Source organism: Bacillus sp. FJAT-44742 (assembly GCF_002797315.1).
Taxonomy (GTDB): Bacteria; Bacillota; Bacilli; order Bacillales; family Marinococcaceae; genus Thalassorhabdus; species Thalassorhabdus alkalitolerans.
This window is the reverse complement of the sequence record NZ_KZ454936.1, coordinates 716,058-828,720: the sequence shown is the minus strand read 5'-3', so window position 1 is coordinate 828,720 and position 112,663 is coordinate 716,058. Positions and strand designations below refer to the sequence as shown.

Here is a 112,663-nt window from a genome sequence, read left to right as displayed (position 1 = left end):
TAAATCCAGCTATCGGACTATCATTTGATAAAGGCTCAAGGAGCTCTATCTTAGACTCTCCTATTTCCAGGAAAGCTACCTTTACTTTCTGTGAAGATACTTCCTCTATTTTTAATAAGGGAAGACGGAGGGTCTCCGTATAAAACGGCAGGTGATCTTCAATAGACATTACTGCAATTCCAATATGGTCGATTTTTGTTGGTTTTTCTTTCATTTTACACACCCCTTTGGCTATACCCATAACAATATGGCTTATACACTTTCTCTTCTTGTTTCCATAAAAAAATCCCTCTTTTTTTGGCATGCAGGCTTGAGACTTTCTTTAATTCCTCGTAAAATAAGACATAGATTGAATAATGATGGAGGAATTGAAATGCCAAGAAAGTTTCAGAAAGTCATTATATATATTATGATCATAACTCTCGTCGTAGGAAGTTTGTTAACAGGCGCGGCTACCTTTTTATAAAAAGAATCATAACTTGGACCGAAGCTTCCGCTTCGGTCCTTTTTTATTTTCCCCAATCAGTTCATTCTTTGTTTACTCACTTTGATTTTTTTATAAAATAACTCCTATTTCTTTTGCTATTTCCTCCAGGGTCTTTGCACTTTGCCCAATCCAGACTTTCGTGCCTACGGGAACCTTGGTAAACAAAAGGTCAACGTCCTCATTCATGAGGCGGACACAGCCATTGGAAACATATTCACCAATTAGATGAGGCTGGTTTGTGCCGTGAATTCCATAGATTCTGCCATCAGTCGCGTGTGCGTCAAAGCCTATCCATTTGGTTCCTAATGGGTTATCCGGTGACCCTCCGGGAATATCAAGCTTGCGAAAATAAGGATTCTCAGCTTTTACTACAACCGTAAATTCCCCCTCCGGTGTCAGACCAGGCTCTTTTCCCGAAGCAACCCGGTATTCCACTTGTTTTTCACCTGCGTGAAAATAAGCCAGTTCATTCGCAGAGGTATTTATAATAATATAAGGATCTCCAACGTCAGGCTCTGAAGCAAGGGGCCAAAGAAGAGATGCTGCCACAATCACTTTAAAAAAGAAGGAAAAGAAAACCATTATCATCTCCGCCTTTACTTATTCCTCTTTCTTATTTTCTCCCCGCCTTTTTACCTTATACCGTTTTTTAACAGATACCGTTTGAGTTCTTCTAAGATCAGCTTTAAACATCTTCTTCATAAGCAAATACTGCTCTAGTTCATGGAGGATATAGAATAATGAAGAACGAATTTCAAACTCCTGCCTCGTTTCTGGAAGATCCATTGCCTGGAGTTCTTCCCGCAGGTCATCTAATTGCGTAAGAAAATAATTTGCTGTATTCCCTGCATACACAGCCCCGCTTAATTCATTCATAAAATCTGCTATTTTCTCTCCTTGAATCACTGTGTCATCCAGAGTAGAAATAAACGGAAGGATCCTCTCCAGGATTTCAAGCTGCTTTTCTCTCATCTTGAAGTAATGATAAAAGTAGTCATCTTCCCGCAAAAAATGATTATCAATATTGATTAATGCCTTCCCTTTTCCGTGTGAAATAGTGTTGGATGCCTCTGTGAATTCTTTTCCAGTCCATCCTGTATCACCCTCTTTAAGATAGCGTGCAAACTCTTTCCAAATCGTCTGAAAGGCTTCCTCTATGTAAACTTGATCCCACACCAGTTCATTTTCCGCACTAGGCATGTACCAATTCATGAGTAATGCCACACCTACCCCTATGACTATCAACAGCACTTCATTTATCAAGATACCGGCTGAAACCTCGCCCAATGTATAGAGGTGAAACATGATTACCGAGCTGGTCGCCACTCCTTTTTTTGCCTTTACAGCTACCACGGTAGGAATGAATAGTAAAAGGAGAATTGTTATTGATAGAAAGTGGTACCCAGCCAGTTCAAAAATAACAGTAGCATAAAGCAGACCAATGAGACTTGCTAAAACACGCTCCCACGAGGAACGCAATGAGTCTCTTCTGGTAACCGTTATACACAAGATCGCTATAATACCTGCCGAGGCATAAAAATCTAATTGTAAAGTCTGGGCTATTAATATTGCTAAGCCGGCTCCAATAGCGGTTTTGAGCGTGCGGTATCCAATTTTAAACATTCGTTAAACCTCTCCCTGCCTGATAGGTTCTTTGTGTACGTGTATTCTGCTCATTTATAGCCACACTGCATTTTTTAACTCAAAACACAAATGAAAGAATGTTTAAGGGATACCATCCCACTAACATCCTTGCTTATTACAAGTAGGTTACCCTAATATATTCCTCACTCTTTCCTGACAAGAAAGAAATATTCCTTTGGAATTGTTTACAAATTGAACATCGAATTTTTGTATGCTTTTATTCTAGCAAAAAACCATAGTAAGAAACCTGTTTACTTGTAAACAGGGAATAAAAAAAGACAGTGATGCTCATCACTGTCTTTGCGGTTATGTAATTTAGTCATCTTTTAATTGGCGCGCCTACCAGGATTCGAACCTGGAATACGAGAACCGGAATCTCGCGTGATATCCCTTTCACCATAGGCGCAGCTATTTTTTAAGACAATGACAATTGTATCTAATTCTCTTTATTGTGTCAATCATTGTTTTTAAGGTGAAAAGGACTGGCACCTATACCAGCCCTTTTCCGGTCATTCTTTTTCTGCTGTCGCAGTGTCTTCTTCTAACATTTCTTTAAACCTTGCCCCAATTTCCTCATCATTATAACCAGCATCATGAAGACGCTTTGTGAAATGCTGGGCATATAGCTTAGTACGTTTGGCCATACGCTTGTATTTCTTTTGTTCCTTTGTCGTATCAGCATGTTTTGCTCTATTTTGAGCGTTGGACATAATACTTTCAACAACAAATAGAGCTTTCCAGACATCTTCCTCAGATAAATCTGCAGATTCTTTATCTAAATATTCGAGTACCTGCTGATAATATTCATTAAATTCTTTAAAGTCAATTTCTTCTTCCATGTTAAGGTATTCTTGAACTTGTGCGTAAAATTTATCCATCAAATTTCATCCTTTGTTAACAGTCCTTATACGTTTTTTGGCGATTACAAGTTCTCATCGAAAGCTTTTTCCAGCTTTTGAACAACATGAATAGGTTCATGTCCTTCGATTTCATGGCGCTCAACCATGGTTTTGATTTCTCCGTCCTTAATTAAAGCAAAGGAAGGGGAAGAAGGAGCATAACCAGTAAAGAAAGAACGGGCTTTTTCAGTCGCTTCCTTATCCTGGCCAGCGAAAACTGTTACATAACGGTCAGGCTGCTTTTCGTAATTTCTCATGTAGGCTGCTGCAGGACGAGCAATGCCTCCGGCACAGCCGCAAACAGAGTTTACCATAACAAGTGTGCTGCCTTGCTTAGATAAAGTCTCCTCTACTTCTTCAGCAGATGTTAATTGTTCATAACCTGCCTCATCCATATCCTTTCTCGCTGCCTGAACTACATCATTTATCATAAAATTAAAATCCATTTCTAACCATCCTTTCTTTTCCTAAACCCATGTACTACTTCTATTGTAAACAATACCAGAGTGCATTCACAAGTAAACCAGCTTCTTTTTATTTTAAAAAAAGTCAACAACTTTATCTTCAAGGAACCTGGTGAACAACTTTTTCTATCCACTTATCACTCTTGAAAACAAGTGAGTAGCTCTGGCTTTGTTAGTACAAGGACTCGCTGTCCGGATCAAAAGACTCCAGGCGCGTTTTAATACTTGAAAGAAAACGTCCGCATACCAATCCATCCAGCACCCGATGATCTAAAGACAGACACAAGTTTACCATGTGGCGAATCGCAATCATGTCACCTTCCATCACCACAGGCTTTTTCACAATGGATTCTACGGAAAGGATAGCTGCCTGAGGGTGGTTAATAATAGGCATCGACTGAACTGAGCCAAAGGATCCTGTGTTGTTTATCGTAAAGGTTCCTCCTTGCATTTCTTCACCTTTCAACGTGCCATTTCTCACTTTACCCGCCAAGTCCTGAACAGACCTGGCAAGTCCTTTTATACTTTTTTCATCAGCATTCTTTACCACAGGAACAAACAGAGCATCCTCCGTGGCTACTGCAATAGACAAATTGATGTCTTTCTTGCGGATGATCCTATCTCCTGCCCACGTAGAATTAAGCTCAGGATATTCTTTTAACGCCTCCACAACAGCTTTCATAAAAAATGGGAAGAAGGTAAGGCTGATGCCTTCTTTTTCTTTAAATTTCTTTTTGTTTGCTTCCCTGAACTTTGCAATGTTTGTAACATCCACTTCAACCATCGTCCAGGCATGAGGGATTTCATGTTTGCTTCTTACCATGTTATCGGCTATCGCTTTTCTTACACCGCTCACAGGAATTTCTTGATCACCAGACTCACTTTTCTGCTTTTCATCGATCTGTGGCTTCTGTTCAATGGAGGAAGCTCTCTTCTTTGGTTCTTCATAAGTATCATGCTTTTCTTCCCTTGCAGGTTTTTCACCTTTGTTTACAAGAGAAAGAACATCTTTCCGGGTAATTCGGCCTCCTCTCCCGCTTCCTTGCACAGTGGATAGATCAATGTCATTTTCCTGAGCAAGGCGGAGAACAGCTGGCGAATAGCGCGTTTTCATTGACTGGGCCGAAGAGTCTGTACTTTGCTTTTTTTCTTCTTTTGGAGATTGAACATTTTCTTCACTTCGTTGATCAGTGCTGCCTTTTCCTTCAACCTCCATATAGCATATTAGATCGCCTACCTGGATTGTCTCATCTTCCCCTGCTACTAATTCCGTTATTGTCCCTGTAAAAGAAGAGGGGACTTCCGCATTTACTTTATCTGTCATTACCTCGGCAATAGGGTCATATTTATTTACCTTGTCGCCAGGTTTTACAAGCCATTTACTGATCGTCCCTTCTGTTACACTTTCTCCGAGCTGGGGCATCGTGATTTTTTCAGCCATGAACAAACACCTCCTTTAAAATTCTGCTAAATCTTTTATCGCAGCCTCTACTTTTTCAGGGTTAACCATAAAGTGCTTTTCCATTGTAGGGGCGTAAGGCATGGCTGGAACATCTGGACCTGCCAATCTTTGAACAGGAGCATCAAGGTCAAATAAACAATTCTCACTGATGATTGCAGACACTTCACTCATGATGCTTCCTTCTTTGTTGGCCTCAGTTATTAAGAGAACCTTACCTGTTTTGCTGGCTGCTTCAATTATTGCTTCTTTATCAAGAGGGTACACAGTTCTCAAATCAAGAATATGAGCAGAAACCCCTTCTCCGGCAAGCTTTTCAGCGGCTTGCAAAGCAAAGTGAACACAAAGACCATAGGTAATGACAGTCACATCTTCCCCATCTCTTTTTACATCTGCTTTTCCAATTGGCAGGGTGTAGTCTTCTTCGGGAACCTCACCTTTAATGAGACGGTATGCTCGTTTATGTTCAAAAAACAAGACTGGGTCGTCATCACGGATCGCCGCTTTTAATAGCCCTTTTACATCATAAGGAGTTGATGGCATTACAATTTTCAAGCCAGGTACATTTGCAAACAGAGCTTCTACAGACTGAGAATGATACAATGCACCGTGAACTCCTCCGCCGTAAGGTGCACGAATCGTTATTGGGCAGCTCCAATCATTATTTGAGCGGTAGCGGATTTTTGCAGCTTCAGAAACAATTTGATTGACTGCCGGCATAATAAAGTCAGCAAACTGCATTTCGGCAACAGGCCTCATGCCATACATCGCTGCTCCAATCCCCACACCGGCAATAGCTGATTCTGCAAGAGGCGTGTCAAGAACCCTCTCTTCACCGAATTCCTCATAGAGCCCTTCGGTAGCTCGGAATACTCCTCCTCTTGCCCCCACATCTTCTCCTAAAATAAACACTTTTTCATCCCGCTGCATTTCTTCTCTCAGCGCACGTGTTACTGCTTGTATATAGGACATCATTGTCATTGTTCTTCACCCCTTTCTATTGTTCTTTATAGACATGTTTAAAAAGATCATCTGGATCAGCATAAGCCGCTTCTTCAGCAGCATCAGTAGCTTCATCTACTATGCGTTTGATTTTTTCAAGGAGCACATTTTCTTCTTCCTCTGTTATTACGTTATTTTCTTTTAAATAAGTGCTGAAGGTAAAGATAGAGTCCCGCTTTTTTGCTTCCTCTACCTCCTCTCTTGATCTGTAAGAACGGTCATCATCATCACTGGAATGAGGGGTGAGTCTGTAGGACACTGTTTCTATCAAGGTAGGCCCCTCACCCTTCCTTGCACGATCCGCTGCATTTTTCACTGCTTCATAAACAGCAAGGGGATCATTTCCATCCACCGTAAAGCCCGGCATTCCGTATCCTATCGCCCGATCGGAAACCTTTTCACACGCTAGCTGTTTTTCTATAGGAACGGAAATCGCATATTTGTTATTTTCACACATTAAAATGACAGGCAGTTTATGAACGCCGGCAAAGTTTGCGCCTTCATGGAAATCGCCTTGGTTGGAAGAGCCTTCTCCAAAGGTCGTGAAGGTAACGAAATCTTTCTTTTCCATTTTGGCTGCCAAAGCAATCCCAACGGCATGAGGCACCTGGGTTGTTACAGGGGATGAACCAGTTACAATCCGATTTTTCTTCTGTCCAAAATGCCCTGGCATTTGTCTTCCGCCTGAATTTGGATCCTCTGCTTTAGCAAATCCTGACATCATTAAGTCCTTTGCCGTCATCCCAAAGGCGAGGACCACTCCCATATCACGGTAATACGGAAGCACATAATCCTTTTCTCGATCTAACGCCATGGCTGCTCCGACTTGAGCGGCTTCCTGTCCTTGACAAGAGATAACAAAAGGTATTTTGCCAGCACGATTTAAGAGCCACATACGTTCATCGATCTTACGGGCCATAAGCATTTGTTCATACATTTCAATTACCTGCTCTTTTGAGAGCCCTAATTCTTCATGTCGTAGTACGGCCATACATATCCCCCCTAGTTATTATGAATGTATCGCTTTTCCATCCACTGCCAGAGCAGCTTCACCAATGATCTCAGATAATGTTGGATGCGGGTGAATCGCCTCAGCCACTTCAAAGCTTGCGGCATCCAGGAGCTTGGCAACGGCTGCCTCTGAGATAAGGTCTGTCACATGCGAGCCGACCATGTGAACACCGAGTAGATCATCAGTTTCTTTGTCAGCAATAAATTTAACGAACCCTGAAGCGTCCCCATTCACTAAGGCTTTTCCTATTGCCTTAAATGGGAATGTACCTATTTTGGTATCAAAGCCTTCTTCTCTGGCCTGCTCTTCTGTCAAGCCAATACTGGCCACTTCGGGACGACTGTAGGTGCAGCGGGCAACGAGTGAAGAATCTAATGGGTGAGGGTGGTTTTCTGTCATATGCTCTACGGCTATGATTCCTTCGTGTGAAGCAACATGAGCAAGCTGCATTCCTCCGATAACATCACCAATCGCATAAATATGGGACTCTTTCGTCTGCTGCCATTTATTTGTTTGGACAAAACCGTTTTCCACCACAATATCCGTATTTTGAAGTCCAATGTCTTCCGTATTTGCTTTGCGCCCTACAGAAAGGAGAACAGATTTGGCCTGGTAAGCCTGCTCTTTCTCACCTTCAAGAGCGTATACTGTTACGTCTGTTTCCCTTTTTGTTTTCTCAGGGAGTACTTTAGCATTTGCAACGATCTTGACGCCCCTCTTTTTCAGCTGATTGGCTACCTCTTTGGATATCTCTTCATCCTCACCAGGAAGAATTCGCCTGCTGTATTCCAACACTGTAACATCCACTCCAAAGTCAGAGAGCATTGAAGCCCATTCAATCCCAATGACGCCTCCTCCAATGATAATAATGGAAGAAGGCAGGCTTTCTATCTCCAACGCTTCATCAGAGGTGAAAATTTGTTCTCCATCTGGCTCCATCCCAGGAAGAGTATTGGGCCTGGACCCTGTAGCAATAATAACGTTTTTTGGTATAAGCATTTCATTTTCTTCTCCGCTGTCCATTTCTACAGAGATCGTACCCGGACTTGGGGAAAAAATAGAAGGACCCAGTATACGCCCATGTCCTTTATAGACGTGAATATCCCCTTTGTTCAACAAGTACTGAACACCTTTGTACAACTGGTTTACTATATTATCTTTACGTGACTGCACCTTATTGAAATCAAGAGATACCCCTTCTGTATTCACCCCGAAATCTTCGCTCGTTTTTGCTGTATGATACACTTCTGCACTGCGCAAAAAAGCTTTGCTTGGTATACAGCCTTTATGTAAACACGTGCCTCCAAGCTTCTCCTTTTCCACTACGGCCACTTTCAATCCTAGTTGCGCTGCACGGATAGCTGCCACGTACCCGCCTGTTCCCCCGCCAAGGACCACTAAATCATATTCTTCTGCCATCTCTATCCCTCCTTATAACCGTAAATCTTCGGTTCTTCTTCCTTCTTTAAGACACGAAGAGCCCCTTCGGCAAGGGAACGAAGCTCATCTTCGCCCGGATACACGATCACATCTGAGATCCAGCTTACCATCTTAATAATTTCTCCAGTCAGCCATTCACTATGAGCCAGGCCTCCGGTCAAAATAATAGCATCTACTTTTCCACTTAAACAAACACTTCGCGCTCCAATTTCTTTTCCGATCTGGTAAGCCATAGCCCTCATTACTTCCTCAGCTTCATGATTGCCTTGTACTATTTGAGCTTCAACTTCCTCAGCATTATTGGTGCCAAAATAGCTTACCAGCCCTCCTTGTCCAGCGGCCTTTTTCATCATCTCTGATATGGTGTAACTCCCGGAAAAACACATGCTAATGACATCAGCAACAGGAAGCGTACCCGACCTTTCAGGAGAAAAGGGACCGTCTCCATTTAAGCCATTATTTACATCTGCAACTTTCCCGCCTTTGTGGGCACCGACAGTAATTCCGCCTCCTAAGTGTACAACAATCAAATTGGCTTCTTCATAAGGTTTTCCGATTTCATCTGCAGCCTTCCTTGCGGCAGACTTTTGATTCAATGCATGAAAAATACTTTTTCTTTTTATTTCTTTTAAACCGGTCAGTCTGGCTTCAGGCATTAATTCATCCACTACCACAGGGTCAACGATATAAGAAGGAATATTTAATTGCGTTGAGATCTCAAAGGCTATCAATGCACCTAAGTTTGAAGCATGCTCTCCATATTTCCCTTCTCTCAAATCCTTAATCATCGCTTCCGATATTTCATAAGTACCGCTTTCAATCGGGCGGAGAAGCCCGCCTCTGCCGACAACAGCGTCAATCTTTGACAAACTGATCCCTTCCACATCCAGTGATTCCAGTATTGCCTGTTTTCTAAATTGATATTGGTCAACTATGTTTGAATACGCCTTAATGTCTTCTTGACGATGACGGACGACCTTTGAAAATAGGGATGCTTTATTTTCAAATACGCCAACCTTTGTAGAGGTTGATCCTGGGTTTAACACAAGAATCCGGTGGCTTGATATTTGCTTCAAGGGCTCTGCCTCCTATTCCTGCCGCGGAAGATAAACTATCTTCTGCGGCTTAAAATATGGTGTTCATTGCGCAAAAATTGCTTTCTTGAATTCTTCATTTTTCTGATCCGTTCCTCCGCCATGCGGTCAGCAGCTGAATAAGTCGGTATATTATCTCTTTTAGAAATGCTGATTACTTTCTCTATGTTTTGGTAAACCCCTTCCACCTTCTTTAAAGCACGCTCACTGTTATAGCCGTTCAGCTCATCAGCCACGTTAATTACTCCGCCAGCGTTGATCACATAATCGGGTGCGTAGACAATTTCTCTTTCATGGAGCATATCACCGTGCTTGTTTTCTTTTAATTGATTGTTTGCAGCGCCGGCTATCACTTTTGCTTTAATAGAAGGAATGGTTTCGTCATTTAACCCAGCTCCAAGAGCACACGGGCTGAAAATATCACATTCTGTTTTATAAATGTCCCTTGGATCCACTGCTTTTGCATTAAAATCGCTTACGGCTCTGTAGACTGCATCTTTATTGATATCGGTTACAATCAAAGTAGCTCCCTCTTCATACAGGTGCTTGCAAAGATTATAAGAAACGTTCCCTACTCCTTGCACCGCCACTTTTTTCCCAGCAAGCTCATCTGATCCAAAAGCTTCTTTTGCTGCCGCTTTCATCCCTACATAGACTCCGTATGCTGTGACAGGCGAAGGGTTGCCACTCGATCCAAAAGCAGGTGAGATTCCCGTGACAAAGTCTGTTTCTTCATAAATAATATCCATATCTTCCACCGTTGTACCTACATCTTCAGCTGTAATATAGCGTCCGTTCAAGCCCTGAATATACCTTCCAAACGCGCGGAACATTTCTTCGTTTTTGTCCTTGCGTGGGTCACCGATAATTACTGTTTTGCCTCCCCCAAGATTCAAGCCGGCTGCAGCATTTTTGTAGGTCATGCCTTTAGCCAGGCGGAGAGCATCTTCAAAGGCCGCTTCCTCAGACTCATACTTCCACATTCTTGTTCCCCCTAACGCAGGGCCAAGAGTTGTATCATGAATAGCAATGATAGCTTTTAGGCCTGATTCAGCATCCTGACAGACCACTACTTGTTCGTAATCGTATCTTTCCATATATTTAAATAATTTCATTACCTTACCTCCTTAAGCTAAGGTGCTCTGATATTCGCTGACATGACAAGCGATAGCAATAGAGTAGAGCTTACTCGCTGCAGTGTCAGCTCTTGATGTTAAAATGATTGGAGCCTTGGCCCCGGCTATGATTCCTCCTACTTTCGCTCCTGCAAAGTAGACGAGTGATTTATATAAAATGTTTCCCGTCTCCACAGTTGGAACTAGGAGAATGTCAGCTCTGCCAGCCACTTCTCCTCCTACCCCTTTATAGTTAGCAGCATCAACAGATATTGCATTATCCAGAGCTAGTGGTCCATCTATTACACAATGATTAATCTGCCCCCTTTTATTCATTTGGCTGAGAGCAGCCGCATCAATGGTAGCAGACATATCAGGGTTAACTACTTCCACCGCTGAAATAGGGGCAACTTTCGGATTTATTACCCCCATCGCTCTTGCTACTTCAACAGAATTATTTGTGATTTCCACCTTCTGATGTAAATCAGGGGCTATATTCATGGCTGAATCAGAGACAAAAAACAAGCGCTTAAAACCTGGCACCTCAAAGGCTGCTACATGTGATAAAACCTTTCCTTTCCGCAAACCGTACTCCCTGTTTAATACCGCTTTAAGCAATACACTGGTGGGAATCATACCCTTCATTAATAAATCAGCTTTGCCCTCACGGACAGACATGACAGACAACCTTGCAGATTCTTTCACATCCCTTGCCGGAATGACTTTTATAGAGCTCATTTCACTTAATCCTTTAGATGTAAGGAATGAACGAATGACTTCCTCATTTCCGTATAACCTGAATTCACCTAGCTTATTGTTTATTGCTTCCTTGACCATATCAATTACTCGTTCGTCATCTGCCGCCGCAATTGCTATTGTTTTCTTCTTATAAGCAGATGCATTTTCCATTATTTCTTGTAAGTTCATTACAATGACTCCTTCATGACGGACTACTTATACTTTAATGCAAATATCATGCCAATTTCAAACCACACTGTGAAAGGTTTTTCTCTTATTTCATAACGAAACACCGTGAAATATTTTTCACGGTGTGCAATTTATTGCATGCCATTTTCTTCAATGCCATGTTTTTTTAACTTGTAATACAAATTCCGAATGGAAACCCCTAGTTGTTTAGCTGTTTTTGTTTTGTTTCCTTCGTGCTCCTTCAATGCGTTCCACAATACCCTTTTTTCAAAGTTCTCTACCTGCTCTTGCAACGTCAGAGTCTGTGATGGCAGGTCAGTTGCAAAAGAAGGTAACTGGCTGTTAAGACCGGTTTTGGCAACTTCCAAATGTGGAAGATTATTACTGTCAATAAGTGTTTGGGAAAGGGGCATTGTAATTACCGCTCTTCCCAAAACATTTTCAAGCTCTCTTACATTTCCTGGCCAGGAATAAGCTTTAAGCATTGCTATGGCCTCTTCTGTAATGCCTTCTACTGTTCTTCCAAAATCCTGGTTTATTTTTTCAATCATTCTGTTGCTAAGAACTGCTATATCTTCTCTTCTTTCCCTTAACGGAGGAATAAAGATAGGGAGTTTATTAATACGGTAATATAGGTCTTCTCGAAACACTTTTTTGTGAATCGCTTTTTCAAGATTGACATTTGTGGCAGCAATCACTCTTACATCAACCTGAACAGCTCTTGTTCCACCTACTCTTACGATCTCTCCCTCCTGGAGAACACGAAGAAGCTTCGCCTGGGTAGATAATGTCATTTCTCCAATTTCATCTAGAAATATGCTTCCTTTGTCAGCTTCTTCAAAAAGCCCCTTTTTCCCTCCTCGTTTTGCTCCGGAAAAAGCGCCCTCTTCATAGCCAAATAATTCACTTTCTAAGAGAGATTCAGATAATGCAGCGCAATTAACGCGAATGAATTTATTGAACTTTCTGTTGCTTTCATTGTGAATGGCGTGAGCAAACAACTCCTTTCCTGTGCCTGATTCACCTCGCAGAAGAACAGACATCGGAGCAGCCGCACTTACTTTCGCTTGTTGAATGGCCAGAAGAAACTCTTTAGAATGTCCGGCAATATCGTCAAACGTATATTTTGCTTCAAGGGTGCGTATGATCTGCCTTGCTCTTTTTAACTCCTCGGTTAACGTTTTAATTTCAGACATATCGTGGATAACCCCTACGCTTCCTTTAAGCTTTCCATCCACAATAACAGGCGCCACATTTACGATCACGTCTCTTTTATTAGGGCCAACCTTCAGTCTCACCCCTCGAACGGCTTTTCGTGTTCTGAGGACTTTTAAATGCATGCTCTCTCCTTCAGAAATGTCTGCTGTAGCTGGCTGTCCAATCACTTTTTCCTGCCGTAATCCCGTAATTTTTGTGTAGGCTGGATTAATCATCATGCCTCTGCCGTTTTCATCCACCACAGAAATTGCTTCCTCAGAAGATTGAATAATCGCTTCCAGCATTTTTTGAATGCTTTTTAAGTTTGTGACTTCCTCAGCCATCCGCTCAATCTCAGTAACATCTCTAAAAACAGCAAACGCACCTACACGAATGTTTTCGAGCCATAACGGAATTCTGGTACTGAGTATTGAACGTCCGTTAGCAAAAGTCAGCGGCTGGTTTTCTTCCGCTTCTCCTTTATGAAGAACCCTTGGCAGCTCACTTCCTGGAATCACATCTTTTATGTATCGGCCTAACACCATGTGTTCTTTTAGATCCGTCATCTCTTCTGCAGAGCGGTTAAATAAGATAATTTTTTCTTCATCATCAATTGCAATCATTCCATCATGTGTGGCATTTAATATCATACTTTGAAACTGGTCATGGGCTTTCACTTCTTCAATCAGCTGCTCTTTATCCACGAGCAGCTCATAAAGAATACCAGCTGCCTGTCCAGGAACAACTGCTGTTTCTGCCTTGGCAAATGTCTGTATTTCATGATAAACCTCTTTTTTCCCTGTAACCTCTATAATGATATCAGGTTCAGTGGAGAGCAGCGTTTTCCAATCAGCTGCTGTCTGTATGCCATGCTCCAAGGCAAGCTTCATACCGGGAGCTTCTTTATTTATATCAGCCAGTCCGGCAACCTTCATTCTCCCGTTTTCCACGAGCATTCTTAACAATGAAACTCCGCCCTTGCCTCCACCAACAATGACAGCTTTTTTCATTTTTTCCCCTCCCGTTACTCTCTCCTTACACTATCTATGAAAAACTCGTGACATTCAACCAGAACCTTTGGAAATCTTACAAAAAATAAAGTACAATGTAACTTGGAAGAAAACCATATCTGTTAGTAAATATATCGTTCCATAGTATCACTTCTATTTATATCAGCTTGTTCAAAAGAGAGGTGCAGAACATGCGCACAGTTGCTTTGATGATGCTTGTCATCCCCGGTGTGATTGCCGGCCTTGGGATAAAATTAATGAGAGACTTATTTTTTAATATTCTACACCCCCCATTTCCTTTTTTATGGGTGCAGTTTCTTGTTGGACTTATTATCTTTGTAATGGGAATTGCCTTTATCGCCGGATTTGTCCTTCATAGAGACAGAAAGAATAACAAAGTAGGGCCCCGTTTTCAAAAGAAACAGAAAAAAGAAGTCCCCGCTGAGTAGCAGGGGCTTATTTTTTTGCTATTCCCCAATTGTCTATTCTGGAGAGGAAAGGAGAAGCCGCTATTGCCGACGTCAGGGAATGTCTTTCTGCATAAAGGGTAAAAAAAAGCAGCAATCCAGAAACAACCGCTTGTAGAGCTATAGGAGCATAGACAGCGGTTAAATAAAACAAAAGACCTCCTGATACAGCTGCTCCATTATCCCCAAGCATCCCTTCTTCAGCAGCCTCAATATAAAACCAGACCACCATAATCAAGAGAAGGGAAGTGGTAACCGTTACCTCCTCTCTTATTACATACAACAAAAGAATCCCATAAACAAAAAATACTTTCCAAACACGAAGAGGCCTGGTATCAAGTAGATTAAACATATGAGGGCCTAGAACCAATAAGCTAAACGTAAAAAAGAGTGCCAGTGGATGTTCAAAAGGATATGCCATGGTAGCAGCAAAGAAAGCAGCAACAACAGTAACGGCAAGCTTTAAAAGCCCGGTAGTCATTTCTCCTGATTTAAAAAAATGCTTTATATGGCCCTTGATTCCTTTGGGAAACGGCTTGCCATAACGATCATCCAGCCAGCCTGCAATCCAAACAGCCACCAGGTAAATCATCCCGCTGATAAAGGGCAGGGTTACTTCACCCGGGATCCAGATAAATACAAGGAAGCTAAGCACCAGCCACATCCCTGCTGTATATGGAATCTGCTTTCCTTTAAAATTGGATACCGTCCATCCTTTATAAAATGAAAAATAAAAGATACCTTTCCATAGTCCGTATAAAAAAAAGAGAATTAGTGCTGCTTTCCATAATTCCATAAGCACCGCTCCACTTCCAGCCACTGCTTTCCCCGGTGCCATGACCCCTTGACGGCTTTTCCATATTCCTTATGAGTGAATGGAAGCTCTATCTCAAGAATCTGCAGGCCATTGTTTAAAGCCTGGAGAGTCATGACCGTTTCTATGCCAAAACCAGTGGACCTCAGAGATTGAAACAAAGGAAGGTGTGCTCTTTTAAAGGCTCTTTGACCAGATAGAGGATATTGTATATGTCTCCCTGTTTTTTTATAAATTTGAGCTTGAACTCTTTTTTTGAAAATCCCCCGGCCGCTTTGCTTTCCGGCAGGAACATTTGCAATCACCATATCTGAATCATTTTCCAGAAGTGATGTATAAAGCCTTTGACTAAAAACAGCGCTCCCTCTAAGATCTCCATCCAGGCACATGATTATATCTCCTTTGCTATATTCCCATCCTGCCTGGAGAGCTGCTGACTTTCCGGTATTCTTCTTAAAATGAATCACTTGGTCGCAGTATTTTTCCATTACCTTTCCCGTTTCATCTTTACTTCCATCGTTTACCCCAATGATTTCTTCGATCCAGTCTTCTTCATACAGGGCCTGGAGGGTCTTTTCAATGCTCTCCCCTTCATTAAATGCCGGGATAATTACGCTTGTTTTCATTTTCACCCACCTTTTTCTTCTTGGAGCATGTCCCCATCTGCTTTCCACTTTATTCTCCTCTTAGCCTGGTGAACAAGCGGCCTTATATGATTAACAATTTTTTCAATATTGAAAGCCGGTAAAGGACTTTCTTTTAAGTAATGTATACCTTTCAAGTCTGTAACTTGACAGCCAGCCCACATTCTTAGTAAAAGTGAGGACCCCATTCCTTTTCTTCCTTTGCAAAGGTATTCTTCCATCCCTCGATGTCCGCCTACGATATATAACCTGGCTGCTTCTTCTTTGCAAGCCCATGCGATCGCGGCATCTTCACTCATACCGATAAAAGGAAGACTTTCATAAGCAACTTTCATTTCATCGAGTCTTTTCTTTCCAGGTGACTCCCCGTTTACCCTGCAATGCACCAATATTCGAGATACATTTCTACAAGCTTGTTCACTCACAGAATCCATGTCTCCTATTAATAAGTCAGGACGAAGACTATGTTTGAGCATTCCATCAGCTGCTCCATCAACAGCTATTTTATATAGCTTTTTTTTCTTCACCCATCTTTTAATAGCCTGGAGGTCTTTTTCGTAATCAGTTCCCCTTATCACTAAAAGAACTTCTCTCCCCCTTATTTCACCTTGACTCTTCCAATCGAACAAAGAATCAAGCATAGGAGAGAGATCTTTATCAGCATGGTACAAAGAGTTTTTTGCGAAGCGCCGGAATTCATTTTCATGCCGGCACAAAGCTTTCCGTTTCAATTGTGCCAATCGCTCCTGGTCATAATAACGAGCTTCCCCTTCAAAGTTCCATTGGCCGTCACCAAAGATCAAGCATTGATTATTTTCTATCTTAATTGGAAAAAAGTCTTCGACATCCTTTCTTTTCCATTCAATATCAAACACGGGAATGTTTCTATTTAACAAAACTCTTACTCCATCATGTTGAAATTTACCACTCATGGAAGGCTCAACATTCACTACTGCTTGTATTTTCCGTTCAGCTAAACTTTCAGCAGCAAGAGGGTCAATATCCTGGTGAGATAAAAAAGCAATATCGCCGGGTTTTAATTGGGGGATTAAATGTTTAGTTTTGGCATGATACCTGGCCTTGCCTTCAATTTTTGGATGTATCATAAACATCCCTCCCTTTTCCTGGTAGTATGCCCACCAAGAAAAAATAATACCCTCCTCGAATAACAGATGAAAGTAAGAGAGATAGTATAGGTAACTAGGAAGGAGGAATCAGCATGTTTCGCTTTATTGAATCCAGACATGGATATGACGTCTATCAAGCAAATTATAATGGCCGCCATTACGTCATTCAATTTAATCCTCGTTTAAACCGCATTGAACAAATGAGACCTGCTGTGGATGGAGGAAGCGGAATAGTCAGCCACTTATTCCAATCCTACCTCTCCAGCCTTCCTGAAGAGTAGAGAGAAGGTTTAATACAAAAGGCTTTGTTACATTTTGTTACTCATTTTCATTACACCTAAAGGTACAATTGAGACATCCATTCACCCTTCACTACATTTCGCGTTCACAATGTCTTCGATGTAACGATTTCTTAGGAAAACCATGCTTTAGGATCTTCAATTTATGGGATTCCCATAAGTAACAAAAAACAAGCCCTCCTTTCGAGGGCTTGTTTTTTAAGATGCCAATTTTATGTTTTACATAAGGGCAAAGTGATAGTAAAGGTCGTACCTATCCCTTCGGCACTGTCTACTTTAATGGTTCCATGATGCTCTTCTACAATTTTATGACAAATGAAAAGTCCTAAGCCAGTTCCCTTTTCTTTTGTAGTAAAGAATGGCGTTCCTATTTTTTCTACAATGGCAGGACTCATCCCTTTTCCTTCATCTACAACTTGTATGATCGTCTGTGATAAATGTTTGGCCGCTTTAATGGTGATCCTGCCTTTATCCATTGTTTCCATAGAATTTTTTATGAGGTTAATAAAAACTTGTTTAATTTTTGACTCCTCACATATAATATGCATCTCTTCCTCTTCGAACTCAGATAGAATTTCTACACCAATTAATGAAGCTTGCGGTTGAAGCAGTTTAATAATACTGTCAATGATGGTCGTGATATTATGTTTTTTCAGAGCATCAGAGTGAGGCTTGGCCAGAATCAGAAGTTCTCCTGATATTTGTTCAATTTTAGTCAGTTCATCTTCGATTATTTTATAGTAGGCCTCTTCTGCCTCATGGTGTCTTAGCAATTGAAAAAAACCTTTAATTGCTGTTAAAGGGTTTCTAATCTCATGTGCGATTCCAGCAGCCAGCTGGCCTGCAATCGTCAGCTTTTCCGAACGTACCATTAACCTTTCATTTATTTTTTGCTGTGTTAAATCAACTAAAACATGAAGTTTCGCCTGATCTCCTTGAAACCAAATCGGAATGCTTTTAATTTCAAAAGGAGTGATATCTTCATTTTCCAGCATTAACTCCATTTCTATTTTTCTTATTAAACGATTTTCATTTACCTTTTTTGTATGATCCTCTAGTTTTGACCGGGCTTCCGGCGGCGCAAAGTCGAGAAAACACCTTCCCTGAAAAGAATGGCCGTTATTCATTTTGAAATTAATGAAAGCCTGTTTGTTTGCATAAACAATTGTATTATCTATTGTAATAACCATTGTCGTAGGGATTTCGTTTAAAAGAGTTCGGTAGATCTTTTCTCTTTCTTCTACGGTTTTCTTTTGTTCATGAATCAACTTCTTTTGTACCGCCAGCTCTTTATTTCGGCTTTTTAATATTTTATTTTCCATCTCAATCTTTATTAATCTCTGTTGCTCTGTATAGGTTAAACTTTCCACATGCTTTTTTTCATAAAAAGGCGAAAAAGAAACTCGATCATCCATCATTAAATACTCGTGTGTTCTCATCATTTCACTTTGAATGTAAGCGGATGTTGTAAGGCCGTTATAGGCACAAACTACAATCAGACGTTCTCCAAAAATTCTTTTGTCACACTGACATTCATACACTCTCAGCTGGTGCAAAACGGCTTTATCCTCCGGCCATATCACATGACCCCATAAGCGAATCACTTTGTCTTTTTCCACTAACTTGTCCACTACGTCTTCGAGCTTTGCTGAATTACTTTCTGCATTAAATAAATTGTTAGGCATATAATGATATGTGTTATTAATGAAGAAAATATTATTTATTTCCTGAGATGAGTAGCCATTTTGCAAAAGCTTATTGACAAGTTTATTGAATAGTTTGTCTTCATCAATGAATACAACATGGTCGTTTTTGTCCAGACCTTCTTTAATAAAAGCAAAAGCATTTTCAATGTATTTACTTTCTTCATTGAAACTATATAGTATATGGGCTCCCTTTTTAACTTCTTCACTATTTGTAAGATCGTTGAGGGAAAACGCCCTTTCTCCTATTTTCACTTACAACTCCCCCCTTGCCTTGAAAGTAAAAAACCCAATAAGCCAATTAACGCTTATTGGGAGAGGTACCATCTGTGGCTGTCCATCTAAATTAAAAAGTCATACCTTCAGTGATAACGTTGGTCAGCTTACTTTATGTTCAAGACGGAGCTTGTCCGCAACCATTGCGATAAATTCACTATTTGTCGGCTTAGCTTTTGAAATGTTAACGGTATAGCCAAACATTTTAGAAATAGAGTCTATGTTTCCACGGCTCCAGGCAACTTCAATCGCATGGCGGATGGCGCGCTCTACACGGCTTGATGTTGTATTAAATTTCTTGGCGATATCCGGATATAGGACCTTGGTGATCGATCCTAATAACTCAATGTCATTATAAACCATAGATATCGCTTCGCGCAGGTACATGTAGCCTTTTATGTGGGCAGGAACACCAATCTCATGAATAATATTGGTTATGCTCTGGTTCAGGTTAATAGGCTCAGGCTCTTTCTTAGCACGGGAAGGCATTGGGGACTGGAGAACCGCTGACTGGCTTCCACTGACTTCTCTTATATTTCCAATTAACGTTTCCATATCAAAAGGTTTCAGTACATAGTATGAAGCACCCAGGTTAACAGCTTTCTTTGTTACATCTTCCTGACCAAAAGCGGTGAGCATGATAATTTTCGGGCGCTTTGTGACCGCCCCATTATTGATTTTTTCCAAAACAGCAAGGCCGTCCAAGTGAGGCATGATGATGTCCAAAACGAGAACGTCCGGCTCCTTTTCTTCCACAACAGATAAACATTCTTGTCCATTAAAAGCGTAACCAGTGACTTCCATGTCCTCTTGAGAGCTAATGTATTCATTAAGCAAATTAACTAATTCACGATTATCGTCAGCCACACACACTTTAATATTTTCCACACCTGTTCCCCCTCGTTAAGTTATTCCCAAGGTATCATTTCGACGCATTCAGTGAGAGTCCTGTTCTACAACCAAATATTCCTCTCAAAGACCCAATTACTTCTCATGTATCATTAGAACTTGACAAAAGACTACAATCTGTGATTTGTCGAAAAATATTGGATATTGACTAAAAAAAGAAACACGCTAAGTTTAAACCGTGTCACAATCCTTTCTTAGTTTGAGCTTATCACAATTTTCAAAAATGGAAAAGACTACAAACAACAATTATTATGTAAATAACGAAAGGCATAGTCGTTAACTTGCCTTTCGTTTTTCAATGTGTGTCTCAACACCTGCTTCTTCAAGCATCCATTCAATATGACATGCATATCCTGACGTTGCATCATTTACAAAAACATGCGTGACAGCGCCAATGATTTTTCCATTTTGTATGATTGGGCTTCCGCTCATCCCTTGAACAATTCCGCCCGTTTTCTCAAGCAGTTTTGGGTCTGTAACTTTAATGACCATTCCTTTTGTGGCAGGATGTGATTGCGGAAAAGATTTCACGACTTCAATACCAAACTTTTCCACCTTTTCCCCTTCCACCACCGTAAGAATTTCTGCTGGACCTTCTTTGATTTCTTCTGCAAAAGCTACAGGCAAAGATTCATCCATGACATTATTTTTTAATTGGTGGTCATTATTTAACACTCCAAAAATACCGAATGAACTGTTTTTGTTAATATTCCCTAATATTTTGCGATCTTCTGTCATTCGTGCTAATTTTTCGCCTGGATCGCCATTGGCTCCTTTTTCGATGGAAGTGACTGATGATCGAACAATTTCTCCATCATGAACAACAATTGGCTTTTTTGTGTCCGTATCAGAAATAACATGACCTAAGGCACCATATTTCCCTGATTCGGGTTCGTAAAAGGTCATGGTTCCTACTCCTGCTGCTGAATCTCGTACGTATAACCCCATACGATATCCTTCGCCTTCCTCATCTTTTACTACCTTCATTTTCTTTTCAATTGTTTCCTGGCCTCTTTTAATCGTCAGGAAAATTTCTTGTTTATCATCCGCTGCTTTCTGAACAGCGTCAGCTACTTCTCCCATATGCTGGACTGTTTTATCGTTAATTTTTTTAATAACATCTCCGACTTCAATGCCTGCCTCTTTCCCAGGAGAAATTTTGCCTTTTTCCGTAGGAATTTGGTGGTGGCCAACAACCATCACTCCCTCGGAATTTAATTTCACCCCAATGGATTGACCTCCTGGAACCACTTCAATATCAGGGATCACTCTGACATCCACTTTCTTTACTGGAAAGGAAGCTGCTGTGATTGTAAGTGGGATACTTTCACCTGCAGTTGTCAATTCATCTTCTGCGACTTCTAGTGATAAACCTTCTAAATCCAGTTGTTTTAAAGCTGCCTGGACCGGACCGCCTGCTTCAGAAAATTCTTTCTCATATATAAATAAACTGTCAGGGAGCTGGATATACTTTTGAACAGATTCATTTACTCCTACGCCTATTAGCAAAATCAAAAGCAGTATCCCAATAATTCTTCGGGTTATTTGAAAATTCATGTAATGTTTTCACACTCCTCGCCCCACCTCGCACCTCTCTTTCTTACTTATAATGTTGCCTTGGAGAAGAACAAATATAAGTACCAACAACTAAAAAAGCTGACCTAATTTGGTCAGCTTTTCATACTTTGGGTTTCATTTTCCCGGCCATCGTCACTAATTCTTTAGCATGATCCTTTGTGAGCTCTGTTACTTCAACACCTGAGATCATTCTGGCAATCTCATCCACTTTCTCCTCTTCTGCCAATGGAGCAACTGAAGTAGTGACTCTCCCTTCTGCTTCTCCTTTTTTAATGTACAAATGAGTATCAGCCATGGCGGCTACCTGTGGTAGATGAGTAATACACAGAACTTGAGAATCAATGGAAACATGGTGAATTTTTTCTGCAATTGCCTGAGCTACTCTTCCGCTTACCCCTGTATCCACTTCATCAAAGATAAGGGAAGTCATATGTTGAAATCCAGACAAAATTGTTTTCATAGCGAGCATGATACGAGAGATCTCCCCTCCTGAGGCTACTTTAGCCAAAGGTTTTAGAGGTTCACCTGCATTTGGTGATAACATAAATTCAACACGGTCCGTCCCTTGCTCCGTAAATATGACTTCCTTGGCGTTAACCGTATACCTTTCTCCTTTTTGCGGAGTTCCAATTTCCACAAACAGTTCTGCCTTTTCCATATATAAAGCTTTAAGTTCTTGTTTCACATCATAAGCAAGCTTTTCTGCCGCCTGCTTACGAAGGTCGGTTAATGTTTCAGCTTCAGCAAGCAAGTCAAGTGATAGATCTTCAAGCTGCTTCTCATATTGCTGAATTCTTTCATCTTTATTTTCAAGAGAATCTTTTTCTTCCTCAATACGTGAAGCATATTCCAAAATTTCCGTAACGCTGCTTCCATATTTCCGTTTTAATTGCTGAATTTCATCCAGTCTTCCTTCTATAACATTTAACCGATCCGGGTCAAATTCCAGCGAATCAACATGATCACGTAGTGAATAGGATGCTTCTTCGAGCATAAAGTAACAGTTGTTTATCATCTCTGATAAGCTTTGCAAGTCAGGGTCAATCGAGGCAGCTTCTTCTCCATGATTCATGGCAAGTCCCGCCCAGTCCAGTCCCCTGCCCTCCCCATGCAGACTTTCATATGCTTCTTTTAAAGATCGGAAAAGCTTTTCACTATTAGCCAATTTATACTTTTCCTTTTCAAGCTCTTCGTCTTCTCCTGGCTGTAGCTGGGCTTCTTCTATTTCTTTTAGCTGATATTCAATAAAATCCAGACGATGAGCAACCTCCTGATCGTTTTCTCTGAGCTGCTTGACCTTTTTTTCAACACTTCGAAAAGTAGTATAAATGGTTTGATATTCCCGAAGGGCCTCCTGGAGTTTTTTTCCTGCAAATCGATCCAGCATACCCGCATGTTTTTCAGCTTGCATTAGTTCCTGGTTATCATGCTGTCCTTGTATATCAACGAGACTTTGGCCAACCTCACGGAGAATTGCCAGAGTGACAAGCTTGCCGTTTATCCGACAGATGCTCTTGCCCTGCTTCGTAATTTCTCTTCGAAGAACAATCATCCCTTCTTCGATATCAATGCCGGCCGATTCGACCTTTTCTTTTGCAATTTGTCCAGCGTCTATATGAAACAACCCTTCAATTTCTGCCCGTTTTGCTCCATGTCTTACATATTCAACAGAGCCGCGTCCGCCAATTAATAAACCAATGGCGTCAATGATAATGGATTTCCCGGCACCAGTCTCTCCAGTAAGCACAGTTAATCCGCTTTCAAAGGACACTGATAATTGTTCTATGATAGCAAAGTTTGTAATTGAAAGTTCTGCAAGCATGAAAACACCTTCCTGCCATGAAAATGTAATTACAGCATATCAAGAAATCGGTCAGAAATGTGTGAAGTTTGTTCTTTCTCACGGCAAATAAGGAGAATCGTATCGTCCCCGCAGATTGTTCCCATAACTTCAGGCCAATCTAAATTATCAATCAGTATTCCAATCGCATCTGCGTTACCCGGGAGAGTTTTCATGACAATCATGTTTTCAGCATGGTCAATGCTCACAAAAGAGTCAACCAGAGCTCTTCTCAGTTTCTGGAGCGGGTTAAAGCGCTGATCAGCAGGCAGGCTGTATTTGTACCTTCCATCTGCTGTTGGCACTTTTACAAGATGAAGTTCTTTGATATCTCTTGAAACGGTTGCCTGAGTAACATTAAAGCCCGCATTCTTCAAGCGGTCAACTAATTCATCCTGCGTTTCAATTTCATTATTCGTAATAATTTCTCGTATCTTTATATGACGTTGTCCTTTAGTCATTTTGCTCCTCCTAAAAACACAGTAAACATTCTCTGGCACCTAAAAAAGATAGACAGAGCTGGCATGTTTTGTTTTCTGTTGTATAAAACAAATTTCTACAAATATCATAACTGATTTTCAATATTCATACAAACGTATTTATAAATTAATAATGAGAAACCCTTGTGAATTTAAGTATTTATGACTTGTCTTCATTTTCACCTACACTTTTTTTGAATAAAAACCCATTAGTTTATTCAGCTTCCTAACGAAAAAAGGGTGTCCCAAAAGTCTGTTTTTGGTGACACCCTTACGCCATCTCTTGCTATGTAAAAGAACCGGTCTCCTCTTCGCAATGAACTATGCAGTCTTTGGAGACCTTTCACGTTCTATATATGGTGATGTGCATTATAAACGATTTGTTCAATTTTCTCCTCATTTATCTCCCGGCTTGCGGCAGCCCCTTGATCCCAAAGAAGATGAAGTAAAAACTCAATGTTCCCTTCTCCTCCTTTAACTGGTGAGTAATCAAGGCCAGAAGGATGATAACCGATCCCTTCAGCAAACTCAACAATGTCTTGAATCACCTTCTTGTGAATGGATGGCTCCCTCACAATCCCCTTTTTCCCAACTTCATCCCGGCCCGCTTCAAATTGGGGTTTAATTAACACACATACATTGCTTTCCGGCTGGAGTATCTGCTTTAAAACCGGCAGAATAAGACGAAGGGAAATAAATGACACGTCTGCCGTTGCAAAATCAGGAGCTCCTTGTGAAAAATCTTCCTTTGTAACGTAACGGAAATTAGTTCTTTCCATAACGACAACACGCTCGTCGTTTCTCAGCTTCCAGGCCAGCTGATTATAGCCTACATCCAAAGCATACACAAGCTTGGCTCCGTTTTGAAGAGCACAATCTGTAAAGCCTCCTGTAGATGAACCAATATCCAGCATCACTTTATCTTTTACATCAAGATTAAATGAACTCAAAGCCTTCTCCAGCTTTAAGCCTCCTCTGCTTACATAAGGGAGAAGCTCCCCTTTAACTCGAAGGGGAGCTTGTACATCCACTTTCATGCCTGGTTTGTCCACCCGTTCGTCATTTACGTAAACAAGCCCGGCCATAATGGAACGCTTGGCTCTTTCCCGGGATTCGAAAAAGCCCTGCTCCACTAATAAAACATCTAATCTCTCTTTTTTCATACTTTTACGCCCTTTGTCTCTTTCTTGGAACCATTGTTAGTACCTTATCCCTGACTCTCGCCGGTGTCAGCCCGATTTCTTCGTACAATTCAGGCACGCTTCCATGCTCAATATAACGATCAGGAATTCCCATCCTCTCAATGATCATTCCATGGCTGTCATGGTCATGATAATATTCGAGCACTGCGCTTCCGAAGCTCCCTTGAAGAGCAGCTTCCTCCAAAGTCAGTATAGGTTTTCCTTCATCCTTTAATTCCTCGAGAAGCGATTCATCAAGAGGCTTGGCAGAGGTTGCATTTACCACTCGGACAGATACCCCTTGGCTTTCAAGTGATTCGGCTGCTTCCATGGCTACTGGAATCATCGTACCAAAAGTGAGGATGGTTAATTCACCACCGTCACGCAGAACTTCCCACTTTCCAATCGTAAGTTCTTTTAACTCTTTATCCATCTTAATCCCATAACCGTTTCCTCTAGGATAACGGACTGCTACTGGCCCATCATCATGCTGTACTGCTGTAAAAATCATATGCTGAAGCTCATTTTCGTCTTTAGGCATTAATATTTTCATATTCGGCAGGTGGCGCAAATAAGCAATATCAAATACACCCTGGTGGGTTTCTCCATCAGCTCCTACCAGGCCTGCTCTGTCAATTGCAAAGATAACATTTAAATTCTGACGGCATACGTCATGAACCAGCTGATCATAGCCCCGTTGCAAGAATGTGGAATACACCGCAAACACAGGCTTCATCCCTTGGGTTGCAAGTCCGCCAGCCATAGTTGTTGCGTGTTGCTCTGCAATTCCCACATCAAACATTCGGTCAGGGAATTCAGCTGCAAATTGATCAAGTTTCGTTCCTCCAGGCATAGCTGCAGTAATACCCACCACCCTTTGATCGTCCCGGGCAATTCTGCGCAAGGTATTACTAAAGACACCGCTGTAGCTGGGAGGTCCTGGTTTTTTTACAACTTCACCAGATTCGATCTTATATGGCCCAAGCCCATGCCATGTCCCTTTTGCATCATTCTCTGCAGGGGCATACCCTTTTCCTTTTTTGGTAATAACATGAACAAGCATCGGGCCTTTTGTTTTCTTAGCATAGTTGATGTTTTCAATCAAGTCGTCATAGTCATGGCCATCTACCGGGCCCAGGTACGTAAAGCCCATTTCCTCAAAAAACATGCCGGAAACAAGCAGATACTTGAGACTGTCTTTCACACGTTCAGCGGTTGTTGCCAGTCTTCCACCAAAAGCAGGAATTTTTTTGATTAGATACTCAAGTTCTTCCTTGGCCTTCTGATATTTCCCGGCAGTCCTCATTCTGCCCAGCATGCTGTGAAGGGCTCCGACATTGGGGGCGATCGACATTTCATTATCATTTAAAATAATCGTCAGATCCGTTTGCTCATGGCCAATATGGTTAAGAGCCTCAAGGGCCATACCGCCTGTTAAAGCTCCATCCCCGATTACCGCCACAACACTTTCATCCGTCTTTTTTAAGTCGCGAGCAAGTGCCATCCCCATCGCAGCAGAAAGAGATGTTGAGCTGTGGCCGGTTTCCCATACATCGTGGTCGCTTTCACTTCGTTTGGGAAATCCGCACAACCCCTGGTACTTGCGGAGCTGGTCAAATTGGCCGGCACGTCCTGTTACTATTTTATGCACGTAGGCCTGGTGTCCCACATCCCAGATAATTTTATCCTTAGGGCTTTCATACAAGCTATGAAGAATTAATGTCAGCTCCACAACACCTAGATTGGGACCCAGATGTCCTCCTGTAACTGATAATCGCTGGATTAAAAAATGGCGGATATCCTCTGCCAGCTTTTCCATTTCTTCACGGGAACAGCTTTGAAGAAACCCGGGGTCCTTTATCGTTTCCAAATCCATCTAAAGTGCCCTCACTTTCTCACTGGTGATTTTTACTTTTCGTTTTTTTCTTGCTTTTTCGTTTTCCGTTGTCAGGAAACACCTTTATTTTTAATTTTACTTCTAAAACATACAAAATTCTACCGACATGGTAAATGATCGGTGTGGAAAAGTGAATAGCTAACGTTTTCCCGATGGATTTACCCCCGACTGTTAATGCTGCTATCACACTGGTAAATACAACCGATACGACAAATTGTACTAGGCTTCCTTCTCCATGTCCAAAAGATAACGCTAATTGAAGGACAACAAACGCGGAAGCGGTTCCACTTATTATCCCGGAAATATCACCAATTACATCATTACAAAAGCTGGCAAACCTGTCAGCGTTTCTTGTAATCAACATCGCATGCCTTGCCCCAGGGAGCTTCTTGGCAGACATGGAATGAAAGGGTGTTTCGTCAGCAGCGGTAGCAGCGACCCCGATTGTGTCGAAGAACACCCCCATAAACACAATAATAAAAACAATAAGCATCCCTATGGCCCAGCCAACCCCAGCCAGGATCCATGTTGATATAATTGAAAAAATAGCCGCTAACACCAAGGTGATAACGGCAATTGTTAAGCTGAAATTTATTGATTTCTTCCAAGAATTCCTCATCTATTATCATCGACACCTTGTTTTTCATTCCGTCCACTCATATGTAAGTCGAGTGGTCATTTAAAGAGTAAACATTGTGGCATAGGTCCAGTAGGATTTCCCAGCCGGCTGCCAGAGCGTCGCCGCCCTGGCGGTTTCCCTTTAAAGCTGGCTTAGCGCCGTCACCGGACGCTAGACTGGATTACCACTTAGCGCACACCGTAATCCCCTTTAAATGTCCAAACGAGGAACAGTCTAGGAGTTTTCCTCAGCGGTCCCTTGCCATTCTCTTAGCCTCTTTTGCAGAGCAGGTTTCAGATGGATAAGAATTGCCGTTGGCCGACGGCTCATTCTCCAGAAATCATCTTCCCCGCTGCTCCACTCAAGGCAGGCTACGCTGCAGACAAGATCCCTTAGGCTTGTCGTGCAGGTCTTACCCTGTCTCTCTCTTGCCGTACGTCGCCGGCAAGGAAAGATCAGGGCCTCCGCGGCGGGAGGGTCAACGCCCACATGCCATTGTGGATCGCCCCCACCGCCTTAACTCCCAGCTTTGACCCAGGGCTGGGCGCCTCGAGCCAAAACCAGGAACTTCATCGATGTGCCCTTCAGCGGATTTTTAGGCCCGCCCTCGAGAATGGAGAACCGACTAGAATACTGCACCACTCGGTATTGTAAGCTTATTATATCATAGAGAATTCAAGATCAGCAATATTAACACTTTGGGTTAACTACTAATTTCAACCTCTAATGGTCACGTTCGACAATGTAATCAGTAAGCTCATTTAACAGTGCCATATTGCCGCTTACTTTCGACAAGGTTTCCTTTGCTTCTTGAGCATGATAGGCAAGTTTCTTCTTTGCTCCCTCTAATGTTAAGAGGCTGGGATAAGTACTCTTGTCTTTATCATCATCGCTGCCGACCGGCTTCCCAATTAAGGAAGCATCTCCCTCGACGTCAAGGATATCATCTTTAATTTGAAAGACCAGTCCCAAAGCTTTTGCAAAGCTTCGAAGCTTTGCGATGTCCTGCTCAGGGGCATTTGCCATAATTGCTCCAGCTACGATGGAATAAGTAAGCAAGTCCCCTGTTTTATGATGATGGATGTACTCCAACTCCTCCAGGGACAAGCTCTTTCCTTCTCCGTTTAAATCAGCAGCCTGGCCTCCCACCATACCTTCAGGACCCGATGCTTTTACGAATTCTGATAGTAAACGAACTTTCACCTCTGGAGAGAGGCTGTTTGTTTCAGAAGCCATTATTTCAATGCTTCTTGTAAATAGTGCATCTCCTGCAAGGATCGCTATGGCCTCTCCAAATACTTTGTGATTGGTCGGCTTTCCTCTGCGAACATCATCATCATCCATAGCAGGAAGGTCATCATGGATAAGAGAATATGTATGCACCATTTCAGCAGCGCATGCAATATCATAAGCATCGTCAAACAACGAGTCATAAGCTTTTAACACAGCAAGCATAAGAAGAGGCCTTATCCTTTTGCCGCCGGCGTTCAAGGAATAAATCATAGAGTCTTTTAAGTTAGGAGGTGTCTCTAATGAATCAATAAGCTCTGGCAGGCGCTTATCAATGATGTCTTTGTATTTCTGAATAAAAGCTTGCAATGATTCTTCGGTCACTCTTCTTCCTCCTTAACTTTTAAAAGTTCTATTTTCCCATCCTCGCTCATCATTTGATCCATTTGTTTTTCAACTCTTACAAGCTTGTCATGGCAAACCTTGGACAAATTCATGCCTTCTTGATACATCTCAATAGCCTTTTCCAATGGCACGTCGCCCTCTTCAAGTTTTTCTACAATGCCCTCCAGCTCTTCCATTGCCTTTTCAAACGTTATCTGTCTGTCCTGCTCTTCAGCCATCAGCTTCTCCTCCTTTACTTTGCACACTTTCTGTTTTCACCAATGAAGGACCAGTACTTTCAACCTGGCAGTTGATGCTGCCGTTTTTCACCTGTATCGATACCCGGTCTCCAGCTTCAACATCTTCCACTCGCTGCACGAGCTTTTGATTCTCATCATACGTCACATTATATCCTCTGTTCATTACTTGAAGTGGATTTAATAAGTTAAGCTTAGAGATATTGTTTTGGAGTTCTTCCTGCTTTTTGGTCAAGATTCTAAAGATCTCTTTCTTAAGGGCTGCATCCCCTTGCTCCAGGCGTGTACGGCTTCTTTCAGCCAGTTGAGAAGGGTGGGACCTAAGAAGGCGTGCATACAGTCTGTCAGCTTGTTCAGCAGATTTATGCAGCGATCTTGTAGATCCTTTAGAAAGTCGTTCTATCAGCCTGTCTAGTTCTTGTTCCTTTTGTCGGAGCAGCTGCTCCGGATATTTAAACGCATAGGATTTCTTTAATCGCTCAAGTCTTTCTCTTTCAGAAGCGACTCTTCCTCCGGCTGCTTTAATAAGACGGTCACTAGCCCTCCTTAAGCGTCCTTCCACTTCCACGATGTCTGGAACAATCAGTTCTGCCGCCGCAGTAGGGGTAGCTGCTCTGACATCTGCTACAAAGTCGGCAATGGTAAAGTCAGTTTCATGACCAACTGCAGAAACAACCGGCACGCTGAGTTCAAACAGAGCTCTAGCGACAATCTCTTCATTAAACGCCCACAGGTCTTCAATTGATCCTCCGCCGCGTCCTACGATTAAGACATCAAACATTGACGTTTCATCCGCTTGTTTTATCGCGTTTGCTATACTAGGTGCTGCGTCCCTGCCTTGAACAAGCACAGGAAAAAGGGTGACACGAGCGAGGGGGAAGCGCCTTTTTAAAGTAGTTAGGATATCTCTGATCGCCGCTCCGGTAGGTGAAGTGATAACGCCGATTTCTCTGGGCATTTTAGGCAGCTGTTTTTTTATCTCTGGTCTAAAGAGACCTTCTGTTTCAAGCTGTTTCTTTAATTGTTCAAATCTTAAGTATAACTGCCCAATACCGTCTGGCTCCATTTCCCTCACGTACAGCTGGTATTGGCCGAAGGGTTCATAAACAGAAACCTGCCCTTTAATCAGTACCTTCATCCCGTTTTCTGGCTCAAAAGATAACTGTCTGTTATTACCCGCAAACATAACGGCAGATATTCTTGATTTATCATCCTTTAAGGTGAAATACATGTGACCCCGGGAATGCTTCTTAAAATTTGATATTTCCCCCCGCAGCCAAACATGCTGCAGGCCGTCATCCATTTCCAGTGCAGCTTTTATCTGCCTGGTTAACTGTGATACGGAAATCCACCGGCTTTCGAGCCCGTTCATTAGGAAGATGCTCCTTCTAGCGTCCGTTTAGCTGATTCTACTGTATTATATAGAAGCATTGTAATCGTCATTGGTCCAACACCGCCAGGAACCGGAGTAATGTAAGAAGCCTTTTCAGCTGCTTCCTCAAATAAGACGTCTCCGTATAATTTTCCGTCTTCTTTTCTGTTTACACCGACATCAATCACTACTGCATCTTCTTTTATGTAATCTTTCCCAATAAATCCGGCTCTTCCAACTGCTACAATCAATATGTCCCCCTGCGTAGTGATCTCTTGCATATTTGCCGTTTTGGAATGGCAATATGTAACTGTCGCATTTTCATTAAGTAAAAGCTGCCCTACCGGCTTCCCGACAATATTGCTTCTTCCTACAATGACAGCATGTTTCCCGGATAAAGATATTCCCTGGGATTGAATCATTTTGATAATTCCATGGGGCGTACATGGAAGAAAGGCTTTCTGGCCGGTCATCATTCGTCCAATGTTTACCGGGTGGAAGCCATCTACATCTTTTTCTGGTGAGATGGTTTCAATCACTTTTGTCTCTGATATGTGATCAGGGAGAGGAAGCTGAACAAGGATCCCATGAATAGTCGGATCGTTATTCAAATCCTCGATTCTTTGAAGAAGTTCCCTTTCCGACACTTCGCTTGTGAGCCTTGTAACACTGGAAAGAATACCCGTCTCATTACATGCTTTTTCCTTCCCACGTACATAGGAGTGAGATGCTGGATCATCACCTACTAAAAGGACAGCTAAACCTGGAGTAATGCCTTGTTCCTTTACTTCATTTACTTCTCCTTTGAGTTCTTCTCTAATTTGCGCAGCGACTTCCTTCCCGCTGATAACTTTGGCTGTCATATGAAACCCTCCCCTTTTACAATCTTTTACAGTCTTCCAGTACTTTTGATAATACTCCGTTGACAAACTTTCCGGCCTCCTGGCCCCCAAATGATTTAGCCAGTTCGATGGCTTCATTCACACTTACATGAAGAGGAATTTCTTCCACGAACAGCATTTCATACACAGACTCACGCATAATAGCACGGTCTACATTACCGACCCTGTCTAACGTCCAGTTTTGCAAATGGTTTTTTAGATGGGAGTCGATCTCGTCTTTGTGGTCAAGTGTCCCTTTGACCGTTTCTGTTAAAAAGGCATCTGCCTCTTCGCCTTCATCCAGGGTGTTTTCTATCGCTTCTTTCCATCCAGCGTCTGTCAGATCCACCTGGTATAGAGCCTGTACTGCCCTTAGTCTCGCTAGTCTCCGATTCATGGTCTTTTTCTCCTTTGTTTCAATCTATCACTGATCATAGCATATATAAATTGCTTAAAACAGTATGATCCTCGTGCTCTTGATAACATTAAACGATACAAACAGTCTTTCCTCTTTATTGGTAACTTACAACTATTATTGGGGGTTTCTATTACTTTTAGTAATAAAAAATAAAAGATGCTTGAGGACTACCCCAAGCATGGTCTTTTATTCTATTTCTTCTCTTTCTGCTTCTTCCATGTTTTCAAACTGAATACCTACCACATGGACATTAATTGCTTCAAGATCAATCGATGTCATTGTTTGAAGCGTCTGCTGAATATTTGTCTGTACCTGTTTAGCGGTTTCAATGACTGAGGATCCATAAAGAATAACAATGGAAATCTCAATGGTAACCCCATCTTCACTAAGTTCCACCTTCACGCCTTTTCCGTGGTTTTTTCTTCCTAGAAATTCCCCTACGCCTGAAGCAAAATTCCCTCGAAGAGTTGCTACCCCTTCCACCTCAGAAGTGGCAATTCCCGCTATCACTTCAATCACTTCAGGAGATATCTCAATACGTCCCAATTCATTTTTTTGTTCTTCAATATCTAATACTTGGTTTTCGTTCATTTACTCCACCTCCGAGTTAACTATTCATATCTATGACTATTCCTCGTTAATTTCTCATTTTTCATTCTCTTCTTTAGGGACATAATCATTTTTGTATTGACGAAAAACAGGAAACTCAGAAAGATTATCCGGTATCTTGCCATTTTCCAGAAGGATAATCTTTACGATATTTTTGTTGCGAGCCATATGATATCGTTCACCGTATTCATTGTGCTGTGTAAACTTCTTGAGGTTTTGGTAATCCTCCTCCTGAATGGATACCGTATAGCCGCTTTCTTCATCTCCGAATCTCTGCTCATAGCCAACCTCAAATTCAACAATTTGAATTTGGTCGTTTTTTAAATTTCTTGTTTGTTCCAGGACCGCCTTGGCCCCTTCTGTCAGATCATTCCATTCCATGTATGACAACTCCTTATTCCGTGCATTCCAGCATACGAAAAATGCTTTAGATACTTGTTGATTATACCATGAGTGCCTTTATTTTTCATTACGATCTCATATTCCTGTGATAAATACGGTAACTTTCCCATGATTTTCTTCATCTAGCTTATCATTTACCAAACGAAAGAAGAATATAGATAAAGCTTAAAAAAACCTGCGAACCTAAAAATAAAAAAGCAAATGAAAAATCATTTGCTTTAAGGTGCTACATGATAACCAACAGCTATGTCTTTCTTTCCTAAGTGTTCAGCTGCCAGCTTATTTATTTCTACAACTTCTTGTTCAGTTAATTTTTCAGCCTGGACAATAATCTTTACCTGGTCCTCTTCTGTAATGACTAATGCGTCTTCGTACCCTTGAGACTGAATTAATGTTTCAAGCATACTTTCTTGCTGTGCTGTTTTTTGAAGATTTTCCTTCTTTTCATGTGCATCATTTTTTTCAGCAGCTGACATGTCTTCTGAAGCTATAGTATTCGTATAGTCCTCTCTTAAGCGGCTTCTTGTTTCTTCTCTTTCTAGCCTAAGCGCGCTGAACATACCTTCGGCTGCTGCAGGGGCAGCAATAGTAGAAGCTTCTTCCGCTTCTGTTTCCTGCATTTCAGCTGGAGCTGGGGCTTCCTCTTCCTTTTGCCCTTCCTCTTGACCTTCCTCTTGCCCTTCCTCTTGCCCTTCCTCTTGCCCTTCCTCTTGCCCTTCCTCAGCTTCTTCTCCGCCTTCTTCTTTCCCTGGTGTTTCCTCTTCTGCCGCCGGCACTTCTTCACCCGGCTCCTGTTCGTCAATTAAAATGTCAACTTGTCCGTCCTCAAGCCATTCCACCCATTCCTCATCGGTCAGTTCTGTACCTGGAACCTCTTCTTCTTGAGAGGCCTGTTCCACTGCCGGAGGTGCAGTCATATAATAAACTCCAAGTACCACTATTAAACTTACCATCGTTACCAGCCAAACGGTTTGTTTTTTCAGCACCATCTACTCATCTTCCTCCTTCATTTTCTTGGGAAGGACAGAAACACGGTGTGGAGGCACATCAAGTACTCTTGTCACAGCCTCTACCACCCATTCCTTAACCTTCATATTTTCCACTCCTTGCGCCACTACCAGGACTCCTCGCACTTCAGGCTTTTCTGTTTTCACGATTAATGGCTCTTCTTGATCTCCCTGACGGATAATAACCACCTGCTCCTCACTGCTTCCATCCTCAACCTTTCGCTTTCCGCCCTCGCGATCAGTTTCATCGGTAATCTGCTGGCGAATGGTTCTATTCTTTTCAATAACCTTGTTCTCTGTCGCGTCAAGGTTGACCATTATTGTTACATCAGAAACCCCCGTGATGGCTTCAAGAGACTCGCGAAGCTGGTTTTCGTAAAGTTCCTCATACTTAGAAATGCTTCCCGGTTCTTTTTTATCTTCACCTTTAAATGCCTCCTCTGCAGGCTGACTTTCACTATAAGCAGGCTGAGAGGCATCCTCTTTTTCGTTTCCTGCCGTGCCTAAAAACATAAGGGAAACACCAACTATCAGAACTCCTGCCACATACACTATGGAGATTTTTTTCTTGTCTTTTGTTTCATTCTTACGCAGCCATTTTTTAAAGCTTTCTTTTAAGCTTTCATTCTTATTTTCTGTTATGGGAACCGCCCCCCTTCCATTTCAATGGAGAGGTTTTGTTCCTCAACCTCCCAGTTAGAGGCTAAGAACCTTTCAATTTCACGAAGGCTCGATGGAGGGGATGATTGTTCATTCTCGGGCTCTGTTTGTATATGAATTGGGGCGATGGCTTCTACGGCTCCCTCCTGCTTTTTTTCATTTAATGTGACATGTACAAAAAAAGCCTGACTAGGATCAATAGTGTCTGCATTAACGTCTTCCAAAAATTCCACCTCCACTCTGGTCAATTCCATATTCCACTTCTTCTCTACTTCCTCTGCTACTTGCAGTTCCATTTGTTCAGCCATCTGTTCTGAAATATATGCATCTTGTCCGGCTTGTATTTCTGTTTTCTTTTGAATCATTTTTTCTTCCATCCATTCAGCTGAGACAATCTCTTCTTCGTAATATTCAGGAAGAAAAGAATGAATGTCTCGTTGAAATAAATCGAATAAAGGCTGGAGAATAATTACCATTAATGTAAGGGACAGACAAAGCCGGATATACCGTTGAAATTTTGAGGAAGGCATCAGCATCTCTATTAGAACAGCTACCAGGATAAAAACAATCAATGTTGTAACCCAGTCGGTCAAATACTCCATAATTGCTCCCTCCTTACCTGACCATAAGTGATAAGTTGCCAGACGCAACTACCATCGTTATAGCTAAGAAAAACATCAATCCTACAATTGCCAGCGCTGCAAACATATATAAAACCGTACGTCCAAGAGTGGATAATGCCTCCAGCAGTTCACCAGCACCTAAAGGCTGCAAGACAGCAGCTGCTGCATGAAAAATAAGAGCAATAGAGAGAACTTTAATGGCCGGAAAAGCACATATCATAAACAACACCGCCACTCCTGCCATACCTACTGTATTTTTTAATAGTAAAGAGGCCCCCATCACTGTATCCGCTGCATCTGTAAATACTCGTCCCACAACTGGGACAAAGTTACCCGCAATGAACTTTGCCGTTTTTACAGCTACTCCATCTGTCACTGCGGCAGTCGCTCCCTGAACAGAGATCACTCCTAAAAATATTGTAAGAAATACCCCGAGGGCCCATAGCGCAATGGAGCGAAGAAGAGTAGCCAGCTTCGTTACCTGGATGTACTCACTTAGAGAACTTACGATGCTTAACAGTGCTGAAAAGAAAAGAAGGGGGAGAACAAAATACTGAATCATCAGTCCGCTCGTATTTACAAGAAACATGATCAGCGGATGAAATAAGGCAACGGTAGTAACGGCTCCCATAGATGCAAGGAGGGCCATAAGCAAAGGAAAAAGCGCAATCATAAAATGAACCATGTTTGAGACGGATTCCTGCACATAGATCATCGCGACATAGAAGCTGTTAAGTGCTATCACTATAAGAACGATAAATGTAATACTATAGGCGACGCGGCTGACCGCATCATGTTCAAAAGCGTTTTGCAGGGCTCTTAACATCGTGCTGAAAATAGAAAGAAGAATTAAAGTTCCGAGGAGCTTTCCGTTTGCAATAAGTTCGTGAAATAAAAAATTTAGAAAAGCATAGCCCCATTCTTTGGGCGAAAATGTTTTTTCTCCTTTTACAAACTCAAGCAAGGATCCTTTTTGACTTTCCGGCAAAAACGCTCCATAGTCCTGCGAAATCTCCTCCCAAAACTGATGTATATCCTCGAGTCCTAATTTATCCAGTTGATACTCAGCTATCTCACTCTGTTCTAATCCAGGTTCTTCTTCCGCCAATACTGGCTGTGCTGCCCAGAGGAAGGCAAGGATAAACAAACATATAGCTGCCGCGGCTTGTCCTTTTTTAATAGCCCATCACCTCTTTTCACCCTGGTATGAGGGACAACACTGTTTCCACTAGCACGTTAAAGATAGGAATCGCCATTACTACAATCAGCACTTTTCCTGCAAGCTCTATTTTTGATGCCATCGCTCCCTGTCCAGCATCCTTTGCAATCTGTGATCCAAATTCAGCAATATAAGCAATCCCGATAATTTTTAAAATCGTATGGAGGTAAATCATATTAATACTTGCCTGACCGGCTAAATTTTCAATTAACTGGATGGCTGTACGAATATGTTCAAGCAAAAAAAGAAAAATGACGGCACCTACGAACAATGTCAGTAAAAAAGCAAAGACCGGTTTCTGCTCTTTCACCACAAGAGCAAGAAATGTGGCGATGAGTCCGAAACCGACGATTTGGACGATTTCGATAATTCATCGCCTCCTTTCATCCTTGAAACAGAAACACGCTTCTTATTTTTTGAAAGAGGTCGTCCACTATCGTTGCGACCATATATAAAACCACGACAAATCCTATCAATGTTACCCAATGGGCCCAGTCTTCTTTCCCCATTTGTTTTAAAACAGTATGAATCATTGCGACAATAATACCTATACCAGCAATTTGAAAAATCGTGTTAACATCATAGCCCATTACTCACCCCCCTTTACGTTTAGATCATGAGCACGATGACAAGCATACCTGTTAAAAACCCAAGAGATTTTGCCATGCTTTCAAACCGTTTTTGACTTTCCTTTGCATCCTGCTCCTCTCTTGCAAGGTGAGAAAGGGCCAGTCTTATCTGCTTTTGCTGTTGAATCCGGTCATGCTGTCCAAGCGTCGCGCCAAATTGTTTCATTACTTCAAGTTCATTTTGCTGAAGAGCGGTAAGAGGCCACGTATCTGCTAAACAAGCATCCCAGGCCTTTTCTGCGCTCTCTTCTCCCTTTTGTAAATAATAGGCAAATTGAGCAAACATATAAGATATGGGCTTTGGAATTTGCCTGCTTAATTTCAAGCTCGCTTCCATCAGTGGAGTCAGCCCATACATCATTTCAGCCTCGAATGACTGAAGAGCTGAAACGAGCATTCGAAGCTGGCGGGGCCTGTCACTTAAACGGCGGGCAAAAGCGAAACCTGCCCAGGTACAAGCAGAAAGAATCAATATTGCCCCAAGCCACTTCATCGTTCTTTCACCCGAAACTGGTCAGTTAAGTAACTAACTTTTCCTTTCCGACCGCCCGTGCCTTCAGAACTGATTTCCAAAATGCATTCGAATATTCCCTCACTGACAAGCTGTGTAATCATCGGTCTCTTCAGTACCTCTTCTTTGCTTCTCCCATGGGCGGTTGCGAACACAGTAACCCCGGCATGAATCGCTTCAAAAATCGCTTCTGCGTCTTCCTTTCGACCAATTTCATCCACTACAAGAACTTCAGGACTCATAGAACGAATCATCATCATCATCCCCTCTGCTTTCGGGCAGCTGTCAAGAACGTCTGTCCTTACTCCTACTTCATGACGTGGAATGCCTGACCGGCAGGCAGCAATTTCTGACCTTTCATCAATAATCCCCACTTTGGAAGAAGGTATATTTTCCTCTGGATCCCCAGAGCTTGCTATTCTAGCTAGATCACGCAAAAAAGTGGTTTTACCCGCTTGTGGCGGCCCGATAATTAAGGTGGTAAGCCAACGCCTGTCATATAGGTGCTTTACGTATGGACGAGCCACTCCCTGTTTTGCCGAAGCTATTCGAACGTTGAAAAAGCTTACTCCGGTTATCGTCCTTACTTTTCCGTTTTCTACGAGGACCTTTCCTCCCACCCCGACACGGTGTCCACCTTCTAATGTGATAAACCCTTGACGCAGTTCTTCTTCAAATGCATAGATTGAATAATGGCTTAGTTGATTTAATACGTAACGAGCATCCTCTCTCGTAAATTCAACTGCTTCTCCAGTTTGTTTTGTAAGAAACAGCGGTCCTGCACGAAATAGCATTTCAACGGGCATCCCCACCCGTAGCCGGATTTCTTCAAGGTCGTTTTTTGTGTCAAGGAAAGATTGGACGATTGATTGAAGGTGCTGGGGAAGTATCGAAAATACAGGCAAGGCAGTGTCCCCCTTTTTTCAAGCTTTATCCCTTATTAAATCCATAGATCATAAGACAAATGCCTCCAAGAACCATACAAGCTGACGAAAGGATAAACGATCAGAGATAGAAACAAGTCCAATGCTCATGGTTAGGAGTGAAACGACTGACCTTGCAACTGAGGGAATCACGTTTAAGATAAGTATTTGCTCCATTTTTTTGCACTTTTCCATGAGCAGGATCATAGCATTACTTCATGCATCCTCCCATTGATACTTGTTTGTACAACCTTATTCACCAGCCGGAAGTTTAGAACTAAGGGGGATAAAAGCTTCCTCGTTCTTGACGCAAAAAAACCTCCGGCTCGCAGCCAGAGGTCATTCTTTCTTACTATACTTATCTCTTATAGAGGGTGGAGTTTTAACAGGGTAAATCATTTAAAGAGGTTATTTCAGGTCACACCTCCTTTAAAAAAGGGTGCACCAAGCTTTTTGTCCCCCTCTTATAACCTTACTATTACGCCCGGGATACGTACTCTCCCTTACGAGTATCAATAATTAACCTTTCCCCTTCATTAACGAAAAACGGGACTTGCACGGTTAATCCTGTTTCAAGGGTAGCCGGCTTCGAACCTCCGGAAGCAGTGTCCCCTTTAATTCCAGGTTCAGTTTCGGTAACTTCCAATTCTACTGTATTCGGCACCTCAACACCGAGAGTTTCACTTCCGTAAGTCATGATTTGAACTTCCATATTTTCTTTAAGAAAGTTAAGTTCATATTCAATTTGCTTTCCATCTAATTCAAGCTGATCAAAGGTTTCATTATCCATGAAGGTATGTACGTTCCCGCTTGCGTATAAATATTGCATCCGTCTTTTTTCAATGTGGGCTTTTTCTACTTTCTCACCAGCTCTGAACGTCTTCTCCTGTATCGCTCCTGTGCGAAGGTTACGCAGCTTAGAACGAACGAAAGCAGCACCTTTTCCAGGCTTAACATGCTGAAAATCAACAACCTGCCATATTCCATTATCCACTTCAATTGTTAACCCTGTTTTAAAATCATTTACTGAAATCATTTATGAATTCCTCCATGTTTAAATTTTCGCGTATTGCATAATATAATACAAAACCTTTGTTACTCTCCTAATATAATCAGTTCTTTTGGGGAATGGGTAAGAGAACGGTTTCCATTCTCCGTGATTACTATATCATCTTCAATGCGGGTGCCCCCAAGACCAGCCACATATATACCAGGCTCCACTGTGACAACCATGCCTGGTGTTAATTCCCTATTGCCTTTAGGAGATAGTCTGGGCTCCTCGTGAACCTCCATCCCTAGTCCATGGCCAAGCCCATGACCAAATTTGTCTCCAAACCCTTTTTTCTTTATATGCTCACGTGCAACAGAATCGGCTTCGACACCGGTCATGCCCGCTCTGATCTCTTCCATTGCCTTCAGCTGGGCTTCATAGACTGTCTGATATATTTTCTTTAACTGCTCATCAGGCTCACCGACAGCAACTGTTCTAGTGATATCTGAACAATAGCCTTTGTAGTAAGCACCAAAGTCTAATGTAACAAGCTCTCCACTTTGAATTTTCTTTTCGCTTGCTACACCGTGGGGCAGAGCACTTCTTTCACCTGAAGCAACAATGATGTCAAAAGAAGAGGAATCGGCACCTTTTTTCCGCATAAAGAATTCTAACTCGTTGCTTACCTCTATCTCTGTAACTCCAGGCCTTATGTAAGTAGTAATATGATCAAAAGCAGCGTCGGCAATGTTAGCTGCTTCTGCTAAAATGTTCAGCTCTTCTTCGTTTTTATTTAAGCGAAGTTCTTCTATGATACCTGAAACCGGGACTAACATGCTGTTTACTTTGCTTTTATACAGCTCATACTCTTGATATGTAGTTTGATGTTTTTCGAAACCCAGCTTTTTAATACCTAATTCGTTTGCCTTTTCTCCGATCATCTCAGGCATGGAAGCCTTATGCTCGACTATATCATACCCATTCACTTGAGCCTGGGCCTGTTCAGTGTACCTGAAGTCAGTAATAAAGACAGCGCCCTTTTCAGAAATCAACACTGCTCCGGCTGTTCCTGTAAATCCTGTTAGATAACGTCTGTTTACAGCACTCGTTACTAACAAGCCATCGATTTCTTGTGCCTGCAGGCCTTTTCTTACCTTTTCCAATCTTTTCATTAATTATTGTCCTCCTCTGCTATAGCCGCCATGCCAGCCGACCGTGAAGAATATGATGTAGCTGCAGTTATAATAAGGAAACAAATCTTATGAATTAATAAATAGAACTAGGAAGCCGTTAATTAAGCTAAGGGTATCCGCTACGTATGATTTGTTGGCAGAACTCCCGCCCTGCCAGCTCTCAGTGAACACCCTTTATTCTATCACAGGGTTTCTTATTTGAATAGATGTCAGGAGCTCTCCTTCATCGTTGTATATTCATAAGAGATTGAATAACCGATAAAGACTCCATACAGAATGTACAGGCATATATTGGTGGCTATCGTATTAAAATCTAATAAGGGAAGCGGCTTTAGACCAGGAAACAGAGGGTTTAAAATATAAAAAACTAAAAGCCATAACACAAAACCATATATCATGCCTGGTATGAGAGAATCCCATTTTTGAAAGATCACCTTATAAAGGTAAGCACTTAGTATAGAGAGTAATCCGATCACGAGAATACCAATCCATTGACCAAGATACCCATTTTTCCAATCCCCTAATGCCCATGGCATTAAAACAAGCGCAGGGCCTACACGGGAGAAATTTAAAAAGAAGGCTATATAGCCTATGATGCTCCATATGATCCCACCGCAAATCCCGATAAGAGCTACTTTACTCATGTAAGATAGAGACTCATCTGTGTCTTTGTTTCTTGTTTGCTGCGCATTTGCCATTTCTATCACCTCTCCCTGTAGTATTGCTTACAGTTCATCCTTTCATTCTAAAAAGAGCAGGAATGTAAAAGGAATTAATGGTGTATTTTCATGAGAATAGGGAAAGATAATTTGTAAGGTTCATTATATTTTGCTCCCTTTATATCAAAGCGATAGAAACATAGGTAATGCCGCTTATTAATATAGAGGAATCAGAATTAATGATGTAGAATATAAACTATAAGAACTTCCCTTCAAACTTTTTTCCAGTTGTATATGTACTTAATGTTGATTTATTTCCTTAACCCACTATTTTTTCATAAGTTTTTCTTTTAATTTTCAGACAAAACGGGAATTGAAATATAAGAATCAGTATAAGCATAGAAATATTGGATGTTCTTTATAACTTGTGAATATTTTCCTTACACAGTCTCCATTATATAAATACAAGAGGTTTCTTACTTCCAAAAATTACCGCTAGCAGTATTAATATTTCCGGAGGTGATGAAAGGTGTCCAGACTTACTGCCCATCCTGTCTTAATTGTTATTTTTGGTCTCGCTGCCCTGGGTCTTGGTTATCAACTTATCACTAATCCTTTAGGCTTACTTACCTACCTCCTCGTTGGTGCAGCCGTAGCAATGGGTATCTACTTCCTATTTACCAGAGTCATCCTTAAACGGATGAGCATGAATCAATATCAAGCTCAAGCCCGACCCAGCGCGTACGGAGGTAAATCGGCAGCTGGTGCAAAAGGCAAAGGGGCTCCTAATAACCGCCCTACACCCATTAAACAACAATCACAAAAAAAACGACCTGCCCGTGCGGTAAACAAACGGCGAAATGACCATAACTTAAAGGTGATTGAGGGAAAAAAGAACAGAAAAAAGAATCGGGCACTCTTTTAACAAAGTGCCCGATTCTTTTTTCTTATGTTTATGGTTTTGCAAAATAGTTTATATATCCAATGCGATCTTAGAAAAAGTAAGAATTGTACTTGTGTCGGGGAGGAGGAGTCGGCATGCTACATGTGGAAGCAACTGTATCAGACTGGTTTCAGCAATTGCAAAACCCAGTCTTTGACTGGTTAACATCTGTAATATCTTTACTGGCCAGTGAATGGTTTTACGTATTAATCATACCGCTGATATTCTGGATGTTTGATAAACACCTGGGCTTTCGACTGCTTTATGTGTATTCTTTTTCCATGTACTTGCATGTGTTTCTTAACCAGGTTATTATAATCGACCGTCCTGCCGCCGGAATTCAAGGGAACGGGTTTTCTACGTTTCCAAGCGGGCCGGTTCAGGCTGCTACGACATTTTGGGGGTATCTTATTCCAGAAGTCGCCAAGCGCTCGTTTTCTCTGCTGGCAGTCCTTATGATAGGGATCATCTCTTTTGTCACCTTATACACGGGAGCGCACCTGCTTTTTGACGTACTCGGCGCTGTCTTGATTGGTTCCTTTATTGTCTATGCCGCTTATCGTTCTCTTGATTGGGTTGGGGGAATGCCTGATCCTTTCCGTTTTTCTTTTTCTCTTGTATTGCCGTGTGCTCTCTTGCTCTTATTTCCTGAATCTGCTCATTATGCTGGGCTATTGCTTGGAACAGGCATTGGTTTTTCATTTGAACAGGTTAAAGTGAGAATGCTGATTTCTCCTCACTGGTCCAGGAAGTTTTTAGCAGCCATAGTTGGATTGACTGGTTTGTTTCTAATCGTGTACATTGGCACTTTCCTCTCACCAACTGTGCTTATCCACTTTCTTCATTTTACTTTTTTAGGGCTTTGGATCACTTTAATAGCACCGTATCTTTTTGTACGTCTCCGTCTCTTTGAACAGGATGGAAAGATTTACATGGATTCCTAAAATGAAGTAACGCACCCAGCCCCCTCAATGTTGAGGGGGCTATATCCAATCCTTGAGAAACAATTTTGTTTTCATTTTTCCTGCCTCCATTAATTTCTTTTTCATAATATCATCAATATGAAAGTCAGTAGCCTTTATTTGATGTACCGGTATGAAAACAATATTTTTTGCATGAGTTTTCGTGATATACCGCATGTCGTGAGCATTTCTCATTGTTTCAAAAAGAGACTGGTACATATCAAAGGCATTGCGGATTTTTTTCTCCCGTATTTCTTCCAGACTTGGTGTCAGCTGAAACCCTATTACCGGGCGAACGGGTTTGTCTCCTGCTTTTTTTATAAATATCCAGATAGGAAAATTACTAAGTAACCCTCCGTCCACTACTATACTGGGGTCTCTTCCCTTCCCGTAAAGCTTAACCGGTTTAAAAAAGTATGGGAGACTGCAGCTCATTCTCACTGCACGAGCTACTGAAAATGTTTCAGGAATAACTCCATAGAGAGGGAGATCATCCGGCAGAACCAGCAGGCGTCCTTTTGTCAGATCAGAGGCAATGATTTTTAAGCTGCCCTCCGGCAGGTCTCCAAACGTTTTTATGCCTTTTGCTTCTAAGCATCTATCAATCCACTTTTCCAATTCGTCTCCTTTATAGAGGCCGAGTTTCCAGTAAACGGATATCCATTTCCATAAGGGTACCTTATTTTGTAACCAGGTTTCATCCAAAAATGTCTTCAAGTCCACGCTATTTAGAAGATGTAAAATTTCCTCGCTTGTATAACCTGCTTTAATGAAGCTGGCTGTAATAGCGCCTGCACTTGTGCCGGCAAGCCGCTGAAAACAATATCCCCGTTCTTCAACAACCTGGATCGCGCCAATAAAAGCAAAGGCTTTTGCTCCTCCGCCTGCAAAGACACCGTCGATATTCATTCTTCCCCCCTCCTCTCCACAATCCTATGCAAAGGTAAGGGGAAAAAGTACGAAATTCATCGTTTTTCTTACCTGTTTGTCCTTTCTTGTCTCTTTAAACTGACCTTCTTTCCTCTAGAGCCTCCCTGATAGCATAAAAAAATGAGCAGCCTGATTATATAGCTGCCCACTTTAAATCACTCGTTTTCTTCATTTATTTCGTTCTTGCGCTGGACTTCCCTTAATGCTTCTATCCTTGTCTGCTGCTCTTGAAAATACTGCACCAAGTCACCGATGCGGTCAATGGCATCCCAGCTTAAATGATGTTCGATGCCTTCCACATCAGTATAAATATTTTCCCCTTCTACCCCTATGATCCTAAGAAAATCTTCCAATAACTCGTGACGGTACACTAGACGCTTGCCTACTTTTTTCCCTTTTGGGGTTAATACGAGCCCTCTATACTTTTCATAAATTAAATATTCTTTTTTATCAAGCTTTTGTACCATTTTCGTTACCGAGGAAGGGTGTACTTCCAGGTTATCGGCTATATCAGAAACCCGGGCATATCCTTTTTCCTCGATCAGCTGGTATATTCTTTCTAAGTAATCTTCCATGCTTGGTGTAGGCATAAAATATCCTCCAATGCTCGACCTGGCGTTATGCGAAAAAAAATTGCACTATGATTATTGTACACCATCTACTTTTCTTTCACAATACAAGCAGAGCCTTGAAAATAAAAGCAGTTCTATTGTTTCCTAAGGGAAACATTTTTTCAAAAAAAGGAGCCGGGGATGACCCCAGCTTCCTTACAATCCGCATTTCAGTTGTGCTCCACAGTTGGTGCACGTATTGCATCCCCCTACATCCTCAACGGTGCCTTCCCGGCATACAGGACAAGTATCTCCTATTTCATTTCCGATGTTCACTGTAGTTGAACGCACGTCCTTGATGGTATCCACAAGAACGACTTTGCCTTCATTTTCTTTTTTCTCATTTTTATTCTCTTTGTCAAATGTATTCTCTTCTGCTTTCAAGGAAAGAACTTGAGCATCACGGCTGCCATCTACATATACTGTGCCGCCTTTTGCTCCACCTTTGTAAAGTCTTTCATACACTTTTTGAACCTGTTCGACAGTGTATCCCCTTGGCGCGTTAACCGTTTTAGAAAGAGAGCTGTCCACCCACCTTTGGATCACACACTGAACATCCGCATGAGCTTCAGGTTCAAGCTCCATTGCTGATACGAAGAAATCCGGCAGGTCAGTTGAATCAGCATCAGGATTACGATCCAAGTACTCTTGCACTATCTCCGCATTTACTTCTATAAACTTGCCAAGGCGCCCGCTGCGGTAATATTTAAAAGAGAAATAAGGCTCTAATCCTGTGCTTACTCCTACCATCGTACCTGTGCTTCCTGTAGGAGCTACAGTTAGAAGGTGTGAGTTTCGTATTCCATGCTCCAGAATGCCCTGCCTGATATCTTCAGGCATATTCTTCATGTACCCTGTATTAATAAAGGCTGCGCGCAATTGTTTTGTCTGCTCTTCTGTTTCGCCAACAAGGTAAGGAAAGCTGCCTTTTTCCTTTGCCAATTCGATGCTTGTACGATAGGCGGTGGTAGCAATGGTTTCAAAAATCTGATCAATCAGCCGGTTTCCTTCTTCTGATCCGTAAACCGTCTCCGCATAGATCAAGAGGTCATGAAGACCCATGACACCAAGTCCGATTCGTCTTTCTCCCTTTGCCTGACTGGTATTCTCTTCAAGAAAGTAAGGTGTGGCATCTATGACGTTATCCTGCATTCGCACACCGGTTTCCACCGTTTCTTTAAGCTTGGAAAAGTCAATTTTGCTGTTTTCTTTATCTGCCATTTCCGCAAGATTAACAGCTGCCAAGTTACAAACAGAGTAAGGGGCAAGGGGCTGTTCTCCGCAAGGATTTGTCGCCACAACTTTCTGTCCATAGCTTTGGGCGTTGGTCTGTTCATTTGCATTATCGATAAAGAAAATTCCCGGCTCAGCTGAGTAAGTCGCACAAATGTTAATCAGCTTCCATAATTCTCTGGCTTTGATGGTACGATAGGCCTTTACGTTGTAACCCATTTTTTCCCATTCTCTTACATCACCGATGCTTTGCCAGTTCTCATTGTAAGCTGCCATTTCTTTCTCGTTATAGTTTTCAACGTCAGGAAAGCGCAGGGTATAGGTGCTGTCACTTTCAACAGCTTCCATAAACTCCTTTGTCAAGCACACTGAAATGTTTGCACCCGTGAGAAATTCTGGATTATTTACACTGTATGTTCCCCCAGTATGCAGCTTTTCTTCTGCTTCCTGGATAACCTTATTATCGAACCCGCCTTGGCCAGGAATGCTTTTATAATTGAGAATGCTTTGGTACATCGCATCTTCAACTTCTGTAAGCGGGGTAAACTTAAGCTTTTCTTTTACCAGGCTCTGTATCTGATCATCCTCTGTATGTTCAAGCAAGAAACGTAAAATACGAGGATTTTGCATTTTTGAAATAATGAATTCCAAAATATCAGGATGCCAATCTGAAAGCATGATCATCTGAGCGCCTCGTCTTGATCCTCCCTGCTCTACTAAGTGAGTGAGCTTAGCGATATCATCAAGCCATGATACAGATCCGGAAGACTTCCCATTTACTCCCCGGGCGAGTGTGTTTCTTGGACGAAGGGTAGAACCATTCGTTCCAACTCCGCCTCCGCGGCTCATGATCTCCATTACTTGCTTACGATGCTCTGATATCCCTTCACGAGAGTCCTCCATAAATGGCATAACATAGCAATTAAAATAAGTAACATCCGTTTCTGCCCCAGCTCCATACAGGACCCGTCCAGCCGGAATAAAATTCATATCAACTAACTGTTTATAAAAGTCTTCGTATGATTTCTTTTTCTTTTCTTCTGTTGTTTCTACTGAAGCAAGGCCTGTAGCATTACGTTTAGCAATTTGTTCGTAGAATATTTCTAAAGGCTTTTCAATAGAATCCAGAGACCTGCTCACTATTCCTGTCTCCGCCTCTTCCCCGTCTAGTACCCCAAGGAATTCTTTGTCTACCAGTATCTTCGCTTTATGAGCTTCCCAATCAAGCTCTTCAACAAATCCAAACCCTCTGGCCGGAAACTTAGGATCTTCTTTCACGGTTAAGACAACAAAGTCCCCTGTCTTGAGCGTTTTTTTCTCTGTATCTTTAAATGTATATCTGTCTAGCATGACAAGGCGGGAAACTCCCTTTTTTGTCATCGTCATGTCATTAGTTATCTTGTGTACTTGTGGAAACTGTTCGATGTCTTCATTTAATTTCTTTACATCAATTTTCCTTACATCCTGCATTGTTGTTGCCATGTGCAGTCCTCCTCTTCCCTTCTAAGGATTCGACAAAATCTCCCCATTACTTTCTCTCGTTCAGGAATTGAATTCTGTTTTCCTACTTTACCATACAAACAGCCGAATTCCAATATATTGTGTACAGTTTTTCTTATTCCCCACTATATATGGTAAATAAACAAAAAAAAGAAGCCTTTGTCAACTAGGGAAGAAAGAGAAAAACAAAGCAAAAAAGAGGAATCATAGAGGAAATTGTCAAAATCCGCGGTATTTCATTTTTTTTATTTTAAGTTTTATTTATTTATGATTATAATCCTTGCTCTTTCAGCTTCGCCTTGTAAACACGGCCGGTTTCCTGCCAAGCTGACATCATCATTCATCGCTGTCCTTCCAAAGCCTTGTATGCATCATTCATTAACTGGCTCTATCACACTTTTTTTAATTGAATCCATTGTTTTTGTTTCTTAGAAAAATGGTAAACTATAATAAGCTTGTAAAGGAGGTTTTCATATGACCTATGTAATCATACAAGATGAACTTGTCCTTCGACAAGATGCGACTATCTCTTTTGATGACCGGGGCTACTATTTTGGCGATGGGATCTACGAAGTCATCCCTGTTTATAATGGCCGGCCCTTTGCGTTAAATGAACACTTTCAACGTTTTTTAGAAAGTGCTCAAAAGATCGACATGCCTCTGGCTGCTCCTGTCGATAAAATTAAAAGCCTGGCTTGTTCTCTGATTGAACAAAACAATCTGGCCAATGGATATGTCTACATACAAATGACGCGAGGTGTAGCGGAACGCAACCATTTATATGAGCGTGACCTGACGTCGTTTCTGACGGGTTTTACTAAAGAAATGACTTTTTCAAGGGACAAGCACAACGGCATCTCTTTATATGCAACCGAAGACATACGCTGGCTGCGCTGCGATATCAAAACCCTCAATCTCCTGGGCAATATCATGGCCAAAAGAAAAGCTGCTGATCACAACTGTGAGGAAGCACTGCAACACCGCGGTGATGTCGTGACTGAAGGCTCTTCGAGCAATATCTTTATGGTAAAAAACAAAGATATTTACACTCATCCTGCAAATAACTTTATTTTAAATGGCATCACACGCCAGGTTGTCATCAGCCTGGCTGGAGACCTTAAATATAATGTTATTGAAGAAGCTTTTTCCCTCGATGATATCGAACAGGCTGATGAGGTATTTATCACTAGCACAAGTGCCGAAGTTACACCGGTCAGTAAAATTCAGGGAACGATTGAAAGTTCCTACCCTGTCGGCCCGGTCGCCAAAACGCTTCAAGAAGCATTCTACCGGACAACAAACCTATAATTGAGAAAAGAAAGAGAGGCTTATAAAAGAAGCCTCCATTTCTTTTTATTTACGAAATGTCCAATCATCTGATTTATATTTTTCTGCAAGCTCTATTACTTCCTGTTGCTCTTCACTGCTTAATTTATAAGGCTTGAGGTTGATTTGTAAGCCTTTTTCAAAGCCATACTTAAAGGCCTTGCTGACTTCCTCCAAGGTAACAGGTTCATCTTTTAGTTCGTTGATTGCTACGGCCTTTTTCTTAAACGCCTTTTGCATGCGCTCTCTTACACGCTCGCTAGGATAATTGAATACATCGAAAAGCATATCTTCATCATAGTCCAGAATAATGGAGCCGTGCTGTAAGATAACACCTTTTTGCCTTGTTTGGGCGCTTCCGGCAATCTTTCTTCCTTCCACCACCAATTCGTACCAGGAAGGGGCATCAAAACAAACTGCTGAACGAGGACTTTTTAATTCCTCTTCTTCTGCTTTTGTGCGGGGCACTGCAAAATAAGCTTCTAGCCCAAGTCTTTTAAATCCTTGAAGAATGCCTTCTGAAATCACGCGATAGGCTTCTGTTACTGTAGCAGGCATTTCAGGATGATCCTCTGAAACAATTACACTGTATGTTAATTCTTTATCATGAAGCACACCACGTCCGCCCGTAGGACGGCGAACCAATCCCAGGTTATGGTGTCTTACTGCTTCCAAGTTAATCTCTTTATGTACCTTTTGAAAATAGCCAACAGATAGCGTGGGAGGATCCCATTCATAAAAACGGACAACCGGAGGAATCTTGCCACTGCTGTGCCATTGAAGAAGCTTTTCGTCCAGAGCCATATTATAAGAAGGGGATTGCTTGCCAGAATCTATAAAGTACCATGTTTCTTTTTCCATTATATACCCTCTTCCTTTCAATTAACCTGCAAAACATAGTCTATCAAAAGCGCCAAAAAAACAAAAGAATGTTTAATCAGTGGTACAAATTGCAAATTTTGTTTTGCGTAAAGGAACAATCCTTATTATAATACATCATGTAACCTTGTCTAGGGCAAAAGGGGTGAAAAAATGATTACGTGGATTTTATGGGGGGTTTTACTAGGTATCCTTGCTTTTATGCTGGGACGCCGCTTAGTCAGCCCTAAATATTTAACGGAGCTCGATCAGGAAGAATTCCGAAGCGGTTACCGTAAAGCTCAGCTGATTGACGTACGGGAACCGAAAGAATATAACGGTGGTCATATTCTTGGGGCTAGAAATATACCTCTCTCTCAGTTAAAGCACCGTATTACAGAGATTCGCACAGACCAGCCTGTTTACCTATATTGTCAGTCTGGAAGCCGCAGCAGACAAGCCGCGCGGACAATTCGCAAGCAAAGAGATATGAAGGACCTTTACCACTTGAAAAAAGGCTTCAGAAAATGGTCAGGAAAGATCAAAAAAAAATAATCAATAACTAAAAGAGCATATACAGCCAATGTAAAAACCCTATTGTCAGTCTTCCTTTGACAATAGGGTTTTTTACATGCGCCTGGCTCTTTACGCATTGTGGTATGCAACCAGCCTCTTTTTAAAATCGGTAACTCAATAACCTTATATGTTTTTCTCATACCGAAGGATAGGTGTTCTTGCAGCCCTCGTTTCATCTAAACGGTTGACCACAGTATAAAACGGTGCTTCCTGAACTTTTTCGGGTTCCTCTTTTACTTCATTTGCGATTTGAATCATGGCTTCTGCAAATTCATCTAACGTTTCTTTCGCTTCTGTTTCCGTCGGTTCTATCATCATGCATTCTTCCACATTGATTGGGAAATAAATCGTCGGCGGGTGATAGCCGAAGTCCAGAAGACGCTTGGCTATATCCAGTGTGCGCACTCCCAGCTTTTTTTGAGACCTTCCCGACAAAACAAATTCATGCATACAGTGACGGTTATAAGGAAGGTCAAAGTGAGGCTCAAGCTTTCTCATTAAGTAGTTTGCATTTAATACCGCATATTCAGAAACCTTCCTTAGTCCCTCTGCCCCCATCGTGCGAATATAAGCATAAGCTCGTACGTTGATCCCGAAATTCCCGTAATAAGGCTTAACTCTTCCGATCGCATCTGGACGGTTATACTCCCAGGTGTAATAATCTCCTTCTTTAATGAGAAGAGGCTTAGGAAGGTATGGCACCAGGTCTTCTTTTACACCTACCGGTCCGCTTCCAGGACCGCCTCCGCCGTGAGGGCCGGTAAAGGTCTTGTGGAGATTCAAATGCACCACATCAAATCCCATGTCTCCAGGTCTGGCAATTCCCAAAATGGCATTTGAATTTGCTCCGTCATAATACAGCTTCCCGCCGGCTTCGTGAACCACTCTTGCCATTTCTTCAATATTTTCTTCAAATAGGCCCAGGGTGTTTGGATTCGTCAGCATAAGAGCAGCTGTATCTTCACCCGTCACTTCTCGAAGATGGTCAAGGTCAACAAGACCTCTTTCATCCGTCTTTACTGTGACAGCTTCAAATCCTGCTACTGTCGCTGATGCCGGGTTTGTTCCATGGGCTGAATCTGGCACTATCACTTTATTACGATGAGCTTCTCCCTTTGCTTCATGATAAGCCCTGATCATCATTAAGCCCGTCCATTCCCCGTGAGCACCGGCAGCTGGCTGCAGGGTCACTTCATCCATTCCTGTAATTTCAGCTAATGATGTTTGAAGGTTATACATGAGCTCCATGGCTCCCTGCACCTGTTCTACTGGCTGATATGGATGAACGTGAGCAAAACCAGGATAACGGGCCACGTCCTCGTTAATTTTCGGGTTATATTTCATCGTACATGATCCTAATGGATAAAACCCTGAATCCACGCCGTGATTTCTTGTAGACAATGCGGTATAGTGTCTCATGAGCTGAAGTTCAGAAACTTCTGGAAGCCCTGGTTCTTCTTTACGAATAAATTCATCAGCTAAAATATCCTCCACAGGAACCTCAGGGATATCAAGCTCTGGCAGTGCATGCCCTATTCTTTCGTCCTGACTCAGTTCGAAGATTAGCTTTTGTTCGGGCTGTCTCATGATACAAACGCCTCCAACTCTTTAACAAATTGATCAATTTCCTCTTTCGTTTTTTCCTCTGTAACACATAGGAGCATCTGTCCCTTTCTTTCCTCGCTGACCAGACCTAAATCATAGCCCCCGATAAATCCTTTTTGCAAAAGCTTTTTATTTATTTCTGCCACAGGCTTATTTATTCGGATAACAAATTCATTAAAGACAGGCTGTTCATCCATAAGTTCGATACCTGATTTCTTTAATTTCTGCTTGGCATAATGAGCTTTGCGGAGATTTTGTACAGCCATTTCCTTTACTCCGTATTTGCCAATTGCACTCATCGCCACAGAAGCTGCCAGAGCGTTCAATGCCTGGTTTGAGCATATATTTGACGTCGCTTTATCACGGCGGATATGCTGTTCACGAGCCTGCAGTGTCAAGACAAATCCTCGTTTTCCATCTTCATCAACCGTTTGCCCGACAAGGCGACCAGGCACCTTCCGCATCAATTTCTTTGTTGTAGCAAAATATCCGCAATGAGGTCCACCCATCTGGGCTGGAATACCGAAGGGCTGAGCATCCCCGACTACGATATCTGCGCCAAAATCCCCAGGAGGGGTAAGCACTCCTAAAGAAAGAGGATTACTGGAAACAACAAACATGGCTTTCTTTGAGTGAGAGATGCTTTCTATTTCTTTAAGATCTTCTATGTTCCCGTAGAAGTTAGGATACTGGACAATGACACAAGCTGTCTCATCATCTACTGCTTCTTTTAAGGCAGCTGCATCCGTACGCCCTTCTTTTAAGTCAATCTCTTTTACTTCAAGACCCGGACCGCTGACATAGGTTTTCAGCACATCAAGGGCTTCAGGGTGTATTCCTTTGGATACAACTACCTTTTTCTTTTTCATGCGGCTGTGGCCGTAGCTCATCATAGCTGCTTCTGCCAAGGATGTCGGCCCGTCATACATAGAAGAGTTTGCGATATCCATACCTGTAAGTTCACAAATCATGGTCTGAAATTCAAAGATCGCCTGAAGTTCTCCTTGTGATATCTCAGGCTGGTAAGGGGTGTATGCGGTGTAAAATTCTGACCGACGAATGACGTGATCCACCACAGAAGGGATATAATGATCATATACGCCCGCTCCGAGGAACGATGCATGACTCTTAAAGTTCACATTTCTTTCTTCAAGCTTTTTAAATTCCTTAATCAATGCTGGTTCAGAAAGAGGAGCCGGCAGATTCATTTCTCCATTAAACCTTATCGAGGAAGGAATATTTGAAAACAGCTCCTCCACAGATTCTGCACCGATGATGTGAAGCATATCCGTTTGGTCTTTTTCTGTCATTGGCAAGTACCGAAATTTCATAATTCTCTTTCCTCCCTTTACGATTTAGACCGCTTGTAAAAAGGCGTTTTGATGACTTTTGCTTTCAAGCGTTTTTTTCTTATTTGGACATAAAGAGTGGTGCCTTCCTCTGCCCATTCTGCATTTATAAGACCGAGCCCGACGTTTTTCTTTAAGGTTGGAGACTGGGTACCGCTGGTAATATGGCCAACCTGTTCATGATTTTCATTAAAAATCTCATATCCGGTCCTTGGGATGCCCTTTTCTATCATTTCAAGACCTGCAAGCTTACGGGTCGGTCCATTCTCTTTTTCCTCTTGTAAGGATTTCTTTCCAATAAAGTCCTCTTCCTTATTCACTTTAACCGCAAATCCGAGCCCTGCTTCCAGCGGGCTGATCGTTTCGTCAATCTCCTGACCGTATAACGGGAGACGTGCTTCAAAACGAAGAGTGTCTCTTGCACCAAGACCGCAAGGCATGAGCCCGTCTTGCTCGCCAGCTTTCATAAGTGTTTTCCAAAGTGCTTGGGCATCTTCAGAGGAACAATAAATCTCAAATCCATCTTCTCCTGTATAACCAGTCCTTGACAGGAGAGCTTTGACTCCTCCCAGGTCTGCCTGGGGATAGAAACGGAAAAAGGATATATCTGAAAGATCAATTTCTGTTAAAGACTGTACGATTTTTTCTGCCTTAGGGCCTTGAATGGCAAGGAGGGAGCATTCGTTTGAAACATCTGTTACTGTCACTGTGTCATCAGCAAACTTATGTAACCACTTAATATCTTTGTCCGTGTTAGCTGCGTTCAAAACAAGGAAGTAGTGATCTTCAGCAAGCATATATATCAATAAATCATCGACTGTGCCTCCATTTTCGTAACACATGAGAGTGTACTGGGCCTTGCCTGGAGACAGCTTGGAAACATCATTGGTTGCTATCTTCTGCAGCAGTGAAAGAGCCCCTTTACCTTTCACCTCAGCTTCTCCCATATGAGAGACATCAAAGAGACCAGCTTGTTCCCTGACAGCAAAGTGTTCTTCTTTGATACTGGAGAATTGGACAGGCATATCCCAGCCCCCAAAATTTACAGTCTTTGCGCCATATTCAGAATACAAAGGATACAAGGCTGTTCGTTTTAATTGACTCATGACTCATCCTCCTTTTATTTGCTCTTAAGTAAGTATTACTTTTTTAACGGAGATGCTGGTTTTTAGCAGTGTACCAGTGAACCGATCAAACGGTGCTTCAAGGGTCTTTCAAGTTCCCTACTCCTGATAACATCCTTTCTCGCACTCTTACGAAAATTCAGCTTACTCCTTGCAGATTATTATTTCCGGCACTAAAAAAGGACAGATGGATTCCAGCCGTCAGCTGAAAATCCCTCTGTCCTGTAACCAGAAAGTTTCTTCCTTGCCCTGGCAAGGAATGTCTTCGTGGGTGGTCTTGGCACATGCCAGACACTCTCCAGAGACGCGTCAAGCAAAAGTCTGTTTGCCTGAGAGATTCATACCTCTTTGGTACTTGCTCCTTCGGCGCCGCCTTGCGCGGTCTCTCCCTTTGCCTTCATCCGCTTACCTTATTCTTATACTCTTGTATAAGGTGGTATATGTATGTTGAATACTAGTAACAGATCTATTTTACCATTAGTGAACTTTCTTTGACAATGCTTTTATTATGGAAAGGGCGAACAATATGTATATTGATATTCACTTCCCTTCGGATTGGGAACAAGAGTGGAACAATAAAATGCAGGAAAACAAGGGATGGTCCTCGTGGGAACAATTTCAACTTGCATTTAAATCCGAACAACACACGATCGTTTCCTCCTTTTCCGGTCTCGTGTCACCACCTCACCTTCCTCACTTGGAGTTTCATTCCTACCAAGTGGAAACTGCTCAGCGAGTTATTGAAGAGATGAACGGAAAAGCAATTCTTGCTGATGAGGTAGGGTTGGGAAAGACAATAGAAGCGGGGTTAATTTTAAAAGAGTATATGATCCGGGGGCTCGTGAAAAAAGCTTTAATCTTAGCTCCCGCTTCTTTAGTAAATCAATGGGCCCGAGAATTAAATGAAAAATTTTTTATCCCCGCTGTTCCACAAAAAAAAACATATGTATGGGAACAATGCGACGTGGTAGTGGCATCGATTGATACAGCAAAAAGAGCCCCTCACCGAGAGATTGTGCTTACTCAGGATTACGATATTGTTATCATTGATGAAGCTCATAAACTTAAAAATGCAAAGACAAAAAATTATCAGTTTGCCAAGGAACTGAAAAAAAGATTCTGCCTGCTGCTTACTGCCACCCCTGTCCAAAATAAAATAGATGAAGTCTTTCATCTCGTTTCCCTGCTCAAACCTGGTCACCTTGGTAACGAAGAATCCTTTAAAGGAATGATGAAACAGGCAGAACAAGAAGACCTTGCTCACATTCAAGCTCTTATTAAAATGGTGATGGTTCGAAACAAAAGAAAAGAAACAGGCCTGACTTGGACAAAAAGGAAGATTTCCTCGATCTCTATTGAATTTAACAAAGAAGAACGAGAATTATATGAGGCCATTTCTTTGTTAAAGAAAAGAAAAGATAACCCGATGCACGGTTTCTTAACCACCACCCTCCAGCGTGAAGCATGCAGCAGCCGCGAGGCAGTCTTTATGACCCTTCAAGGATTGGCAAAACGTGAAGGAGGACTGAGCCCAGGCCTGGAAAACGTGAAGTCGAAGATTGAAAATATTACGCAAAACAGCAAGGCTGAAAAAGCTCTGGAAATTATCAAGGAACATGATGATAAAGTAGTTATTTTCACCGAGTACAGAGCGACCCAGCTCTACCTTCAGTGGTTTCTCGGTCAGCACGGCATTAAATCTGTACCTTTTCGCGGGGGTTTTAAAAGAGGGAAAAAGGACTGGATGCAGCAGCTCTTCAAGCAAAATGCCCAGGTTCTCATTGCCACTGAAGCCGGCGGGGAAGGAATCAACCTTCAGTTTTGCAACAAAATCATTAACTACGACCTTCCTTGGAATCCTATGAGAATCGAGCAGAGAATCGGCCGTCTTCATAGACTGGGCCAGGAGAGGGATGTTCTTATATATAATTTTGCTGTCAACAACACGATTGAAGAACATATTCTTTCTCTTTTGTATAACAAAATTAACCTTTTTGAAAATGTAATTGGCGAGCTTGACGAAATATTAGAAAGGCTCTCTTTATCCTCTGTGGAAGAGTATGTTGAGGACGCTGTTCAGAATTCTGAAAGCGAAGGTGAAGTTCAGCTAAAGCTCCGTCACTTATCTGAGATGATTGAAATGGAAAAAAACGAGGAGAAAGGAGATGACTTATTTGCAGCAACATGAAATCCATCACTTCTTAAAAAGATACTTCACCTCTAACGGCTGCTCTTTATTAGAAGATGAGAGGGAAAAGCTTTCTGTACAGCTGAATATTGAAATGGACAAGGAACTTATGAACCGCCCCTTTTACTGGCACTATTTAGAAAAAACAGGCGGAACTCCTAGACCGATGTCCTTAACCTTTTTAACCAGAGGGCAAAAAAATGATCCCAAAGAAAAAGGAGAAGTTATTCATTTTGGGGCTCCGCGGCTTCACCAGATTTTCCATTCGGCCAGAAACAAAGGAAGAATGACAAAATTATATGAAGAAATTCCCGGGCTGGTTCGGTCTGCTCCATTATACCCTTGGCTTGTTTTAAATATAAAAGTTTCCTGCCAGGCTCATCAAAGAAAAGACAAGATCTTTTCCTTTGGACTTCAGCTGATAAACGGCCAAATTGTTGAAAATTTTATGAGTAAGCTTTCAGATAAAAACATTCATTCCTCTATTCCTGATCTTACCTTTACAATGGCTGCTTTAATTAAACCAGAAACAGGAATTCAAAGAATCAAAAAAATCGTCCTCCAGGATATTCAGATGCAAGAACATAAGTGGGCTGAAGAGGCTGTCGAACGCATGAACGCAGACCTGGACCTTTTAGAAAAATTTTATGAAAACACCGAGGATAAACCAGCTAGTTATGAAGCAGAGCGAGAAGCCATCAAAATGCAATACTCCCCTTCCATTTCTATTACGATTATTAATGGAGGTCTTTTTTACCTTCAAGACCAGTTTTTTTAAGGGCATTGCTTTGCACGAGTCCTGAGTAAATCATCAATATTTACCTTTCACATAGCTAATTGCAAAGAAAAATAAAAACCGACGCCAATGGCATCGGTTTTTATTTCTTTTCTTATGCCGGAGCCCCGCTGACGAAAATGGTCATAACAGAGAACCATCCAAATACAGCTAACGAAAGAGCAGCAAAGGCTACGCCAAAGAAATTACGGCGTTTTGTTTCCCGGATGACAGCAAGTAGTGACAAAATAGCTACAAACAATAGTGTAATACCTAAAGCCATGGTAAACTCCCTCCTTTTATGTATTCTTGAAAAAAAGGGCCATTCCTGGTGGTCTTGTACATTGTACAATTGACTTAAGAATGAGAACAAAAATATTTTCCGACCCTTATTATACCCTTGTTTTCAGTGAAATGCATCTTCATTTTCGAAACCTATTTGAACTTTTGAAAATAACGGTTTCATTTTACCTTTATTCTTCCTTTTTGTCGAGTTTCTTTCTCTCTTTATTCTTTCCTTTCATTTGTTGTCTTTTCAATTTTTCTCAGTGTAAAATGAAAGGATGAATACAGTAAGGAGGAATTAGTGTGGAATGGAAACAGATGCCTCTTGGTCCTTTACAGACAAATGCCTATATTCTTATCAATACAAAAAAAGAAGCTGTTATTTTTGATCCTGGCGGGGAAGGAGCTTCCTTGAATGACTGGCTTCAAAAACAACAAATCACTCCGGTAGCTATTTTATTGACACATGCCCACTTCGATCACATTGGAGCTGTTGACGAAGTCAGGGATGAATGGTCTATTGATGTCTATCTTCATGAAAAAGAAAAGGATTGGCTGACTGATGGGTCTAAAAATGGTTCTTCCTATTTTATGAGCGGACAGACAATTGCTGCTCGTCCTGCCGATCAGTTGATAACAGAGGAAGGAACACTTCAGATAGGTGATTTTACCTTTTCGGTATTTGAAACACCTGGTCATTCCCCAGGCAGCATCTCTTTTTATCATGAGGATACGAACACTGTGTTTTCCGGCGATGCTCTTTTTGCCGGAAGCATTGGACGGACAGACCTCCCGGGAGGAAGCCAGGAAGTGCTGCTACAAAACATTCACGCTAAGCTGCTGGAGCTTCCAGAGAATACTCAAGTGGCATGCGGGCATGGTCCTGTGACTTCTATTGGAAAAGAGATGGACAGCAATCCTTTCCTAAGCGGCTTTTAATTACAACTTATAAAGCCCCAGGCGCTCATTTTCGCCTGGGGCTTTATAAGTTGCGACAAAAAAATAGACCTCCCGGGGGAGGAGGCCTAACAAGGGGAGTAAATCGTATTGAAAAATGAACTATGAGGGGGAGGGGGACTCCCTATCATCATTGTTCTAACAATATACGTAAAGTATATTATCCTTTTAACACTATGTCAATAGTATTAACATTTTTTCCTATCTTAAGAAATACAATAAAAAAACAATGAGGAGCCCTCCTCATTGCTTTTTTCGCCTATGTAAGACGCCGGGTATTTCTTAGTGACCCCCGAATTCTGGAACCATCAAGAAAGTTGTGTAGTATGTGAAACCTACCATAAATAAAGTTAAGTAAGCGCCAAAGATATAAATATACATGCGTTCTGTCAATTTCATATACCCTAAAGCCAAGAACGCAGCTGTTTGTGCAAAGAACAATAGCGCCATGTTAAACATGTCCCCTACGAAAAACAAGACAGCGAAAATACCAGTCCAAAAACTAATCATTCGATACATGCGATCCATTTACTTTTCCCCCCTCTTCTACGGATGTCATTTTCTGCTTCACATTATTAGACAAAAAAAAGCAGACAGAAAAAGCGATAAAATAGACATAAGGCCTTAAACCATACTACCCCTATTATATAGAGGGTGGTTATGCTTGTAAATGCTTAAGGTCATCTTTCCTTTCTATGTTAACACAATGTTCAACTTAATTGGACTGCAGTATAGGAGCATGAAGAATTTCTGCTCCCATCCATTAAAGATTGCTCTGTAAAGCTGACGTCTTGAAACACCCCTTCAAACATGCCTTTCATTAAGGCATGATGCATCTTGCACAGGGAACCGGAATGTGAAGGCAGCAATTCTTTAAACGGACAGTTATAAATTTGAAAGTGAATCACTTTTTCTTCAGCATCATACGACAGTTCAGGATTTAACCCCTGCTGTGCAGCCACCATCTCCACGACATCCATCTTCTCTGAAACGTCCAGTGACTCCCCAATTGAATTTGTTTCCTTTAAATAGGAAAGAACTGCTTCTTTTCCAAAAGAGTGCCCGAGACGATTTAATGCAAGCTGCCCTTCTTCTCCAAACGAAGCCAGAGACTCCATCGCCAAGACAGCCAGCCGGTGATAATCCCGAAATGGAAACTGTATGTGAACACCTTGATCCGAAATATAATAACAACGGCTCGGTCTGCCGCCCTTGCCCGTCTTTTTTGTCTCAGATACAAGCAGGGACACACTTTCTAACTTTGTAAGGTGAAGTCTGGCTACGTTTACATGAATGTCAAAAACCTCTGCCACTTCTTGTACAGTAACTTCCCGGTGCTGCTTTGCAACGTATTGGTAAATTGAAAAACGTGTAGGATCTGCCAGGACACTAGTAACTTTCAATGTATTTTGTTCCATAGGCATTCCCTCCTCGCCTGAAAGCTGTATACTGATCTATTATAATACAGCTTCCGTAAGGAATAAATGCTTTTCTTTTTATTAGGGTCTATTGTTCGTCTACGCTCTATGACACAATATTTATGTGGTTCTTCTTAAACGCCTTTTTTGTTTCTGAAAAGTCACCTTTATGGCTGTAGGCAAAAGGCCAAACCAGCGAAACAGCAGTGGGGGCCTTTCTTCCTTCCTCTTTATCTTTCTTTGTTTCCTCGTGTCTTCCGGTTCTTCGATTGCTTCTACAAAACGTTCAATAAGATACTGAATAAACGGGTTAGGCTGCATGGTTATCCCTCCTGTCTTTTTATTCTGGTCAAAGTAAGAGAACTTTACTCAGTTTTATAATATGTAAGGAAGTGTCTTTCTCATAAAAACACAAAAAAAGCTGGGACAAAACCCAGCTAACCAGCGAAGATCGTCCCGTTGGTCTAAAAATAAGGCTCCAATTATCATCATTTGATAATTGGAGCCTTATCTACTTAGCTGAGACCATTTGTCTCAGTTTCCTTTTTACTCTAATCCTAACTCTCAATCACAGCCTTTGCTTCTGCTGCTTTTTCAGCTTCTTCTTTAAACCTTTTTACTGCATCCTGGGCCGCTTGCGTTAAACTGATGCTGGCACCTACACGCAGGCATTCCCGCACAAATTCTTCATCGCTGTCCCTGGCAGGAAGCCCCTGGGAATGGAGACGCCAATGAACCAGCTCATGGAGAAGAGTAGCAAGCACCTCTTCTTTTTTCCTTCCGCTGTTTCTTTTCTTGCTCATTCGGATAAAACGCTCTTCTGTCCCTCTGTCATAAATAAAACAACCATTTCTTGCTGCCCAGTTTCTACTAACAAGTTCAATTCTTCCTGTATATGTTATCCCCCAATGCTCCATGCACAGCCTGTTTGCGTGCTCATAAAGCTCTTCGAGACTTAAATTACCGTCCTTTACCATCCATGTCCCTCTCCCATCCGGCTTTCTTTGCCAGCACTAATGATGCCTTATTTATGCCTATGTCTTTTTCGACTTTCCTATTCCGTAAAGCAGCCCTTTCCATTAGAAAAAGTCAGCTTATGTTATCCCATAAAAAATGTTAATTCTTTCATTATTTGTATTATGCATAATTCGACAATATATTTCAATATGTTTTTCCTTCGTTGTATACTTCATTACGTTAACGCTGAGATATATTACACATTTTATCACATTTTTCATGTTTCCAGAAAGTAGATTATGGGTAAAGAAAGTAATTATACTTGTGTTATTTTTAGGATCGCAGTGAAGAAAGATTATTGATAGGGCCCCATGCATCTTTGCTGGGGGCTGTTTATTCTTTATTCACTGTCTTTTAGCTTACCTTCAGAAACTCAATACACGTTCTAAGCGATTTTGTTCTCAAAGTAAGCACACACGTATAGGATTATATGTTTTACAGTGGAGTTGGATCATAAGCTAGAGGTGAGGACATGAATACGACGAATATAGAAGCCCTTCAGGAATATTTAGAGAATCATGCAGGAAACATTGTGACTGAATGGCAGCAGATTGCCAGTAAAAAGTCTGGTACAGGGGAGATATTTTCTAATCAAGAAAAGGATTTTTATAAAAATGATGAAGAATTTGTACGTACAGCGAGCCAAGGACTGCTTGAAGAAACCAATTTTAAAGACTGGACTGAGCGTACTGCCGCTAAAAGGATTAAATTAGGAACACCCTTAAATCACTCCCTTCAGAAGTTTAAAACCTTTCGTATGCTTATGAATAAGAAGGTTCAAGACTTTGTGTCTGTTTATTCCTCTGAGCTTTCACCAATAGAAGTGCTGACTTGGATACAGAGGCTGGATCAAACACTTGATGAAGCAGCAGAACTTTTTATTCGCAAGTACCAGGATTTTGACACAGAAAAAACAGAAGCTCAACAGCAGGTCATTTTGGATTTGAGTGTACCCATTATACCAATATCAGATAGTATAGGGGTTCTCCCTATTATTGGGGAAATCGATACATATCGAGCAAAAATTATTCAGGAACAAGCTTTAAAGAAAAGTTCTGACCTGGAAATTGAGCATTTAATTATTGATGTTTCTGGTGTTCCATTTATGGATACGATGGTTGCCCATGAAATTTTCCAGCTTCATAAAACTCTCACCATACTCGGTATAGAAACAATTATTACAGGAATCAGGCCAGAAATAGCCCAGACTGCAGTCCATCTTGGGATTAAGTTTAACGGCTTAACAACCTATGCTCATTTAAAACAAGCAGTGTTCACGTTGTTAGAAGATAAGAAGAAATAAAAATAAACTGTGCCTCTTAAGGAGGGGCACAGTTTATCAGTTTTTACGGCTCCGTACCAGGCAAGTGATAAAATACATAGTGCTGACGTTCCTGACCGCTGTCTATTTTTGCAACCCAGCGAACATGGACAAGAGTAGAGGTAAGCTCAGTGCTTTCATACGTGATACTGCCTGCAGGGTAAGAGATTGTTTTTTGTACCACTTTCTGCTTTGGGTCCCACTCTTCCCACCAGTCCCTTTCTCCTTCTATAATCATTCGGTCAAGTAAAAACGAGGAGCCTGTCTCTTTCATCATCATTTTCTCATTTCCAAATAACAACAGGTGATGTACAATCATCCCTCCCAGCAAAAGAGAGAAGAATAATACGGCTGGCATTACTGCGCCCTGCTGATCCATCCTTCATGCACTCCCTTCTCAAACTGAGAGGGTCCAATATGAACAAAGCCGGAAACGCCGCTTTCTGCTGTAACTACGACTTTTGCCCCGTCTCCAACCATTTCAGCTTCAAAGTCAGAAACATGTTGAAGGACAATCTCATACCCCTTTTGATTGACCTTTCGTACAATATTGGTTCCTATTAGTTCATAGGTGATTATATCTGTTTCTTCTTCAAGTTCAATTCTTTGTATTCCAGTAGTTATCGTGCCAGTATATTTTGTATCAAGTCGCAGTTGCTGAAAAAAAATATTTTTCTCCTGTTCACTTTTCATTCTTTCAATAGAGCCGGTACCGTCCAAGGAAGAAATAGCCAGGGGAAGAAAGGCAGCGATGGTTGTTACAATCACAAGACTTATCAATGTCTCTATTAAAGTAAATCCTTTATTTAAAATAGGCACAATGCTCACCTGGCCTCTGTTTTACATTTAGCCAACTGATACAAATTTCGTTCCAGTCTTTTCCTTCTTTTGTCTCAATGAAAAATTCATTATCCCCCCGCCACCTTGTTTTTTCTTGATCATAAGTAGAGGCTGCATTATCAAGAAAATACATTTCTTCCTCAAGTATAGAGAGTGCTGCTCTTTCCTGGACGATCACTTGTCTCTCTGTCTGAATAAGAGTATAAATAGGGACAAGAACAGCTGCGATTACTGTAATGATGCTTAAGGCCCCTACAACCTCTATTAATGTAAAGCCATTAGTATTCTTGAATATAAAACCTCCCCCTTCCAAGCAAAAATACTATACGGTATTGTTTACCGCCTGCTCTAAGAAAAATAGTTCCTGGTTTGTAAATATTACCATTCGCTAAATACCTGATTTCATCAGCATTTATCGTATGGAAGGTAAACTGAACGTCTTCCGGGATAGATCTTACTTCCAGGACCTCATTGTATGTTTGTATTTGATATTCATTTCGGTGAGGATAAATACGCAGAAGCACTGTTTTGTCTTTTACTAAAGCAGTCTGTTGCACTCTGAGTAAGTCGTGCTCTAGCTGTTCAATAAATTCATAGCTTTTTACCGAAGATTGAATAGTCGAAAAGTATAAGAAAGGAAGTGATAAAGCAATAGAAAGGAACGATAGAACCAAAAGCATTTCAATTAATGTATGACCTCTTTGGTTTATTGCATGAGGGAAATTACGAGGAGCCATTTCTTACAACAGTACCATTAGACAAAGTGAGAGGAGAACCATCTGGACAAGTAATCCGGTCTACATACCCCTCTTCGAGTAGATTATTTAAAGAAGAAGGTCTATTTCCATGTTCAACTTCATAGGTAGCTACTTGAGTTTGAAGCAGATCTACCGTCGCCTCGCACCCTTTTGATTGGGCGACAGAATTATTTTTGACCATATTAGGAACGGCAATTAACAGTAAGACTGTAATAATGAGCAATACAATCATCATCTCAATCAATGTGAAGCCTTTTTGATTTTTTACGTGTTTCATTCGATCCCTCCTGTTTTTCTTACTTTTTCAAAGCAGACCATTTCTACGAGAGACTTTACATCTTCTTGCTGACTCGTTTCCATCTGCGACATTCTTATCTCAATGTCTTTTATTTTCTCTAAAATAATTCCCCATTCGATTTTTCCGGCTTCTTTTCTGATCATTCGCACACCTCCTTTTAAGAATTGCTTTACGCTAGAGAAGTCATCAACTGGAAAATAGGAAGAAAAATTGATAAGAATAAAGCAAGGACCAATGCACCTACGATCAAGAACAGAGAAGGCTGAAGAGCCATAACCCAATTTTTCATCAGGCTCTCGATCATCCCCATCAATCGTTGCTGATAAAAATAAAGATCTTCAGCAAGCTTTCCAGATGTTTGCCCATGGTGGATCACAAATACCAGATCCTTGAGAAACCACCCCCTTTCATCAATCACTTTTGGAAACTCAATACCTTCTTTTAATTTCTCTTTTAATTGTCTTCCTTCTTCCTGGAAAAAAAACAAGTGATCCTGCCTTTCAAATACAGTTAAAGCATCATGTATGGTCAAACCGCCCTTTAGTAAGCTGCTTAACTGAGAAGAGAAATAATAGGTAACAATCATGCGGAAAAAATGAGAAAGAAGAGGAATACGGTACACCTTTTCCATTTGAGTGTGAGGAGATAAGCGTCTGAATACTTTCATATAGTACAAGAAACTAATAAATAAGGTTAGCACAAAACTGCCGGCTGCCAGGGGAGCTAATTCCATTACTTTGATCATAACTCTGGTAATGAGGGGAAATTCCATGTCCATAGAAGAAAAAAGGAGGTTAAACTGAGGAAATAAATAATGAACCATCATAATACACAAAAGCGATAAGATCCAAATTAACAAAATTGGATAGCGGGATAAAATTCTCACTTTCTCTTTTATTTCTTCTTTCTTACTATACAGCCTTCCAGCTCCTTTAAAGCCTTCTTCCAGGCTTCCGTAATGCTCAGAAAAATACAGGAAGGCAAGCACATCTTCAGGATAATCCAGAAGACGCAGACTTTCATGAACTGAAGACCCTTCTGCTATCGAGTTCATCCATTCCTTGCAGAGAAGTTGAACCTCTTCCGTTTGTTCATAGGTTAAAAATGTAATACTTTCAGGAAGTGTGTATCCCTGTTCAATCAACTGACCAAGCTGAAGTAAGTATGCTGCTTTATCTTTTCCTTTCCACTTCTTCCGTCTCAATCCCCTGATCACCTCCATCTTTCCATGAATTAATAGGGAGATATCCAAGAGCTATTCCCTTTAACAAGTAACCAGGAAGCTTATTTCTTATATGCTTATTGTTTATTTTCGGCATCATCTCTAAAGCACCCTCCAGCTCTTCGTTGGCAAGGATATCAAAAAGAGCGGTTCTTCCTCCTCGAATGTATTGTGGACAATAAATAGAACAGCTTTCCTGACAAAACATACATTGTTTTCTAACAAGTCGCTGGGAAACAACTCCAAGGAGTGTTTCTTTTAAGTCAAGCTTATTAATGCCTAAATCCTGCAGGCGAAATAATGCTCCGACCTTATCTCTGCTGTGAAGCGTGCTGACAACAAGGTGTCCAGTCAAAGCAGCACGAATGGCAGCTGCCGCTGTCTCTTCATCTCTGATCTCGCCAATCATAATGATATCAGGGTCATGACGTAAGGAAGAGCGCAATCCTTCTGCATAAGTAATACCAGCTTTTGGATTTACTCCTATTTGCAGAAATTTATCTGTTCTCTTCTCGATCGGATCCTCAATTGTTAAAATCGTAGGCTGCTTTTTTTCATATAATTCATGAAGAAGGGAGTAAAGTGTAGTGGTTTTCCCCGAACCAGTGGGACCGGTGAAAATAAGGAGTCCATGAGGATGGTGAATAAGTTTTTTTAGAATTGTGATCGGCTGGGGAAATAATGACAGTTCGGAAAGAGAGAGGCTGGTATCCTGCGGGAGAAGACGTATGACTAAGCTTTCCCTATAGGGGGTCGGAAGTGTGGAAAAGCGCAAATGATGAGGCGGCGATAGCTGAGAATAAAATAAGGCACCATTTTGGGGACGGCGCTGTTCACCAATGTCCATGCCGGATATAAATTTGAAATGAGCGATCAGCCTTTCAGCTCTTCGGCGGCTGATATGTGTTCTAAAGTGAAGATCTCCTTGAATACGAAATAAAACAGCCGTTCCATTTTCACGTGGATGGAAGTGAATATCTGAAGCTTTCCTATTCACAGCATCTGTCAGCAGAGCTATGCTGTCTTGTTCTAAACTTGGCATATAACACAACCTTTCATAAGTGATGAGTATATTCATTCGACACTTTTTTTGTTTTTCCTTTTCTTTTTTTAAAATTATTGCATAGATTTTTTTTTACTGAGTACAATACTAACTGTTGATGGGATGTAGCCAAGCGGTAAGGCATCGGACTTTGACTCCGTGATGCGCAGGTTCGAATCCTGCCATCCCAACCATACATAAAAAAAGCATGGGCTTTGCCCCATGCTTTTTTTAAATTACTTGTTTTCGACTTTTTCTTCTACTTCCTGTACCTTTTCATTCATATCTTCTTCAGCATCACGGCGGTCGTCAATGCGGATATTCACTGCTACACGCTTCGTATCCTGATTAAATGATTCTTCATGAAGCTTTTGAATGATGTGGTATAAATCATTTACGTCTCCCTCCAGAATCGTACTGGTAGGTGTCAGCTGGTATTTCACTTTATCCTTATAATCTTCTAGAAGCTTATGAACGTCAGCTACTTCATCACTCATGCTTGTTGTTTCTTTACCAAGAGGGGTAATATTAATATCTGCAATTGCCATTTACAATTCCTCCTTTTCCGTTCTTGGTTTATTACATTCCACTATAGGAAGCTGAGGAAACTCCTGTTTTGCAAATGCCTTGTATCCATCGATTGCAGCCAGCAGGTGAATACGCTCTGGATCAGCGCAGGTTACTTTTCTTTGCAGAAAAAAAGATATTTTCAATAAAGGCTCCCTCAGTCTTGCTCCTCTTCTTTTTTGAAGAATTCTGTGAGATAAGAAAGAAGCAGGTACACTCCCATAAGCAGAAGCTGCTATTGATTTTTCCCACCCTGTAAAGAATTGAAACATTAATATTCCCATGAGCAGAAAACAAAAGTACAGGAAGGCAATGTTTGTTGAACAATACCTGTTTGTAATAGAAGCTCTCTTAAGAGCCGTCAAATCAGCACGATCAACGTTACCTTTACAGCTGAATAGCTTATGTTCAGCCCCGTGGAACTTTTTCCACTCTTTAGGAAACATAAAGTGGCTGCCAAAGAAGAAAAGAACCAGGACGTACCAAGGGAGGTTAGGAACATTCCAAGTCAGCCAAAGCCCAGATTGGGATAATAAAATGGCGCCACACAAAAAGAAGGCGGTTCCTTTGTACCACCAGGGCAAAGAACCAAAAACATAACGAACGGCCTTCCACAATGTTTTTATAGTTAAAGGAGCTGTCCATGTTTGAATCTTACCTGCTTCTACATGAGCACCTCCTGCAAAACGTCTTCCAAAAAATATAATCCCCTTCTGATAAGAGAGACCTTTAGTCATTCAATTGTGCTTTCTTCATTATCTACATACCTTTCAATTACCCAGTAAGAGGAGTCACTGCCTCTCATTCCGGACAGGACTGGTTCAAAAAAACGGGCATCTGTTTTCTCTAATCCATCATGAGCCTCCCACGTATGCAGATAGCTTACAATCGCTCTCTGTGGATTATCTTCCGTTTCTACTGTCACTTCAATGCTGCCTCTATCTCCAAAGCTTTGATGCTCGTCTGTTTCATTCGGGAAGGAAAAGACAAAGCCATTCTCAACGCTCACCGCTTCGTCTTCATAGACGACTTCATTACCATAGGTTAAATATATATGACTCTCATCAGCAAGCTCGGCTTGCATTGGCTGGCCGTCTTCGTCTAAAAACGTTACCCCAATGTAATCCTCGCCAGCCAATCCCTCACTTGGCATAGCTGTCCATTCCCAGGCTGCCCTTAGAGTTGTGAGGCCTTCATCCTCACCGTTATGTGTCATCAATGTATCCCACTCCACTTCTTCATGGAGAGCTTCATTGGTAACTTCTTCAGACTGCTGCACATAAACAGCCCCGCCTACAAACAAAAAAATCATTAAAAAAACAGGCAAAATCACAACTAATTTGTTTCCATTTAACATTTTTATCACTCCTCTTTTTACTCCCTCTCTATTAATTGCATCCGGCTGTTAAAGAAGAACCTGTAAATGATTAAAACAGCTAACATTGCGCTTACCGACACGGCTACAAAAATACTTAAAGAAATGACAATTTGAAATCGAACAGCAACTAAAGGCGAGACTCCACCCAAAATTAATCCGGTCATCATTCCTGGAAGCTGGACGATTCCAATAGTTTTTAACCCATCAATGTTTGGAATCATAGCTGAACGTATAATTCTTTTAACAAAGGGCTGAGTAGCTTGAGCAGGAGAAGCACCTAATGCTAGGGAAGCCAGGATTTTTTCTTTTTCTGTTTTCATTTCGCTTTTTAGCTTATCTAGAGCAAGTCCGATTGCTACCATGCTATTACCTATAACCATTCCGCTCATAGGGATGACCTGGTCAGGCTCAAAGTCAATAATCTGGAAGCTGAGCCATAAGGCGAGAACCAATCCTTCTATTACAACCATTATTATTAATACTACTGGCAGAATATAAGGTATTCCTTTCCCCTTTTTAGCCGCATGCAAAGCCGCGGTCATAATCATGATCGCAAGCATTAGCGGGATCCCTTGGAGTGGTTCTAACCCGAATAAAAATGTAAGTATATACCCGATGAGAAGTAATTGGGAGATTCCTCTGAAAGCTGACCACAGAATTGACCGAGAGAGCCCTAAAGAATAATAATAAGATAAGCATACAGGAATAATGATAAAAACAAGTAAAAAAAACAGGGTCATGTTTGTTATTTCAATTTCGTTCATGAGATACTATCCTTTAAAAACAATCTAAGCCACTTTGTCTTCGGTTCACTAATCAATGTCTCTGGAAGACCTTCCTCAATAACCTTTCCTTTATCAATGAAGTAAGCATAATCGGCCAGTCGCCTGATTTGGCTTATATTATGACTGACCATTACAATCGTCTTTTTCTCATTTTTCACTACGTTCTTCAGAAGTTCCTCAATTGCTTCTGTGCTTTTTACATCTAATGAACTCGTTACTTCATCAAGAAGCAGCACGTCCGGGTCATTGGCAAGTGTCCTTGCGAGAGCCACTCTCTGTTTTTCTCCCCCTGACAAGCTATCAGCTGACTTAGATAGAAATTCTGCCGGAAGCTTTACTTTTCTTAATAACTTTTCGCCATCATTAGGAGACCAGGAATGGTGTAAAACTGGCCCGTACTTCAGGTTATCTTCAACCGTACCTTCAAACAAAGCAGACTCTTGAAAAACCATCCCAACATCTCGTCTCAACTTCTGGACAGGTAAACGGGTAAGGGAGGTTCCACGGTAATAAATGTCTCCAGCTCCCTGGTCTGACAAACGGTTCAGCAAGTACAGGATACTGCTTTTCCCCGCTCCTGAAGGTCCAAATAAGCACGAAATTTTCCCCTCTTCCAGCGAAAGATTAACATCGTTTAAGTGTTCAGTTGAAACATTGCACAGCTCAAAAACTATCTCTGCCATGGAAAATCTCCTTCTTTCTAGCTGTATCATAAGTATAAATCCTGAAAGAATGAAAGGCAAAGAGACAGCCACAGACATGGAAAAAGAGCGCACTTGCGCTCTTTTTCCATGATCATCCTACTTTTTTAATCGGTGGGCTGCATGATTTGTAGGACCGATTCCTGTGCCTAACATCAAGGAATGCTCAATTGCTGCTGTAATAAATTGTTTAGCAACTGTAACAGACTCTACCAGAGAATTCCCTTTCGCAAGTTCAGCTGCAATACATGCAGCAAATGTGCATCCTGTTCCGTGTGTATGTTTTGTATCTATTCGTGGGGTTTCAAAAGGAATCATTCTCTCTCCGTCAAAAAACAAATCTGTCGCTATCTCGTCTTCCAAGTGTCCTCCCTTTAAAACGACCGACTGTGGTCCCAGACTTTTCAGCTCTCTGACTGCTTCTTTCATATCACTAAGTGTTTTAATACTGCCTGCTCCTAGTATCTTTTCCGCTTCTGGAAGATTAGGCGTAATTACTGTAGCTAATGGAAGCAGCTGAGTTGTCAGGGCTTCTACAGCCTCTTGCTGTAAAAGTTCCGATCCCCCCTTAGCAATCATTACCGGGTCCACCACAATATTAGTGACGTTATAATCCTTGCACAACTTGCTGACAAGCTCAATAATTTCTGCAGAAAAAAGCATCCCCGTTTTCAATGCGTCAGCTCCAATATCAGAGAGGACCGCATGTAACTGAGCTTCAATGCTTTCAAGAGACTGGGGATATACTCCATGTACCCCCAACGTATTTTGAGCAGTTACCGCAGTTATTACGCTTGTGCCAAACACTCCTCTTTCCTGGAATGTTTTTAAGTCCGCTTGAATCCCTGCACCGCCGCCGCTGTCAGAACCGGCAATTGTTAGTGCTTTTGCCATTGTAGACATGTTTGCACCTCCATCCATATGCTTATTTCTCTATCTAAAACCGATTGGGGTCAAAAAGATGAAGAGGAATCTCCGCTTCTTTTCCATCAATAGTATCTGCTACGATTTCTGCAGTCACCGGGCTTAATAATATTCCATTTCGGTAGTGCCCTGCAGCAAAGATAATATGGCTGGCTTCTTTCTTCCTTCCAATCAGGGGATAGCCGTCTTGTGTGGCAGGACGAAGGCCGGCCCAAGAATGAAATGGTTCTTTTCCCTCAAGAAAAGGAAAGACATTTTTATTCCATTTAACCAGACGGTCAATTCCTTTTTTCGTTACCTCTGTAGTAAAACCTGCAATGTCCTCAGAGGCTCCGTTAATTAATGATCCGTTTTCTTTTGGGACGAGATAGCCTTGAGGAGAGTATACAATGTGCTGTACCTCGCCGTTGTTAATCTCATAGGCGCAAATCTGTCCTCGAATCGGCACAATGGGTATATTCATCTGAAATACATATTCCATTTCTTTTGCCCAGGCACCAGAAGAAATGACGAGTTTGTCGGCCGTGAACGTTTCTCCGTTCTTTGCTTGAAGCAAAACAGCCGACTCCCATTCCTTGACTGTTACTTCTTCCAGGTGGTCTTTAATAGTTACTCCAAGGTTTCGGCATGCTTCTTCTAAAGCCTTGACATAACCTGGTGCATAAACATGACTTTCTTCCGGGTAACGCATGGCTGCTATAATGTCTTTTGACAGTTTAGGCTCGAGGTCAAAAAGCTCTCTTCCTTTTATTATTTCAGCCTCTACTCCGAATTCACCCTGCCAGCGCTGCCTCGACTCAAGAGACAATAAATCAGCCTCATGGTATACGACATGAAGGCTGCCTGAATTACTGAACTCAAAGTTTGTTTCCGAGTTCTTTTTTACATCTTCAATCCACTGAGAATAAAGCCTTAAGCTTCTCAGACCCAGCCTGAAAAAATCATCGGGGTCTTCTTCAATTTCAGAAAACGGTGCCAGCATCCCGGCCGCTGCACCAGAAGCTTGTCCCCCGCAACTCACTTTTTCAAGAAGAGTAACATCATGGCCCCGCCGCCTGCACTCAAAGGCAGCAGCCAGGCCTATTACACCTCCGCCAAGAATAATAATTGATTCTTTCATCCCCTGTACACCTGCTTTCTCAGCCTTCATCAGCCTCTGTCTATTTTGATATGAAGGTTTCATAACCACTGCTTGCTGTTGCATACCGTTTCTTCTGGATCCTTCCGGCTTCATAAGAAAGGCGGCCAGCCTCAATCGCGTGCTTCATAGCAGCAGCCATCCGAACAGGGTCCTTGGCTTTGGCTACAGGAGTGTTCATAAGCACCCCATCTGCTCCAAGTTCCATAACTTCTGTTACATCTTTAGCCGAGCCAAGCCCCGCATCGACGATAATTGGTACGTTCGCTTCTTCAATAATTAAGGAAAGGTTATAAGGATTCAACACACCCAGTCCCGTGCCTATTGGAGCAGCCCCCGGCATGACAGCAGCTGCTCCTGCTTCTTCCAAACGTTTGCAAAGTATTGGGTCATCTGAAGTATAGGGAAGAACAGTAAACCCTTCTTTGGCCAGCTGTTCGGTAGCCTTTAGTGTTTCTATCGGGTCAGGTAAAAGTGTTTTTTCATTTGCACTGATTTCTACCTTAATCCAGCTGCTCAAGCCAGAAGCCTTTGCCAGCCGAGCAATTCTAACCGCTTCTTCTGCCGTTTTGGCACCGGAAGTATTGGGAAGGTACTGAAAAATTTTCCCTTCCACATGCTGTAAAATAGCATCCTCATCCGGGGACTCCAGATTTACACGACGGATAGCAAATGTCAGTACCTCAGTTCCGCTCTCACGTATTGCTTCATTTTGAACAAACGGATTCGGATAACGGCCTGTTCCCAGGAAGAAGCGAGAAGATAACTCTACATCTCCGATTACTAACTTATCCTTTTTCGTCATGGTGATCATCCTCCTCCTACAAAATGGACCAGTTCTATTTTCATTCCTGGCTGTACTTCCGTTACGTTCCATTGGTCACGGTCAATAATCTTTCCTTCAACTTCGGTAACAATCATTTTATCCTGAAGATCAAAATGTTCAACAACCTCAATTAATGTCTGTACTTGCAGGTCCTTTTTTTCTCCGTTCACCTCAATGGTCATTTTTCAATCCTCCTCTTTGCATCCAATTTTTCTAAAAAGGCCTGGCATGTTCCTTGAATATCTTTACTGCCGACAATCTCACTGATGGCGCAAATCCTGTCTGCTCCAGCATCAATTACCTGATCCACGTTATGAAGCTTAATGCCTCCAATCGCCACAAACGGGATAGTAATTTCATCAGCTACCTGCTTTACGTAAGAGGTCGTGACTGGATCAATGACGTCCACTTTGCTTTTCGTGGCAAAAACCGGACCTACCCCAATATAATCGGCGCCATTTCGTTCTGCTTCTCTTGCTTCTTCAATCGCGTGGGTGGAAATTCCAATAATCATATCTTCGCCTACAATATTCCTTGCCTCTGTTAAAGGAAGATCGTCCTGACCTAAATGAATGCCATCAGCTCCTACTGCAAGAGCAACATCAATATGGTCGTTTACAATAAAGGCAGCCCCATAACGGGCAGTCATTTCCCTTAACTTTTTGGCTTTTTCAAACACTTCTTTTTTGCTGCTGAATTTATCCCGAAGCTGAATAATATCTGACCCGCCCTTTACTGCTTCTTCCATTACCTCAAGCATAGAACGGCCACGATGAAATTCTTCTCCGGTTATCGTATATAAGCGAAAGTCCTTCATACTTCCGCCTCCTTTCTGATACTAAATCCTTTGTTGTGTAAGAGAATCTTAAAACATATAAAAAAACGCCATCCAGCGCAGTGGATGACGTCAGTTTCCTACTCATCGACTTTCCTACGCTGGCATCAACCAGATCAGGTTCAAGGGTAAAAGGACCACCTTTTTCTCAGCCGGCTTCCTGTCCGGCACCCCTAGTCATCTATAAAGGTCTATTATATTAAAGAGTACAATATAAATATTATCCCATAAATTTAATAGATAACAACCCATATTCCACAATCCAACGAACATATTTTGATACTTTTTTCATGTCATTCTCCCTGTTCTTCCAAAAATAATCCGCAAAAAAGCCAGTCAGAAAAACTCCTGACCAGCTCCTTGCATTAATCAAAGATAAAACGCCCTCCAGCTATTCCTGGGTTAGTCATTTCTTTTGCATCGAGTATTTCATCAAGCTCTTCTTCGGTAAGAATTCCTCTTTCCAAGCAAATTTGCCTTACACTCATTCCTGTCTGAATAGCTTCTTTTGCGATTCGGGAGGCTGTTTCATATCCTACATGAGGATTAATAGCGGTTATAATTCCGACACTGTGCTCCACCATGTGTTTCGTTCGTTCCACATTGGCGGTCAAATCCTCAAGAGCCAGCTGCCTGAAGGAATTTAGTCCATTTTGTAAAATGGAAAGAGACTGAAGCAAGTTAAAAACTAAAACAGGCTCCATTACATTTAACTCAAGCTGCCCTGCTTCTGAGGCCATGCATATTGTATGGTCATTCCCCATCACTTGAAACGCAATCTGATTAACCACCTCTGCCATGACCGGGTTCACTTTTCCAGGCATAATAGAGGAACCTGGCTGCCTTGGCGGAAGGTTAATCTCATTAAACCCTGTTCTTGGACCTGAGCTCATTAATCGTAAGTCGTTTGCAATTTTTGATAGGTTAATAGCATGCACTTTAAGAGATGCGGATAGTTCAGTATAGGCGTCTGTATTTTGCGTGGCATCTACAAGATCTTCTGCACTGAACAAAGGGAAACCAGTTAGATCAGCCAAATACTCTGCCACTTTTTCAATGTACTCAGGCTTCGCATTTAAACCTGTTCCTACAGCTGTCGCCCCCATGTTAATTTCAAACAAATGATCCACAGACTTTTTAATACGGTTCAAGTCCCTCGTCAGCACTCTTCTATAAGCTCCGAACTCCTGTCCAAGCCTAATGGGTACTGCGTCTTGAAGATGAGTTCTTCCCATCTTAATGACTTCATCAAATTCCTGCTCTTTTCGTTTCATGGTATCCACAATATCCGAGAGTGCCTGGGTCAGCCCTTTGGACAGAAGCAAGGAAGATATATGAATGGCAGTAGGGAACGTGTCATTTGTTGACTGAGCCATATTAACATGAGTATTAGGACTGACCTTCAAATAATCCCCTTTTTCTCCTCCTAGCAGCTCAATTGCCCTGTTGGCGATCACTTCATTTGTATTCATGTTAAAGGAGGTACCGGCTCCTCCTTGAATGGCGTCCACGATAAACTGATCATTATACGCTCCTTCAATCACTTCATCTGCTGCCTGGATAATAGCCTTGGCAATTTTTTTGTTAAGTACGCCCACATCTCTATTTGCCATCGCTGCAGCCTTTTTGACATAACCGAACGCGCGAATAAGCTCTGGGTGAGGTGGATAGCCAGTGATCGGAAAATTTTCTTTGGCGCGGATCGTCTGAATACCATAATACGCATCTTTTGGCACCTTTTTCTCCCCGAGAAAATCTTTTTCAATTCGGAATTCTGTCATACAATAACGCTCCTTCTAAAATGAACTAAGTTTCATTCGTATTATAGGTATGTATACCCTTTCTCCAACAAATTATGCTATCCGCATATTCAGCCCGTGTAGAGGCATAACACGGGCTGGATGCAAATTAATTTGCATGATTCACTTTTCGTAATTCTCCGGAAGAATACCTAAAGATTTAGCGGCAAGCCATGCAGCTCCGGTTACTCCTGCATCATTTCCTAATTCTGCAATAACAAACTCTGTTCCTTTTGCTACTTTTTCCAATGCGTAACCTTGAAAGTATTTTTGTATAGGAGACAGGAGAGCCTCTCCGGCAGCCGACACTCCGCCGCCAATAACAATTCTTTCTGGATTCAACAATGTACAAGCATTGGCTGCCGCCAGGCCGATGTACAACGCCGCTTCCTCAATAACTGCCGTTGCGAGGGGGTCTTTACTGGCAGCGGCTTCAAAAATTTCCTTTGTCGTCAGCTTCTCCTCGCTTGTACTTTGAAGAATGGAAGTTGGATATTCTTTATTTTCTCGTTTCTCTATTACTGAACTTACCATTCCCGTAGCTGACGCCACTGTTTCCAGGCAGCCAGTCTTGCCACAATTACAGGTTTTCCCTCTAAAAGGGTCAACTGTTATATGCCCGACTTCTCCAGCCATCCCTTCTACGCCATGTACAATATTTCCCCCTACGATCACACCGCCGCCTACACCAGTGCCTATCGTAAAACAGATCATATCCTTTGCTGATCTTCCGGCTCCCTTCCAGTATTCTCCGGCCGCTGCCAGGTTAGCGTCATTATCCAGGAAAACCGGTACAGACAAACTTTTCGATAAAATTTTGGCCAAAGGAAAATCTCTCCAGCCAATGTTGACTGCAAATTCAATTGTTCCATTCTCTATGTCCACAAAACCAGGAACACCAAGACCAACTCCTTCAAGCTGTTCAAGGGTGATCCTTTCATTTTCCAGCTCTTTTATCACTGACATTTCAATATCATCAGGAATATAGCTGCCTTTTTCTCGTTTATCCGTAGGGATAGACCATTTCTTGATCATTGGTCCTTCTTTCGTAAACAAAGCCATCTTTATGGCTGTTCCGCCCACATCAATGCCAAGCAGATATGTATTACTCATGAGATTCACCTCTTTTCTCTCGCGAAATTTTATTTCGTTCCTGTCTGACTATTAATAAAGCTTTTTGATATGAATCTTTATCGAGCACGCCCATATTATAGGCTTCTTTTACTTCCTCTTCTATTAAATCAAGATCAGCCAGTGGATCCTTTGTATAGATCACTGCCCCGAAGCTTATCATCCACTTTTTTAATTCATACAAATTATTCATTCACAAACACCCTCGCTCATTATATCAGTAAAATGACAGCAAAGAAAAGAAGGAGCACCGGTGGAAGAAATGGCAGAAAAGTAACACGAAAAAACTGCTGCTGCACAAAAAACTGCCCGTATCCTCCTGCTGCATACCCTATGAAAAAGACAACTAAAGTCAATCCATACCAGAGGAAATGCGATAAAAAAGCAGCTGTCTGCACCCCTGTATAGAAGAATAACATAAAAAGAAGAAACCACATGCCCTTCGCCTTTTTCGAAAAAAATCCCCAGCCTGGCCTATACTCTGTAAACGAGAAAAAGAGGAAAGCTCCAATTAAGAGGAGACGAATCACATGACTCACCCAATGCCCGGCCAGTATTTCTGTCCATTCCCACCTGCCTGTTAAAAAACCTAAATACCCAGCAGAGGCGAAAAAAAGAAAGAAAAGAAGAGCCAGCTTTTGAAAGGAATTTCTCGTATAAATGGCCATGCCGCCTATCGCAGCACCGAGTATAAGGGGTTCTACTATTATCCAAACCATTCGGGCCACCGCCTTTAGGTAAAGTAGCTTACGAAAGCTCCACTTTTTACTCACCATATGCATACTTTGATGAAACATGCTTTGCTTCGGTAAGTTTCCTATATTTATTGATATCAAATAGAGAGCCATTATACCTGACGGTCAGAAACCACCCCCTCTCCCACCAGCAGAAAAAAAGCCCTCCTGTGGAAAAGAGGGCGGTTTCTATGTTGATAATTCTGACTGTACATAATAATAAAGCAAGCCAAAGGTATGGAGGAGAGAATCTGTGTGTGTTCTCTCATGGGAATGAGAAGCATCTATTCCAGGCCCTATAAGGCCATGGGCAATGTCATACCCTGCCCGAATGGCAGCAGAGGCGTCTGACCCGTAATAAGGATATATGTCGACAGCATACGAAAGCTCATGTTCTTTTGCAAGCTCAACAAGCTTGTTCCTAAGCTTAAAATGATAAGGGCCTGAAGAATCCTTGGCACAAATAGAAACACTATGTTCATCAGTTGTCTGACCGTCTCCGATCGCTCCCATATCTACAGCAAGATACTCTTCTGTTTCTGGTGTGATATTTGAGTTTCCGCCGTATCCAATCTCTTCATTGTTTGAAATAAGAAAGTGAGTTGTATAAGGCAGGACAATTCCTTCGGTCTCTATCACATTTATCAAATGAATGAGAAGTGCAACACTTGCTTTATCATCGAGATGCCTGGATTTAATATAGCCGGAAGCCGTTTTTTCAAACCGGGGTTCAAAAGCTACAAAGTCTCCTGGCTGAATTCCCAACTGTTCCGTATCTTTTTTACTATCCACTTTTTCATCTAAACGGACTTCCATATTTTTTTCATCACGCTTGATATCTCCGGCATTTTTATAGACATGCACAGAAGCCTGGTGAAGCAAAATGGTACCAGTGTACCTTTTATCCGAAGATGTGATGACTCTGCAGTATTCTCCTTCTGCAGCATTCCAGCGAAACCCTCCTATATTCGTCAGTCTCAGCCTGCCATCTTTTTTCACTTCTTTAACCATCGCTCCCAGAGTGTCCACATGGGCAGTCAGCATGCGGTGGCGTGTCTTGTCTTTCCCGGGCAGAGTAACAAGCAGACCCCCTTTGCGGTTTCTTGTCACTATAACATTTCTGTTAAGGAGCAGTTCTTCTACCCTGTTTATAACCTCTTCCGTATAGCCTGACGGACTTGGAATGTTAACAAGTGTTTCAATATAGTCGGTAATCGTTTGGATATTGCCTTTCATAATTTTCTCCCCCCATAAAATGGTATATGTAACTGACACCCTACATATCAATGGGTACAACCCTATTTACGAACGGTGGGATAAAGGTGATCAAAAAAAAGACCGTACGTATGGTCCTGGCCATCGCGGGGGTCCATCTTGTGTTCCTTTTGATCTGGCTTAAGGCAGAACCCTCTGGATTAAGAGAGACTTTTTCCATATATCCGCCTGACCCAAAAGCAAGCTATGAAGCCGCTGAAACCAGCCTTGATATTTTGCATATAGAAGATGATGATGAGTACATTCTTGAATGGTCTATTTCTTCTTCGTTAAATGAAGAAGCAAGTCTTCGCCAAGACCTTTCCCTTTTCTTTGAGAACGGCTATCTCCGTGATGTTATGACCGTGTGGGAAGAAGATAGTAAAGATTTATCCTTTAAGAAAAAACTAAAAGGGGAAGACAGCAATAAATTTGAAGTCCTCACTCTTCATCACGCAGAAATATTAAAAGATCAGGAAGGGTGGAAAAGCAGACAATCGATGAGCCATGACACTCTGTACGTGCTTGACTCCCCTTTTACTGATCTTCACTCCTTTAAGAATAATCCTTCAAGCAGTGAAGATCAGGATTCAAAAGAGGTACTTGATTATATTATGGAGCAACAGCTCAACCATGTAGAAAAGGGTCTTAGAAAACACTTTTCCCTGGAAGAAGATATCGATCTTTATCCTATTACGGCCATTACGTCATGGTACGAGGCTCCCCCGGCCTTTCTGCCTGAAGACCGGGTAGATGCCTTTATTGGAACAATCTGGGAAACTCTTTATCATCATGTTCTCCTGGACAAAAAAAGTGCTTCTGGAACAAAGGACGTACCCTTAGGACACTCTATGCCTTTTATAGCCTGGTCTCAGGAGGAACAATGTATATACCTTATAGTTAAGATGCAGGATGGGAGTCCCGTAAAATGGAAGCGGCCTTTTAAGATATAACCTTACTCCTCAAGATCCTCTGCAAGGTTTTGATACAGCTCTTCGTCCGGCTCAAGTTCCAGCGCTCTTTCTACCGAATCCCGGGCCTCTTCCAGTTCGCCAAGCTCTCTGTATACAAGAGCCAGATTATAGTGGGCTTCGTGAAACTCAGGCCGCAGCTCGATAGCCTGCTCCAGGTTCCCGCGTGCCTCTTCATACATTTCTAAATTAGCCTCTGCGTATGCTAAGAGAAAAAAGGCTTCCGGCCGTTCTTCCCCCTCTTCAATGGCACTTTCTATTAAAGGCCGGGCGTCTTCATATTCTCCTTCTTCAAGCAATTCCTGACCCATCTGCAGCTGCACAAGAGGGGTGCTTCCTTTATCCTCGTTAACAAATCCGTATGCAAATAACCCGGATCCTGCTACTAAAGCAGCTGCTAAAAAAAGCAGCTGTCTTACATGTTGGCGGTGCTTAGGCAAATGAAGGAAGGCGGAAGCTATAAAACCACCAATCAAACCGCCAATATGAGCTCCATTATCAACCATAGGAACCAGGAAGCCAAACGATAGATTAATAATCAATATGACAATTACACTTGTGCCCATCGTTCGGAAAAAAAGTTTTTTATGGATCAAGCCAAAATAAAGGAGAGCCCCGAAACAACCAAATATAGCCCCTGATGCTCCAGCAGATATTTGTTCATTAAAGGCAAATGATGCAGCCGAGCCAAATAAACCTGCAGTTAAATAAATGAAGAAAAAGCGGAACGTTCCGTAAATCCGTTCCACAGCCCCGCCGAGAAAATACAGAGCCAGTGAATTCATAAACAAATGCAAAAAACCAATATGAAGAAACATGGCGGTAAGAAGGCGCCACCATTCACCATCAATGATCGCCGGATTATATTTTGCTCCAAAATCAATAAGAGTCGTAATATTGGTGGAGCCTCCCTGCTGTTCCACGATAAAATACACCGAGAGGATACATATCAACAGGACAGTTGTCAGAATAGGCTTCCCATATAAAAACAAGGACCGCTCTCTTTGAGTTCTTTCTTCTGTGGTCTGCTTTACTTCCCTTATAAGGTGCTGGGTTTCCAATTCAACTTCTTCACTAACGTACTCCATGTCTTTCCAATGGCTATTTGTTTGTAAATCCTTTAACAAATCCTCCACTCGGTCGCTCTCTTCCGCCGTGTTTGAAGAAGCTATGACATAAGTTGACATAGACAGCGTCGGGTAATCAGCCTGTTTTTTTGCAGCATCTTTCCAATTATCTATTGGCGGATATGGAGAGACATATACGTTATAAAAAGGTGCTTTTTTAGCAGCTACGAAACGCTTAGCCTTCTGAAAGGATTTTTTTGCTTTTTCGATATCTTCTTTAAGCCATTTACTCCAATCGATATCAGCCCGGAAGACCCTGATAACAGCGGGGTTTCCTTCTTGATCTTTTTCCAGCCATACCTGTTTTTGGTCAGGGCTGATCTCGATAACTCTCATTTTTTCTTCTATCACGAGGTAGTGCACGAGACGCCAAAAAAGGTAGTTCTGTCGAAGTACTTCCATCTGCTCACCCTTCTTTCAGCCCTAAACGTTCATAAATGAATCCCGCTGTATCCTTTAAAGTCTTGCATTCCAAGATTGGATGGTGCGAGGTCAAGGGCTCCTCTCCTCTCGTATTTAAAAAAATTGCATCCCATCCCGCATCAATGGCGCCTGCTACGTCTAACAACCAGGAATCTCCTATAAAAAGAGGGGAAAGATTCTTCTCTCCCATTTTTTTTAAGGCAAGATCGAAAATAGCTTTATCAGGTTTTTCCACTTGGGCCTCTTCTGAAATGATTATATGCTCTTTTGGAATGTAGCTTTCCAAACCAAGGTTGTCCACTTTCTTTTGCTGGGTTTCTTTTCCGCCATTTGTGATAATTCCAAGCTTCACGTTTTGCTTTTTCAGAGTATCCAGGAAATCATACAATCCTTCAAAAGGGGTACTGAAGTTCCCCACCACTTGCTGATACCGTTCTTGAAATCGGCTGGCATCATTTTCTTTTATGGGAAGGCCGAAAATTCTCATTGTTTCCTCGTATCGCTTTTTGCGATACTCCTCGAGCGTCAACCTTTCCTCCTCTAAATCCTCCCAAAACTCATCACTATGTTTCTTAAAAAAATAGAACCATTGATCCGTTTTTATGTAAGGGACAGAAGAACTTTCACTTTTAAGTTCTTCAAATTTTTCGTCAAAGCAAAAACTAATGGCTTTTTCAAAAGCCTGCTCATGACTGAAAAGTGTATTATCTAAGTCAAAACAAATGATATTCCAATGCATGGTCTCCCTCCACTATCCCTTTATTATATCAACGAGCCTTTTTAAATTCGAATATTTCTTCTATACCCTATCCAGGAAATGAGGTAACAGCCCTTTTGCTTTTTGGTTGTTTAATTAGTCAAAATCAAAATAAAATATCCCAGTTTGAGTCCCGGGATATTTATATAAACGATTATGTGACTGGAAAAGAAAGTGAGCGCTGGAAAAACTTCTCTCTAACATAAGGAAGCTGTAATGCAAACGTAATAAGCATAACCCTAAGCCACCTCTGGGAAAACAGGACATTAACAATTCGCCAGCGAACCCGATACACCATCCATAAGAGAATTACACATAATAAGGACCAAAACAAGGAACGAACCATCCAAAAAGCCCCTTTCTATTGGTTTTCCTTATATTGTGTTCTCCTCGATAGGCTTATACATTATTTGTAAAAAAGCCTTCATTACTCTTTTATTATAGAGGCTGCAGCTTCTTTTAAAGTGTTTGCTGAATGGGAAAATTGCTTTTTTTCCTGTTCATTTAAAGAAAGCTCAACAACTTCCCTGATTCCATTCCCATTAACAATAGCAGGTACCCCAATGTATACGTTCTCTTCCCCGTATTGGCCTTCAAGAAGTGCAGATACGGTTAAAATTGAATTCTCGTTACGCAATATCGCTTTTGTTAACCGAACAAGACCGAGGGCGATCCCGTAGTAAGTAGCTCCTTTTCTTTCTATAATGTGATAAGCTGCATCTCGCACTTTTAAAAATAATTCATCTAAATCCTCCATTTTGGCATGATTCTTTTCATCGTTCACCAATTGTAGAATCGGCTGTCCTCCTATGTCCGCATGACTCCATAACGGAAGCTCCGTATCTCCATGTTCTCCCATAATGTACGCATGAACATTTCGTGCATCTACATTAAAATACTCTCCTAAAAGATAACGAAACCTCGCCGTATCCAGGATAGTCCCTGACCCAATTACTCTTTCAGGAGGGAGACCGGAAAACTTCCAGGTCGCGTAGGATAAGACATCCACTGGGTTGGTTGCAATCAGAAAGATACCGTCAAAACCATTAGCCATCACTTCTTCTACAATTTCTTTAAATATTTGAGTATTCTTTTCAATTAAATCAAGCCGCGTTTCCCCGGGTCCCTGATTTGCCCCGGCAGTAATCACAACCAGATCAGCGTCCTTGCAGTCTTTGTAGCTTCCTGCCCATATTTTCATTGGAGACCCGTATGGGATTCCATGATTTAAATCCATTGCATCGCCTTCAGCTTTCTTTGTATCTCTGTCTATTAATACCATTTCGTCAACTACTCCTTGGTTCAAGCAGGCGTATGCATAACTTGAACCTACAAAGCCAGTGCCAATAAGAACGACTCTTGTGGTTTTTTGATATTCCATTTTGCTTCCCCCTTTATCCTTGGTTTTTACTTCGTTGTTATTTTCTATTTTACCTCTTATATTAAGTTTGTGAAATACTGAACAATAATTGTTCACAAAAAAGTGAACGCTTTATATCGTTCACTTTTTAAAACCCTATATAACGAGAAAATAATGTCTTTGCTCTTGAAACATCCTCTGTTCCCTGAACAAGCACACGCCCATCCTGAAAGATAACCAGTCTTTCCCCTTCATCAAGCTCCACTCTAATAAGAAAAGGAGTTTTTTTAACTTGCCCTGCTAGCCGTAACTTATCAGCCCATTCTGTAAGATCAAAAGTGGTCTGTGCCTGGATCTGAACGGTTTCCCGGCCACAAAGGGTCGTAATACTGTCCCCTTCAGACGCATATAGATCAGGGTATTCTTTCTTCTGACACGTAAGACAATTTACTTTTGGCTTAGGAAATCCCATCTCATGGAACCTAAAATTCCATAAGTCAAATTGGACAAGAGACGTCCTCACGTCTGAAAATTTTTCAGTTAGTATCTTAATAGCTTCAGCTGCCTGGAAGGAAGCTACCATGTCCACGACAGGAGAAATAACTCCCACCGTATCACATGTTTCTCCCGGGGAGCTCTGGCCATCGCCCAGAAGGCATCTTAAACAAGGGGTACGCCCTGGTAGAAAAGGAGCGGACATTCCTCTTGAGCTAACCGCCCCTCCATAGATAAAAGGGGTCTCATGCTTAAAGCTTGCATCGTTTAATAAAAACCTCGTTTGAAAATTATCCGTCCCATCAATTACGAGGTCCATTCCTTCAACAAGGTCCTCAATGGATGATGAGTTAACATCTGTCACTCTTGCATCCACAGTAATGTCTGAATTAATGGCTGTTAATTTCTCTTTGGCCGCCACTGCTTTTGGCTTTGCCTCTTTTGCATCTTGTTCATCAAAAAGCATCTGCCTTTGAAGATTGCTCGCCTCTACATAATCTCTGTCAGCAATCCTGATATACCCAGCCCCGGCTCTGGCAAGATGGTTGGAAGATACAGTACCTAAAGCCCCTACTCCAACAATTAACACTTTCTTGGTTGAAAGGAGGGCTTGTCCCTTCTCACCGATCTGAGGAAAAAGAATCTGTCTTGAATAGCGAGAATTCATTCTCTCACCTTCCTATCCTATAAATAAATAAAATAACGCTGTACTGCTGACAGCTCCACATATGGTACATAAAAAATTAACTGTTTCATTGTTCATGGACCGCCACCCCTTTACCTGGACTGTCCGGCCATTACAATGATGAGTTCTTTCCGTACGCAGCCCGCAAGTTGCACATTTATATTCAACTTGAATCAATGCCCCAGCTAACGTGTCTATTATATTACCAAAAAAACCTGCCGTGGCAATAATAAAGACCATCATCCAGTACGGACTTTCACCTGGAAACAAAAAAGCAGTGGTTATTCCGATCATAGCAGAACCTAGAAGAGAAGCCAGCGTGCCTTGTGGGGACACGGCCCCGGATGTGCCTTTAGGAACCTTCTTACATGTCTTGATATGAATAGGTTTTCCTTTTGCTCTTCCTCCAATTTCAGAAGCCCACGTGTCTGAGGCAGCGGCAGCCAGGGCGCCAGAAAAGCCATACACCCACAGTGTACTTGGCACAAATAAATACAGTAAGGCAAAAAAGGCGGCTGTACCGCCATTGGCCAGTACTTGTCCCGCATCCCTCTGGCCCCCTTTTTCATTGATTTCATCCTCACCATTTCTCTTCCATTTACTCCACATGGTCGAGGTAACAAAGAAAAGGCCAAGTATGAACAAGCCAGACAATTCAAACCCTAACGCTATCAGGATGCCAATGCACAAAGCCGCAGCCGTTCCCCCTCTGGTTAATGCTTTTAATCGATAGGCAAGGATACTGAAGAGAAGGACTCCTGCAATCATTACAAAAATCATCTCAATATTTTCTCCTCTGTTAACAATATATCTACCGGCTTATCATGTTCTTCCCTGGGTAATTTCTCAAATAGTTGAAAGTCAAGGGCAAGTGCACATGTTGGTACTAGATGAGCTGCTAAAAACCTGTCATAGTAGCCGCCACCGAATCCGATTCTATAACGTCCCCAATCGAAAGCCAGACCCGGCACGATCATAAGTTGGATGTCTTCAGGCAAGACAGGAGCTGCCTTTGAAGCATCAGGTTCCTGAATCCCTGCATACTGTTCTTTCAGCTGATTAAAACTTGTCAGTTTGTAAAATGTCATGGAATGAGTCAAGGGGTTAACCTTGGGTACAGCAACTTTCTTCCCTTCACTCCAAGCCTGTTTTATAACGGCTAGCGTGTCAATTTCATTTTTGGTTGACAACGTGAGACCTATCATCCGTGCCTGTCTCCATTGCTCGGTGCTATATAACTGTTTATGTACTCTTGCACACTTTTTGGTATACTCTTCAGCAGCCAGCTGGGCAAAAGCCTTCCGGACTGCTTTGCGAATGTCTGTTTTTGTCATCGTTACCGCCTGCCTCTACCTCCATTTCAACCACATTCTTAAAATTCCTTACCCTCTTTTAATGAGTATGATTACAAGGTTACTACTGCCCCAGTCCCATCCTAGCTAAAAGAGTACAAAGAAAAAAGAAGCAGAGGAATAAATTTCCTGCTGCTTACTTTGTTTCACGGTGAAGAGTATGTTTCTTCAAACGTGGGCTGTATTTTTTCAATTCAATACGCTCAGGGTTTGTACGCTTGTTTTTTGAAGTAATATAGTTGCGGTCTCCTGATTCTGTGCAGGCTAAAGTCACTTGTACGCGCATGTTTTTCCCTCCCTACCTACAATCATTAATCATACTTTTCAATAATAGCAAATTGATGGGTGACAATCAAGTTGATATAATGAAAACTTCTTGCGAAGTTTTTCCTTTTCCCACTATTTTGAGTGTATAATATTAGCGTTATCACTTTATATTTATCGGGAGATGAAGCATGCATGGAATGGATGATTATTATTTTACTGGCTATAGGACTTGGGCTGTTCATCCTGTCTTTCTTTGGAAAAGATACAATCAAAGAAACAGAAAAACAAATTGAGGACCTGTCCATTACTCATTTAACAGAACTTTATAAACTAAAAAAGAAGGTTAAGGTACTCGAGGAAGAGCTTTTAAGCAGCAGCGCAAACCCCGTGTTCTCAAAAGGCAGCACTGGTACTGCGAAGCTTAAAGAGGAAGCCAGCCAATTTGTAAATGAGGGACTCAACGTTCAGGATATTGCTCAAAAGATGAGACTTACAGAAGAAGAAGTTCAAAGATTATTGTGAAGGTAACGAGGTGACATAAGTGACGAAGTCTGGTATGAGAAATTTCGCTGCTGGCTGGTTTACCGTTTCGGCTTTCCTGGCTGTAATATATTTTTACTCAGACATCATCCCCTCCTCTCAAGGTGACCATGCTGAAGGTTCTGCCTACCAGCCAAGCACTTTGGAAATGGTAGAAAGTCTGGAATCCAACGGCTACCTTGTTTGGAAAAAAAACGAATACGAAGAAAATCTGATAGAGCAGAATAAATCTTCTTCTGAATCTTTTGAAGAAGAGCAGATTTACATAACAATCTTACAAATAGAAAAAGGCATGAACAGTAAGGAAGTAGCTCAAACTCTTGAAGCTCTGTATATAATTCAAGATGCCGACTCATTCCAAACTAAAATGGCAGATAAAGAGGTCACTCATTCCATTAAAACAGGAAGCTATGAACTAAACAGTTCCATGAGTGCGGATGAAATTATAGATGTGATTACCTGATTGTGCCTCCAAACAAATAAGCAGATACGGTAATTAAAAAAGGTCGCAAACCCCATGGTGAGGTTTGCGACCTTTTTATCGTGACTGAAAGGAAACAGAAAACAATTGAGATAGAAACTCCGTCTTTTTTAGGAGGAACGTTCTTCATCGCAGCTCCTGTCTTTGCTCCTCCCTAGTTCTCAGTAGCAGTTTCTACTAGCTCTTCTAGCTCTTCAAATTCTTCAAAGTCTTCAGGATCTTCCAAGGTTTCCTCATTAGTCTCTTCAGGAAGCTGATGAGGACGTTCTTCTTTTAATTCAAAGTATGCATCCAAGGATTTACGGGCGATCGTATTGGCCAGCCCGGTGCGTCCCCCAGAAGTATCTCGTTGCACATATGGAACAATAACAGCAAAGGCTACCTCCGGGTTTTCATAAGGGGCATATCCTACTAATGCCTGATTGTTTCCTTGAACTACATTTCCTGTCCGGTCGCTCCTGACACTAATTTGGGCCGTACCTGTCTTTCCAGCCGCTACATAATTAGCAGAGCTGAAGTGGGATCTTGCCGTTCCCTGTGAGCCGTTCATCACTCTCCATAAGCCTTCCTGTACTCTGTCCAGATATTCAGGCTGTATGTCCACTCGGTTTAGAACCTTTGGCTCTAACTGGCTGGAAATAGGGCCTAGTGAATCATTATCCTCGCTTGGCTGGCGGATCTCTTTGACCAGTCTGGGCTGCATACGGTACCCATCATTTGCAATCGTTGAGATATATTGAGCCAGCTGCAGCGGCGTATAGGTATCAAACTGTCCAAAACTTAAATAGAGAAGATTACCTGGCATATTCCCGCTTCCTACAATACCGGTTGATTCTGAAGGAAGATCAATGCCTGTCTCTATACCAAGACCAAATTGATTAAAGTAATTTCTAAAGGTTTGATAAGCTCCCTCTACATCTTCCCAGCAGCATTCACGACCATAATCATAGCCTGCCATTCTCATTGCAATTTCAGCCATATAAATGTTTGATGATCGTTCCAGAGCCGTTAATTCGTTTATACTTCCCATATTCCTTACAGACCTCATTGTAGGGGTCTGAGGAAGACTGATCGGCCTGTCATGGATAATACTTCCGGGCTGTATCACTTCGGTTTCAAGTCCAACCGCCACTGTTGCTGCTTTAACAGTTGACCCGGCTTCAAATGAACGGGAAACCGCACCTAAATGGTCTCCGTATCCAGCAATGGATAGAATGTCTCCTGTCTGTGGTTCCATCATCACTACATAAGCCTCGGGATCATTAATAAAAGTTCCCTGTGAGCTTTCCACTTCTTCTTTAATAATATTTTCTACCTCTTGCTGCAGTTCCATATCCAGTGTTAAGACTAAGTCATTCCCCCGCTTCCCCGGGTTTTCCACTGTTGCGTTAGCAAGGTTGCCTGAACCTGCTTCCAAGACACCTTTTTGTCCTCTGAGTACCTCTTCATACTGACTTTCAAGAAAGCTGGTTCCTACTTCATCAGAACGGTCATATCCCCTGGCTAAGTAAGAATCTATGCCTTCTCTTGGAATAGAGCCAGTACTGCCAAAAAATCTTGGGAATGTGTCGCCATATACATAATTCCGCTGTGCATCACGGTACAAGTCAACACCAGGAAGTTCATCCAAGCGTTCACTGATTTGGTGTGCTTCCTCCACTTCAATTCCTTGCTTAACACGGTGAGGCGAATGGTGGTATCCACCCGTCATTTCACGCCAAATAGCAGCTACTTTCATATCAGCCTGAGAAAAAGATTCCAGCTCTCCATCAGGGATTCGTTCCAGCTGAAGCTGATAGAGTTCATTGTCTTCTAAAGCCGATAGCTCTTCTGGAGTAATCAGCTCCTGCGCTTCTTCCTCATTTGTAATTAGCCAGAAGTCTCTAAGATCACGATCTGTTACCTTGTCTATATCTACTTCAATAAATTCACTCAGGCGCTCTGCTACTTCAATTCGTTCTTCATTTGAAACACCCGGCCTGTTTGTATAGGTAAGAGACAAAACTAACTCGTTATTTACCGCTATATTTCCATGTCGGTCATACATAAGCCCTCTTGGGGCATCTATGCGGGCACTTGCACTGTTTGTACCTTCAAGGTCTCTAATATAATTTTCTCCTTCAACAATTTGGACAAAGCCCAAACGAAGAATTAAAGCTGAAAATAAAATAAATACACCGAAAAACAATACATTTAGACGATACGGCACGTGGTTTTTCTTTTGCTTCAGTTTAGGCATGCCTCTTTATTTCCCTCTCCATCCTTCTCATTCTTACTGCAATAGAAAGAGACACCTGTTTTCCGGGCGCCCCATTATTATCTTGCAGCGTATTTATTGTATCACATACCTTAAAGCATAGGTGAAGAAAGAATGGAAATTACACAGGATTTTCCCCTTCATTGTCTTGTTTCATCACAGGGTTTTGGGGGGATGTATCAGAGGGTGAAGAATTAGTAATAGGCACTCCCTTAATGACAAAATACATAGCAAAATGACCAGCCCCAAAGACAGCCAGCAGCCATGGAATAACGTGTTGTGCTTCCCAGACGGACACAGCTATTAAAAATACAGCTATAGAAGTAATTCTGCCTCCATTTACAAAAAATTCACGAACTAAAAGATACTCCACTCTCATTTTTGCGGCATTCCAAGCCCTGCCGATGACGTCATAGGTTAAAGATACATAGGGGACTAACAACAGCGGGTAAGCTGCAGAAATGATAATCCCGTATATAATAAGCCTGGTAAAACTGGGCTCAGGGATAATGAGAAAAATTGCTGCATATAAGAATAACCCGCCTATAAAGATACCTTTTTTCCGGTATTCCTTTTTTATTAACCGGCTGACAAAATAATAGCAAAAAAATGAGATAGAGGAGGTAATAAGGCCATATGTCCCAAGAGCCATCTCACTGCCTGAAGCAGTGTATACCCACAGCACAATGACAAATACAAAGATTCCTTCTCTCAGCCCCTGAAAATAATGAGCCCAGAGTATGCCATTCCAGCTTGTATCTTCTTTTCTTCTTTTCCAGACCTGCTTAACCCTGATCGCTCCTTTGGCTACTCTCCGACTGAGCCTCAGACTTAAAAAAACTGCTGCCAGGAAAAGCAGTAGTGAAACAGCAAAGATGACATGGTAACCGGTTAATTCAGGCAGCAACGTAATGAGAGCTCCTGCACTGAAAGGACCCACCATACCTGCAAAAGAGGATAATAGCCCGAAAAAACCATTGAAAAAGTCTCTAGTGTCTGGCTCGGTAATTTCGAAGGTCAATACATTAAATGCCATCCAGTAAAATCCAAAACCGACCCCAAGGAGTCCTCCTAATAACAGAAGGTAACTGCTTGCCTGCTCCCCGATATAAAGAACGGCAAAATAAAACAAAGAAAGGATAGCAATCCCAAAACGAAGCACTACAATTCTGTCCACTCGCTTGGTCCACCATCCGGCAAGATAAAACGCGAACGGCTGAATAAGGGCACAAGCAAATTGATATAATGCAATATCTCTAAATTCACCAGACTGTTTCCACAAATATACATTAACAAAAGTATTAGAAAGGGCAATCGCCAAAGCATATAACCCGCCGATAGTCAACAGCAGCGTTAGGTCCTTGGAAACACGCACATTGCCCAGCAATTTCTTTTTTACCGAAGTCTTCATGGCCCACTACACCACCTTACCGGTAGTGTTTCACTAAAGAATCCGGTTATTCATTAATATCCTTTTTGTAGCCCTTGAAGCCTTTCAGGCCATACATATAAAAAGCCTGCCGATAAATCGGCAGGCTTTCATTCAATTATTTTGCTTCTTCGTAACGCTTTCCTACTTCTTCCCAGTTTACTACATTCCAGAATGCTTCGATGTAGTCAGGACGACGGTTTTGATACTTAAGGTAGTAAGCATGCTCCCAAACGTCAATTCCCAAGAGAGGAGTTTTTCCTTCCATGATTGGAGAATCTTGATTTAGTGTATCTTCAACCGCTAATTCTCCATTATCAAGTACGAGCCAAGCCCAACCAGAGCCAAAGCGGCCAATACCCGCATTTTTGAATTCTTCCTTAAAGTTGTCGAAGCTTCCAAACTTGCTGCTGATAGCGTCAGCTAGTGCTCCTGTTGGTTCGCCGCCGCCATTAGGGCTTAAAAGGTTCCAAAAAAGAGAGTGGTTAGCGTGACCGCCGCCATTATTTCTTACTGCATTGCGGATGTCAGATGGAACAGAGTCCAAGTCACTGATTAACTCCTCAACGCTTTTGTTTGCAAGTTCGTCCTGGCCTTCAAGTGCAGCATTAAGTTTCGTGACGTAAGTATTATGATGTTTCCCATGATGAATTTTCATCGTTTCCTCATCAATGTGTGGTTCTAGTGCATTAGGTTCATACGGAAGTTCTGGAAGTTCATGTTTTGCCATGTTCAATCTCCTCCTTCGAATGATAACAATTATAGTCTCTTGTGTCTTGATGCCAAAACCAGCATAAGGGTTGACTTATGAAATCGGATTGTTTCATAAGTTTTCCAAATACAACGTTACCAAAACACTACTTTTTTTTCAACAAATTAGCTTGACTCTTAAGAAGTCCAGCTTAAGTAAGATTCCCTCTCCACCACCGTGTTAAACACAAAGTGCATGGTTTCATAATTTTTTTCTTTTTCCACAACAAAAAAACAAACTGTTTAAGTTTGTCTGTTTTAAAGCGTATTTGTTTAATGGTGGACCCTGTAGGACTCGAACCTACGACCGGACGGTTATGAGCCGTCTGCTCTGACCAACTGAGCTAAGGGTCCTTTATCAAGACATGGGGCGATTGATGGGAATCGAACCCATGTGTGCCGGAACCACAATCCGGTGCGTTAACCACTTCGCCACAACCGCCATAATGATATTGGTAGCGGCGGAGGGGATCGAACCCCCGACCTCACGGGTATGAACCGTACGCTCTAGCCAGCTGAGCTACACCGCCATATGGCTCCACAGGCAGGATTCGAACCTGCGACCGATCGGTTAACAGCCGATAGCTCTACCACTGAGCTACTGTGGAATATTTGTTTTAAAAGTGGTAAGTATCTTTTCTATCACTTTCAGCGACAATGAAAATAATACCATGGATACTTAACATTCGTCAACAATATTTCAAATAATTTTTTCGGGATATAATTTTTTCTTGGCCAAAAAGTAATATAGCACACTTTCCCCCTTCTAACAAGGGGGAGGAAGCTAACACTGTATTATTAATTCAAAAGAGAAGCACCCATAGTAAATAACCAAGGTTCATAACAAGGATCATTCCTTTTACAATCACTCCTAGTACAAAACCGACAACAGAGCTCAAGCCCACTTTCCCCATTTGCCGCCATGTTTTTCCTCCTGTTATTAATTCTCCGATTACAGCTCCGGCCAGAGCACCAACCAGGACTCCAACTACAGGGATAATAAAAGGCCCAACAATAAGACCGATAGCACTTCCCCATAAGGCTGCGTTAGATCCTCCGCTCCTCTTTACTCCAAAAATGCTGATTAATGAATCAATGGCGAATAGCAGAAACGCAACAAACCCTTGAATAACCCAAAAGAAAATCCCTAACGAGCCAAAACCTTCTGCCCATCCTATTAAAAGCAATGAAACTGCAAAAACAACGCCTGCTGGAATCACTGGATACACCAATCCTGCAAAGGCGAGCAAATAAAATATAGCAGCAAGCACCATTAAAGTCCCTTCCATAAGTCTCCTCCTTTTATTTTGAATAAATAGTGTCTTTCAACCCTTAAGGTACATCTTGTTTATAAATGATCATGCTGACTGGAAACGGCATGTTGTGGTTTCCGCTATTTTCCCTTTTCAGATTCGTAATAACCAATTCTCTACCCGGACTACATGACTTCAGCCACAGTAAGAAGGCATTGAAGTCATAATGATACAAATTTTTTCTACTGAGACTAAATAGAAAAAGATAACAAGGAAAACATCTTACAAAACTACAGAAGACTTTAGTAAGTTTTGTTTACTACCCTTATTCACAAAGAAAAAGAGAGGGAAACCTCCCTCTCCTGACATTATTATTCATTTTCTGAAATCACGGTTTCAGCAATGTTCACGGCATGATCGCCAATCCGTTCAAGATTACTGACCAAATCTACGAAAATGATCCCTGCAGATCCTGAACAGCGCCCTTCATTCACTCTTAGGATATGTTTTTTCCTAAGTTTTCTTTCCATTTTATCGATTTCTTCTTCTTGAAGTACACATTCTTTTGCTAAATCTATGTTTTCATGCTCAAGGGCAGAAAGAGAATTTTGTAATGTGTGGATCGTCAAGTCAAACATTTCCTCTAAATCATTCATGGCTTCTTCAGAAAGCGATACTTTATTAGTTAACTGATAATCAACAAGCTCCATTACATTCTCCATATGATCGCCCACGCGCTCTATATCCCGTATGGTATCCATAAGAACTGAATGAAGCCTTGAATTGTCATCAGACAGAGAACGCTCTGATATGCGGATGAGATAATCAGTAATCTTTCGATCTAAATTATTGATAGCCTCTTCAAACTGAGTAGTCAATTCTGCATGCTTCTTTTGATTGGTCTTTACATACTGCCTGACTTCCTCGAGCCCTTTTTCAGCAAATTCACCCATACGAAGTGTCTCAGCCTTCGCCTGAGATAAAGCAATAGCCGGTGAACTTTGAATAAACGCCGGGTCTAAGTGCTTGGCTTTGTACTCAATTTCATATTCTTTACCTGGTATGAGCTTCACCACAATAAAAGCAAGAACAGCCACAAATGGAAGTTGAATCAATGTGTTTGACACATTAAAGATCCCATGAGCAAATGCTATCGTCATTGGCGGGTTTAAATTTAGTGCCTGCTGAAGGTAAGCAATCAACCCGGTATATGGCACAAGCAGAATGAGCACGATTGTTGTGCCCAACAGATTAAATATGACGTGGGTCAGTGCTGCTCTTTTGGCGGCAAGGGACGCCCCAATTGACGCTAGAACAGCTGTGATGGTAGTCCCGATATTATCCCCGAACAAAACAGGCAGAACTGCAGTCAATTCCATCGCACCTTGATCATAAAGCTGCTGAAGCAGTCCAATAGCAGCAGTGGAACTTTGCACGGCTACAGTAAAAATAACACCGATAATAACTCCCAGGATCGGGTTTTCACTCATGCTGATTGTTAAATCTTCAAAGGCCTGAAAATCTCTAAGGGGCCTCACGCCGTCCCCCATTAAAGTAAGACCATAAAAGAGGGCTCCAAAACCAAATAAAACTTGTCCATAGTTATTTACCTTTTTATTTTTGAAAAAGAAAATTAAAAAGGTTCCTAAAAAGATGATTGGCAAGGCGTATGCTGCAATATCAATCCCTATAATAAAAGCTGTGACTGTTGTTCCTATATTTGCACCCATGATGACACCAATTGCTTGTTGGAGAGTCATAAAACCAGCATTAACCAGTCCGATGGTTAATACCGTGGTTCCGGTACTCGTTTGAAGTAGGATTGTCACAAAAAGACCAGCAATTACACCCATAACGGGATTGGTCGTAAATTTATCCAAAATTTCTCTTAGCCGGTCACCTGCTACTTTTTGAAGGCCATCTCCCATAAATTTAATCCCAAACAAAAAGATGCCGAGACCACCAAAGAATGTAAACAATATCGTTTGGACATCCACTAATTCTCATCCCTTCAAGAAAAATTAAAAGCAACGTCATTCGACAATTCTTTTTTCATCCTTGTCTATTATTGAGTGAATATCAAAGTTTGTAAAGGCATTATTCAGCTTTTTTTGCTTTCGAATATAACAATGGTCCGTAACCACTTGTTTTCGTCGTGTTTTATATATTTTTCTTAATTTTGTAAGCAGGTTCCTTTTACTTGTTCCCAGAGAATTGATGAAATACAATAATAAAGATGACTTTTACATGGAGGCCTTTCTATGAATGTGATTCAGCAATTTATACGCAGCTTATATTCACCTAAATATATTGCAGCCTTTCGCTTTTCAGGCATTGGAAAAGCTATTTCCTATATCTTTTTTCTTATGTTTATCACAAGCATACCTGCAGGAATTACGTTTACCTTGAGCATGCTCACGTTGACCTCTCAGGTTGACTCGGCTTTGCATGAGGACCTTCCTGATTTCGAGCTTCGCAACGGTATTCTCCATGCGGATCAGGAAGAGCCATTATACATAGAAGATAACGGAGATACAATTATCTTTGATGCAACTGGCACTGTTTCAAGAGAGGATATAGATACAGAACCAGCCATAGCACTGTTAAGAGAGGAAGTAGTCGTTATTGAAGATGGAACAATAGAGTCCTTTTCTTACGGCCAAGCTGCCAATCTCCACTTAACCAAAGATGAAATTATCTCATTAATGGATACTGTCAGCGGATTGCTGCCTATCCTGATTCCAGTGTTTCTCCTTGGCCTTTATTTATTTGTCACTGCAATGAAATTTATTGGTATATTTTCTCTTTCACTTTTTGGCTTATTATTGAGAAGAAAAGTGGCTATTCGCCTGCCTTACCGTAACATTTGGATTATGAGTGTATACGCTGTAACACTTCCTACTTTGGTTCTCGCCATTATTGATGCAGCAGGTATTGCTCTTCCATTTTCCTTCACTGTTTACTGGGCCATAGCATTTGTTATGCTTTTTGCAGCCTACAGGCGCCTTCCGAAACCGAAAAAGACAGCCACTTCATAATTTTCTGGGAGACATCACGCTGCAACCTGTAAAAAAGAAGCGGCTTGTTCTATGACTGTACTGGCCGGCACAACCGATAAAGCTTTCTCTTATGTAAAAAATACCCAAAAAGGCGGCTGTTGAGAAAGAAATTCTTAACAGCCGCCCTTTTTTACCTTTCTTTCTGTTCTTCTAGTTTCTTTACGAGAATTCGCGTACCATCCACTTCAATTACTTCTATTTCTTCCCCAGCTTTAATCCATTGGCCGCCGCTGGTCGCACTGTATTGACTGCCATCAATATCTATTGTTCCAATAGGCCGGAAATCAGTCATGGTTTTGCCTTTCTGCCCTACAAGATCCTTATATGTTTCATTTATGGAATTATATCCAAGGTCTTCTGTCATTTTGTCTTTCAAAGTAATTTTCGACCATAGCTCTCTTCTTGAGAAAACCCTCAAAAAGAAAGTTGAGGCTAATGCACCAAGGATAAAGCCCATGGCCGCCAAAGATCCATACAAAAATCCGGGGGCTGGAACAGCTATACCCATAATCATCATCAAAGCACCTAACAGTGCTATTGTGCCATCGCCAGTCACTTTTCCGTCAAAAATGATTAAACCAAGGCCCGCTCCGTATAAAAGTACGATCCACAAGCCAGATGCCGCATCTATGTGATAAGCAAAGAAAAGACTCATAAGAACTATTCCAATAACAGCGAATAAGCCTCTCATTTTCACTAACAGTTCCCCAACCAGAAACAAAGTACCTAAAAAAACAACTAAAAAACCAACACTGGCATTATCTAACCAGTCCATAGAAGCACTCCTTTCTCTCCACTTATTATTGCTTCTCACTCTTACTAAAAGCATACCATGAACCATCGCAGAGACACCATTGATAGTATTTTTCTTCTTTATATAATATACGGCTGGCACTGCTTTTGGTTTCGGCTGTCTCCCTCTCTCCTGAAAATTCAAAAGAGAGGCAGGATCTCTTCTCTTGAAGATCTTCCTGCCTCTCTTACCTATTTATTACTTATGATTCAGAGGACAACCATCCTCTTGCTGAGTCAATTAGCTGGTTAATAAAATCAAGAAAACTTGCGATAAAGGATTGAGTATCCTCTCGATTTAGAAAATCATCTAAATTGTTACGTACTTTTGAAATTTGATCCTGCACCTGGTTCCAATCAATATTTAATTCTTGCATCCGGTCAAAAAGGGAAACCAGGCCATTAACCTCTTCTTCATTTAAGGTAATATTCAACTCATTTGAAATATTAATAATTAATGCCCGAAGGTCCTCTTCAGATTCGACCGACTGTCTGCCGATCTCTTCTTTAATCCTGGTGATCAATTCAGTGGCTTCTTCTGTGCCAATTCTCTCCCCAAGTTCTGCCGTCCGGACCATTTCCTCGTTAGCCACTTTCTTTTGTTCTTCAGGTATAACCACATCCGCCTGTACTTCATAAGCTTTGATAAGGCCTGTTAATGCAGCAGTCCCCGACACTTCAAATGGGGCTGTTACATAGATATCCGCATCCTTGACCCCGGCAGTAACTAAAGCATTTGCATACATGCCTTCTGAAACCCAATTGATGTTATTCGTTTCAACGTTCAGACCGCTGCCTTCCTCTGTAAGGGTGATTTTTGTGGAAGACAAAGCTCTTGTACCGATTTGACTTGCGCTGATGTAATCTCCTAAATATCTATGTTCTTCCTCATTACTTACATATATAATTGTATCATTTTCATCTGCACTCATTTCTTCAAGCAGTCTGGTTCTATCATCAGGGCTCAAGTCTTCTCCTAACGTAATAATCTCTTCCCCGGGCACAGCATCCCCCTTGGCAGTGCCAGGCATGGTAAACATTCCAGTGACTAGAAGCAGCAGTGCCATCCAGCTTAATACGTGTGTTTTCATTTTTTCTCTCCTTTTCATTAGGAAGATGATTTATATATCATCCCTATAAAAATACTTACCACACGCCGGTATAAAAGGGAAGAGAATTTCATACTTTTTCACCCTCTTTTGACTTTTGCTTCTATTTCCATATTTTATAGAGGACTTTTTAAATATTGGAAGAATTTTCTACTAAGACCTCCTGCTCACAGGTCGTCTTACTGTCTTTAAGAAAGTTTATTGGAGTTGGTCTCATGAGAAAATTATTCGGTTTTTTGCTTATCGTTATTGCTATTATAGCTGTTTATTATGATCTTACTGTCGGGACTCTTCCGACAGTCGTTGATGAACCCGCCACCCCTCAAGCCGAAGCAACGGTACATGAAGAAGAAAAGAATGAGGAAGAACAAACTGAACAAGAATCTCCGCCACCCCCGCCTTCACCAGAAAGTTCTTTCAATGAATCAGCTGTGGAAGTTACTGTAGAACCTGGACAAACTGTGCTTTCCATAGTAGAACAACTTCATGAAGGGCCCGTGCCTGCAAGCATTCAGCAGGTCTCCCATGACTTTTCAAGGTTAAACAATGACATCTTGCCTGAAGAAATCCAAATTGACCAAACATACTGGTTTCCAACCTACAGCCCCTGACCTGATAAACGGGGCCTCTTTATTTTTCTTGCCAAACAAATCATGGCGCTGATACAATAACGTTGTATTCGTTTGAAATTTTATGGCAGTATAAATAAGAATACTGACACTGTGCAAGGAATAATATCTTTGAAAATATAAAGGGGCGTATTCATTCATGACCCAGATTGTCCACCGTACGAACACCCGTCCTGTAAAGGTTGGGAACCTAGTCATTGGAGGAAACAACGAAGTTATCGTCCAAAGCATGACAACAACGAAAACACATGACGTGGAAGCTACCGTTAAAGAAATCCATCGACTCGAAGAAGCAGGCTGTCAAATTGTCCGAGTTGCCTGCCCGGAAATGCGTGATGCAGAAGCCATTCCAGAAATAAAAAAGCAAATCAACATTCCATTGGTTGTTGATATCCATTTTGACTATAAAATGGCTTTGAAAGCCATTGAAGGCGGCGCCGACAAAATTCGTATCAATCCTGGAAACATTGGAAGAAAAGAGAAAGTCGAAGCAGTAGTAAAAGCTGCCAAAGAAAAGAACATCCCTATTCGTATAGGTGTGAATGCCGGTTCTCTTGAAAAACGAATTCTGGAAAAATACGGATATCCTACAGCTGACGGTATGGTGGAAAGTGCCCTTCACCATATTAAAATCCTGGAAGATTTAGACTTCCATGACATTATTGTGTCAATGAAAGCTTCAGATGTTAATTTAGCCATTGAAGCCTATGAAAAAGCTGCTCAAGCTTTTTCTTACCCTCTGCATTTAGGAATTACAGAATCAGGAACTAAATTTGCCGGCACCATTAAGAGTGCTGCTGGTCTGGGAGCGATCCTGAGCAAGGGGATCGGCAATACTCTTCGTATCTCCCTGAGCGCTGACCCTGTAGAGGAGATAAAAGTTGGTCGTGAGTTGTTGAAATCCTTTGGTTTGGCTGCCAATGCTGCCACTCTTATTTCTTGTCCAACTTGTGGAAGAATTGAAATCGATCTTATCAGCATAGCAAATGAGGTTGAGGACTATATCTCAACGATTAAAGCTCCCATTAAAGTGGCTGTGCTCGGCTGTGCAGTAAACGGGCCGGGTGAGGCACGGGAAGCTGATATCGGGATTGCCGGGGCAAGAGGAGAAGGACTTTTATTCAGACATGGTGAAATTGTCCGCAAGGTCCCTGAAGCAACGATGGTTGAGGAACTCAAAAAGGAAGTAGACAAAATAGCAGAAGAACATTATAAAAAAGAAAAAGAGAAAAAAGAAGCAGCTTCGTCTTCATCTTAAATAATAACAAAAGTGCCCTCACTCGTGAGGGCACTGCTTATTTAGCTAGAAAAAAGGTCCGAAAAAGACAGTCATAAGAATAGAGAAGGCACCGACAGCTACCGCCCAGTATCCTAATCCTGTTGCTCCTTGGCGTGCAGCAATAAAGCCGACAACGATACCTGCACCTCCAAGTAAAATTGGTAAAAAGAACAGGGAAAGAATAGAAGCAAGTAGAGCCGCAATACCTACACCGCGTCCTACAGTGTCATCAGTCACGTCACTATCACGGGTTGTTACCTGCTCTTCTTCTTCTCTTTCGGGCTCAGCTAAATTTGCTCTATTGCCTACGCCCCATGTTCCCACTTCTGCAGCGGTTTCCTGGGTGTAATCTTCCTCTTCAAAGTCCTGCTCTTCATCAATGCGCTGCTCTTCATCAATGTTCTGTTCTTCATCAAAGAGCTGTTCTTCGTCAAAGAGGTCTTCTCTTGGACCCTCGTATCCTTCAGCCATTGTGTTATCACTTGGCCCTAATTGACCTTTGTTATTTTCGTTTTTCTGATTCATTTCATCCACTGTTATCCCTCCTTCCTTACTCTGTAGAGAGCAGTCTTAGTATGTGCGGAGGGAAGCTTCCTTAAAGCTGTAAAGGATGAGCATATCAGAGAATAATTAGAAATTATATAGGAGTGAATTTCAACAATGACTGAAAAAAAGTTAACTTTTGGTTTAGATATTGACGGTACTGTCACAGACCCCGCCACTTTTGTACCTTACCTCAACAAACATTTCCAAGTTGATATTACTCTTGAGGATATCACAGAATATGATTTAACAAGCTTGCTGAATGTCAGTCAGCAGGAATTTTGGAAATGGATGAAAATTCATGAGAAAAGTATTTATTCAAATGCTGTATTGGCTCATAAGGTTGAACAAGCTCTTCTTGAATGGAATAAGAACCATAAAATGATTTACATCAGTGCCCGCGGTCACCATCTTCATGAAGCTACCCTGGAATGGTTTAATACTCACAACCTTCCATACCACCACATTGAATTAATCGGTCAGCACGACAAAATTGAATCAATCAAAAAACATCAAGTACATCTCTTTTTTGAAGATAAACATGATAATGCGTGCAATATTGCCGAGGAATGCCAGATACCTGTCGTTCTCCTGGATACACCTTATAATCGCAAACCTGTGCCAGCCAATGTACAAAGAGTGCAAAATTGGCAAGAAGCAAAACTTTGGGTAGACAATTGGACAAAAAACCGATGAAAAAGAGGCAGTATCTGCTCTGTTAGCAGGCTGCCTCTTTTTCCTTATACGTTTGCTTGACTGTTATATTTACAATCTGCACAATAACCATATACCTCAAATTTATGCCCGGTCACGCTAAATTCATCATCTAATGGTGTGCCTAAATGTTCCATAGGACAAGCGTGAATGTGTTTTGTCTTTCCGCATTCCATACATATGAGATGATGATGGTGATGGGGAGTAGAACAGCTGAACCGAAACTTCTTCTCTCCTTCAAGCTCAGTCGTTTCCAAAATATCCAAGTCTGCGAATAAGGAAAGATTACGATATACGGTATCAAAGCTGACTCCAGGATATTCCTTTTGCATGTGAGTAAGGACATCCTTTGCTGACAAGTAACGTTTTTCCTCGGCAAACAAGGAGACAATCATTTCCCTTTTCCCTGTATACTTATACCCTCGTTCTTTAAGTCGATCCAAGGCTTTTTCTAAATTCATACAAACTCCCTCCGGTTAACTCCTCGAGAAAATCATTTGCAGGCACACAACAATGGCTAAAATAAACATCGCTGACATTACAATCGTGCCGCCTGTAGCGATATCCATATGATAAGAAATATATACGCCTGACAAAATGGCTGCTTCACCGAACAGCACTCCTAGAAACATGACTTGTTTGAAGCTTTTTGCTACCCTGATAGCTGCAGCAACAGGCAGTGCAATTAATGCTCCTACCAGGAGGATTCCAACTACCTTCATCGACATTGAAATCACTAAGGCAACGAGCAGTGAAAATAAAAAGTTCATTCCTTTAAGAGAAATCCCTGATACTTTTGCATATTCCTGATCGAAAGATATAGAGATAAATTCCTTAAAAAAGAAGATCATAATCAGGAGCACGACGAACGCAGTTATTATAATAAATAATAAATCTTCCTGTGTAACAGAGACGATACTGCCAAACAAATAATTAAACCATTCTGTGTAGCCAGTTTGAGCAATACTGATTAAGATCGCGCTTAGTCCTATTCCCGCTGATAATATAATAGGAATGGCCAGCTCCTGAAAGTGTCTGTATTCCTGCCTTAATTTTTCAATAAGAAGAGATCCTATTAGCGCAAACAACAGTCCGCTGTATAAAGGATTAACATCCATAAATTGCATCGTCTGCCCCATTAACACCCCCGCTGAAATACCTGTCAGCGTTACATGAGACAACGATTCAGAAATGATCGTTACTCGCCGCACCAGTAAAAAAGACCCGAGAAGCGGACAAATAAAACCTACAATCAAAGCGGCCAGAACGCCTCTTTGAATAAAGGTTAGATCCCCAAATAAAAAATCCATATTCAATTCCTACTCTCATTTAGTTCCTTCATTATTGTACAAGAGAAAGAATTCGAAAACAACGAACACCATCTACATTGTGTTCTTCACCTTCGTATCTCCTGTAAATTGCCATCCGGCCAGCCTTCTTGCTCCCATAGCCAGAAGGAGAAGAATAACAGCGATCATGACAATCGTCCCTCCAGGCGCTAAATCCAGATGGTAAGCTGACACCAGTCCCGTTATTACAGAAATTTCTCCGAAAAGGACCGAATAAAAAAACATCTGCTTAAACCCTTTTGCAACCTGCATCGCAGCAGCGACCGGGAGTGACATAAGAGAAGAAACCAACAGTATTCCTACAATCTGCATTGATGCTGCAATAACCAATGCAACTAGAACTATAAAAATAAAATATATGAAACGCTTTGGCAGCCCGGCTACCGTGGCCTGTTCTTCATCAAAGGAAAGAAAAAACAGTTCTTTATAAAATAAAATTAAAACAGCAGCAACTACAGCGGTTATAACTGTAATTGTCCATAGATCCCCTCTGCTTACAGCAATTACACTGCCAAATAAATAATTAAATAGATCGTTGTTAAAACCGTCTGCTAATGAAATGAATACAACACCTAGTCCTATCCCTCCTGAAAGGATGATAGGGATGGCTAATTCTTTGTAATACGTATAAAAGCCCCTGAGTTTTTCAATCAGCAAAGAACCGGCCACTGAAAATGCCATTCCCATATAAAGGGGGGAAAGAAGGGAAAAATATACAAAGTGATTTGCAAGTAATAAATGAAAAGCTATTCCGGTTAAGGTAATATGAGATAAGGCATCAGCAATCAAAGACATTCTCCTGACTACAAGGAAAACACCTAAAACCGGTGCCAGAAAACCGATCATAATACCTGTAATTAACGCATTTTGCAGAAACTCATAACGAAAAAAAACATCAAACATGAATTAATGTCCCCCGTGCCCATGGTTATGCGTAATCAGGTCAACCTCATGCCCGTAAAAAGCCGAGAGGTTTTGCTCTTTTTCAAAATCCTGAGAAGTACCATGAAAATGCAAATGCTTGTTTAAGCAGGCGACATCTGTCACATAGCTTGTCATCGCCCCTATATCATGAGTAATAAGTACAAGGGTAATATTCTTTTCTTTATTTAAGTAGCTCAGCATATTATAAAAGCTCTGAACACTTTTGGCGTCTACTCCTACGGTTGGTTCATCAAGGATAAGAAGGTCCGGGTCACTGACTAAAGCTCTTGCTATAAACACCCGCTGCTGCTGGCCGCCTGAAAGTTCCCCAATGTTCTGATGGAGGTACTCTCCCATTCCCACACTTTCAATTACATCTTTCACTTTTTGCTTATGAGCTTTGTTTAGAAAACGAAACAAACCAATCTTTCCAAACAAACCCATGGATACGACTTCAAAAACCGTAGCTGGAAAACCCGCATTAAAGCTGTTAGCTTTCTGGGACACAAAGCCTACCCGGTCCCAGTCTTTAAATTTTTCAAGAGGTTTTCCAAATAATGAGACCTCACCATGATGAGGGGTTAGTAAACCTAAGAGGCATTTAACCAAGGTGGATTTTCCAGAACCGTTTGGTCCTACTAATCCTAAAAATGTACCACGAGAAATGGTTAAAGAAATATCCTCCAATACGTTTCGTGAGCCATAATGAAAGGAAAGATTACTTATATCAATTACATTGGTTTGTTCTTTTGCCTCCATTATAGAGATCCTCCTAATTTGCAGCTTTTTCGCTATACAAATATATATATATTTCGTATATGTTTCATTTAATAGGCCAGTGTCAAAATCACACTTTAAGAACCATTACGATTTATTTACTTAAATGAGTATAACTGATTGAGTTTTTCCTGTAAACAACTGACTTTGCAGCTCAGTTTCCTCTTCTTGCCGGACAATCACTTTTTTGAGCTGTTTTTTTGATTTCTTCACAAGAGTTACAGTCATACTAAACGATAAACAAGATATCAATCCAAGAAGGAAGTGGTAAACATGAAAAAAGAGAAGGTCGGCGTACTGGATATCGGTTCCAATTCAATTAGATTAGTGATTCACAAAATAGACGACCAAAAAAGATACCGCCAGTTACATAACTTAAAACAAGTGGCACGCCTCAGCTCCCATATTGACCTGGAAGGCCGTTTAACGCCGGAAGGGTTTGATGTACTGAAATCCGCGCTTATAAAGTTTGAGGAAATAATTCAGCACCACCATGTAACCAAAGTGAAAGTTGCTGCTACAGCTGCCATTCGAAATGCGGTCAATCAACAAGATATCCTTGATTTTATTCATAAGGAAACTTCTCTTTATGTAAGAGTATTATCAGGAAAAGAAGAAGCTTACTACGGATATTTGGCTGTTGTAAATTCCACCTCTCTGCGGGAGGGGATTACTGTAGATATCGGCGGCGGAAGCACTGAAGTCACCTATTTTCATAACCGCAGACTTATTTACTCACACAGCTTCCCTTTTGGGGCTCTGACGTTAAAAAAACAATTTTACGGGGAAGATGGAAACAGACAGGCCAACCCCCGACAGTTTTATCGTTTTTTAAAAACTGAATTTGCTAAGATTCCTTGGCTTAAAAATAAAAAAGTACCTGTCATAGGCATTGGAGGAAGTGCCAGAAACATGGCGCTGATTCATCAAAGAATAGAAAAATATCCCCTTGCCGGCCTTCACCAATATTCTATGGCTCCTAAACAAGTGGAAAGTACTCTACGTCTTTTAGAACAGACCCCTTTAAGTAAAAGAGCAGATATTGAAGGATTATCGAAAGACCGGGCAGATATCATTGTTCCGGCGGTCCGGGTCATTCAGGGGCTTATGGAATACAGCAAATCTCCTTTTTTTATCATGAGCAATAAAGGGCTCCGTGACGGCTTATTATTTGAAGAAATACTCCGTGATGAAGAAGACAAACTTTTTCCTAATGTGACCGAGGAAAGCTTTTACCAACTCGGCAGGGAATATGAAATTCAGCATGACCATATTTCAGAAGTGTCCCGTCTAGCTGAGCAACTATACAGTCAACTGGAAAATCACCTTCCTTATTATTTGAAACAGGAAACCAACGTTTATTTACTGAAAACAAGCGCAAAAGTGCTTTATATGGGGGAGTACATTGATGACGAAGCAAGTGTGCAGCATACATTTTATTTACTGACCAACAGATCAATTGATGGTATTTCCCATCAAGAAAGGCTGGCTATTGCGTTTATTTCTTCTTTTAAATCGCAATCATATCTTCAGCAATTTGCAATGCCTTATAAACGGTATGTATCTCAGCGATTATTACAACGGTACGAACTATTAGGAAGCATCTTAAAACTGGCTTATTCACTCAATAGGACGAGACGAAACGTTATTACTCATCTTGATACAGAGCGTGATGGAAAAAATATAGCTATTCATCTGTATTGTACACCAGGAGCCAGCCCGTATTTTGAAGAAATAAAAAGCGAGAAATACAAAAAGCATCTTGAAAAAACCCTGGGGAAAAAAATCTCATTATACTTTCATAGAGAAGAAAGATCTTATCATAGAGTATAAAAGAGGACACTATAGTCAATTGTTTTGCTGCCCTAGAAAGGTGGAGTCTGCATGCGAGAAAATAATATAGAGAGGCACACTGACTTAAATGACCCTTCCTATTATAATAACCGTGAATTAAGCTGGCTTGCCTTTAACGAACGAGTACTCGAAGAGGCAATCGACGAAAGAAACCCTTTGCTGGAACGCTTAAAATTTTTAGCTATATTCAGCTCTAATCTTGATGAGTTTTTTATGGTCCGTGTGGCTGGTTTAAAGGATCAGGTAAAGGCAGGATTTAACAAACCTGAAAATAAAGCTGCCTATACCCCTAAAGAGCAGCTGAAACGAGTCGCTGATAAAAACCATTCGTTAGTTAAACTTCAGGACAATCTCTACAATGAAACCATGATTCCACTTCTATTTCATGAAGGCATAGAGTTCTTATCCACTGAAGAGTTAACTGAAACTCAGATTCAGTTTTTAGAAAATCATTTTGATAATTATATTTTTCCTGTTCTCACACCAATGGCCGTAGATGCTTACCGTCCATTTCCAATGCTTCTTAATAAAAGTATTAATCTGGCGGTGTTATTAGAGCCTAAAGATAAAAATCAAAAGGAATCCCTCGCAATTGTGCAGGTTCCCTCTGTCCTTTCCAGGTTTATTCAACTCCCTTCACGCAACAGAAACAGGCAGTTTATTTTACTGGAAAAGGTGATTACACACTTTATAGACAAATTATTTACAGGTTATCAAATAAAAACGGTCTGTCCTTTCAGGATCACACGTAACGCAGACTTGACGATTTTAGAAGAAGGGGCCAGAGACCTCCTTCGTGAAATAGAAAAAGAACTGAAAAAGCGAAAATGGGGAGCGGCAGTACGTCTTGAAGTACAAGAAGGCGTCATAAAAGATGAGGTTCTATCTTTTTTAACCTCAGCCCTGGAAATCCATGACCGGGACGTTTACATGGTAAAAGGGCCTCTTGACTTAAGCTTTTTATTTAAGTTTACAAAAGAGCTGGCACCCGACTTCGAACACTTGGTTAACCAGGCTTTTATACCTCAGCCGCCTGAAGATTTATTGGGAGAAGACGATATTTTTGAAGCTGTTTCAAAAAAGGATATCTTTCTTCACCATCCCTATGAGTCTTTTCAGCCAATAATTGATTTTATTTCAAAAGCAGCCGACGATCCTGCTGTTCTTGCTATTAAACAAACATTATACCGAGTCAGCGGTGATTCCCAAATTATTGCGGCACTTGAACAGGCTGCTGAAAATGGGAAGCAGGTCACCGTACTTGTAGAGCTGAAAGCTCGATTTGATGAAGAAAATAACATTCAATGGGCAAAAAGACTTGAAAAAGCCGGGGTTCATGTTTTATATGGTATTACAGGGTTAAAGACACACAGTAAGATTACATTAATCGTCAGGAAAGAAAAAAACAAAATCCGGCGCTATGTCCATCTCGGTACAGGAAACTACAATGATGCCACTGCAAAGCTTTACACAGACATGGGGATTTTAACTTCAGATGAAAAATTCGGAATTGATGCCACAAACTTTTTTAATCACTTAAGCGGTTATTCTAAAAAGCCAGAGTGGCACAGGTTATCAACCGCACCTTTTGAAATTAGAGAAACGTTTTTATCTTTAATTGAAAAAGAAATCGAGTATCACAAGGAACATGGAAATGGCCGAATCATTGCCAAAATGAATTCACTGACTGATAAACCTATCATTATCAAGCTCTATGAAGCCTCCCAAGCAGGCGTTTCCATTGACTTAATTGTCAGAGGGATTTGTTCCTTACGGCCTCAAATTAAAGGAGTCAGCGAAAACATTCGTGTGAGAAGTATTGTTGACCGTTTTTTGGAACATAGCAGGATTTTTTATTTTCATCAAGGTGGCGAGGAAAAGATATTTCTCTCCTCTGCTGACTGGATGACGCGGAACATGGAGAGAAGAATTGAAATTCTTTTTCCTGTTTTATCCCCTGCTCTCATTTTCCGATTAAAAGAAATTCTTTCAGTTACGTTACAAGATAATGTGAAAGCCAGGGAGCAGAATTCTAATGGTGAATATCATTATGTAGAAAAAGAAAGCAGGGAACCAACCGTTCAAAGCCAGTTGTTATTTTTTGAATGGGCTTCTCGTTTCATAGAGGAAGATGAGGAATAACATTCCCCGTCCCAAATTTATGGGAACGGGGTGTGTTATTGGTAGGCAACAGCAGATTCTTGATTATCGGCGTTTTCCTGAATTTCAACAGCATACCAGCTCTTAGCATCACCATTATCTTTAATATACGCCTGCAGGCCGCCCATTCCCCGGTGATAAGCTGTTAAGGCATGATCCCAGTCATCATACTTATCATATAAATAGTCTAAATAAAGGACCGATAACTGAATAGAGTAAAATGGGTTAAAAAGCAGATCATCCTCATAGGGCAAGTCAGCTTTTTCAGCAATCCAGGGACCAGTATTTTTCATAAACTGCCCCATACCATATGCTTTTCCATACCTTGTTTCAGGTCCCACAAGGGAAGGATCAAATGTGTCTCCAGTTTCTACCCTAAGGAGTTCAAATATCAAAAACGGGTCGATTTCTCTTTTCTTGGCTTGATGAGCCAGAAAAACCCCCCACTCCATCTTAAAGTTTTCATTAGAATCGTCATAAAGGTGTTTAGCCGTTTCTCTAGCCTCCAGCCACGTTTGGTAATTAAGATCAAACACGACTTCGTCAGAATCTTCCAAAAAGAAAAGTTCTTTTTCTACGATACTTTCAGCCTCCTGCAAGGCATTACTTTTCTCTTCTAACAATTCCATTCTCTGTTCTATTTGCTGTTCATCTATCGCTGAAAAGAACAAAAACATAACAAGGAAATGTAAGCTGCTCATATATACCTCCATCATTACTTAAGTCGTAGTCAATTCCTATATCCTAATTGAATTGGTCTTTGAAATCAACAACCAAAACTTAACATTCAGCGTGGTACAAGTAAGCTTTTTCCCTTCTTCTCGCGTGAGTAAACAACCGATCAGCGATACAGAGAAGCCTTTTCAATGAGGTAGAGCCTTCCTTCATGCAAGAAGTTTTGTCTTTAAAGGAAACTTTGTATATACTCTCCTCCCCTGGTACGAAATAGGAATGTACTAGGAAACAAGAGCAGATACTTCCCTTAAACAAAACATAAAGAAGGCCGCAGACCTCTTTCCAGAGGATTTGCGGCCTTTTTTCGCTGCAGAAAATCACGAAAATGAAATGAGGTGAGTGAAAGACACCAGCATTTGAAAGAAACTGCTTTTTCGTAAATCTTATACCATAAAAAATCAAAATGTATAACTAAGTTAAGCGTGCTGCCTGGCTCTGAAAAACTTAATAACTATACCCTGCTTTGGAGAAAAGAGAAAGGCTAACATGAAAAAGGCCGTAGCAGCTAACACTATAGAAGCCCCTGAAGCTACATCGTATACCACAGAAACAAACAATCCGACTACACCTGCTAAAGCACCGCAAATCGGGGAGAGAATCAGCATAATTTGAAAACGGTCTGTAAGAAGGTAAGCGGTAGCTCCTGGAGTAATCAGCATAGCAACAACAAGGACAATCCCAACCGTCTGGAGGGATGCGACTGTGACAAAAGAAAGCATAAGCATTAAACCATAGTGAATATACTTAACATTTAGTCCTGTAGCTTTTGCCATGGTAGGGTCAAATGTACTTAACAATAAAGGTCTGTAAAAAACAAAAATCAAAATGAAAATGAGAATTCCAATCGAAAAAATCAACCAAAGGTCAGCTGTTGACACGGCCAGCACATTTCCAAACAGAATGTGCCAAAGATCCACTCCTGTACCTCTTAGTCCGGTAATTAAAATGATCCCGAGAGCAAAGGCTGCGGTAAACATAATTCCTATTGCCGAATCATCTTTAATTCGACTGTTTTGAGATACGTAACCTATAGCAAGGGCCGTTAATACTCCGGTTATGACAGCGCCAATAAAATAGCTTACACCTATCATGTAAGCAATAACCACACCAGGAAGAACAGCGTGAGAAATGGCATCCCCCATTAAGGCCATTCCACGCAAAATAATATAGCAGCCAATGATGCCGCAAATAATCCCTACAAGCACTGCAGCAATAAAAGCCTGCTGCAAATATGGATAACGAAGGAGCTGATCAATGAAATTTGCAACCTGGTTCATCAATTCCCCACCACCATGACTTTCTCATCCGAGAATAAGTGGAGGCTTCCTTTATAAGCTTCACTGAGCCTTTCCGGATCGTACACTTCCTGAGAAGGCCCATATGCAATAAGTTTTTGATTGATCAACAACAGGTTATCAAAATAACTTTCTACCTTACTTAAATCATGATGAATAACAAAAATTGTTTTTCCATTCCCCTTTAAATTCCGCAACAGATTAATAATAATTTCTTCAGATTTTACATCAATTCCAACAAAAGGCTCGTCAAGGAAGAAAATTTCAGCATCCTGAACTAATGCCCTCGCTATGAAGACCCGTTGCTGTTGCCCACCTGAAAGCTCGCCAATCTGGCGTTTACTGTAACTTTCCATCCCTACTTTTTCAAGAGCCTCACGCGCTTTTTTCTTTTCATTCTTTCCTATTTTTTTATACCACGGAAGATGGGCATATCGCCCCATTAATACTACATCTTCAACCAGAACAGGAAAGTCCCAATCAATATCACTTCTCTGTGGAACGTAAGCCAGCTTTTTTCTGACTTTTTCTACTTTCTCTCCTAACACTTCTATGTTTCCGCCGGTTGTTTTTTCCAATCCAAGCAATGCTTTCATCAACGTGGACTTCCCCGCTCCATTTGGACCAATAACGCCAGTCAATATGCCTTTTTCAGATGAAAAGGAAATGTTTTGTATGGCAGGATGATGATCATAGTATACTGAGATGTTTTCTACTTTTACCGTTTCACTCATGAGTTCACTCCCCCAATCAATTCATAACTTTACCGAGTAAACTTTTTTTGCACAAGACCAACTTTTCCTGATAAAAAAAAGAATACCTCTATTTGTATTTTATTATATGCAAGCATTACAAAAATGTGTTATCCAACCATAAAAAGTTTCCTTCAGGAAACTTTTTATCCATTTACATAAATTATAAGGGCAAATGATTGTTTTTGCAAACATCATTTGCCCTTCCTGTTGGTCACATATTTAATACAGCTCAGTAATTTTTAACTAAGGGAAATGTTAGAATAATACTTGTCCCAGACTCAGGATCACTTTTGATGGTAAATGTTCCGTTGTGATCTTGCATAATTGTTTTGCAAAGAGGAATACCTATACCTGTCCCTTGATCTTTAGTAGTGAAGAAAGGTTTCCCTGCCTCTAATTTTTTAAGGATGTCCTTCGGAATGCCATCCCCATTATCTTTAATAACTATCCAGTATTCTCCCTTTTCAACAAAACTTTTTAAAGAGAAGCAATTATTCTTATTCTTTTGATTAAAGGCTTCCATAGCGTTGCGTAATGCGTTTAATGCTACCTGCTTTAAAGAGGAATCGTTCACTTTAATTTTTTCTGTTCCCTGATAAATATCAAAGGTAAAGGTTATTCCCTTCATCAAACACTCAGAGTGTATAATATCAGCTATACTATGGAGGAGTTTAGCAGGATTTTGTACTTCTTTTTTTATGTTCCTGCGCGCCATGGAAAGAAAGTTTTCAATGATGCCATTCATACGGTCTACTTCAGATAAAATGGTGGTGGAGTATTTATCAAAGCTGTTGGTTAAAGAAGAAAGCTGAAGAAAGCCTTTAATCACTGACAATGGATTGCGAAGCTCGTGAGCTACACCAGCAGATAAATGTGAAACAGATTCCATTTGGTTTTGAAAAAGCAGCAAATGGTTATAGCGCGTTTCAAAGGATTGGTCATAGATGAAAATAAGTACACTATACCTTTCTGGCAGATATATACCTTTCAGCCTGAAATAGTCCCCTTTACATTCATTACTATAGTCTTTTACAAGAGGTTTTTTTTCCAGAAAAACTTCTTCTGCAAAGGAAGTGATGTAAAAAGCACGCTGACTCTCATCTTCTTTATATGCTGACAGCCTTTTTTCAAATTTTTCTATGCCTAAAAAGCTTGTAAATTCGTTGTTATGTTTAGAAATTATTAAATCATGATCGAGAATAACATAAGGATGGATGAAATGAGGAAGGACTTCTTGATCCCACATGTCATAGAGGGTATCTGGCTTTGGGTTATGACGCAGGGATCCTAAGAGAAAAAACTTTCCGTTTTTATACTTTCCGTTGTAGGAAACAGTACATATGTGAGAGTCGAATTGATGTGTTAAATTAAATTCAAAGACCTTTCCCTGAAGAAAAATTGACTTCAGCAAAATAATTGCTTTCTTACATTCTTCTTCGTCTAAATGATGAAAAAAGCTCGTCCCCCGTTGAAACCACCTTGCCGCCTCGTCATTTAACGATATTACTTCACCGTCATTTGCTAATACAAAACGCCACTCCGAAGAGACTTCCTTGAATTCGTCTTCAAATCCATCAATTTCCGCTGTATATAATGATTGGTACATATTACCCCCTCCTCAATGAAACCAATCAATCATATTTCACTGCCAATTTCTTTCCATTTTATTACTCTTATTTTTGATTATACTAAATGACAGAGTGCTTGCCTACTCTTTTTGGTAAAATTTATAAACTCCGCACTAAAAAGAGCGACACTTCAAGATAACATGCATATCATGT

At 41.4% G+C, this 112,663-nt stretch carries 120 protein-coding genes, 6 tRNA genes and 2 riboswitches (1 of these 128 running past the window's edge); of the genes, 21 read left to right on the top strand and 105 right to left on the bottom strand.

From position 1 onward, the window contains the following. Positions 1–214 carry the 5' portion of a methylmalonyl-CoA epimerase gene (mce, locus tag CEF17_RS04255; RefSeq protein WP_100398424.1) on the bottom strand. 197 nt of this gene lie to the left of the window's left edge, so the window shows 214 of its 411 coding nt (coding positions 1–214); its start codon is at positions 212–214; its stop codon lies off the left edge, out of view. 159 nt (positions 215–373) lie between these two features. Here mce and prli42 point away from each other — a divergent pair, with 159 nt between their 5' ends. After that, complete coding sequence (gene prli42, locus CEF17_RS19835) at positions 374–466, top strand: stressosome-associated protein Prli42 (RefSeq protein ID WP_157842918.1); 93 nt, start codon at positions 374–376, stop codon at positions 464–466. Positions 467–556: 90 nt separating this feature from the next. Here the strand turns inward: prli42 and CEF17_RS04245 are convergent, their stop codons facing one another. From CEF17_RS04245 to CEF17_RS04185, 13 genes are all read right to left on the bottom strand, one after another. Then, the gene (locus tag CEF17_RS04245) at positions 557–1,075 is read right to left on the bottom strand and encodes a L,D-transpeptidase (RefSeq protein ID WP_100398422.1); all 519 of its coding nucleotides are present in this window, start codon (positions 1,073–1,075) and stop codon (positions 557–559) included. A 12-nt stretch (positions 1,076–1,087) separates the two neighbouring features. After that, positions 1,088–2,110 carry an aromatic acid exporter family protein gene (locus CEF17_RS04240; RefSeq protein ID WP_100398421.1) on the bottom strand — a complete coding sequence of 341 codons (1,023 nt, stop codon included), beginning with the start codon at positions 2,108–2,110 and terminating at the stop codon, positions 1,088–1,090. A 352-nt stretch (positions 2,111–2,462) separates the two neighbouring features. Further along, positions 2,463–2,537, bottom strand: a tRNA-Arg gene (locus CEF17_RS04235). Between the two features lie 103 nt (positions 2,538–2,640). After that, entirely contained in the window at positions 2,641–3,009 is a 369-nt protein-coding gene (locus CEF17_RS04230; protein WP_054636444.1) for a DUF1129 domain-containing protein, read from the bottom strand. Between the two features lie 44 nt (positions 3,010–3,053). Next, positions 3,054–3,476, bottom strand: a complete 423-nt coding sequence (locus tag CEF17_RS04225) for a BrxA/BrxB family bacilliredoxin (RefSeq protein WP_100398420.1) — start codon at positions 3,474–3,476, stop codon at positions 3,054–3,056. Between the two features lie 190 nt (positions 3,477–3,666). Continuing rightward, positions 3,667–4,935, bottom strand: a complete 1,269-nt coding sequence (locus CEF17_RS04220) for a dihydrolipoamide acetyltransferase family protein (protein WP_100398419.1) — start codon at positions 4,933–4,935, stop codon at positions 3,667–3,669. A 15-nt stretch (positions 4,936–4,950) separates the two neighbouring features. Then, entirely contained in the window at positions 4,951–5,934 is a 984-nt protein-coding gene (locus CEF17_RS04215; protein WP_100398418.1) for an alpha-ketoacid dehydrogenase subunit beta, read from the bottom strand. 16 nt (positions 5,935–5,950) lie between these two features. Next, positions 5,951–6,946, bottom strand: a complete 996-nt coding sequence (locus CEF17_RS04210; protein ID WP_100398417.1) for a thiamine pyrophosphate-dependent dehydrogenase E1 component subunit alpha — start codon at positions 6,944–6,946, stop codon at positions 5,951–5,953. Positions 6,947–6,964: 18 nt separating this feature from the next. Next, positions 6,965–8,386, bottom strand: coding sequence for a dihydrolipoyl dehydrogenase (gene lpdA / locus CEF17_RS04205; RefSeq protein ID WP_100398416.1), 1,422 nt, complete (start codon positions 8,384–8,386; stop codon positions 6,965–6,967). A gap of 2 nt (positions 8,387–8,388) precedes the next feature. Further along, positions 8,389–9,483 carry a butyrate kinase gene (gene buk / locus CEF17_RS04200; protein ID WP_100398415.1) on the bottom strand — a complete coding sequence of 365 codons (1,095 nt, stop codon included), beginning with the start codon at positions 9,481–9,483 and terminating at the stop codon, positions 8,389–8,391. A gap of 35 nt (positions 9,484–9,518) precedes the next feature. Next, positions 9,519–10,616: a branched-chain amino acid dehydrogenase gene (gene bcd / locus CEF17_RS04195; protein ID WP_100398414.1), complete on the bottom strand. Its 1,098-nt coding sequence runs from the start codon at positions 10,614–10,616 to the stop codon at positions 9,519–9,521. 12 nt (positions 10,617–10,628) lie between these two features. Further along, positions 10,629–11,543, bottom strand: a complete 915-nt coding sequence (gene yqiS, locus CEF17_RS04190) for a phosphate butyryltransferase (protein WP_100398413.1) — start codon at positions 11,541–11,543, stop codon at positions 10,629–10,631. 131 nt (positions 11,544–11,674) lie between these two features. Then, positions 11,675–13,750, bottom strand: coding sequence for a sigma-54 interaction domain-containing protein (locus CEF17_RS04185; RefSeq protein WP_100398412.1), 2,076 nt, complete (start codon positions 13,748–13,750; stop codon positions 11,675–11,677). Positions 13,751–13,941: 191 nt separating this feature from the next. Between CEF17_RS04185 and CEF17_RS04180 the strand changes: the two genes are divergently transcribed. Next, positions 13,942–14,199, top strand: coding sequence for a DUF2627 domain-containing protein (locus tag CEF17_RS04180; RefSeq protein ID WP_100398411.1), 258 nt, complete (start codon positions 13,942–13,944; stop codon positions 14,197–14,199). A 7-nt stretch (positions 14,200–14,206) separates the two neighbouring features. On the opposite strand, the gene CEF17_RS04175 is transcribed toward CEF17_RS04180, so the two are convergent. From CEF17_RS04175 to steA, 3 genes are read right to left on the bottom strand one after another with little or no spacing between them, the layout of a single operon-like run. Next, positions 14,207–15,013 carry a hypothetical protein gene (locus CEF17_RS04175; protein WP_100398410.1) on the bottom strand — a complete coding sequence of 269 codons (807 nt, stop codon included), beginning with the start codon at positions 15,011–15,013 and terminating at the stop codon, positions 14,207–14,209. Continuing rightward, positions 14,989–15,657, bottom strand: coding sequence for a glycosyltransferase family 2 protein (locus CEF17_RS04170; RefSeq protein ID WP_100398409.1), 669 nt, complete (start codon positions 15,655–15,657; stop codon positions 14,989–14,991). Before CEF17_RS04170 ends, CEF17_RS04175 begins: the two co-directional genes overlap by 25 nt. A 2-nt stretch (positions 15,658–15,659) precedes the next feature. After that, positions 15,660–16,781, bottom strand: coding sequence for a putative cytokinetic ring protein SteA (gene steA, locus CEF17_RS04165; protein ID WP_100398408.1), 1,122 nt, complete (start codon positions 16,779–16,781; stop codon positions 15,660–15,662). Between the two features lie 113 nt (positions 16,782–16,894). Between steA and CEF17_RS04160 the strand changes: the two genes are divergently transcribed. Beyond that, a complete protein-coding gene (locus CEF17_RS04160; RefSeq protein ID WP_054636454.1) occupies positions 16,895–17,083 on the top strand; it encodes a hypothetical protein in 189 nt (62 codons plus the stop codon). Between the two features lie 230 nt (positions 17,084–17,313). On the opposite strand, the gene CEF17_RS04155 is transcribed toward CEF17_RS04160, so the two are convergent. The 26 genes from CEF17_RS04155 to CEF17_RS04030 form a co-directional block, all read right to left on the bottom strand. Next, on the bottom strand, positions 17,314–19,059 hold the full coding sequence (locus CEF17_RS04155; protein WP_100398407.1) for an ATP-binding protein: 1,746 nt from the start codon (positions 19,057–19,059) through the stop codon (positions 17,314–17,316). A 123-nt stretch (positions 19,060–19,182) separates the two neighbouring features. After that, complete coding sequence (gene spo0A, locus CEF17_RS04150) at positions 19,183–19,968, bottom strand: sporulation transcription factor Spo0A (protein ID WP_100398406.1); 786 nt, start codon at positions 19,966–19,968, stop codon at positions 19,183–19,185. Between the two features lie 297 nt (positions 19,969–20,265). Continuing rightward, on the bottom strand, positions 20,266–21,546 hold the full coding sequence (gene spoIVB / locus CEF17_RS04145) for a SpoIVB peptidase (protein ID WP_100398405.1): 1,281 nt from the start codon (positions 21,544–21,546) through the stop codon (positions 20,266–20,268). A 121-nt stretch (positions 21,547–21,667) separates the two neighbouring features. Further along, complete coding sequence (gene recN, locus CEF17_RS04140) at positions 21,668–23,389, bottom strand: DNA repair protein RecN (protein WP_100398404.1); 1,722 nt, start codon at positions 23,387–23,389, stop codon at positions 21,668–21,670. A 29-nt stretch (positions 23,390–23,418) separates the two neighbouring features. After that, positions 23,419–23,868, bottom strand: a complete 450-nt coding sequence (gene ahrC, locus CEF17_RS04135) for a transcriptional regulator AhrC/ArgR (protein ID WP_054636457.1) — start codon at positions 23,866–23,868, stop codon at positions 23,419–23,421. 368 nt (positions 23,869–24,236) lie between these two features. Next, a complete protein-coding gene (locus CEF17_RS04130) occupies positions 24,237–25,049 on the bottom strand; it encodes a TlyA family RNA methyltransferase (RefSeq protein ID WP_100398403.1) in 813 nt (270 codons plus the stop codon). A gap of 4 nt (positions 25,050–25,053) precedes the next feature. After that, a complete protein-coding gene (gene dxs, locus CEF17_RS04125) occupies positions 25,054–26,943 on the bottom strand; it encodes a 1-deoxy-D-xylulose-5-phosphate synthase (protein WP_100398402.1) in 1,890 nt (629 codons plus the stop codon). Between the two features lie 19 nt (positions 26,944–26,962). Beyond that, entirely contained in the window at positions 26,963–27,583 is a 621-nt protein-coding gene (locus CEF17_RS04120; RefSeq protein WP_100398401.1) for a hypothetical protein, read from the bottom strand. A gap of 723 nt (positions 27,584–28,306) precedes the next feature. Continuing rightward, a complete protein-coding gene (locus CEF17_RS04115; protein ID WP_232725412.1) occupies positions 28,307–29,197 on the bottom strand; it encodes a polyprenyl synthetase family protein in 891 nt (296 codons plus the stop codon). Beyond that, entirely contained in the window at positions 29,194–29,436 is a 243-nt protein-coding gene (gene xseB, locus CEF17_RS04110; RefSeq protein ID WP_100398400.1) for an exodeoxyribonuclease VII small subunit, read from the bottom strand. The genes CEF17_RS04115 and xseB overlap by 4 nt, the downstream gene beginning before the upstream one ends. Then, positions 29,429–30,826 (bottom strand): exodeoxyribonuclease VII large subunit, encoded by a 1,398-nt coding sequence (gene xseA, locus CEF17_RS04105; RefSeq protein WP_100398399.1) that lies wholly within the window; start codon positions 30,824–30,826, stop codon positions 29,429–29,431. The genes xseB and xseA overlap by 8 nt, the downstream gene beginning before the upstream one ends. Next, complete coding sequence (gene folD / locus CEF17_RS04100; protein ID WP_100398398.1) at positions 30,826–31,689, bottom strand: bifunctional methylenetetrahydrofolate dehydrogenase/methenyltetrahydrofolate cyclohydrolase FolD; 864 nt, start codon at positions 31,687–31,689, stop codon at positions 30,826–30,828. Before folD ends, xseA begins: the two co-directional genes overlap by 1 nt. Positions 31,690–31,705: 16 nt before the next feature. Then, positions 31,706–32,104: a transcription antitermination factor NusB gene (gene nusB / locus CEF17_RS04095; protein ID WP_100398397.1), complete on the bottom strand. Its 399-nt coding sequence runs from the start codon at positions 32,102–32,104 to the stop codon at positions 31,706–31,708. A 207-nt stretch (positions 32,105–32,311) separates the two neighbouring features. Further along, on the bottom strand, positions 32,312–32,716 hold the full coding sequence (locus CEF17_RS04090; RefSeq protein WP_100398396.1) for an Asp23/Gls24 family envelope stress response protein: 405 nt from the start codon (positions 32,714–32,716) through the stop codon (positions 32,312–32,314). 54 nt (positions 32,717–32,770) lie between these two features. Continuing rightward, positions 32,771–33,115, bottom strand: coding sequence for a hypothetical protein (locus CEF17_RS04085; protein ID WP_100398395.1), 345 nt, complete (start codon positions 33,113–33,115; stop codon positions 32,771–32,773). A 239-nt stretch (positions 33,116–33,354) separates the two neighbouring features. Next, positions 33,355–34,125, bottom strand: coding sequence for a SpoIIIAH-like family protein (locus CEF17_RS04080; protein WP_100398394.1), 771 nt, complete (start codon positions 34,123–34,125; stop codon positions 33,355–33,357). Beyond that, entirely contained in the window at positions 34,126–34,689 is a 564-nt protein-coding gene (gene spoIIIAG, locus CEF17_RS04075; RefSeq protein ID WP_232725411.1) for a stage III sporulation protein AG, read from the bottom strand. It abuts the gene before it with no gap. 92 nt (positions 34,690–34,781) lie between these two features. After that, the gene (spoIIIAF, locus tag CEF17_RS04070) at positions 34,782–35,405 is read right to left on the bottom strand and encodes a stage III sporulation protein AF (protein WP_100398392.1); all 624 of its coding nucleotides are present in this window, start codon (positions 35,403–35,405) and stop codon (positions 34,782–34,784) included. A gap of 13 nt (positions 35,406–35,418) precedes the next feature. Next, entirely contained in the window at positions 35,419–36,579 is a 1,161-nt protein-coding gene (gene spoIIIAE / locus CEF17_RS04065; protein WP_100398391.1) for a stage III sporulation protein AE, read from the bottom strand. Between the two features lie 43 nt (positions 36,580–36,622). Then, positions 36,623–37,012, bottom strand: coding sequence for a stage III sporulation protein AD (gene spoIIIAD / locus CEF17_RS04060; RefSeq protein WP_100398390.1), 390 nt, complete (start codon positions 37,010–37,012; stop codon positions 36,623–36,625). 16 nt (positions 37,013–37,028) lie between these two features. Further along, entirely contained in the window at positions 37,029–37,235 is a 207-nt protein-coding gene (spoIIIAC, locus tag CEF17_RS04055) for a stage III sporulation protein AC (RefSeq protein WP_054636469.1), read from the bottom strand. 19 nt (positions 37,236–37,254) lie between these two features. Further along, positions 37,255–37,767 carry a stage III sporulation protein SpoIIIAB gene (gene spoIIIAB, locus CEF17_RS04050; RefSeq protein WP_100398389.1) on the bottom strand — a complete coding sequence of 171 codons (513 nt, stop codon included), beginning with the start codon at positions 37,765–37,767 and terminating at the stop codon, positions 37,255–37,257. Beyond that, positions 37,764–38,690, bottom strand: a complete 927-nt coding sequence (gene spoIIIAA, locus CEF17_RS04045) for a stage III sporulation protein AA (RefSeq protein WP_100398388.1) — start codon at positions 38,688–38,690, stop codon at positions 37,764–37,766. The genes spoIIIAB and spoIIIAA overlap by 4 nt, the downstream gene beginning before the upstream one ends. 496 nt (positions 38,691–39,186) lie before the next feature. Then, positions 39,187–39,744 carry an elongation factor P gene (gene efp / locus CEF17_RS04040; RefSeq protein ID WP_054636470.1) on the bottom strand — a complete coding sequence of 186 codons (558 nt, stop codon included), beginning with the start codon at positions 39,742–39,744 and terminating at the stop codon, positions 39,187–39,189. Positions 39,745–39,803: 59 nt separating this feature from the next. Further along, positions 39,804–40,871, bottom strand: a complete 1,068-nt coding sequence (locus CEF17_RS04035; protein ID WP_100398387.1) for a M24 family metallopeptidase — start codon at positions 40,869–40,871, stop codon at positions 39,804–39,806. A gap of 230 nt (positions 40,872–41,101) precedes the next feature. Beyond that, positions 41,102–41,590, bottom strand: coding sequence for a YqhR family membrane protein (locus CEF17_RS04030; protein WP_100398386.1), 489 nt, complete (start codon positions 41,588–41,590; stop codon positions 41,102–41,104). Between the two features lie 490 nt (positions 41,591–42,080). Here CEF17_RS04030 and CEF17_RS04025 point away from each other — a divergent pair, with 490 nt between their 5' ends. Both CEF17_RS04025 and CEF17_RS04020 read left to right on the top strand, forming a co-directional pair. Then, on the top strand, positions 42,081–42,476 hold the full coding sequence (locus CEF17_RS04025; protein WP_100398385.1) for an SA1362 family protein: 396 nt from the start codon (positions 42,081–42,083) through the stop codon (positions 42,474–42,476). A 113-nt stretch (positions 42,477–42,589) separates the two neighbouring features. Beyond that, complete coding sequence (locus CEF17_RS04020) at positions 42,590–43,438, top strand: phosphatase PAP2 family protein (protein ID WP_100398384.1); 849 nt, start codon at positions 42,590–42,592, stop codon at positions 43,436–43,438. Positions 43,439–43,477: 39 nt separating this feature from the next. Here the strand turns inward: CEF17_RS04020 and CEF17_RS04015 are convergent, their stop codons facing one another. The 3 genes from CEF17_RS04015 to CEF17_RS04005 form a co-directional block, all read right to left on the bottom strand. Beyond that, positions 43,478–44,365: a patatin-like phospholipase family protein gene (locus CEF17_RS04015; RefSeq protein ID WP_100398383.1), complete on the bottom strand. Its 888-nt coding sequence runs from the start codon at positions 44,363–44,365 to the stop codon at positions 43,478–43,480. 176 nt (positions 44,366–44,541) lie between these two features. Continuing rightward, complete coding sequence (gene mntR, locus CEF17_RS04010) at positions 44,542–44,976, bottom strand: transcriptional regulator MntR (RefSeq protein WP_054636476.1); 435 nt, start codon at positions 44,974–44,976, stop codon at positions 44,542–44,544. Positions 44,977–45,153: 177 nt separating this feature from the next. Beyond that, on the bottom strand, positions 45,154–47,712 hold the full coding sequence (locus tag CEF17_RS04005) for a vitamin B12-dependent ribonucleotide reductase (RefSeq protein ID WP_100398382.1): 2,559 nt from the start codon (positions 47,710–47,712) through the stop codon (positions 45,154–45,156). 492 nt (positions 47,713–48,204) lie between these two features. Here CEF17_RS04005 and dat point away from each other — a divergent pair, with 492 nt between their 5' ends. Then, a complete protein-coding gene (gene dat / locus CEF17_RS04000; RefSeq protein ID WP_100398381.1) occupies positions 48,205–49,038 on the top strand; it encodes a D-amino-acid transaminase in 834 nt (277 codons plus the stop codon). 45 nt (positions 49,039–49,083) lie between these two features. On the opposite strand, the gene CEF17_RS03995 is transcribed toward dat, so the two are convergent. Then, the gene (locus tag CEF17_RS03995) at positions 49,084–49,917 is read right to left on the bottom strand and encodes a lipoate--protein ligase family protein (protein WP_100398380.1); all 834 of its coding nucleotides are present in this window, start codon (positions 49,915–49,917) and stop codon (positions 49,084–49,086) included. A gap of 171 nt (positions 49,918–50,088) precedes the next feature. Here CEF17_RS03995 and CEF17_RS03990 point away from each other — a divergent pair, with 171 nt between their 5' ends. Continuing rightward, complete coding sequence (locus CEF17_RS03990; RefSeq protein WP_100398379.1) at positions 50,089–50,469, top strand: rhodanese-like domain-containing protein; 381 nt, start codon at positions 50,089–50,091, stop codon at positions 50,467–50,469. Positions 50,470–50,613: 144 nt separating this feature from the next. Here CEF17_RS03990 and gcvPB read toward each other — a convergent pair whose 3' ends face one another. Genes gcvPB through gcvT form a run of 3 tightly spaced genes read right to left on the bottom strand, consistent with a single transcriptional unit; the run spans position 50,614 to position 54,550 of the window. Continuing rightward, the gene (gcvPB, locus tag CEF17_RS03985) at positions 50,614–52,077 is read right to left on the bottom strand and encodes an aminomethyl-transferring glycine dehydrogenase subunit GcvPB (protein WP_100398378.1); all 1,464 of its coding nucleotides are present in this window, start codon (positions 52,075–52,077) and stop codon (positions 50,614–50,616) included. Beyond that, entirely contained in the window at positions 52,074–53,426 is a 1,353-nt protein-coding gene (gene gcvPA / locus CEF17_RS03980; RefSeq protein WP_100398377.1) for an aminomethyl-transferring glycine dehydrogenase subunit GcvPA, read from the bottom strand. Before gcvPA ends, gcvPB begins: the two co-directional genes overlap by 4 nt. A 17-nt stretch (positions 53,427–53,443) precedes the next feature. Further along, positions 53,444–54,550 carry a glycine cleavage system aminomethyltransferase GcvT gene (gcvT, locus tag CEF17_RS03975; protein WP_100398376.1) on the bottom strand — a complete coding sequence of 369 codons (1,107 nt, stop codon included), beginning with the start codon at positions 54,548–54,550 and terminating at the stop codon, positions 53,444–53,446. 325 nt (positions 54,551–54,875) lie between these two features. Then, a riboswitch (glycine riboswitch) is annotated at positions 54,876–54,969 on the bottom strand. Between the two features lie 125 nt (positions 54,970–55,094). On the opposite strand from gcvT, the gene CEF17_RS03970 reads away from it, so the two are divergent. Together CEF17_RS03970 and CEF17_RS03965 are read left to right on the top strand one after the other, a co-directional pair. Further along, positions 55,095–56,756, top strand: coding sequence for a DEAD/DEAH box helicase (locus CEF17_RS03970; RefSeq protein WP_100398375.1), 1,662 nt, complete (start codon positions 55,095–55,097; stop codon positions 56,754–56,756). After that, positions 56,743–57,534, top strand: a complete 792-nt coding sequence (locus tag CEF17_RS03965) for a YqhG family protein (RefSeq protein ID WP_100400785.1) — start codon at positions 56,743–56,745, stop codon at positions 57,532–57,534. Before CEF17_RS03970 ends, CEF17_RS03965 begins: the two co-directional genes overlap by 14 nt. A 112-nt stretch (positions 57,535–57,646) precedes the next feature. On the opposite strand, the gene CEF17_RS03960 is transcribed toward CEF17_RS03965, so the two are convergent. Further along, positions 57,647–57,814, bottom strand: coding sequence for a DUF2759 domain-containing protein (locus CEF17_RS03960; protein WP_100398374.1), 168 nt, complete (start codon positions 57,812–57,814; stop codon positions 57,647–57,649). 305 nt (positions 57,815–58,119) lie between these two features. Here CEF17_RS03960 and CEF17_RS03955 point away from each other — a divergent pair, with 305 nt between their 5' ends. After that, a complete protein-coding gene (locus CEF17_RS03955) occupies positions 58,120–58,755 on the top strand; it encodes an MBL fold metallo-hydrolase (RefSeq protein ID WP_100398373.1) in 636 nt (211 codons plus the stop codon). Positions 58,756–59,055: 300 nt separating this feature from the next. Here the strand turns inward: CEF17_RS03955 and CEF17_RS03950 are convergent, their stop codons facing one another. The 4 genes from CEF17_RS03950 to CEF17_RS03935 all read right to left on the bottom strand — a co-directional run bounded on the left by CEF17_RS03950 (position 59,056) and on the right by CEF17_RS03935 (position 61,168). Then, complete coding sequence (locus CEF17_RS03950; protein WP_054636482.1) at positions 59,056–59,301, bottom strand: DUF2626 domain-containing protein; 246 nt, start codon at positions 59,299–59,301, stop codon at positions 59,056–59,058. Positions 59,302–59,483: 182 nt separating this feature from the next. Further along, positions 59,484–60,191: a helix-turn-helix transcriptional regulator gene (locus tag CEF17_RS03945; protein WP_100398372.1), complete on the bottom strand. Its 708-nt coding sequence runs from the start codon at positions 60,189–60,191 to the stop codon at positions 59,484–59,486. A 120-nt stretch (positions 60,192–60,311) separates the two neighbouring features. After that, complete coding sequence (locus CEF17_RS03940; RefSeq protein ID WP_054636484.1) at positions 60,312–60,512, bottom strand: YqzE family protein; 201 nt, start codon at positions 60,510–60,512, stop codon at positions 60,312–60,314. 236 nt (positions 60,513–60,748) lie between these two features. After that, positions 60,749–61,168, bottom strand: a complete 420-nt coding sequence (locus tag CEF17_RS03935) for a hypothetical protein (protein ID WP_100398371.1) — start codon at positions 61,166–61,168, stop codon at positions 60,749–60,751. Positions 61,169–61,680: 512 nt separating this feature from the next. Here CEF17_RS03935 and CEF17_RS03930 point away from each other — a divergent pair. After that, positions 61,681–62,511: an STAS domain-containing protein gene (locus CEF17_RS03930; protein WP_100398370.1), complete on the top strand. Its 831-nt coding sequence runs from the start codon at positions 61,681–61,683 to the stop codon at positions 62,509–62,511. 43 nt (positions 62,512–62,554) lie between these two features. Here the strand turns inward: CEF17_RS03930 and comGG are convergent, their stop codons facing one another. The 8 genes from comGG to comGA are packed head-to-tail and all read right to left on the bottom strand — an operon-like array spanning position 62,555 to position 66,725. Continuing rightward, positions 62,555–62,908 (bottom strand): competence type IV pilus minor pilin ComGG, encoded by a 354-nt coding sequence (gene comGG, locus CEF17_RS03925; protein WP_100398369.1) that lies wholly within the window; start codon positions 62,906–62,908, stop codon positions 62,555–62,557. Then, positions 62,887–63,357, bottom strand: a complete 471-nt coding sequence (locus CEF17_RS03920) for a competence type IV pilus minor pilin ComGF (RefSeq protein ID WP_100398368.1) — start codon at positions 63,355–63,357, stop codon at positions 62,887–62,889. Before CEF17_RS03920 ends, comGG begins: the two co-directional genes overlap by 22 nt. Then, positions 63,332–63,682, bottom strand: a complete 351-nt coding sequence (comGE, locus tag CEF17_RS03915) for a competence type IV pilus minor pilin ComGE (protein WP_100398367.1) — start codon at positions 63,680–63,682, stop codon at positions 63,332–63,334. The genes CEF17_RS03920 and comGE overlap by 26 nt, the downstream gene beginning before the upstream one ends. Continuing rightward, positions 63,648–64,049, bottom strand: coding sequence for a competence type IV pilus minor pilin ComGD (gene comGD / locus CEF17_RS03910; RefSeq protein ID WP_100398366.1), 402 nt, complete (start codon positions 64,047–64,049; stop codon positions 63,648–63,650). Before comGD ends, comGE begins: the two co-directional genes overlap by 35 nt. A 43-nt stretch (positions 64,050–64,092) precedes the next feature. Continuing rightward, positions 64,093–64,404 carry a competence type IV pilus major pilin ComGC gene (gene comGC / locus CEF17_RS03905; protein WP_100398365.1) on the bottom strand — a complete coding sequence of 104 codons (312 nt, stop codon included), beginning with the start codon at positions 64,402–64,404 and terminating at the stop codon, positions 64,093–64,095. Next, on the bottom strand, positions 64,401–64,568 hold the full coding sequence (locus tag CEF17_RS19825; RefSeq protein ID WP_157842915.1) for a hypothetical protein: 168 nt from the start codon (positions 64,566–64,568) through the stop codon (positions 64,401–64,403). Before CEF17_RS19825 ends, comGC begins: the two co-directional genes overlap by 4 nt. Before the next feature lie 26 nt (positions 64,569–64,594). Further along, entirely contained in the window at positions 64,595–65,629 is a 1,035-nt protein-coding gene (gene comGB, locus CEF17_RS03900; RefSeq protein WP_198508876.1) for a competence type IV pilus assembly protein ComGB, read from the bottom strand. Then, positions 65,598–66,725 (bottom strand): competence type IV pilus ATPase ComGA, encoded by a 1,128-nt coding sequence (gene comGA, locus CEF17_RS03895; RefSeq protein WP_232725409.1) that lies wholly within the window; start codon positions 66,723–66,725, stop codon positions 65,598–65,600. Before comGA ends, comGB begins: the two co-directional genes overlap by 32 nt. An 83-nt stretch (positions 66,726–66,808) precedes the next feature. On the opposite strand from comGA, the gene CEF17_RS03890 reads away from it, so the two are divergent. After that, positions 66,809–66,883: transfer RNA gene (locus CEF17_RS03890), tRNA-Gln, on the top strand. A gap of 42 nt (positions 66,884–66,925) precedes the next feature. On the opposite strand, the gene CEF17_RS03885 is transcribed toward CEF17_RS03890, so the two are convergent. The 15 genes from CEF17_RS03885 to CEF17_RS03815 all read right to left on the bottom strand — a co-directional run bounded on the left by CEF17_RS03885 (position 66,926) and on the right by CEF17_RS03815 (position 78,743). Next, complete coding sequence (locus CEF17_RS03885; RefSeq protein ID WP_100398362.1) at positions 66,926–67,237, bottom strand: MTH1187 family thiamine-binding protein; 312 nt, start codon at positions 67,235–67,237, stop codon at positions 66,926–66,928. Then, positions 67,238–67,993, bottom strand: a complete 756-nt coding sequence (locus tag CEF17_RS03880) for a DUF1385 domain-containing protein (RefSeq protein ID WP_100398361.1) — start codon at positions 67,991–67,993, stop codon at positions 67,238–67,240. Continuing rightward, positions 67,990–68,613 (bottom strand): hypothetical protein, encoded by a 624-nt coding sequence (locus tag CEF17_RS03875; protein WP_100398360.1) that lies wholly within the window; start codon positions 68,611–68,613, stop codon positions 67,990–67,992. Before CEF17_RS03875 ends, CEF17_RS03880 begins: the two co-directional genes overlap by 4 nt. Positions 68,614–68,630: 17 nt before the next feature. Further along, positions 68,631–69,398 carry an ABC transporter permease gene (locus CEF17_RS03870; RefSeq protein ID WP_100398359.1) on the bottom strand — a complete coding sequence of 256 codons (768 nt, stop codon included), beginning with the start codon at positions 69,396–69,398 and terminating at the stop codon, positions 68,631–68,633. After that, positions 69,395–70,102 carry an ABC transporter ATP-binding protein gene (locus CEF17_RS03865; protein ID WP_100398358.1) on the bottom strand — a complete coding sequence of 236 codons (708 nt, stop codon included), beginning with the start codon at positions 70,100–70,102 and terminating at the stop codon, positions 69,395–69,397. Before CEF17_RS03865 ends, CEF17_RS03870 begins: the two co-directional genes overlap by 4 nt. Before the next feature lie 117 nt (positions 70,103–70,219). Then, positions 70,220–71,023 (bottom strand): bifunctional hydroxymethylpyrimidine kinase/phosphomethylpyrimidine kinase, encoded by an 804-nt coding sequence (thiD, locus tag CEF17_RS03860; protein WP_100398357.1) that lies wholly within the window; start codon positions 71,021–71,023, stop codon positions 70,220–70,222. A gap of 34 nt (positions 71,024–71,057) precedes the next feature. Next, on the bottom strand, positions 71,058–72,248 hold the full coding sequence (thiO, locus tag CEF17_RS03855) for a glycine oxidase ThiO (RefSeq protein ID WP_332835279.1): 1,191 nt from the start codon (positions 72,246–72,248) through the stop codon (positions 71,058–71,060). After that, entirely contained in the window at positions 72,205–72,987 is a 783-nt protein-coding gene (locus CEF17_RS03850; protein ID WP_100398356.1) for a thiazole synthase, read from the bottom strand. Before CEF17_RS03850 ends, thiO begins: the two co-directional genes overlap by 44 nt. A gap of 5 nt (positions 72,988–72,992) precedes the next feature. Next, positions 72,993–73,190 (bottom strand): sulfur carrier protein ThiS, encoded by a 198-nt coding sequence (thiS, locus tag CEF17_RS03845; RefSeq protein WP_100398355.1) that lies wholly within the window; start codon positions 73,188–73,190, stop codon positions 72,993–72,995. After that, positions 73,187–73,825, bottom strand: coding sequence for a thiamine phosphate synthase (thiE, locus tag CEF17_RS03840; RefSeq protein ID WP_100398354.1), 639 nt, complete (start codon positions 73,823–73,825; stop codon positions 73,187–73,189). Before thiE ends, thiS begins: the two co-directional genes overlap by 4 nt. A 94-nt stretch (positions 73,826–73,919) precedes the next feature. Continuing rightward, positions 73,920–74,028: riboswitch (TPP riboswitch) on the bottom strand. Positions 74,029–74,208: 180 nt separating this feature from the next. Beyond that, positions 74,209–75,624, bottom strand: a complete 1,416-nt coding sequence (gene aspA, locus CEF17_RS03835; RefSeq protein ID WP_100398353.1) for an aspartate ammonia-lyase — start codon at positions 75,622–75,624, stop codon at positions 74,209–74,211. A 141-nt stretch (positions 75,625–75,765) separates the two neighbouring features. Then, a complete protein-coding gene (locus CEF17_RS03830; RefSeq protein WP_100398352.1) occupies positions 75,766–76,755 on the bottom strand; it encodes an ROK family glucokinase in 990 nt (329 codons plus the stop codon). Beyond that, positions 76,748–76,966 carry a YqgQ family protein gene (locus CEF17_RS03825; RefSeq protein ID WP_100398351.1) on the bottom strand — a complete coding sequence of 73 codons (219 nt, stop codon included), beginning with the start codon at positions 76,964–76,966 and terminating at the stop codon, positions 76,748–76,750. Before CEF17_RS03825 ends, CEF17_RS03830 begins: the two co-directional genes overlap by 8 nt. A 19-nt stretch (positions 76,967–76,985) precedes the next feature. Further along, complete coding sequence (locus tag CEF17_RS03820; protein WP_157842914.1) at positions 76,986–77,492, bottom strand: hypothetical protein; 507 nt, start codon at positions 77,490–77,492, stop codon at positions 76,986–76,988. A gap of 204 nt (positions 77,493–77,696) precedes the next feature. Further along, entirely contained in the window at positions 77,697–78,743 is a 1,047-nt protein-coding gene (locus tag CEF17_RS03815; RefSeq protein WP_100398349.1) for a M42 family metallopeptidase, read from the bottom strand. A gap of 86 nt (positions 78,744–78,829) precedes the next feature. On the opposite strand from CEF17_RS03815, the gene CEF17_RS03810 reads away from it, so the two are divergent. Next, positions 78,830–79,714, top strand: a complete 885-nt coding sequence (locus CEF17_RS03810; protein WP_100398348.1) for a hypothetical protein — start codon at positions 78,830–78,832, stop codon at positions 79,712–79,714. A gap of 2 nt (positions 79,715–79,716) precedes the next feature. On the opposite strand, the gene CEF17_RS03805 is transcribed toward CEF17_RS03810, so the two are convergent. The 7 genes from CEF17_RS03805 to rpmG form a co-directional block, all read right to left on the bottom strand. Then, positions 79,717–81,261, bottom strand: coding sequence for a rhomboid family intramembrane serine protease (locus CEF17_RS03805; protein WP_100398347.1), 1,545 nt, complete (start codon positions 81,259–81,261; stop codon positions 79,717–79,719). 4 nt (positions 81,262–81,265) lie between these two features. Continuing rightward, on the bottom strand, positions 81,266–82,021 hold the full coding sequence (locus CEF17_RS03800) for an HAD family hydrolase (RefSeq protein ID WP_100398346.1): 756 nt from the start codon (positions 82,019–82,021) through the stop codon (positions 81,266–81,268). A 445-nt stretch (positions 82,022–82,466) separates the two neighbouring features. Continuing rightward, entirely contained in the window at positions 82,467–83,420 is a 954-nt protein-coding gene (locus CEF17_RS03795) for an L-lactate dehydrogenase (protein WP_100398345.1), read from the bottom strand. 127 nt (positions 83,421–83,547) lie between these two features. Further along, complete coding sequence (locus CEF17_RS03790; RefSeq protein WP_100398344.1) at positions 83,548–84,561, bottom strand: ThiF family adenylyltransferase; 1,014 nt, start codon at positions 84,559–84,561, stop codon at positions 83,548–83,550. Positions 84,562–84,573: 12 nt separating this feature from the next. Next, the gene (locus CEF17_RS03785) at positions 84,574–85,359 is read right to left on the bottom strand and encodes a DUF92 domain-containing protein (protein WP_100398343.1); all 786 of its coding nucleotides are present in this window, start codon (positions 85,357–85,359) and stop codon (positions 84,574–84,576) included. Then, positions 85,356–85,913, bottom strand: a complete 558-nt coding sequence (locus CEF17_RS03780; RefSeq protein ID WP_100398342.1) for a 5-formyltetrahydrofolate cyclo-ligase — start codon at positions 85,911–85,913, stop codon at positions 85,356–85,358. Before CEF17_RS03780 ends, CEF17_RS03785 begins: the two co-directional genes overlap by 4 nt. A gap of 154 nt (positions 85,914–86,067) precedes the next feature. Then, a complete protein-coding gene (gene rpmG, locus CEF17_RS03775; protein ID WP_100398341.1) occupies positions 86,068–86,217 on the bottom strand; it encodes a 50S ribosomal protein L33 in 150 nt (49 codons plus the stop codon). Between the two features lie 173 nt (positions 86,218–86,390). On the opposite strand from rpmG, the gene CEF17_RS03770 reads away from it, so the two are divergent. Both CEF17_RS03770 and CEF17_RS03765 read left to right on the top strand, forming a co-directional pair. Beyond that, on the top strand, positions 86,391–86,720 hold the full coding sequence (locus CEF17_RS03770; protein WP_100398340.1) for a hypothetical protein: 330 nt from the start codon (positions 86,391–86,393) through the stop codon (positions 86,718–86,720). 34 nt (positions 86,721–86,754) lie between these two features. Continuing rightward, positions 86,755–87,201 carry an endolytic transglycosylase MltG gene (locus CEF17_RS03765; protein ID WP_198508875.1) on the top strand — a complete coding sequence of 149 codons (447 nt, stop codon included), beginning with the start codon at positions 86,755–86,757 and terminating at the stop codon, positions 87,199–87,201. A gap of 172 nt (positions 87,202–87,373) precedes the next feature. On the opposite strand, the gene CEF17_RS03760 is transcribed toward CEF17_RS03765, so the two are convergent. The 9 genes from CEF17_RS03760 to CEF17_RS03720 form a co-directional block, all read right to left on the bottom strand. Beyond that, positions 87,374–89,458: a peptidoglycan D,D-transpeptidase FtsI family protein gene (locus tag CEF17_RS03760; protein ID WP_100398338.1), complete on the bottom strand. Its 2,085-nt coding sequence runs from the start codon at positions 89,456–89,458 to the stop codon at positions 87,374–87,376. A 139-nt stretch (positions 89,459–89,597) separates the two neighbouring features. Then, positions 89,598–90,887: an MFS transporter gene (locus tag CEF17_RS03755; RefSeq protein ID WP_100398337.1), complete on the bottom strand. Its 1,290-nt coding sequence runs from the start codon at positions 90,885–90,887 to the stop codon at positions 89,598–89,600. A 136-nt stretch (positions 90,888–91,023) separates the two neighbouring features. Further along, positions 91,024–91,635, bottom strand: a complete 612-nt coding sequence (locus CEF17_RS03750; protein WP_054635449.1) for a superoxide dismutase — start codon at positions 91,633–91,635, stop codon at positions 91,024–91,026. 297 nt (positions 91,636–91,932) lie between these two features. Beyond that, a tRNA-Ile gene (locus CEF17_RS03745) sits at positions 91,933–92,009 on the bottom strand. Positions 92,010–92,021: 12 nt separating this feature from the next. Then, positions 92,022–92,097: transfer RNA gene (locus tag CEF17_RS03740), tRNA-His, on the bottom strand. 11 nt (positions 92,098–92,108) lie between these two features. Then, a tRNA-Met gene (locus tag CEF17_RS03735) sits at positions 92,109–92,185 on the bottom strand. 3 nt (positions 92,186–92,188) lie between these two features. After that, a tRNA-Asn gene (locus CEF17_RS03730) sits at positions 92,189–92,263 on the bottom strand. Between the two features lie 195 nt (positions 92,264–92,458). Further along, positions 92,459–92,944, bottom strand: coding sequence for a DUF456 domain-containing protein (locus tag CEF17_RS03725; protein WP_100398336.1), 486 nt, complete (start codon positions 92,942–92,944; stop codon positions 92,459–92,461). Between the two features lie 335 nt (positions 92,945–93,279). Then, positions 93,280–94,905 (bottom strand): Na/Pi cotransporter family protein, encoded by a 1,626-nt coding sequence (locus CEF17_RS03720; protein ID WP_100398335.1) that lies wholly within the window; start codon positions 94,903–94,905, stop codon positions 93,280–93,282. Between the two features lie 264 nt (positions 94,906–95,169). Here CEF17_RS03720 and CEF17_RS03715 point away from each other — a divergent pair, with 264 nt between their 5' ends. Then, the gene (locus CEF17_RS03715; protein WP_100398334.1) at positions 95,170–95,946 is read left to right on the top strand and encodes a DUF1189 domain-containing protein; all 777 of its coding nucleotides are present in this window, start codon (positions 95,170–95,172) and stop codon (positions 95,944–95,946) included. Between the two features lie 151 nt (positions 95,947–96,097). Here CEF17_RS03715 and CEF17_RS03710 read toward each other — a convergent pair whose 3' ends face one another. Both CEF17_RS03710 and CEF17_RS03705 read right to left on the bottom strand, forming a co-directional pair. Continuing rightward, positions 96,098–96,904, bottom strand: coding sequence for an NfeD family protein (locus tag CEF17_RS03710; protein ID WP_332835278.1), 807 nt, complete (start codon positions 96,902–96,904; stop codon positions 96,098–96,100). Positions 96,905–96,962: 58 nt separating this feature from the next. Further along, on the bottom strand, positions 96,963–97,850 hold the full coding sequence (locus tag CEF17_RS03705) for a DUF1002 domain-containing protein (protein ID WP_100398333.1): 888 nt from the start codon (positions 97,848–97,850) through the stop codon (positions 96,963–96,965). 233 nt (positions 97,851–98,083) lie between these two features. On the opposite strand from CEF17_RS03705, the gene CEF17_RS03700 reads away from it, so the two are divergent. Both CEF17_RS03700 and ispG read left to right on the top strand, forming a co-directional pair. Then, entirely contained in the window at positions 98,084–98,479 is a 396-nt protein-coding gene (locus tag CEF17_RS03700) for a hypothetical protein (protein ID WP_100398332.1), read from the top strand. A gap of 157 nt (positions 98,480–98,636) precedes the next feature. Beyond that, positions 98,637–99,755, top strand: coding sequence for a flavodoxin-dependent (E)-4-hydroxy-3-methylbut-2-enyl-diphosphate synthase (ispG, locus tag CEF17_RS03695; protein WP_054635455.1), 1,119 nt, complete (start codon positions 98,637–98,639; stop codon positions 99,753–99,755). Positions 99,756–99,800: 45 nt separating this feature from the next. Here the strand turns inward: ispG and CEF17_RS03690 are convergent, their stop codons facing one another. After that, positions 99,801–100,301, bottom strand: a complete 501-nt coding sequence (locus tag CEF17_RS03690) for a DUF4190 domain-containing protein (RefSeq protein WP_232725557.1) — start codon at positions 100,299–100,301, stop codon at positions 99,801–99,803. A 135-nt stretch (positions 100,302–100,436) separates the two neighbouring features. Between CEF17_RS03690 and CEF17_RS03685 the strand changes: the two genes are divergently transcribed. Further along, positions 100,437–101,015 carry a hypothetical protein gene (locus tag CEF17_RS03685; protein WP_100398331.1) on the top strand — a complete coding sequence of 193 codons (579 nt, stop codon included), beginning with the start codon at positions 100,437–100,439 and terminating at the stop codon, positions 101,013–101,015. Between the two features lie 44 nt (positions 101,016–101,059). Here the strand turns inward: CEF17_RS03685 and CEF17_RS03680 are convergent, their stop codons facing one another. The 4 genes from CEF17_RS03680 to CEF17_RS03665 form a co-directional block, all read right to left on the bottom strand. Further along, positions 101,060–101,494 (bottom strand): Fur family transcriptional regulator, encoded by a 435-nt coding sequence (locus CEF17_RS03680; RefSeq protein ID WP_100398330.1) that lies wholly within the window; start codon positions 101,492–101,494, stop codon positions 101,060–101,062. 15 nt (positions 101,495–101,509) lie between these two features. Further along, complete coding sequence (locus CEF17_RS03675) at positions 101,510–102,343, bottom strand: metal ABC transporter permease (protein ID WP_100398329.1); 834 nt, start codon at positions 102,341–102,343, stop codon at positions 101,510–101,512. 72 nt (positions 102,344–102,415) lie between these two features. Then, positions 102,416–103,285, bottom strand: coding sequence for a metal ABC transporter permease (locus CEF17_RS03670; RefSeq protein ID WP_100398328.1), 870 nt, complete (start codon positions 103,283–103,285; stop codon positions 102,416–102,418). Positions 103,286–103,288: 3 nt separating this feature from the next. Further along, positions 103,289–104,065 (bottom strand): metal ABC transporter ATP-binding protein, encoded by a 777-nt coding sequence (locus CEF17_RS03665; protein WP_100398327.1) that lies wholly within the window; start codon positions 104,063–104,065, stop codon positions 103,289–103,291. Between the two features lie 291 nt (positions 104,066–104,356). On the opposite strand from CEF17_RS03665, the gene CEF17_RS03660 reads away from it, so the two are divergent. Together CEF17_RS03660 and CEF17_RS03655 are read left to right on the top strand one after the other, a co-directional pair. Then, complete coding sequence (locus CEF17_RS03660) at positions 104,357–105,916, top strand: Ppx/GppA phosphatase family protein (RefSeq protein ID WP_100398326.1); 1,560 nt, start codon at positions 104,357–104,359, stop codon at positions 105,914–105,916. Positions 105,917–105,967: 51 nt separating this feature from the next. After that, positions 105,968–108,079: an RNA degradosome polyphosphate kinase gene (locus CEF17_RS03655; protein ID WP_100398325.1), complete on the top strand. Its 2,112-nt coding sequence runs from the start codon at positions 105,968–105,970 to the stop codon at positions 108,077–108,079. A gap of 35 nt (positions 108,080–108,114) precedes the next feature. Here the strand turns inward: CEF17_RS03655 and CEF17_RS03650 are convergent, their stop codons facing one another. The 4 genes from CEF17_RS03650 to CEF17_RS03635 form a co-directional block, all read right to left on the bottom strand. Continuing rightward, positions 108,115–108,798, bottom strand: coding sequence for a lytic transglycosylase domain-containing protein (locus tag CEF17_RS03650; protein ID WP_100398324.1), 684 nt, complete (start codon positions 108,796–108,798; stop codon positions 108,115–108,117). A gap of 450 nt (positions 108,799–109,248) precedes the next feature. Then, positions 109,249–110,109, bottom strand: coding sequence for a metal ABC transporter permease (locus tag CEF17_RS03645; RefSeq protein ID WP_100398323.1), 861 nt, complete (start codon positions 110,107–110,109; stop codon positions 109,249–109,251). Next, positions 110,109–110,861, bottom strand: a complete 753-nt coding sequence (locus tag CEF17_RS03640; RefSeq protein WP_100398322.1) for a metal ABC transporter ATP-binding protein — start codon at positions 110,859–110,861, stop codon at positions 110,109–110,111. The genes CEF17_RS03645 and CEF17_RS03640 overlap by 1 nt, the downstream gene beginning before the upstream one ends. A 250-nt stretch (positions 110,862–111,111) precedes the next feature. Continuing rightward, the gene (locus tag CEF17_RS03635) at positions 111,112–112,488 is read right to left on the bottom strand and encodes a two-component system sensor histidine kinase NtrB (RefSeq protein WP_100398321.1); all 1,377 of its coding nucleotides are present in this window, start codon (positions 112,486–112,488) and stop codon (positions 111,112–111,114) included. Between the last annotated feature and the right edge of the window lie 175 nt (positions 112,489–112,663).

Excerpts from the sequence above, each read along its gene's own strand:
- prli42 (WP_157842918.1), top strand. The coding sequence starts at position 374 with ATGCCAAGAAAGTTTCAGAAAGTCATTATATATATTATGATCATAACT.
- CEF17_RS04245 (WP_100398422.1), bottom strand. The coding sequence starts at position 1,075 with ATGATAATGGTTTTCTTTTCCTTCTTTTTTAAAGTGATTGTGGCAGCA.
- CEF17_RS04240 (WP_100398421.1), bottom strand. The coding sequence starts at position 2,110 with ATGTTTAAAATTGGATACCGCACGCTCAAAACCGCTATTGGAGCCGGC.
- CEF17_RS04230 (WP_054636444.1), bottom strand. The coding sequence starts at position 3,009 with ATGGATAAATTTTACGCACAAGTTCAAGAATACCTTAACATGGAAGAA.
- CEF17_RS04225 (WP_100398420.1), bottom strand. The coding sequence starts at position 3,476 with ATGGATTTTAATTTTATGATAAATGATGTAGTTCAGGCAGCGAGAAAG.
- CEF17_RS04220 (WP_100398419.1), bottom strand. The coding sequence starts at position 4,935 with ATGGCTGAAAAAATCACGATGCCCCAGCTCGGAGAAAGTGTAACAGAA.
- CEF17_RS04215 (WP_100398418.1), bottom strand. The coding sequence starts at position 5,934 with ATGACAATGATGTCCTATATACAAGCAGTAACACGTGCGCTGAGAGAA.
- CEF17_RS04210 (WP_100398417.1), bottom strand. The coding sequence starts at position 6,946 with ATGGCCGTACTACGACATGAAGAATTAGGGCTCTCAAAAGAGCAGGTA.
- lpdA (WP_100398416.1), bottom strand. The coding sequence starts at position 8,386 with ATGGCAGAAGAATATGATTTAGTGGTCCTTGGCGGGGGAACAGGCGGG.
- bcd (WP_100398414.1), bottom strand. The coding sequence starts at position 10,616 with ATGAAATTATTTAAATATATGGAAAGATACGATTACGAACAAGTAGTG.
- yqiS (WP_100398413.1), bottom strand. The coding sequence starts at position 11,543 with ATGAACTTACAAGAAATAATGGAAAATGCATCTGCTTATAAGAAGAAA.
- CEF17_RS04185 (WP_100398412.1), bottom strand. The coding sequence starts at position 13,750 with ATGAAAAAAGCTGTCATTGTTGGTGGAGGCAAGGGCGGAGTTTCATTG.
- CEF17_RS04180 (WP_100398411.1), top strand. The coding sequence starts at position 13,942 with ATGCGCACAGTTGCTTTGATGATGCTTGTCATCCCCGGTGTGATTGCC.
- CEF17_RS04175 (WP_100398410.1), bottom strand. The coding sequence starts at position 15,013 with ATGGAATTATGGAAAGCAGCACTAATTCTCTTTTTTTTATACGGACTA.
- CEF17_RS04170 (WP_100398409.1), bottom strand. The coding sequence starts at position 15,657 with ATGAAAACAAGCGTAATTATCCCGGCATTTAATGAAGGGGAGAGCATT.
- steA (WP_100398408.1), bottom strand. The coding sequence starts at position 16,781 with ATGATACATCCAAAAATTGAAGGCAAGGCCAGGTATCATGCCAAAACT.
- CEF17_RS04160 (WP_054636454.1), top strand. The coding sequence starts at position 16,895 with ATGTTTCGCTTTATTGAATCCAGACATGGATATGACGTCTATCAAGCA.
- spoIVB (WP_100398405.1), bottom strand. The coding sequence starts at position 21,546 with ATGAATTTTCAAATAACCCGAAGAATTATTGGGATACTGCTTTTGATT.
- recN (WP_100398404.1), bottom strand. The coding sequence starts at position 23,389 with ATGCTTGCAGAACTTTCAATTACAAACTTTGCTATCATAGAACAATTA.
- ahrC (WP_054636457.1), bottom strand. The coding sequence starts at position 23,868 with ATGACTAAAGGACAACGTCATATAAAGATACGAGAAATTATTACGAAT.
- CEF17_RS04130 (WP_100398403.1), bottom strand. The coding sequence starts at position 25,049 with ATGAAAAAAGAGAGATTAGATGTTTTATTAGTGGAGCAGGGCTTTTTC.
- dxs (WP_100398402.1), bottom strand. The coding sequence starts at position 26,943 with ATGGATTTGGAAACGATAAAGGACCCCGGGTTTCTTCAAAGCTGTTCC.
- CEF17_RS04120 (WP_100398401.1), bottom strand. The coding sequence starts at position 27,583 with ATGAGGAATTCTTGGAAGAAATCAATAAATTTCAGCTTAACAATTGCC.
- xseB (WP_100398400.1), bottom strand. The coding sequence starts at position 29,436 with ATGGCTGAAGAGCAGGACAGACAGATAACGTTTGAAAAGGCAATGGAA.
- xseA (WP_100398399.1), bottom strand. The coding sequence starts at position 30,826 with ATGAACGGGCTCGAAAGCCGGTGGATTTCCGTATCACAGTTAACCAGG.
- folD (WP_100398398.1), bottom strand. The coding sequence starts at position 31,689 with ATGACAGCCAAAGTTATCAGCGGGAAGGAAGTCGCTGCGCAAATTAGA.
- nusB (WP_100398397.1), bottom strand. The coding sequence starts at position 32,104 with ATGAATCGGAGACTAGCGAGACTAAGGGCAGTACAGGCTCTATACCAG.
- CEF17_RS04090 (WP_100398396.1), bottom strand. The coding sequence starts at position 32,716 with ATGAACGAAAACCAAGTATTAGATATTGAAGAACAAAAAAATGAATTG.
- CEF17_RS04085 (WP_100398395.1), bottom strand. The coding sequence starts at position 33,115 with ATGGAATGGAATGATCTGACAGAAGGGGCCAAGGCGGTCCTGGAACAA.
- CEF17_RS04080 (WP_100398394.1), bottom strand. The coding sequence starts at position 34,125 with ATGGTGCTGAAAAAACAAACCGTTTGGCTGGTAACGATGGTAAGTTTA.
- spoIIIAF (WP_100398392.1), bottom strand. The coding sequence starts at position 35,405 with ATGGAGTATTTGACCGACTGGGTTACAACATTGATTGTTTTTATCCTG.
- spoIIIAC (WP_054636469.1), bottom strand. The coding sequence starts at position 37,235 with ATGGGCTATGATGTTAACACGATTTTTCAAATTGCTGGTATAGGTATT.
- spoIIIAB (WP_100398389.1), bottom strand. The coding sequence starts at position 37,767 with ATGAAGTGGCTTGGGGCAATATTGATTCTTTCTGCTTGTACCTGGGCA.
- efp (WP_054636470.1), bottom strand. The coding sequence starts at position 39,744 with ATGATTTCAGTAAATGATTTTAAAACAGGGTTAACAATTGAAGTGGAT.
- CEF17_RS04035 (WP_100398387.1), bottom strand. The coding sequence starts at position 40,871 with ATGAAAAGATTGGAAAAGGTAAGAAAAGGCCTGCAGGCACAAGAAATC.
- CEF17_RS04030 (WP_100398386.1), bottom strand. The coding sequence starts at position 41,590 with ATGGCAAATGCGCAGCAAACAAGAAACAAAGACACAGATGAGTCTCTA.
- CEF17_RS04020 (WP_100398384.1), top strand. The coding sequence starts at position 42,590 with ATGCTACATGTGGAAGCAACTGTATCAGACTGGTTTCAGCAATTGCAA.
- CEF17_RS04015 (WP_100398383.1), bottom strand. The coding sequence starts at position 44,365 with ATGAATATCGACGGTGTCTTTGCAGGCGGAGGAGCAAAAGCCTTTGCT.
- mntR (WP_054636476.1), bottom strand. The coding sequence starts at position 44,976 with ATGCCTACACCAAGCATGGAAGATTACTTAGAAAGAATATACCAGCTG.
- CEF17_RS04005 (WP_100398382.1), bottom strand. The coding sequence starts at position 47,712 with ATGGCAACAACAATGCAGGATGTAAGGAAAATTGATGTAAAGAAATTA.
- dat (WP_100398381.1), top strand. The coding sequence starts at position 48,205 with ATGACCTATGTAATCATACAAGATGAACTTGTCCTTCGACAAGATGCG.
- CEF17_RS03995 (WP_100398380.1), bottom strand. The coding sequence starts at position 49,917 with ATGGAAAAAGAAACATGGTACTTTATAGATTCTGGCAAGCAATCCCCT.
- CEF17_RS03990 (WP_100398379.1), top strand. The coding sequence starts at position 50,089 with ATGATTACGTGGATTTTATGGGGGGTTTTACTAGGTATCCTTGCTTTT.
- gcvPB (WP_100398378.1), bottom strand. The coding sequence starts at position 52,077 with ATGAGACAGCCCGAACAAAAGCTAATCTTCGAACTGAGTCAGGACGAA.
- gcvPA (WP_100398377.1), bottom strand. The coding sequence starts at position 53,426 with ATGAAATTTCGGTACTTGCCAATGACAGAAAAAGACCAAACGGATATG.
- gcvT (WP_100398376.1), bottom strand. The coding sequence starts at position 54,550 with ATGAGTCAATTAAAACGAACAGCCTTGTATCCTTTGTATTCTGAATAT.
- CEF17_RS03970 (WP_100398375.1), top strand. The coding sequence starts at position 55,095 with ATGTATATTGATATTCACTTCCCTTCGGATTGGGAACAAGAGTGGAAC.
- CEF17_RS03960 (WP_100398374.1), bottom strand. The coding sequence starts at position 57,814 with ATGGCTTTAGGTATTACACTATTGTTTGTAGCTATTTTGTCACTACTT.
- CEF17_RS03950 (WP_054636482.1), bottom strand. The coding sequence starts at position 59,301 with ATGGATCGCATGTATCGAATGATTAGTTTTTGGACTGGTATTTTCGCT.
- CEF17_RS03945 (WP_100398372.1), bottom strand. The coding sequence starts at position 60,191 with ATGGAACAAAATACATTGAAAGTTACTAGTGTCCTGGCAGATCCTACA.
- CEF17_RS03940 (WP_054636484.1), bottom strand. The coding sequence starts at position 60,512 with ATGCAGCCTAACCCGTTTATTCAGTATCTTATTGAACGTTTTGTAGAA.
- CEF17_RS03935 (WP_100398371.1), bottom strand. The coding sequence starts at position 61,168 with ATGGTAAAGGACGGTAATTTAAGTCTCGAAGAGCTTTATGAGCACGCA.
- CEF17_RS03930 (WP_100398370.1), top strand. The coding sequence starts at position 61,681 with ATGAATACGACGAATATAGAAGCCCTTCAGGAATATTTAGAGAATCAT.
- comGG (WP_100398369.1), bottom strand. The coding sequence starts at position 62,908 with ATGGATCAGCAGGGCGCAGTAATGCCAGCCGTATTATTCTTCTCTCTT.
- comGD (WP_100398366.1), bottom strand. The coding sequence starts at position 64,049 with ATGCTTTTGGTTCTATCGTTCCTTTCTATTGCTTTATCACTTCCTTTC.
- comGC (WP_100398365.1), bottom strand. The coding sequence starts at position 64,404 with ATGAAACACGTAAAAAATCAAAAAGGCTTCACATTGATTGAGATGATG.
- CEF17_RS19825 (WP_157842915.1), bottom strand. The coding sequence starts at position 64,568 with ATGATCAGAAAAGAAGCCGGAAAAATCGAATGGGGAATTATTTTAGAG.
- comGA (WP_232725409.1), bottom strand. The coding sequence starts at position 66,725 with ATGAATATACTCATCACTTATGAAAGGTTGTGTTATATGCCAAGTTTA.
- CEF17_RS03885 (WP_100398362.1), bottom strand. The coding sequence starts at position 67,237 with ATGGCAATTGCAGATATTAATATTACCCCTCTTGGTAAAGAAACAACA.
- CEF17_RS03880 (WP_100398361.1), bottom strand. The coding sequence starts at position 67,993 with ATGACTAAAGGTCTCTCTTATCAGAAGGGGATTATATTTTTTGGAAGA.
- CEF17_RS03875 (WP_100398360.1), bottom strand. The coding sequence starts at position 68,613 with ATGTTAAATGGAAACAAATTAGTTGTGATTTTGCCTGTTTTTTTAATG.
- CEF17_RS03870 (WP_100398359.1), bottom strand. The coding sequence starts at position 69,398 with ATGAACGAAATTGAAATAACAAACATGACCCTGTTTTTTTTACTTGTT.
- CEF17_RS03865 (WP_100398358.1), bottom strand. The coding sequence starts at position 70,102 with ATGGCAGAGATAGTTTTTGAGCTGTGCAATGTTTCAACTGAACACTTA.
- thiD (WP_100398357.1), bottom strand. The coding sequence starts at position 71,023 with ATGTCTACAATGGCAAAAGCACTAACAATTGCCGGTTCTGACAGCGGC.
- thiO (WP_332835279.1), bottom strand. The coding sequence starts at position 72,248 with ATGCAACAGCAAGCAGTGGTTATGAAACCTTCATATCAAAATAGACAG.
- CEF17_RS03850 (WP_100398356.1), bottom strand. The coding sequence starts at position 72,987 with ATGACGAAAAAGGATAAGTTAGTAATCGGAGATGTAGAGTTATCTTCT.
- thiS (WP_100398355.1), bottom strand. The coding sequence starts at position 73,190 with ATGACCATTGAGGTGAACGGAGAAAAAAAGGACCTGCAAGTACAGACA.
- thiE (WP_100398354.1), bottom strand. The coding sequence starts at position 73,825 with ATGAAGGACTTTCGCTTATATACGATAACCGGAGAAGAATTTCATCGT.
- aspA (WP_100398353.1), bottom strand. The coding sequence starts at position 75,624 with ATGACAGAATTCCGAATTGAAAAAGATTTTCTCGGGGAGAAAAAGGTG.
- CEF17_RS03830 (WP_100398352.1), bottom strand. The coding sequence starts at position 76,755 with ATGAGTAATACATATCTGCTTGGCATTGATGTGGGCGGAACAGCCATA.
- CEF17_RS03825 (WP_100398351.1), bottom strand. The coding sequence starts at position 76,966 with ATGAATAATTTGTATGAATTAAAAAAGTGGATGATAAGCTTCGGGGCA.
- CEF17_RS03820 (WP_157842914.1), bottom strand. The coding sequence starts at position 77,492 with ATGGTTTGGATAATAGTAGAACCCCTTATACTCGGTGCTGCGATAGGC.
- CEF17_RS03815 (WP_100398349.1), bottom strand. The coding sequence starts at position 78,743 with ATGAAAGGCAATATCCAAACGATTACCGACTATATTGAAACACTTGTT.
- CEF17_RS03805 (WP_100398347.1), bottom strand. The coding sequence starts at position 81,261 with ATGGAAGTACTTCGACAGAACTACCTTTTTTGGCGTCTCGTGCACTAC.
- CEF17_RS03800 (WP_100398346.1), bottom strand. The coding sequence starts at position 82,021 with ATGCATTGGAATATCATTTGTTTTGACTTAGATAATACACTTTTCAGT.
- CEF17_RS03795 (WP_100398345.1), bottom strand. The coding sequence starts at position 83,420 with ATGGAATATCAAAAAACCACAAGAGTCGTTCTTATTGGCACTGGCTTT.
- CEF17_RS03790 (WP_100398344.1), bottom strand. The coding sequence starts at position 84,561 with ATGAATTCTCGCTATTCAAGACAGATTCTTTTTCCTCAGATCGGTGAG.
- CEF17_RS03785 (WP_100398343.1), bottom strand. The coding sequence starts at position 85,359 with ATGATTTTTGTAATGATTGCAGGAGTCCTTCTCTTCAGTATCCTTGCC.
- CEF17_RS03780 (WP_100398342.1), bottom strand. The coding sequence starts at position 85,913 with ATGACAAAAACAGACATTCGCAAAGCAGTCCGGAAGGCTTTTGCCCAG.
- rpmG (WP_100398341.1), bottom strand. The coding sequence starts at position 86,217 with ATGCGCGTACAAGTGACTTTAGCCTGCACAGAATCAGGAGACCGCAAC.
- CEF17_RS03770 (WP_100398340.1), top strand. The coding sequence starts at position 86,391 with ATGGAATGGATGATTATTATTTTACTGGCTATAGGACTTGGGCTGTTC.
- CEF17_RS03765 (WP_198508875.1), top strand. The coding sequence starts at position 86,755 with ATGAGAAATTTCGCTGCTGGCTGGTTTACCGTTTCGGCTTTCCTGGCT.
- CEF17_RS03760 (WP_100398338.1), bottom strand. The coding sequence starts at position 89,458 with ATGCCTAAACTGAAGCAAAAGAAAAACCACGTGCCGTATCGTCTAAAT.
- CEF17_RS03755 (WP_100398337.1), bottom strand. The coding sequence starts at position 90,887 with ATGAAGACTTCGGTAAAAAAGAAATTGCTGGGCAATGTGCGTGTTTCC.
- CEF17_RS03750 (WP_054635449.1), bottom strand. The coding sequence starts at position 91,635 with ATGGCAAAACATGAACTTCCAGAACTTCCGTATGAACCTAATGCACTA.
- CEF17_RS03725 (WP_100398336.1), bottom strand. The coding sequence starts at position 92,944 with ATGGAAGGGACTTTAATGGTGCTTGCTGCTATATTTTATTTGCTCGCC.
- CEF17_RS03715 (WP_100398334.1), top strand. The coding sequence starts at position 95,170 with ATGAATGTGATTCAGCAATTTATACGCAGCTTATATTCACCTAAATAT.
- CEF17_RS03705 (WP_100398333.1), bottom strand. The coding sequence starts at position 97,850 with ATGAAAACACACGTATTAAGCTGGATGGCACTGCTGCTTCTAGTCACT.
- CEF17_RS03700 (WP_100398332.1), top strand. The coding sequence starts at position 98,084 with ATGAGAAAATTATTCGGTTTTTTGCTTATCGTTATTGCTATTATAGCT.
- ispG (WP_054635455.1), top strand. The coding sequence starts at position 98,637 with ATGACCCAGATTGTCCACCGTACGAACACCCGTCCTGTAAAGGTTGGG.
- CEF17_RS03690 (WP_232725557.1), bottom strand. The coding sequence starts at position 100,301 with ATGAATCAGAAAAACGAAAATAACAAAGGTCAATTAGGGCCAAGTGAT.
- CEF17_RS03685 (WP_100398331.1), top strand. The coding sequence starts at position 100,437 with ATGACTGAAAAAAAGTTAACTTTTGGTTTAGATATTGACGGTACTGTC.
- CEF17_RS03680 (WP_100398330.1), bottom strand. The coding sequence starts at position 101,494 with ATGAATTTAGAAAAAGCCTTGGATCGACTTAAAGAACGAGGGTATAAG.
- CEF17_RS03675 (WP_100398329.1), bottom strand. The coding sequence starts at position 102,343 with ATGGATTTTTTATTTGGGGATCTAACCTTTATTCAAAGAGGCGTTCTG.
- CEF17_RS03670 (WP_100398328.1), bottom strand. The coding sequence starts at position 103,285 with ATGTTTGATGTTTTTTTTCGTTATGAGTTTCTGCAAAATGCGTTAATT.
- CEF17_RS03665 (WP_100398327.1), bottom strand. The coding sequence starts at position 104,065 with ATGGAGGCAAAAGAACAAACCAATGTAATTGATATAAGTAATCTTTCC.
- CEF17_RS03660 (WP_100398326.1), top strand. The coding sequence starts at position 104,357 with ATGAAAAAAGAGAAGGTCGGCGTACTGGATATCGGTTCCAATTCAATT.
- CEF17_RS03655 (WP_100398325.1), top strand. The coding sequence starts at position 105,968 with ATGCGAGAAAATAATATAGAGAGGCACACTGACTTAAATGACCCTTCC.
- CEF17_RS03650 (WP_100398324.1), bottom strand. The coding sequence starts at position 108,798 with ATGAGCAGCTTACATTTCCTTGTTATGTTTTTGTTCTTTTCAGCGATA.
- CEF17_RS03645 (WP_100398323.1), bottom strand. The coding sequence starts at position 110,109 with ATGAACCAGGTTGCAAATTTCATTGATCAGCTCCTTCGTTATCCATAT.
- CEF17_RS03640 (WP_100398322.1), bottom strand. The coding sequence starts at position 110,861 with ATGAGTGAAACGGTAAAAGTAGAAAACATCTCAGTATACTATGATCAT.
- CEF17_RS03635 (WP_100398321.1), bottom strand. The coding sequence starts at position 112,488 with ATGTACCAATCATTATATACAGCGGAAATTGATGGATTTGAAGACGAA.